We start from the raw sequence: 115,343 nt of genomic DNA, 5'->3' as shown, positions 1-115,343 counted from the left end.
GGTAAAAAAGCTCAAGAAATTCAAAAAAAATTGATTTTAAACAAACAAATTGTAATTAATTTATCACACCCTTCACCGTTTAGTTACTCTTTAAGTTTTAAAAATTCCAGAATTTTTAAAAAAATTAATCAAACACTGAAGAAAATGAATAAAAATGAAATAATTTGATAAAAATATTTCAATATTAAAATTGAAATATTTTTATTTATTAAATTACAAATCCTTTATTTTATCTTTATGTTTAATAGTTCAATTTATAAACTCTACCACCATTATCATTGCCATAACATCATTTTCGCAATATTTTTTTAAATTTATTTTTTCATCTTCTCATTCTTTATCACCAATAATCCCTAAATAACGATCTATAGCTTTTGACATTGCTAAAACTCCATTTTGTATCACTAATTCTTTATAAGGGATTATAAAGTTTTTTAAATTTAATTTTTCTTTGTTTTCTGTAATTAATTTTTCAATTTTTTTTATACTATAATAACCTTTTAATTTACTAAAAAAAATAGAAGGGAGAATAAATTCATTTGCCTTATACTTCGAAAAAAAATCAGCTAAATCAATTGTGTTTTCAATAATATGATTGTATTTATATAATAATTTTTCATGTTTTTCTTCATCATTTTCTTTTATTAAATTCATCATTTCTTTAATTCTTGTATTTTCATATGATTTATTAAAAACAACAAAATAATCTGAGCCATTACTATAAATTTTTTCAATTATTTCTACAAAAACATTTAAATCAATTTTTTTTGGATCATAAACAATATTCTCTGTATAAATTTTATTTTTATAAGTTTTTTTTATTGAAAGTTGAAATACAATTTGTTTATATGGTTCCACACCATCAATTGGTGGAAAAGGTAATGAAAAGCCTTCAAAATCATATCAAACTATTGAATTTTTGGGATTATTTAAAATATTTAAAATTTCTTCATCATTTATAGATAAATCAATTCTAGCATTAACTGATTTTAAATATTCAATAAACTGAATATACGTTATATTTCTAGTTTCAATAAAATTTAATATACTTTTTTTACTTAAAACTTTTCCACTAAAATTAGCTATTTCTGGATAAAATTGTTCAACAATAAAATTTACATTTGGGTTAGAACCAAAAGGACCATTATCTAATTCTGAAAAGTTTTGTATTTTATCAACATTTTTAAAAGAATTAATCTTTTTAATAGCATAATTTATTTCTTCTAAATATATAGTTTTATTTTTTAATTCAATTTTTTTTTCATTAACTATTTTAAAAATAGAATTATTAAATATTTTTTTGTCATTTGAGTTTCACTCATCATAACCTATACCTTGTTGATTGCTAAGTTTTTTATAAAAAAATTCTTGTGAATTAGGAATTTTATCACTTACTTTAAATTTTTTTTTATTTTTATTTAAATTTATATTAAAAATTTCATCAAATAAAATTTCACCTTTTTTTGGTTTTTCGTTGGTAGAAATTAAAAAATAAGATGCATTTTTTAATTCTAAAAAATTTCTTATTATTTGAAAATTTCAATATATTTTCAATACATCTTTAATTTTTGTAGATGTAGAAAGTTTTAAGCATGATATTTTTCTTTTTTCTAAATCTAATAAATCTACTCTTGCAATAGCATTCTTATATTCAAATACTCCAAAAAGTATAATTCTATATTTATTACTTTTTAAAATTTCTACTGTTTCTTTGATAGCTTCATCTGTTTTTTTGGATTTAACAACATATATATTTTCATAGCCATATTTCAAAATTATATCTTCGATAAATTTTTTAGTTAACTCTAAATAAACATTACTTTTAGTTACAATGAATTTATCATTTTTATTTTCATCACCATTATCCAATAAATCATCAAAATTTCAAAGTTGTTCATTTTCATCTTCTAAGCTTTCACTTTCTAAACTAGAATAATTTAAATTATCAACACTATTTCAAACAAAAAAAGGTTGCATAGTCTTAAATCTTAAAAAATGACTAAATAATATTTTTTCTTTTTGCATTATTCAATATCTTTAATTTTTCCTATCTTTTTTCATTTATCAATTAATTCTGCTCATTCCGCTTCATTTTTACATTCTAAATATTCTAAAAGATCACCATCATTTTTTAAATCATATTTTGGTGATACACCTTTTTCAGTGTATTTTTTATATCATTTTTTAATTTTTTCAATATCATCTTCAACTTGTGATTTATTTAGCTTGTATTTATAAACTTTTATATGTCTTTGTTCAATAGGAAAATTTTCAGGTTTTAAGTAATCTTCGTCTTTCAAAAATGTTGCAACAATAGCAAACTCATTCACACCCATCAAGTAAGAATATAATTGTGCTTGTTTTAAATATGAAAGTGGTATTTCATCTTTTTCTCATTTTTCTAAATTTTTTAATTGTGTTGTTTTGATTTCGATTAATAATTTTAAATCCTCAATGTAACCATCAGGAATCCCACCTACAATATCATCTTTATCTTTAAAATAATCATATTGATAATTTTGTGGTGGATAAACTGTAACCTTCTTTTTGAGTTTTTTTTCAATAACTTTAATCACTTTAGGTTCAATAGCAATACCAGCATTTATATATTTTTTATCTAAAATTGGCATATCTAATTTTGAGATTCTAACAAAAGCTAAAAAATGAGATTTAAATGAATCTGTTAATAGTACATCCCCTAATGATGAACCACCAATTTTTTTAAAACCATTTCAATTTCCCTTATTTTTCTTTAAAGTTTCAAAAAAATTATGTTCTAAAATTAAAACTTTTTTTTCTTTATCAATAAAATAATGTTGTCCATTATAGTATTTTCTTTGTTTTATTAACATATATCTCCTTTGTTTTATTTTTTCATTTTATTTAAAATTTCATTAAGAAATTTTTCAGATTCAAATTCATTATTTACATTTGATTTAATTGTTGAATTCCTCAATTCTCTTTCTATTGTTTTTGAAATAGATGAAGCTTTTTTATCAACTAATTTGTAAATTAAATTATCTTTATTTCTTATAGCATTTAACAATGAAATTTGACTAACAAGTGCTGCTTCTAAATTAAGTTTTTCTTTTTCTAATTCACTAATTATTTCAAAGTCATTGTTGTTTTGTTTTAGTGAATTAATTAATTTTTGTCTATCTAATATTTCTTGTTTTAAAAACTCAGAATATTTTTCTGAAACATTATTTTTAGAAGGAAAAAAATATCCAGACAAAATTGGTATTAAATCAGTTACATTATATTGTTTATTTCTGTAATTTACTTTTGCATTAAATAATCATTTTAAAAATTTTTTTGTCGCTTTGTCTAAAGGTCCATTATTATCCACTGAAATAGCAACTATGCTTGAACCTCCTTCTCATCAACTACCTTTTTTATCTAAAATATTTGATTTAGTTACTTGAGGTAAAAAATATAAATCTTCTTCTGTTGGTAATATTTTTTTTACTTGTTCTTCTGTTAAGTTTTGTTTTTTTATTAATTCATTTTTCTTTTCTAAAGTATTTACCAATTCTTCTTTAGTTACAACAAAGCCAAAACCAAATGCCATTCTATAATCTCTTAGTTCATAACCAACTCTAGTATTTTTTATTTGATATTTTTTATTAAAAATATTTTTTTTGTTTTTTTTAGATTCTAAATACTTTATATTATTTATATATTTTTTTGTAGTTTCTTCAAAATTAGATTGTAAAATTTTATCTTCTAAAATATCATAATTTAAATATGTTGTATTTTCGTCATTAGGATTTGGCTTTAAATTCCACATTTTTTTATTTTGTGATAAATTATTATAATCTTGAAAAAAGGTATCAATTGGATAATTAATCCCAAAAATTGCATTTGTTTCAGGTGTTTCGTCTTTAATTTTTGTTTCATCTATTTCAATTCCATTAAAAAAAATATCAACAAAATTTAAAATAGAATTATAACTTTGAAATGTTTCATCGTTAACACTTATATTCTTAAATGCGCTTTTATTTTTAGCTTTTAGTGTTAAAAAAAATGAATTTTCAGGAATTTCAGACCCTGTTTGAGAAGCAATTAATGATTTTTTATAAATATTTGAATTTTTATCAACTTTTCCACCATTGTTTTCAATTAAATTAAAAATTAAAAACATTAAATCAAGATTGAACATTAATGCATTTGTGTCTGAAATATTAAAAGGGATACTATACATTCTTTTAGAATCTACTCTTTCACCAGGAACTACTGAATGTAATTTAGCTATTTCTTCAGGAAAATTTTCAAAACCAACACCAACATCACTTAAATCCATATTTCTATTCTTGGAATTAATTAAAAAAGCACCCATTGGGTTATTTAAAATAATATTAGCTAAATCTGGAAAATTAAAATCCTTATATATATTTACAACTTGCTTTAGTGCTAACTCTGATTCACGCAATGTTTTGGTTTTATCATTTAGTAAATATTCTATCTCAATAAAATCTTTTGTGCCTTTGTTTTCTTTATTATACATTTCTACAATTTTGGTCATTGCTTTGGTTAAAGGTCAATTTTTATATTGTGCTGTAGCAAATTTAATTGTTGTTTTATTTTTTGTTGGATTACAAGAAATAAACGTTATTAAAACCATAAAAGAAATTAAAAAAAATAGTATTTTTTTTATTGTTTTGTTCATATTATCTGCCTTTTTATATATTGTTAGTATTTTAGTGTTAATTAATAATTTAAAATTATATAATAACAATAATAAAAATTATTTTTTATTATTTAAAATATTTTCAATTAATATACCAACATTAGTAGATTGTGTAAAAAAATCTACTTTTTCGAAATATCTTTAGTATTTTGAATTGCTTGTTCTCAGTTTTCAACTATTTTTTTTAGTTGCTCAATATTAGATTTTTTGTATTTTTTCTTTAAATATTCACCTAATTCTTCGTTTAATTCACTTCTAGAATATATTTTACTTTCTGAATCTATTTTTTTAAAATGAGCTAATAATCAAATTTCAAAATCAATATTCGAAAAAATAATATTAATGTTTTCTTTTTTGAAATTTTTCTTCAGGTAAATCATCTTTATCAAAAACTAAATAAAGTACAGCTTTATTTTTCGCTATTTTATTTTCGATTATTTTTCTTTTTGTTTTAATTGCTCAGTTGTTGCCTTTGTTTTTTAAAACAATTGTATTTATTTTAGCATTAGGTAATCTCAATTTTTGAAATAAAAGTTCAAAATATTTTGCTTCACTATGGCCTTCAGTAAAAATTCAATAAGGAATTTTAATTTCTCTATTTTGTATTTTTCTCATCTTTATTTTTTTCTAAATATTTCAGTCCTTCTTTGTTTTGTGCATTATTAATAATATGATATGCTCCAAAAATTCCATTTAAATATTGAGATGTAATATTATCTTTCTTTTTAAAAGTTTTTAAATTATCAAAATCCACAATCAAAAAAAGTTCACTTGTTCCAATATCATTTTTTTCTGTTAATCAAATTTGATCATCACGCAAATTATGATTCATTAAATTTAAATTATGGGATGAAAAAATAAATTGATTTTCTTTTGATGATTTATGAAAAATATCAATTAATGCTTTGCTTAATTCAAAATGAAATGATTTATCAAATTCATCTATTAATATAACTTTTTGATTAATTTTTTTGCTTAATAAAAACAATGCATTAAAATAAAAATTTGTGTTCCTTCACTTTCATTAGAAAAATAAACTTTAAAATCTTTTGAATTATTTTTATGAATTAAAAAAAATTCATGAGTTGATAATGGATTACCCGAGATATCAGTTCTTTGTATTTGTTCAATAATAATATCTTTAATATTAAAATCCGCATTTTGTAAAAGATGTAAAAAAAAGTTTTAAAATCTTTTGCTTCTAATTCAAATTGAAATGACTTTACAATTCAATCATTTACTAAAAATAGAAAATTAGTTGTATTTAAATTTAAAAACGTTAAATCATCAAAAAATCATAAAAATGCATCTTTGACTTTTTGTGAATTGTGATAATGTGCAATAAATAAAAATGTTTGAATTTTTAAAACCTTGTTACTTAAAAAAATCACTTCATCTGGTATTTTAGAAAAAATATTTTTACTATTATAAGGTAGTATTTTTTCTATAAAAAATACTAAAATACTACTTTAATATTTAAATTAAAATTTTTGAAGTGTATTTTAGTATTTTTACTTTTTAAATTTTGCAAGCGTCACACTCACTTACATCATAAAACTCACTATTTTCCAAAACATCTTGTCTTACTCTTACATAATAAATAGAAGCACAACCCTTTTTAAATGCATGAATATATGCTTTATTTAAATCTCTTGTAGTAGCTTTATCTGTAAAAAATAGTGTTAATGATATAGCTTGATCAACGTGTTGTTGTGCTGCAGCTGCTATATCAATAATTGGAAATGGCCCCATTTCATATGCTCCTGTTGCATAATATTCTAAATTATTTAAATTAATATTATATGCTGGTACATATACTCTACCCAATTTACCTTCTTTTCTTGTCTCAACTGGAGCAACAATTGGTTGAAGTGATGGTGTGCAAGATGAAAGATATGAAATGCTTCCTGTAGGAGCAACAGCCATTAAATGAGAATTTGCTAAACCAGTTTTTTTGATTTCTTCAACTAAATTTTTTCAATCTTCTTGAGTTGGCACATAGACTTTATATTCTCTAAAAATTTCCTTAATTCTTTCAGTTTTAGGAACAAATTTATCTTTTTCAACTTTAGTATATTTTTCAAAATATGAACCATTAGCAAATTTACTTTGTTCAAAACCTTTAAATTTACCTCAAATTTTAGCTAATTTATTAGATGCTTTGAATGCATTATATGCCATTGTATAAAAGAAAATATTTGTAAAATCAATAGCTTCTGGTGAATCATAAAATATTTGATTTGTAGCTAAAAATCCATGAAGATTCATAGCCCCTAATCCTATTGCATGATTATTTTGATTTCCTTTTTTAATCGAAGGAGCGCTATCAAGATCGCTATTTCTTGAAACATGATCAAGAGAAACAATAGAATTATAAATTAATTCCTCAAATTCTTCTCCAGCTTCCATTGCTTTTGCTATATTAATACTTCCTAAATTACAACAAATATCTTCACCAATTTTTTTAAAACTCAAGTCAACATTATATTCACTTGGGGTTGAAACTTGGGCAATTTCACTACAAAGATTTGACATTACAATTCTTCCTGGATGAGCATTACGACGATTGACTGTATCATCAAAAAGAATATATGGATAACCACTTTCAAAATGCAATTCAGCAATTAATGAAAAAAGTTTACGAGCATTAATAAATTTTTTGCTAATTCTTGGATTATTTAATAAATTATAATATTCATCTGTAATAGAAATATCACTCATAGCTTTGTTATATTCCTTATAAATATCATAAGGACTAAACAACGCCATTTCTTCATTTTTTTTAGCAAGTTCAAAAGTTATATCTGGTATTACAACACCTAAAGATAAAGATTTAATTCTGATTTTTTCATCAGCATTTTCTCTTTTAGAATCTAAAAACTGTAAAATATCAGGATGGTGAACATTTAAGTAAACAGCACCAGCTCCTTGTCTTTGACCTAATTGATTTGCATAAGAAAAAGAATCCTCAAGTAATTTCATAACAGGAATAATTCCTGTTGCTTGATTTTTAATTTTTTTAATAGGAGCTCCTAATTCACGAAGATTAGTTAATAAAATTGAAACTCCTCCACCTCTTTTAGATAATTGTAACGAAGTTGAAATAGATCTTGAAATTGATTCCATATTATCTTCAGTTCTAATTAAATAACATGAAATAAATTCACCTCTTTGTTTTTTACCTGCATTTAAAAAGGTAGGTGTTGCAGGTTGAAATCTTCCAAGCATTATTTGTTTTAAAATTTTTTGCGCTTTATCAAAGTCACCATTAGCCAAAAATAATGAATTCATCAAAACTCTATCTTCATATGTTTCAAGATATTCTTTTCCATCAAAACTTTTTAATGCATAAGCATTGTAAAATTTTAATGCTCCCATAAATGAAGGAAATTCATGCTTATAACTTTTAGCTTGATTGTTTAATTTTTTTATTTGATCAATAGAATATTTGTTTATTACTTTTTCTTCATAATAATCATTTTTAATTAAAAAGTCTATTTTTTCATCAAAAGTATTAAACTTTTTCATTTTAGGTTCAATTTCATTTTTTTGGTATTCTCTTGCTGCTTCTAAGTCAAAATTTACCTCTGACTGTTGTCAAAACATTTTAGCTTTTGCATTTAACTTAATATATTTATCATTTTCAAACATTTTTTCACCTTTTAATTCCAAAATTTTTCTAATATTTTTTTAACATTTTCTACATCTTCATTTGTACCTAATAATTCAAATTGATATAACAATGGAACTTGTAGTTTTTTAGATATAATAGGTCCAGCAATAGCAAATGTATCACCGAAATTTGTGTTCCCTGAAGCTATGACACCACGACAAAAACTTCTATTTTCTTTTTTATTTAAAAATTTAATTACTTGTTTAGGGACAGCACCTTGTTTTATATCACCACCACCACTATATGTTGGCACAAAAAGAACATAATCTTGATTTACTTCTAAAATTTCTGACATTTCATAAGGAATTCTAGCGTTTTTTAAATTTAATTTTTGTATAAAACGGTGTGTATTATTAGAAGTAGAAGAAAAATAAACTAAAAATATTTCACCCTTTGGTTTAATAACTAATTTTTCATCAATTTTAACTACATCATCATGCATTTTAACTAAAACTCTCAATCTTCATCTTCAGTTTCTTCACTAACACCCATTATATATGATGAACCATTACCCGAAAAGAAATCATGATTTTCATCAGCTCTCGCAGATAACTGGTTAAAAATTTCTGGCTCAATCCTTGTTTCTTCTAAACTAAAAGGTGAATCATATCCTAAATTTTGTAAAAATTTTCCTGCATTGTAAACACTAAAACGAATTGCATCATCAGCTAAACCAATTTCTGAATATAATTCATTAAGATATTTTTTCTCTAGATCTATTAATTTATATAATAAATCAAAAACAAATTTTTTCATTTCTTCTTGTTTTTCTACAGGAAGTTTTTGCACTTTTTGTTGATATTTATACCCTGAGTAATAATTATGAATAACTTTATCACGTAAAATTAAACGAATTATATCAGAAGTGTTTGGTAGTTGCATTCTTGAAGAAAGATAAAATGGTAAATAAAATCCTCCATACAATAAAAAACCTGGCATTAATGCTGCTGCAACTTTAGATTTTAATGGATCATCACCTGTATAATAAGGGATTAAAATCTTAGCTCTTTCTTGCAAACTAGAAGTATTAATTACTCATTCATGCGCTTCATTAATTTGTTCAGTTGAACAAAGTGTTGAAAAAATTGTTCCATATGAACGAGCATGAACTGCAACCATAAAAGCAAAATTAGTGTATATAACTTGTTCATGGTCTGTAAGTGAATGTTGAACTTGTGCAACATCACCAATTGTTGCTTGAATAGTGTCTAACAAAGTCAAACCTGTAAATGTTCTAGTAATAACTTTTTGCCACACAGGAGAGAGATTTCTTCATGTTTCTATATCATTAGAAACAGGAATTTTTTCAGGTAATCAAAAATTTTGAGTAATTCTATTTCAAATTTCTAAATCTTTATCATCATTTAGATAGTTTCAATTAACTGAACGCATTTTCCCTTTCATTCCATTTAAAACAAACTCTAAAGGCGAAACAGAATCATTAAAATAATTAGTTTTTTTATTTTTCATAATTGCTCCTTAAAAGATAAACATAGTCTTTTTATTGTATTACAATTTCTTGCAAAAAAAACTAAAAAAATTTTATTTTTTTTATGATATATTTTTTTGTTTTTGTGTTAAAATTTTTATTTTAAAAGTTTATATATAAAATTATTAAACTTAAATTTAAATTATTGTTATGAAAAAAAGCAAAATATTTTGCTTTTTTATTTTTTTAAAAAATTAAATTTAACTTAATTTTTTGGAATTAAATCGGTCCATGTAATCTAATAATGCCATACTCACACCATTTTGGTCGTAACGAGAAGTATAAAATTTTGCTTTTTCTTTAGTTTTTTCACTTGCATTTTCTACAGCATAAGAAAATCCTGTTATTTCTAGCATTGATCAATCATTAGGACTATCGCCTATAGACATAACATTTTCAATTGAATCATTGAAATGATTTTCAACAAATCATTTCAATGCTATACCTTTAGATGTGTTGGGCATTGTAATTTCTAAATGTTCATCGCGCATAAAAGCTATTGTAACATTCATTTTTTTTAATTCATTGTATGAATTCAAAATACTTTCTTTATCACCAAATAATTCCATTTTAACTAAGTTATTTACATTTTCATTATATTCTTTTATTACTGATACATCTAAAAGTGAGTAATTATAACTTTTAGAATGTTCTTTTCAACGGTTGTAAGTATAAAAATTTTCTTCATTTCAGCAATTTAATTGTGTTTTATGCTTTTTGGCAATTTCAAAAACTTTTTGTTGTGTTGATTTATCTATTAGATTTTTATATATATATTTTTTTTCTATATTATCAAAAATTGTTGCTCCATTTGAAGTTATCAAATATCTGACATTCAATTCAGTTGCTAATTTTTGAATTCTACTAAATGGTGGATTACCTGTTGCAATTACAAAATAACCGCCTTTTTTTTGAAAATCTAATATACTTTGTTGTAACTCTTTACTATATTTATAGTCTTTACCATAAATTGTTCCATCTACATCAGAAAACGCTATCATATTTTTCATAATACACTTATTGTATCAAAATATAAAAAATTGTTTTTTATAATATATAAAATTAACTATTTATATCTAAAATAAAGATTATAAATTTTTAAAATTAAAATTATTAATATAATAAATGCAAAAAATATTACAGGAATTAGCCACAAAAAATTAAAGTTATTTGCTGATATTTTTCTTTGTTCTATTAATCAATTTTTTTTAATTGTTTCAATATCTTGATTTTTTATTATATTTTTAACAATAACATAAAAATGATTAAGAGTTTTTTTATTATTTATAGAATTGATTTTTAATTTTAAAACATTTTCACCTACTCTATCAATAATTAACTTTAAATAATTTTGGTCATCAATTTTTTCAACTACATAATCATAGTCTTTTTTTAGTGAAAAACCATCTAAATATTTTGTTATTTGTTTTAAAATTTCTTTATAAGCACAATTAAAATTTTCACATTCTAAATTTATTTCTAAATTTAAATTAGAAAGATCAAATAAAGCATTTTCACCATTATTTTTATACATTATTTTAAAAGTTATTTTGTTTATAAAATTTTGAAAATTTCCTATAATTTCAAAAACAATTCATTTATTTTTATTTGAAAATAGCACTTTTATTTTATTAAAATAATCTATAACACTAATTTCGTTTTGCAAATTTAAATTAAATGATTTTAAATTACTTAAAATATGTTTTTCAATTAACAAAGTGATACTTTCAGTTGTTTCCTCGCTATCTATTACTAAATCAGGAATTTTTATTAATGACAAATCTATTATTTTATCAATGCTGATTTTAGATTTATATGTGTTAAAAATTTTTAAAATTTTTGAACCATTTATATTCTTGGGTGAATTATTTTTGGTTTTTAGTTTTAAAATAATTCAAGAATTTGGTTTTTTTGTTAAATTTGATATTTCTTCAACTTTTTCATCAAAATTTTCTATTTCATAATCTTCATTATAAACAAATTCTTTTTGTATATTTTCTTTTAAAAATTTTTGAATTTGGTTTTTTATTTTGTTTTTATCAATTAAACCTTTTAAATCTAAAACATTAAATTGAAAATTTTCAAAAATATTTATTTTTTTGTTTAATTCATTATTTAAATAATAAGGTATTTCTAAAATTAAAATTTGTGACTCAGGTTTTATATAAAATGAATTATAAAAATCTGGAATTACAGAAAAATTAAAAATAATATTATTTTCTAAAAAAATAGTTTTATAAGTTGTTTTTTCAAAATTTAGAAAAGAGAAAATTTTTTCATTTATCAAATTCAAAAATTGTTGTTTATTTTTAGATTTGGAAATTATATCTATAATTTTTTCATCATTAAATTTAGGAATTATTTCCTTTTTTTCATTTTTATTAATATTTTCATATTTTTGTAGCCTATCTTTTTTTCAGATAACATTTATTAAATGCACAGGTTTATTTATTTTATATTGTGAATTAAAAACATTGTCTTTTAAATCAAAAGTAAATTTTAAAACATTTGAAAAATGTTCATTTATTTCAATTTTAAATTTTATTTTTTCTTTTCATTTAAAATCAGACAAAAATTCATTTTTTTCTTCTTCGTTTGGGTTAAAATCATCAAAATTAATTTTAGATGTAAAATTATTTGATTTTTGTAGATCAATTTTTGGCGAAATAATATTAAAATTAATATAATTATTTGGTATTGAAGTAGTTGTATTTGAAACATACATTTTTCAATAGTTTATTATTTCATCATATGTTAATTGTTTTAAAAATGTTTCATTAATCTTAAATTTTTCATTTAAATAATTTGATAAATGTTTACCAGGGATAGATTCTCACAAATTTATAATGTCATTATTTGGAAAAAAATTATTAAAATTTTTTTTATTGTCTTCTTTTGTAATATAAACTAATTTATATTTATTCAATGAATTTTTAGTTCTATAACTAAAAAGCCACAAACCTTCATGTGAAAAATATTCATTATCATTAAAAATAAAATTTGCTTCTTTACCTTTTTTTGTTAATTCTAATGTCTCATCACTGATTAATTCAAATTGCTCATTATTTTTAGCAATTTTAAAAATTTTAAATGATTCATATTTATTATTTATTGATAGATTTATACCTTTTTTTATAACATAAGCTTCTGCAATAAAACCTATTTTTTTATTAAAAGCTATATAATTTAAATTTTCATTTTCATCAATAGGGTCTTGTAAAAAACGGGTATTATTTGGTAATAAATCATTATCTTTTAAAAAATTTATTCATACAATTTCGCTTTTAGTTCCATTATTTTTATCAATATTTGGATCAAAATCAGGATTGGGGATTTTTTCACCATTTTTGTCTAATAATTCTTCATTTTTTATAATAACAAATGGTTCAATTAATTTTCTTTGTTCTCTATTATTTTCTGGGTCTCATGCAAATCATTTTATATTTAAATTCAATTCATCTTTTAATATTTTTATAATTTTAGTTCATCTAAAAATTTCTTTATTTTCATTAGTTTTTAAATTTTTTTTAAATTTAACTAATTCAATTTTGTATTCATTTTTTAAATTGTTTTCATCATTAAAACCTATATCAATGAAAAAATTTTGATTTAAAACATCTATTTTTTTATTATTAATTAAAAGTATTTCATCTTCTTTAAAAGTTGATTGAAATGCAATTTTTACTGGTGCGTTGTATATTCAAGTACCACCATAATCATAACCTATATCTCGATCATTTTCCATTCTAATAGGAATATCTTTTTGTAAATCTAATGAATCTAGTTTTTTTTGATCTAAAAAAAATCCAGGTATAATTAAAAGTCTTTTATATATATCTAAATTTTTAAATTTTTCAGTTTTAATATATTTAATGGTAATAGGAGAATCATTTATTTTAATTCATTGATTACTATTAGTTATGATGTCATAATATTCAATATAAAAATCTAATTTATCTATTTTATCTATGTTTTGAATTTTATATTTTAAATTAAAATCATCATTGATAATTTTTTTATTTTCAATTAAAAAATTATTTAGTTTTTCATCAAGATATGTAACATTATTTTTATAACCATAACTATTATTTATGTCCATTGGAGCAAGATTAAAATCTGAACCTAAATCTGAATAAATAGATATTTCATTATTTTTTATAATTTTTTCTAAAAAAATGTCTTGAAACTTTTTAATATTTTTTAATAAATTATATTTTTTAGGCTGGAATTCATCATATTTAATGTGATAATCAAATGAAAGCTTTGCTCTAATTTTAGTTATTTTAGTATCTAACTCAAAAGGGTAAAAATCATAATAATTTTTGTTATTTGTTTTAATGTAAAAATTGAATTGAATTTCTAGATTTTTTAGATAAAATTCTTTTAATTTATGTTGTTCTTGTTTAAATTTATTAATTTCATTTTTTCTTCAATTAAACAATTCTTCAAAAATAAAATTTGATAAATCTTTCCCATATTTCCCATATTTAGAAAATTGGGTTTCACTTGCATCTAAATTATTTTTTTCTAAACCAAAATAAAATTTTAACTTGTTAATTGATTCATCTAATAAATTGATTGAATTAGTTGTTTTTTGTATTGCGAAATAGCCATCATCATAATTTAATCCTTCAGGTTTATTATTAGAACCTAGATATTGTTGTTTTTTATTGTTATACCAACCTTCCAAACCATTCGCTATATTTATATTAGCACCATATCAATTGTCAGTTAGATAATTATATCAATTTATAAAACCATAAACATTACCACTTGTATGTCAATACTGGTGCAAAGCTTCTTTTTTATTTTGTGAAATACCATCATCTAAAATTGTAAAAGGAAATTTTTGTGAATTTTCTGAAGAAAATTTTCTATTTTTTTCATCATAATTTAAAATTTCACCAACATCTCACTCTTTTGTTTCAAAACTTTTTTTATTATTTATAATTATGTCTTGTTTATAAACAATTTCAGATTTTTCATTAATACTTTTATATGAAATAAAACTAAATATTGATAAAAAAAGAAAAAATCAAATATTAAATTTATTTATTATTTTAAACAAAAAACTGTTGTTTTTCATATTCATTATAATCAAACTTAAAATGGATTTTTCTTTTTTGTGTGCTTATTAACAAACATTCACCTACACCTGCGTTTAATATAAAATTAAAATCATTTTCATTTATTAAATTTAAATTATTAGAATTTTGAGTCACATCTGGATTGTACAATTTATTTATAATTTTTATATCATCACCTGGAACATTAAAAATAAACTTATATTGTGAATTTTTCAAAATACCACTTGTTTTATTGATTATTTCGTCATTTAAAATAAAATCAGAAATATTTTGTGTTGAAACAACTAGTGAACCATTAAATTTTCTTATTGTTTTAGCAATGTCAAATAAAAAATCTAATACTTCGCTATTTTTATTATTAATGAATTTGTGTAATTCATCAAAAATAAGCATAGTTTTTTTATTTTCATTAAAAAAATTAATATTTATTTTATTTAAAATTAATTGGAATATTAAATAAAAAAACGCATTAACATTGTTTTTTGTTGAATTTTCTACAAATGTTTTGGAATCTATTACAATAAAATTATTATTTAATTCAACATTAGTATAACCATTGTAATTTTTTGAATATATTCCAAAATCTTCGAAATTTGTTTTTAATCATTCAATTAATTTTATTTTTTCATTTAAATAAATATTTTCATAATTTTTATCGTTATATTTAATTGCTCTTAATATTCTAATTCATTCACTTATAGTTGGGTAATCATTTGATGTGAGATTACTAATATCTAAATTATTGTCATAAAATCCTCATTTTTTATAAAGAACTTTTAATGAATTTAAAATTATAGTTTCTTTTTCTTCACTTCAAGTATTAGACAATATTTTTATCCAATTAATAAAAAAACTAATATGTTTTCCAATTATAGTTTCTCTTTTGTTTTTTAAATTAATATTTAATATCTCTAAAGGATTTATTGTTGTTGTTCCTGAACCAATATCAATTCAAGATAAATCTAAAATATTTTTAAATATTTGATACTCTCTTTGCGGGTCAACAATTATAACTGTAGAATTTTTTTGCATTGAGAAATCTAATGCTATTTTTTTAATAGCAGTCGTTTTACCACGACCAGATGTTCCAAAAAAAACACAATTTGAATTTGAATGAAAATGATTTCTTTTTCATATATCAAGAATAATTGATTGTTTGTTATTTTTTCCCAAATACAAAAAATTTTGATCAATGTTTTTTTCAAATGTAAAAGGTCACGAAAATGCTATATTTCTAGAAACCATTTCAATATTTTCCTTTGTTCAGTTTGAATTATTAAACCCAAAATAGCTATAAGCTTCAATTTGTCTAAATAATAATTTGTTAATTTTTGATTTTTCTAATTTTACATTTTTATATAAAGAATTTTTTAATGTATTTTTTAAATTACTCTTTGTATCAGCGAAAGTCAAAAACAAAAGATTTGTATCAAATATTTTTTGATTTTGATTAGAAACTAAATCCATAATTTCATCAATTGCTTCAATAAATTTAAAATCTTTTTTACTTCTATAAATAGATTTTTTATTAAATGCTATTGAAGTTAAAATTTTATCATTAGCTTTATCTAGTATTTTTTCATAATCTTCATTTATAATTGGAGATATATGTCAAATAGCAAATGTATTTGTGGAATTGAAAAATGTATCAGCTCACCCAACATTTAAATCAAGTGCATATTCTGAAATACTAGTAATTTTCGAATATATATTATTTAGAATAAAGTGATTTTTTTTAAAAAATATTTTTTTAGGAACTATTTCTTTTAGGTTTTTATCTATATTTTTATTTTCTACAATATTATGAAATGTATATAAAAAATCATAAGTTTCAACATTATTTAAAGCTCTGACATCAATTTCTATTTTTTTAAAGAAATTTATAATTTGTAATATATTGTTATTAATATTGCCTTTATCTTTATCATAAACAGCTATTATATATTTATCATTCAACTCTTGAATGTTTAATTTTTCAAATTCCTTTTTTTTAAAAAATAAATAATTAAACTCATTTTTTTCATCACTAGTTATATTTTTTTCTTTATCATTAATTGTTGAAAGTCTTGTTTTTATTTCATTAATTTTTTTATTAAAATCATTTTTTGTTTTAATTTTTACAAAACTAATTTTAAAATCTAAAATGTTGAAAAAAGATGTTATTTGATTTAAAATATATTTTTTATCTTCAAAATTATGATTTCATATATTTAAACCTTTTATTTCTAAAAAAGAAACATATTTTAAATCATTTATTTTTTTTGTTTTTAGTTCTAATATTCCTTTTTCATCAATGTTTTTGTATTTTGTAAAAAAAGCTGTATTAGATTTTTTAGAATTTTTTAAATATTTTTTGTTAACCAAAAAGTATTTTACATAATATCAAATAAATAATCAAACTCTTAAATTTTCGCTAGGTAAGAAAAACATTAATGGACTAAAAAATAAAAGTAAAAGTAAAATTAAAATCGAAGATATAATTTTTTTATAATATAAAAAATCAGGTATTGAAAACCATCCTAAAACAAAAGAAAAAAATATAATAAAAATTAAAGCAATTAAATCAGCTAAATAAAAATTTTTTGCTAAAACAAGTTTGTTTTTTTTAATATTTTTAGGTTGTAACATTATTTATCCTTATAAACATTTCATTATATATTTGATCATGATTATTTATTTGCTGTTTTGTGAATAATGTATTTACATTGCTATAAAATGAATTTTCATATATTTCAAATGGTATTAATTTTTTATTTTTTATTTTTTCATTCATAATTCCTAAAACATTTTTTTCATTATTTTTTAAATTATTTGATTTTATTTTTGAACTTTCTTTTCAAATCTTTTTTTTATTTGAAAAAAATTGAACATTTTTAAATAAATTACTACTTTCATAAAAATTATTTTTCATTTTAATTTCTTCTCCAAAAAATTTTGTAATTAATACAGAAATTTTAACAATCCCATAAGAACCGCCAACAACAGTAAAAAAATTAAAAAAATTTTTTTGAAAAGCTGTAAGTTCTTCAATATTTAATATTCATTCAGTTGTAATATCAACATAAAAACTAAATATCTTAAAAGCAAAAACAAAAATAAATATTGATAATAGTTTTGATACAAACATTTGTTTTCATATTAAAAATTTTGAATTTTGGTTTAAAAGGATAGTTGAAAAAACAAAAGGCGAAACTAAAAATAAAATAAAAAGTTGAAAAATTTTATTCATAACATTAATTAATGATTTTGAAAAAATTACAAATAAACTAAAACCAACAATAGATGGAAAAAACATTATTTCTATAGTAGAAACCTTTAGACTTTTATATGCATTGTAATTTAAAGGATTGAAATTATTATCACTAGACAATGAATTTCAATAATTTTTATCTATTCCAATGTGTCTTAAATTATTAAAAGTAACTTTTGCAATATTAGGATCTTTATCTCATGCTAAAGATAAAATTTCAAATATTTTTGAAATAAAAATTAACATAGTGAATAAAATTAATGGAAAAATAAAAATTAAAATTGCTGATGGTAATGTTTTTTTAAATATAGTAAAAATATTATTTTTATTAAAAATATTTCTACTTTTAAAAACACAATTTAAAATTGTTACTAAAAAAATAGTAATAAAAACGAAAATATTTAAAATTAAAAACACTTTTAAAAAAAGTGGTAATTCAAAATTATTAAAATCAGAATTCGATTTTTTTATTGAAAAAAATAAAAAATTTATTATTTCATTTTTTTCAATAACTTTTATTAGATCTCATAATAATGATAAAAACTTATAAGGTATTTTTATAAGTATTGATCAAAAAAAAGAAAAAATAGGATAGAATAAAAGATCTACTAATTCTTTAAACACACTAACTTATTTTTGAATGCTCGATTGCTTCTTTGCTTATATCTATAGCAAACTTCAAACCAACAGAAAAAATAATAATTGTTATTACAAAAACAACTAATATAATTAATAAATGTACAATATAATTTTTTCTTTTTTCACCTGATGAATATGATATTTTTACTCCAGTGATAATTAATGCTAGCATTAAAGCAAAAGCAATAACTCCTGAAAAAGCTGAAAGAGCTATAAATCCAAGTTGTTGAGTTTTATTACCTATTTTTTGAATTATTTCATTACTATCTGCAAAATTTATTGTATCAATAAAATAATTATCCACTAAATTTGTGATCATTTTTTTTGTTTTTTAAATCCTTAATTGAAGTTATTAAATTAGCGCCTTGTTTTATTAAAGCTGTATTCCCATCTTCTTCTTCATTATCTCATTCACCAGGAAAACAAAAAATTTCCTTTCCTAATTCTAAAAAATAATTTACTAAATTCATGATTCCGCTATCAATTTTAGATGAATAAATAACTAATGCATTTGAAATAGAAGCCATTATTCTATTTCTATTTTTTAATCTTATTTTTGTTATTTCTGTTTTATCAGGATATTCAGAAATAATTAAATTGTTTTCATTGATATTTACTTTATTAGCAAAGAATGGATTGCTAACTCCATTGACTGAGACATAAATTATTTTTCCATTATTTTTCTCAAAATAATTTATTATATTTTGATCCAAATTTTTATAAGCCGAAGTAACTAAAACACTATTTTTATTTACTTCAGGAAGTGATTGCTCTAAATATTTTTTAACTTTTAGTGTATTTTTATCACCAGTTAAAGATATTTTATTTTTGTCTTTTAATAGTTTAATATTCCCTTTGTAAAAAATTACAAAAGGTGGTTTATCTAAATATTTAAATTCTTTAGGATATTCTTTATCCAAGATTGTTATTGCTTGTATTTTTTTGTTCTGTATATCATTTTCAATTTCTATTATTAAATTTTTATCAATTTTTTCCTGTCTTTTTAATGCATTAAAAATTGAAAAAAAATCACCATTATATTTGATTGAAAAATATATTAAAATTGAATTCATTTTTTCCTCCAAAAACAAATAGAAAAAAAGAATTTTTTAGCAAAAAAATAAAAAAATATGTGAAAAAAGAAAAAAATATTAAAAAACTTGTTTTTTTCTTTTGGTGTATAATATAAAAAAATGTTTAATAATGATTGATTTAAAGACAAAATAATAACTAAAAAAGATAGAAAAATTTTTTACAAAATTTTATCTTTTCTTTTACTTATACCTTTAAGAATTGGTGTAAGCCCCAAATGATGAAAAAAAAACAATGAACAAACTAAAATTTTAGTTAGAAGAAGTGTAGAAAAAATATCTTCACATGAATATGCTTTTATCCCTGCAGGTTTTGCTTTTTATTTATTCACATCATTTATACCTGTTTTAATTTTAAGCATTTCCTTAATTAATATTCATTATAAGGATGATGATACGAAAAAATTTATTTTTGAAGAGATAATAAGTAGATATATTCCGGCCATTGATAAAATTTTTGATTTTAATAAAAATGAAAGCGAAGTCAAAAACTATAATTTAATTTTAAGTTTTAATAAAATCAATATTATTTTATTAATTTCTTCTCTTTGAATTTCATCAACTGGTTATGCTAAATTTATTACAAGTCAATCAATAATTTATGGTCATAAAAATCAAGGTAATTGATTTATTAATAGGATGAAAGGACTTATTATTGTTACTGTTATTTCAATATTTTTTGCATATTTATTGCTTTCAGCAACTTTTATATTTAAAAAATTAGATGTCCAAATTGAAAATAAGTCAATATATATTTTTCTTTTTTATCTTATTTCATCTTTTTATATAATATTTTTCTTTTTTATAGTTTGATTTTTCTTATTAAAATACACACCAACATTTAAAACAAGTTTTAAAAATATTAAACCAGGCGTTATTATTAGTTCCTTAGCATCTACTTTATTTTCAACAATTTTTGGTTACCTTTCTTCAATAAAGATTATTGATTATAATAAATTTGGAATCTTTGCTACATTTTTATATTTAAGCACTTTTACACTTTTTATTTCATATATTTTATATTTTGGAATAATTATTAATGAAGCATTTTATAAAAGTTTTGTTAGTGATAAAACAAAAAATAAATATAGATTTCAAAATAAAAAAATATAAAAACAGCATAAACATGCTGTTTTTATATTTTAAAACTTATCTTTTTCTTGCCAACAATTTTCTAGAATGATATTTTGATAAAATATAAATTGTTAAAGCTTGGGCAATGGCACCTGCTAATATTGCTACTAATCAAAAAATTATACCAAATGCAACTTGTAATCCGAAAGAATTAAACAATGTTGATTTTAAGAGAAATATTACAAATATACCACCATGCGGTGCTATTATTGTTGTTCCTAAAATAGCAGCAATAAGACCTGCAACAATCCCCCCAACAATGTTAGCTGGAATTAAAATTTTTGGTTTAGCTGATGTATATGGAATCGCTCCTTCACTAATAAATGATAAACCAAAAATTATATTTGACCATTTACCAGCTTTAATTTCTTCATTTGATCATATTTTTTTATGTAAAAACATTGATAAAGAAATACCAAGTGGTGGAACCATACCTGCCGCCATTGCAATAGCCATTGCAGCAGAATGTTCAGCTTTCCCAGAAGAAGAAATTGAAAAGACAGCAAAAACATAAGCAGCTTTATTAATAGGACCCCCAAGATCAATTGCCATCATTGCTCCGATAATTATTCCTAGCAATCAAATTAATCAAACATTCCCTGTCATTAATCCTAAAAATAAATTTAATCCATAATTTATGTATATAAATAGTATATTTACAACTCAAAACATCAATGCAATAACTAATGTCCCTAATAATGGAATAATTAATATATTTTTTATTCCCATTAAACTTTTTGGCATTTTATTAAAAATGTATTTGTTCATTAAATCAAGCATCACTATAATAAAAAATGCACCAATTATAGCACCAATAAAACCTGAACCAGTTTCTAATATTTTTTCTGAATTATCGCCTAGTGTTGATCCTAAAAAAGAATATGAACTACTCATTTTTCCACTAGCGATCAAACCGATAACCAATGCAGGTAGTATGGTAATTCTTCCTCTAATTGCATAAGCGATGAATATTGTTAAAATAGGGATGGCAAAACCTAATGCACTACCCCCTATAGTTATAAATCATTTGGAAACACTATAAAAAGAACCATAATTTTTTAAAAAATCAGGATCATCAAGTGATTGGCCAGAAGAGAGTCCAATAAGTGTATCAAGAATAAATGATAGAGCAATCATAATGCCACCAAAAACAACAAATGGCAGCATATGAGAAACACCATTCATTATAGCTTGGTAAATTTTTCTACCAAAATCTTTTGACTTGAATGAAAAGTTTTCATTTTTGTTTAGTAACTTTTTAGCATTATCATCTGATTTTGCACTAATTGTACTTCCTTTTAATTCAAGTGCCTTTTCAATTCATAATTGAGCATTATGAATTGCATTTTTTGTAGAGATTTCCAAAACATTATTATGTTTTGCAAATTTTTGTTTATCAATGGTTCTATCAGCGGCGATTATTACACCTTTAGCATTTTTAATATCACTATCAGATAAACTATTTTCAATTCCTTCTGTCCCTTGGGTTTCAACTTTAATTTTGATATTTAATTTTTGTGCTGCTTTAACTAAATTTTCTTTAGCTAAAAATGTATGAGCTATTCCTGTTGGACATGCTGTTACAGCTACAATATCATAAATTTCATCATTAGTTTTTTCTGAAATTTCTAAATCTATTAAATTTTCATATTTGTTTATAATATCTAAAAATTCATTAGTATTTTTAATCTCTTTAATTTCTTTTTTAAAATTTGGATTCATCAAAATTTTTGATAATTTTTGAAGAATTTCTATATGTTTTGAAGAATCATTTTGTTTTAAAGCAATTGCGAAGATATACTTTACATTTTGTTCATCAAATGCCTGTCAATCTATTGCATTTGTTTTTAAAAAAATTATTGTACTTGTAGTAAGTTGATTTGTTAAAATATGAGGAATTGCAAATTCATCACCAATGGCTGTTGATGTTTTTTCTCTTTCTTCAAAAAGATTATAAATTTTTTTATCATCATTAGCATATTTAACTTCAACTAATTTTTTAGAAATAAAATGCAAAACTTCATTTTTATTTAAAAAATTATTATTAATAAAAATAAGTTTTTCATTTTTTAAAAAATCAATCAATTTCATTAAATTTTTTTATCCTTTTTTTTTTTTTTTGCAAATTTATATTTGTAAATTTTGCTTTTATATAATACCATTTTTTAAAAAAAATAAAAAAATAAACCATACTTATTTAACTAAAAAAATAAAACTATAAATTTTGGTTTATAGTTTTATTTTTTAAAATCAAGTAAATTTTTAAAATTAAATTTTTCTGAAATTACCCTATAATTAATCGCTTGTGTTTCTAAATCACTTTCATAATTTTCATTATATCCAATTAATTTGTGATAAATTTCTTCATAAAATCATCCATTAGCTAAAACATAGTCAATTGTTCATAAATATCTTGTTAAAACTAATTGATTCAAACCTTGCTGAAGTAATCCTCTTTGTAATATTAATTTCTGCATTTCACTTAAATCAGGATTATTATCTAATTGATAATATTGGAGTGATGTATCATTGAAATAAAATTTAAGATCTTTTCCTACAGATTTGTTAAATGCATTTTTTATGAAATTTTGTCTTAAATCTAAAATTTTACTTTGAATTTTTTTATCTTCTGGTGTTAATTCAAAAGTTCTAACTAGAGCAGGTGGCGTAAACTTATAAAATGCTGATTCTAGCAATGATGTATTTGGTTCATCAATATTTTTAACAATTACAATACCATCCTCTTTTTCCTCGTCATATTCCGAGAGTTGACTTGTTATAAAGAAATTTATTTTATTATTATAAATTTTTGAAGAATAATAATTTTCTCCATTTTCAGTTTTTAAAATTTCTAAAACTGGCTTGTAATTTAATGACAATTTATGAATTTCTTTGAACATTTGGGTAAACTGATCATTAGTATTAGCTAATTTTACTCTTTTTTCAAAATCTAAAAAATTATTTTCATAATAATTAATTGTTTTTAAATAAATTTTTATAACTTTTAAAAGTGAATTTTGATTCTTTTTTTCTACATCACTCATTGTTTTTAAATTGTTTTCAATTGTTTCGAGATCTTTTATTGATTGTTTTAAAAGACTATCCATCATTTTTTCAATATTTAATAAATCATGAAAACTATTAGCTTTATTTATAACTCTTAACAACTCATTTTTATCTAATTCATTTTGCTCTGCTTGAAGTTTTAAATTTTCTTTATAGTCATCAAGTGTTTTATATTTATTTTTTAATAATAAATCTATTTTTGAATTTAAAATAGAACTAAATTGTTCACCATCATTTATTTTCATTAATTCTTGCAAGAAATCATCGGAATTTATTGCTTTATTTATTTCAGGATATTTTTCTAGAGTGATATTTTTAATATGTTTTGTTTTTAAATCATCAATAATTTTTTTTTGATTTTTTTCATTGTTGATTTCTTTTAAAATTAAATTATAACTTTTTATTTTTTCAGAAAAATCAACATTAAAAAAATTAATTGAATTTAAATTTTTATCAAAAATAATTCGTTGTTTTGATAAATTGTCAATAGATTTATCAAAATTTAAATCTATAATAAATTTTTCTAAATCATTTAGATTAACAATTTTATCAAAATCATTTTTTTTATCAATATTATTTAAAAAATAATCTTTTAACTCGTCATTATATTTACTTTTTTTATCCTCGAACAATTTTTGACTTTGAGTTTCTAGTTTTGGTGTATCTTTTTTATTATTTTGGCAACTTGCTAATAATATTGGTGTTGCAACAAACGCTGGTGTTAATAAAAATAAAATTTTGTTTTTAAAGAAAATATTTTTTATTTTTTTCATGTTTTTCACTCTTCCACTTCTTCTTTTGTTGCAAAAACAAAATGATTATCATTAATTTTTACTCATTCAGGTTGATTAGTTTCAGTATATTTATGAATTTTAGGATTATATACATAACCTACTAAACTACCTTTCTTACCATGAATTGAAGGCACAGCATCTAAAAGACTTTTGGTGTAAGGATGAAATGAATTTTTCATTATTTCATTAGTTGAACCAATTTCCACAATTCTACCTTTATTCATAACTGCGATTCTATTAGAAATATATTCAACCATTCTTAAATCATGAGCAATAAACAAAATAGTTAAGTCATATTTTTCTTTTAATTCATTAAATAAATTAACTACCTGGGCTTGAATAGAAACGTCAAGTGCTGAAATAGGCTCATCTGCAATTAATAATTCAGGTCTTAAAACTACAGAACGAGAAATACCAATTCTTTGTTGTTGTCCTCCAGAGAATTCAAGTGGATAACGTCTTAATATACTTTCATCCAAACCTGTTTGTTTAAGAATTTCAATAACCAATTTTTTTCTAGCATCTTTTTCACTAATTTTTGTAATTTCATTTCTAATTTTTGTTTTTTCTTCAAAAACTTGTGAAATAGCTTCAGATAACATTTGCTGATTTTGTATATCATTTTTAAGTTTAATATATAAACTTTCAAAAGCAATTTCTTGATTAGAATTTTTTATATCATCATCTAATTGCTTTTCATAATCATTAGCAAAATAATTGGTATTTTCATTTTCTTTTTTTAATAATTCATAAATTTCTTTTTTTGTATTTTGATCAAAATTGTATAAATAAATTTCTTTAGCATTTTTAGTATTGACTAAACCTTCTGAAACAATTTTTTCAATATTTGCATGAGGATTTAATGAATTGGCTGGATCTTGAAAAATCATTTGCACTTTATTTGTTAAAAAATTGTTAATTTCTTTGTATTCTTTTAATGCTTTTCCAAATTTAAAACCACGATATAGCTTTTTTGGCAATAATTTATTAACAAGATGAATTTCACCAAAACTATATGGAACAAGTCCAACTAATGCTTTTCCAATAGTTGATTTTCCACTTCCTGATTCACCTACTAAACCTAAAACCTCACCTTTATAAATATTAAGATTAATGTCACTAACAGCTCTAAATGCTTTGAAACCATGTCCATAAGTAATATCAAGATTTCTTAAGGTTGCTAAAAGCTCTTTGTCTTTTGGAACCTTCAACATTTCATCGATATTTTTAGTATTTTTTCTAACAATGTTTTTTGAAAAAAATAAAAAGCTTTTTTGTTTGTAAACCTTAGAATAATTTTCATTATTATTAATATCTGAATTTTTTGATTTCAAATTATTATTTTTTATTTTTATCATTTTTTGCTTTATATTCCTTTCATAATTTTTTGATTATTTTAGGAGGTTCATATTTAGGAGCTTGTGGATCTAATAAAGCAGATTTTACCCTGTGGGTTTCTGAAAGTTTATAAAAATCAGGTTCAATTTCAAAATCACGTCCAAGTGCATAATCGTTTCTAACGGCAAAAGCATCACCTTTAATATTGTTTAAATTGGATGGAACATTACCTCTAATTGCACTTAATTTTTCTCCTATATTTAAATCAGGCATACTTAAAATCAAACCTCAAGTGTAAGGATGTTGTGGGTGGAATAAAATTTCTTCTCTTGTTCCCTCTTCTATCACTTGTCCTGCATACATTATCGAAATATAGTCACTAATTGAAGCAACAACACCTAAATCATGTGTAATAAATACAATTGAAAGTTTTAGTTTTTCTTGGAGACTTTTAATTACATCTAAAACCAATGCTTGTACAGTTGGATCCAGCGCAGTTGTTGGTTCATCCATAACTAAAATTTTAGGTTCCAGCGCAACTATAGCAGCTATAACAACTCTTTGAATCATTCCACCTGATAGTTCATGTGGATAAAGTTTCATTACAGCTTCAGGATCATTAATTTTTGTTAGTTTTAAAAATTCAATTGCTCTTTTGTAAGCTTGTTTTTTGTTAGGAACAATTTTATTTATCAACATACCTTCAATAATTTGTTTACCAATTTTCATTGTTGGATTTAATGTTGACATTGGATTTTGAAAAACAGCGGAAACCACTTTTCCTCTATATTGTGATTTTTCCCATTTTTTTTGACTAAACTTTTCAACATTATTGTTAAAAAGTTTAATCTCTCCTGAATCAATAATAGCATTATCACCTGTAAGACCATATAATAGTGAAGTAATAACTGATTTACCACTTCCTGATTCACCTATAATAGCATGAACTTTACCTTCATAAATTTCTAAGGATGCACCTCTTAAAACTTTATTTTTTTCATCAGGTTTAGCTGAATTTTTAAATGAAAGAAACACATTATCAATTTGAGCTGTGATTTTATATTTAGTTCCATCTTCAAATTCTCTATATAAAACATTTTCCTCAAACTTTTTTCAATTAAAATTATTTTTAGCTCCTTTTTTAGTTAAAAAAGCACTTGTTTGATTATGTACATGGGCACAATTAAATTTTTTATAATAAATTTTTCTTTTAATTCTACTTCTTATAATTTTAAAGTTTTGTCTTGTTTTAGAATATTTCATAATTTAATTACCTTTGTCTTCTAAGTGTATCTTGAACACTTGCTCCTATTAATTGTACTGAAGTAGTGATTAAAATTAAAAATGTAGATGGTACAAAAACATATCTTAAATAGTTAGGAAAAACTTTTTGGCCATCAGAAATTAAATTACCTAAAGTTGGTATATCTTCAATAGCAAGACCTATAAATGAAAGTGATGTTTCTGAAAGTATTACACCTGGAATTGTGAAAATTAACTGTGTGATTAAAATCGGAACAATTACAGGTATATAATTTATTAAAATTCTAATCGATGAAGTTCCTAAAACTTTAGAAGCTGAAACTCATTCAAAATTTTTAGCCCTTTTCACTTGCGCTCTTAATTGATTAGCCATTCCTGTTCATGAAGTAATTGAAAGTGCTAATGCAATAACTCAAAAAGTAGGTTTAAAAATAATAGTAACCAAAATTAAAATTAAAATACTTGGCACAATAGAAATAATTTTAATTATAAAAGTCATTATTTTATCAAATAAATTAAATTGTCCCATTAATATACCTATTGTAAGCCCTATTACGACTTCAATAAAAGTAACAACAAATGCAAGTGACAATGAATAACGTAAACCATGTCATAAACGAGCTCAAAAATCTCTTCCTAGTGAATCAGTTCCGAAAAAGTGATAATTTTCATTTATATCATATTGATTAAAAGTTAAATACCTATCATTAACATTGTCTACTAAAGGATCTTTAGTAAAAAATGGAATAATTAAACCTAGTAAAATAATAATTAATAAAAGTGTAAAACCAAAAACACCAAAAAAACTTCTTGAATAACGAGAAATAAATTCTTTATATGGTTTAATTTCAGGTTTTAATTGATTGCTTAAATTCGAATCAAAAATTTGACCAACAATTTTTCACGCTTGATATTGAAAAGGTTGCAAAATTTTATTAGGTGCATTTTTAAATGAATTCTTATTATTAAAGTCATTTTGTTCATTTAAATCATTTTTATGTTTATTAAAAAACTTCATTATTTAGATTTTCTCCTAATTCTTGGATCGATTAATTCATATAAAATATCTCTTGTTGCATATGAAAGAACAGTTAACATTGAAAAAATAATAATTAAAAACAAAATAACATTATAATCTTTTGTTTGAATAGCTTCTAAAAAAGTTGCACCTGATCCACTAATAAAAAATATTTGTTCAATAAAAATACTTCCAATAAATGAACCAAATATAACAGCAGGGAAAAATGTTGCAATTGGAAAAAGCGAAGGTTTAAGTGCATGTTTTCATACAAATTTATTTCTTGAAACACCTTTTAAATAAGCAAATTTAGCATGCACCGAATTAATTTCTCGATTTAATTCTGTACGAATATATTTGATATAAACAATAATACTTCCTAATGATAAAGCCAGACCTGGTAATATATAAGTTAATAAATTTTTCTCTTCAAAAATATATGGTAAATTAACAACTCTACCTATAAACACAAGAATCAAAGCAAAAATAATAGAAGGAATTGAAGAAAAAATACTTACTAAAAATGTTGAAATATTATCTAAAAAACCACCAGGATTTTTACCAACTCAAACACCAATAGAAATCCCAACACTAACAGTTATTAAAACAGAAAAAATACCTATTAAAAATGATTTATAAAATCTAACTCAAATAAAATCATTAATTTCTTGTCCAGGAAATAATGAAAGTGATATTCCAAATTGTCCTTTAAAAACCCCGCCTAAATAATTAAAATATCTTTGTCATAAAGGCAAATTAAGACCATATTTAGTTTCAATTGCATTTTTTTGACTTTCATCTAATCCAGCAGTTATAGTATTAGAACCAGGAACAATGTTTATCAAGAAAAATGTAATCGTAATAACAATCACAGCAATTATAAAAAACTCTAAAATAATTTTAAAGATTTTTCATCAAAAATTTAACAAAGGTGAATTTAAAGATAAAAGTTTTTCTTTTAATGTTCTTTCTTCTACTCTTTTTGCTGAAAAATAAACTTTATTTTCATCATAATAATAATTTACATTATTAATTTTTTTCTTTTTTAATTTCATAACTAATTTTTCCTTTTTCTTGGTAAACCTGGTCTAGGTGGTTTTGTATAATCATATGCATATTGAAGTGCATAAGTATATAAGCTACTTACACCAGTTATTCTTGATATTTCTCAGTTAGTATCCACTTCCATTAATGGAAGTACAATAGCGCTATCTTTAATAACTTTTTCATATGAACCTATAAATGGGTATAATCAAATGGTTTCTCAACCATCTTCTATCTCTTTGTCTGTAAAGTTAGAGGTAAAAAATGATTTAATACGAGAGTTATAAGAAATTGAATCTTCATTTTGCCTTTTAAATGCTAATTCAACAAATTTATCTCAATAATTTAATGTATTTTTTAAATTTGGATCATCATCATAACTTTCAATAAATTGTTCAAACATCAATCTTGTTGCAGTATCTCTTGTTCTGTTAGCTATTTCTTTAACTCCATATTTTTCTAAAATATAAATTCTAAATAATTTGTTTACTTTACTTTGAATTTTATTTTTTTCAGCCCGATTTAAAATATTATATTCCACTAGATAAGTTAGAAAATCTTTAGTATATAATTTTTCTAATTGTTCACTTGTAAGATCATCTTTTGATTCTAAGTATTTTAAAATCTCACTTATTTTAGACATTAAATTATTTGTGATATCTTTAGAAAGTGATGAATATTTAGAATCTGAATTTTGTTTTTGAGCTTCAACCACTTTATTTTTAAAATTATTTTTTTCAATAAAATATTCAATTGCCTTAATGTGTGGCTCTAAAATTTTTTGTTTTGTAATACTTTTATTGTTAATTTTAAGTTTTTCAAAAAATAAATCAGCTACATATGTTTCATAAGTGAAACTCCCAACTGGATTAATTTTAAATCCTATATTTTTTTGGGACATTTTATTAATTTCATCGCTTTCAAAAAACACAGCAATATAATCTTCAGGTGAAGCACCACCAAGATAATCGTAATTTTTATAGATAATTTCAAATTTACCTTCATCAACAAAAGATGCGTAAGTGTTCTCTGGCAATGATTTAAGCTCAAATGTGATGAAATCATTCATACCAATTTCTTTGAGCCCTTTTCTTACTTGTTCTTGTAAAAATAAACCAGCTTTTTTTTGCTCTTCAGTTGAATTATTAAGATATTCAATTTTAACTTCTTTAACATCAGGGTGATTTTTTTGGAATTCTTTTAAATAATATCCGGCAGTTTTTGGATCATACATATTATCTGATAAATAAGTATATTCTAAATTAAAACTTTTACCTGTATGCTTTAAAAAATTAATATCCAATAATTCTCTTTCAACATTATTTTTTTCCTTGAATTTTAATCCTTCATAGAAAGTTTCTAAATTTTTTCCATCATCAGAAGTGTTTTGACCATATGCTGTTCATAATGTGGTTGGAAGTGAGAAATCTCAACCAACATATTTAATCGCTTCTGTTCTATTTAATAATAATTGAATTGCTTTTCTTAAATTGGGATCTTTTAAATAAATATTTTTATTTGTTTCATCATCTAAATTAAATGAAAAAGCAATTGTTCCATAACCACCATTTTTCTTTAAAAATTCTCTGGTTTTAGGGTCTGAATAATATTTTAAAATTTTATTTGCTGATGTGTATGTATGAGAAATTACCCCATCTTCAAAAAGAATATTAGAAACATTTACATCAGTTGAAAATAAAATTTTTATTTTATTTGGTATAGTACTTGAAGCATCAAAATAATCTAAATTTTTAGTTAATTTTAAATAACCATTAGGTCCTAAAATTAAATCTTTTTCTAATTTAAATGGGCCAGTAGTTAAAAATGTTTCATAACTAATTCCAAATTTTTCAATATTCCCCACTTCAGCTTCGATAAATTTTCTATTAACAGGGAAAAATGAATTAGTTTGATGAATAACAGAAAAAGGACGAAGTGTTTTGTTTTCATCATAAATTAATGTAAAGCTATTTTCTGAATTTGCAAATATTTTTTGTTTAGCAATGATTTTATGCTCTTTTTTATCATGTACAAATTCTTGATATGGATTTAAATAAGGATTTTTAATAATTTTCACTATTTTAAAATCTTCTGGTTTTTCACCTTTTTTATTTGGTAATAAAATTTTAAAAACTTGTGTATTGTTATTTTGGAGATCGAAATTAGGATTGTATTTTAAATTATTTTCAATTTCTTCATTTGTATAATCTAAAAATAATTGACCTGTATAAAAACCAAATCTTAAAGCAGCATCTTTAATTTTTTTTACATATTCTTCATCACCTTTTATTTGTGATTGTCAAACTAATTCATCTGGATCTTGTATATAGTCTCCAAATTCATTTTTAATGTATTTTCTTCTTCCTCAAGGATTTTTATAAAGTGTACTAAACTTGGATACATAATCATTTTGTGCTTGAATAAATTCATCTGCGCTTCTAATTCCTAATTTTCTTATTTTTTCTTTTTTTTGTGAACCAACATTTAAATCTAATATATATTCAAAATAATCGCGTAAATCCTTAGCTTCAATTACATCGCCATTACTTCAAAAATTGTTTTTTTCACCTAAAAAAGCTGTATAAGCCATAACATTAGTAGGATTTTTTGGATTGGGAAAGAAATAAAAAGATGATGTTTCTTGACTATCTTGACTAGCTCTACCAAGACCTCCTAATAATTCTCAATCATGCGCAGAATAAAAACTACTAGAAATAGTTTTTGTTCAATCTTTTGATATTTCATCTTTAGATTTTTTATAAAAAATATCAAAATTAGAACTTTTCTCACCTTTTTCATCAACAGATGCACTTGTGTTCGCTATACGAATTATATATTTAGGAGGATGCAAAATAGATTTTAAATCTTCAATAGGTCCAGTTTTTGTAAATGGTTCTACTAAAGAAGGTAAAACCTTAGAAGTAGATTCGTATTTTATATAATTCAAACTATTAATAGGAGGAGCAACTAAACCAAAATCATAATTATAATTTTCAGTATTTTTTGTTTTTTCCTTATTTTCACAAGCAATTGACAAAAATGCACTTAAAGAAATTGAGTTGAAAGCTAAAAATAGTAAAAAATTTCTAAATTTAAATTTCTTTTTTCACATTTTTTTCTCCTTTCTTAATTAGAAACTCTAAATTGATGATTAATTTGAATAGTAGTAGCATTGTTATTATTTTTATCTTTAAAAATTTGAATTGGAGCTTGGTCTGATGTTTTACCATTTTCAGTTACAGCTTCTAAGTCTCCTAAAATAGCTTTAGTTACAAGATTATAATTTTCATCTACAAATTCAATAGTATACTTATGTTTTGGTTTTAAATGCCCATCACGATATTTTCCCATAATTACATAATCACTTATTCATGTAGTATACCCTAAATCTTCTAGAGTTACTTTAGATTTTAAATCACTTTGTTTTTTTAGATAAAATAAATTATTTGTTTTTTCTGTGTTAAATTTTATATAAATTGGTTTTTTAGTAAATTCATCATAAAATTTAATATATTTAATTTTTTTTGCATCTTCATTTTTCATAAATCCATATAGTGCAACAGCATCATTTGATTTTTTTCTAAAAATTCCAGAAATATTTCTATTACCTGCACCAAAATTTAATATTTGTGAAACAAAGAATGCTTTTGGCCTTGATGTTATTTTATTACCATCTCAATCTTTTAATCTAATAGTATCATCATGAATTTCATTTAAATCTTTGTCATAAAAATGCATATCCACTTTTTCTTTAATCAACATATCTTTAACAAATCCATTTGATTTTGTAATAAATTTTCCAAAATATTTATTTCTATTTTGTGAACCATTATGAATTTGTGCTCATTTTTCATCTAAAAAGACTGGATATAATTCATCAACATTATTTTTAATAATTAAATTATTCTTTTTATATATTTTTTTTATGTTATTTATTATTTCTTCTAATTCTGAATTAATTTTTTCTTTTTCACTAGCACTTAAATCTACTCTTTTTAAATTTTTCTTCAATGAATCTGTAATTTCCAAATTCTTATCAATTAAATAAGAATTTTGAAGAATTTCAGGTGATATTTTTTTGATATATTCATCAGCTTTTTGAGCTTTCATTCCATTGACAATATAATTATCAAATTTTTCTAAATCAATAAATTTATCATTTATACTTTTTAATGAAACAGCATCAACTACATAATCAAGACTTGTTCCTTCTTCATTTATTCCAGTAATAAATGTAGATAATTTATCAAATTCATTTGCACTTGCTTTATAAGTTATTTGTACAAAATCTCTTGTTAATGTTTCAGCAATATTATAAACATAATCACTAAATTTATCTTTTACTTGATTTTCAATTTTAGTTTCTGCATATTGAACAAAATCCTGTGATGGTGTACCTTTATAAAATTGATAAATAGCAACATCATTACGAAAAGTAGAAACAAAAATATTACCAATAAATTTGTATAGATCCTGTGTATCTATCAATTCTAAAATTTCATCTTGATCTCGATTATTTGAAATCATTGAAATAATAAACTCTTTAAGTTTTTCTTGAATATTTTTGATAGAATAATAATTATCTAAATTATGTTTTTGAATATTACTTTCATCAAAAATAAGCATATTTTTAAATAAGGAATCAAAAATATCTATTCCATATTCTTTGGTAAAAATTACTTGATTTTCAACTAAACTTTTTGTAGGATTGAAATCTTTTACTGATAAAAATAAATTTGAAAATCTAAAACGATTCATCAATTCATTAGCAATCATTTGTTCATTATTATTAGATACAATATTTTTTAACTCTTGACTTTCATATTCGCTATTTAGAACACCTTTTTTAAATTCTTCTAAATCAAATTTAGTTTTTACATAATTAATATCTCAATTAATAATATATTCTTCTTTATTATTTTTAAATTCAATATTTTCAATTTTAGCTTTTGAATAATCAATTGAAGAAAAATTTAAAAGTTCATTTAAACTATCAAAAGCTAATGAAATATATGCTTCACCATCAACTTTTAAATGATATTTTTTAACAAAAGAATTGTAAAAATTATTTTGAATATTAAAAATATTTTCATAATTATATAAAATTATTTTTTCAAAAGAAGTAGCATATTTATTTTTTAATTCATCTTTAGACAATGTTTTTTTATTAAGTAAAAATTCCCCAAAATCAATTATTTGATTATTTTGATTAACAAATTTAAAAATTCCATTTTCTGATTCTAAAGATTTAATTATTTCAGTATGAATATTTTTTTGAAATTTTGCTAAATTTTCATTTTTCAAAATTTGTTGAAGTATTTTAGGTCAAGGTGTAGGATCAGAAGAACTATCATGTAAATTTTTAAGAAATTTAGAACTATCATTTAATGGGAAAGTAAATTTCTCTTTTATTTCATAATTATTGTTTTTGTTTTTTTCTACAAAGGCAAAAACTTTTCCAGAATCATTAACACTTAGGAAATATTGTCATCATGCACCCACAATTCCTTCTGTTGCTTTTTCAGAACTTGAAGAAAAAACATAAGCATTATTGAATAATGAATTTTGCTTTGAAATTTTATCATTTTTATTTTGGTCATCATTAAAAGCATATGATTCTTTATTTAAATTAAATGCACTATAGTAATTTGAAGAAGTTCGGCTTTCAAGTATAGCATTATTAAATCCATAAGCATCCTTAGGGACAACATTATTGTTTCTTGTTCTAGTTTTAATTTCATAGTCAAACAAATCATATTTTCAATTTTCTTCTCTTGGGATAAGTCAGTTATTAGGGGGAGGTAGTAAATATTTTGAAGTGAACTCTATTTTCCCACCGATTTTTGTATCAAGTCTATCTCATCCGCTTTCATTTCATTCTAAAACAACAATACTTTTAATAATGTTACTAATTTTTTTTGTTTCACTTTTAATGTATTCTTTAGTCGCATCATCTAAGTCTTCGTTTAATGGCACATTAATAAGCGGATTCCCATCACGATCAAAAAGATTTATTTTTACAGCTTTGTTGTCAACAATTTGAACAATTTCAAGATCAAAATTATTAACATTATTACCTTTAAATTTAACTGCATTTAATATAGGGTTACCTACACCGTCTTTTAATTCAGAAATAATTTTTTTGGCATCAACAACTTCTCATTGTTTTTTGTTTTCATTATTTTCTTTTGATGTATAAATAATTTTATTCTCTCCACCTATTGTTGGATTGAGTGTTCCTGAATTTTCATCTAAAGAATTGGCTAAAAATAAATCTGAAATTTTAACACCCCTAATTTTAGCAGCTTCTTCAATACCTTTTCATGTTTGTAAAAAACGTCTAGATTTATTTTTCGAAATGTCAATTGCTGTTGCATTTTTTTTGCTAGACCCTCATACTTCATCTTTAGTTTCAGTTTTTCATTCACCATTTTTAGTTAAAAATTTAAATTTTATATATGAACTATCGCTAGTTTCATGACCTAAAGCATGAGATGTTGTAAAATCAAGTGTACTTCTTGCTTTTAAATAGTTGTTTAATGCATATTTTGAATAAAATGAATCATCAGACAACCCAGTTCTCGGATCTATAGCACCAAGTATTATTGAATTTTTAACTGAATTTAAATTTTTAATTTGATCAAGTGTAAAATGATGTCCATACTCATGAGCTGAAACATATTTTAAAAAATCATAAGAAAATCCATCAAATTTTTCATCTAATGCACCTAAAATTAAAGCTAAACCAATTCTATCATCAGGTTTAAAGGAGTGATGTTCCCCATCTTGAATTGTATATTCATAAAATCCTTTATCATTAATTTTTTTCACAATATGAGGCCCATTACTTTTTCTCAATATATGTGGGTATTTTTTTGTTATTTTTTCTAATAAATTACTATATCTTTCAACATAAATATTATAATATCTACTATTTAATCCTTTTTGTTCTTCTCCGTATTTGTTGAAAATATTTTTTTCTTCTGGACCATATGAAAGAGTAATTGGATTTAATGAACCATTATAACCTATCGATAATTTAAATTGCTCAAATAATTCTTGATCATCATCAGACATATTTTTTGAATCAAATTTTAATATTTGCTCATTTTTTTCATTTTCATTGTCAATTAATTTAATTGTTAAAATGGAATCTTGAACAAAAATATCATTGATTTTTAAAAATTTAAAATGTTTTTTTTGTTCTTCAGTGATTTTGCTATAGTCTTTAAGTTCTTTCAAAGTGTTTATAGCTTTTAATTTCGACTTGAAAAATCATTGTTTTGAACTAGAAGGACTAACGTATGAAAATAATGTTTTGCCTTTATGTTCTTTAACATCATAAAAATCTAAAAAATGTTCTATTTGTTTATCATGATATTTTTTTAACACTTCATAATTAACAAGTGATGTGCTAGATAAATAATTTTCATCTAATGAAATTCTAATTTTATTATTATTTATTTTAATATTTTTAATTTCATCTATTTCTTCTAATGTTAATGCTAAAAATGAAGCATTAATTTTTTTAGTATTATCTTTTTCATCATATTCTAATTCTTCACTTTTTGCTTCTGTTGAAGATATAATATATTTTTTAATATCATTAAAATCATATTGTTTTTCATTTTGATTTTTATTTTTTAAATATTTATTAAATTCATCAACAGTAGGTTTTTTATCAAAATCTAAAAATAAATAATCATTGTTATTTTTATTTTTAACTAAATATAATTCTTGATTTTTTAACTTTTTAGGAATTGCAATACCAAGAAATGAAAATTTATAATTTGATGAATTAGCAATTGTAGAAATTAAAGGAATGGATGAGATAAGATCATCTATTTTTTCTTTGGTTTGTGCTTCAGAAAATACATCTGTTGTTAATCTTTCATTTCAGTTATTATCCCCACTTAGTTGACTATAAATAGGTAATGAACCAAAAAATGCATCAGGATAAAATTCAATTTTATTTTCTTCTTTTCTTAATGTTGTATGACTCCCTAAAGTTATAGCATTTCCATTAACTTTAACACCTTTAACTATTGAAAAACTGTCAAGTGTAACCAAATCAGGTCCTCATGCAACTTCTTTCATAAATCATTTAGTAAATTTAATAAATTCTTTTGGTCTAACAGCTAAAACATACTCATTAAAAAAACTAAATGAACTGTATTTTACTTCTAAAACAAATTCATCATTATAAATTTCAAAATATTTTTTAAAAAAATCATCAAAATTATATTTAGTTTCTTTGTCTTTTGCAAATCAAAATTGAGTGGCATCTTCGTTAACAAAAGCAACTTTTTCTTTTTTTAATGGATCTAATATATATACTTCAGCTTGAATTTCATTATTTTTAAAAATAGAAGCGAAATTATTACTTAAATCATTATTAGGATATTTAATTCCATTTACTTCATCAGAATTATTCGCATAACCAATGAGCGAACCAATAGTAATAGTAGAGAAAGTTGTTATTATACCTATTGATAATAAAAGTTTACTCCGAAATTTTAAATCACTAATTTTTTTCATTTTAACTCCTAAAATAATATATTGTTAAAAATTATTTATTTTAAAAAAAAACTTATTTTTTTCAAAATAAGCCCTTTTTTAAAATATTTTTTTCTTTTTGTTTAAATTTTTGGAACTTATTTAGAAAAATGACAATGGAAAAAATTATTTCACTTGGTCATAAATGAAACAATTTTTTTAATTTTTGCAATATTAGCAATATTAGCAATAGAAGTGTTAAAAACCATTGTAATTCCTTTCTAAATTTAAAAAATGTTAGTTTATTCAATTTAAATACTAACTTTATCAATTATACACTAAAAAAAATAATATAAAAATTTTTTTTATAAATTTATCAAAATTTCCTGTAGAAATTTAATTTCAATTTTTAATTGATTATTAAATTTTTTATAAATAATTTTTTGAAAATAATCAAGAATATGTTGTTCTACTAAATGACTTACAAGTAAAAAATTAACTTTTCTTTCATTTAAAGTTATTTGTTCACTTCATTTTAAATCTGATGTTATATATAAATCTGTTTTTTTAGTTCTAATTGATTTTAGTATATTATCAATACCAGCGGAACCTGGTAAAAATGTGATATTTTTAATTGTTTTGTTATCATATAAATTAGTTTGCAAACTATTTAAAAAAAAAATATTTTTATAATCATTTACAATGTTATTAAATTTTATTGGTTTTTTTAGTTCTAATATAGCATTAAAATTATCAATGGCTATTAAATTTCCTTCATAACCTAACTTTTCAATCATTTGTTTAACACTTGTATTTATTAAATGATCAAAATTTGTATGCACTGAAAAAGCACTGATTTGATGTTTCTTTAATTTTTTATAAATTTTTTGTTTGTAACTATATTTTTTAAATGTATCTTTCAAAGATATTTTTTCAAAAAAAAATGTATGATATGTAAGAATGAAATCAAAACTATTTTTAATTGCATAATCAACAATTTCATTTGTTAAATCGATTGCAATTAAAACATTTTTAATTTTTTTATCAACAAAATAAGAAAAACCAACATTATCCCAAGCTTCAATTGATGAAGGCGGAAATTTTCGATTTAAAAATTCAGCCAAATCATTAGTGCTAATCATTTTTGACATAATCTTTTAATTTTTGTTTGCCTTGTGAATGTTTAAGTTTTTTTAAAATTTTTGATTCAATCTGTCTTATTCTTTCTTTTGTTACTTGTCTTTCAGCAGCAAGTTCATCTAGTGAATGAACTTTGTATTTTTGTCCATTTTCATCTTCACCAATACCATATCTTTTCATAATTATTTCTTTTTCGGAAGGGGTTAAATTAGTATTAAGTATTGTTTTAATTCATGAAGATAATTGTTCTTTAGCTGCATAATCAACTGGTGAAATTACATTTTCATCTTTAATAAAATCTGAAAAATATGAATCATCTTCTTTTCCTATGGATTTATCCAAGGAAATTGGATCAATATTAATTTTTCTTATATATTGAACTTTTTGTGGTGTAAAATCATCACCCATTTTTTCTGCTAAAACTTCATCTGATGGTGTATAACCCAATTCCTGTTGTAATTCTCTTTCGATTTTTGTTAATTTATTAATAGTTTCTACCATGTGAACTGGAACTCTAATTATTCTTGCTTGATCAGCTACTGCTCTTGTTATAGCTTGTCTTATTCATCATGTTGCATATGTAGAAAATTTAAAACCTTTTTCATACTCAAATTTATCAACAGCTTTTAAAATACCGCCATTGCCCTCTGAAATTAAATCAATAAAAGATAAACCTTTATTTTTGTATTTTTTAGCATTATTTACTACAAGTCTTAAATTTCTTTTAACTAATAAATGCCTTGCTTTTCTTGCGTTTCTAGCTGAAGAATTATGGATTTTTTTAGCAATTTCAATTTCTTCTTCATGTGATAATAATTTACCATATTTCCCTATTCAACGCATATATCATTTTATGATATCATCTGTTTCAGTCAATTTGTTTCTTAAATTATTATCATGAAGATTTAATGAATTTTCATCACTTGCAAATCCTTCTAAATTCAAACTTAAATCATCATCTAAACCATAATCTTTTAATTCAAATGTTTCATCAAAGTCATCATCAAAGTCATCATCATTTTTTTTAGAATTTTTTTTTGTTTTTTTCTTTTCAGATTTTAATTCTTTTAAAAATTCTTCTTCTTTTACATCATCTAAATCACCTTCATCAGCTTCAGGTTTAATAATGTTTTCTTTTAGTAAAATAGAAAAAAATTCATCAGCTGCCATTTCATCAATATCTATTTTTTTAGAATTTAAATGTTTAAAAACTTCTTCCTGAGTAAGGAATTTTTTTCTTTTATTAATTTTCTTTTTCAAAAATTCAATAATAACATCATATTTATTATTATTTTTTTTCTTTGTTCTAGACATAAACACCTCACTAAAAAAATAAAATTACAAACTAAATATTAAATTTTATAACAAAATTTTATTTTTTTCTATTATTTAATAAAAAATTTATTCATAAATTATAAATGGAATTTATTTTTTGTTTAATTTCTAAGACCTCTTTTTCGCTTTTTGCATTTGCTTTTTCATTTTCTAATTCTTTTATTTTATTAAAAATATTAACCTTAAAATTATTAAAATAAAATTCATTATTACGTTTTTTTATACTTTTTCAATCATTTATTTTTTTTGGATTATTATCAGAAAAAAAATGATTTTTTTCTAGTAATTCTTTTCTTTTATTGATATCAGGAATTTTCAAAAATTCATTAATCATTTTTTTTATTTTTTGATCTAAAAAAACTAATTCTTGATCTCTTAAATACTTTTGCCCAATTTCAGGTATTAACAAAATAGAAGTTACCATTTCTTTTAAATGGTTAGCGAAAATTTCATTTTTTTGTTTTAAAAATTTTTTTTTCACAACTTTGTCACTAGTTTTTTGAGAATTATCAATATTAATAGAATTGAAAAAATTTGATGGAATTTTGTGTTCGGAAACACATTTATTAATAAAAAAAGATTTTTCTTGATCTGATGCATAAATTAAATATGACAAAAATTCTTTTACAAAACTAGTTGTAGATAAAAAATTGTCAGGAATTAAATCAAAGGAGAGTTCTTTATAGACAAAATCAAATGCTGTTATTCTTTGATTTATCATTTGCACTAACACTTCTTTTCCGTTTAAATTTAAAATTTCGTCAGGGTCCAAACTAGTTGTATTATTAATTATTTCTACTTTTATTTTATTTTTTAATAAAATTAAAATTGATTTTTTTGTTGCTAGTTTTCCTGCTTTATCACCATCAAGTCATAATACAACTTTTTTATTTTTTAATAATGGAATATGGTATTGACTAAGAGATGTCCCCATTAGTGCCACTACATTTTTAATGCCACTTTTATATAAAGCAATAACATCCATAAAACCTTCACAAATAATAATTTCATTTTTTTCATTTAAATTATTATTTGCTTCATAATAATTAAATAAGATTTTTGATTTTGAAAACAAATTATTCTGTGGAGTGTTTAAATATTTTGGAACATTATCATTTTTTTGAATAATTCTTCCTGAAAAACCAACAATATCATTAAATTCATTTTTAATTGGAAAAATAATCCTATTGATAAAAAAAGAATTTTCACTTTCAGTTAATATAGATGAATTTATTAATATATCTTTAGGTATTTTTTTAACATTAATTAAAAAATTTTTAAATTTTTCATTATCGGAAGCATAACCAATATCAAATTTTTGAATAATTTCTTCTGTCATTTTTCTTTCATAAAAAAAATTCTTTAACAAGACATTATTATTTATTTCTGTTTTTAAATTTACTTTAAATAAAATAGTTGCTAATGAATTTGTATTTATTATTTCTTTTTCTAATTCACTATATTTTGTGTTTTTCTCATTATTATCATAATATTTTAGATCAAGATTTAATGAAAATTTTTCATTTAACAAATTAATTGCAGAAACAAAATTTATTTTATTAAATTTCATAACAAAATCAATGATGCCACCTGATTCATTGCAACTAAAACATTTAAAAATCCGTTTTTGTGGTGATATAACAAGTGAAGGATTCCTATCTCCATGAAAAGGACAAATAGTAATATAATTATTACCTTTTTTGTGAATAGAGATGAAACTAGATATTACAGTAGCAATATCAAGAGTTTCATTTATTACCTTTGTTATATTTTGTGACATGAATTAAATCCTTAAATATTTTTGAATTTCAGAAATATCTATTCTTTCTTGTTTCATTGTATCACGATGTCTAATAGTAACTTTTAAATCTTCTATAGTATCATAATCAATAGTTATACAATAAAATGTCCCAATTGCATCTTGACGACGATAACGCTTACCAATAGAACCCACTTCATCATAATCCACTGAAAAATTAGCATTAACTAAACTATCAAAAATTTCAAGCGCTTTATCACTTAGTTTTTTTACAAGTGGTAAAACCGCGACAGTAAAAGGCACTATTTTTTTATCTAATTTTAAAACAATTCTTTTATCATCATTAGTTAACTCTTCCTCATTGTATGCATCAATTAAAAGTGCAAACATTAAACGATCAGCTCCCATTGATGGTTCTATTATATGAGGAATGATTTTTTTGTTTTGAACAGGATCAAAATATTCTAATGATTCATTTGAGTGCTTCATATGAGATGATAAGTCAAAATCTCCTCTATGAGCTATACCTAATAGTTCACCTCAACCAAATGGAAACAAATATTCTATATCGCTTGTAGCTACAGAGTAATGTGCTAATTCATCTTTAGAATGCTCTTTAATTCTTAAATTTTCTTTATTAATTCCAAGTTTTAATAAAAAATTATATGATTTATCAACATATTTTTTAAATGTTTCAAATGATGTTTCAGGAAAATCAAAAATCTCTAATTCCATTTGCTCAAATTCTCTAGTTCTAAAAATAAAATTACCAGGTGTCACTTCATTTCTAAACGATTTACCAATTTGACCTATACCAAAAGGCAATTTAGCTCTCATAGTTCTCTGAACATTTTTAAAATTTATAAAAATCCCTTGAGCAGTTTCAGGTCTTAAGTAAATTTTATTTTTTTTATCTTCAACTACACCTTGATGAGTTTCAAACATTAAATTAAAGTGTTTAATCTCACTTCAATTTGTTGGTGAATTGTCATAATAAGGAACATTTACTTTTATAAATTGCTCCATTTCTAATTTAGACATTTTAGAAACATTAACATCTTTGAAAAGTTCTTCTATAATGTGATCCGCTCTATATCTTTTGTTGTTATTTTTGTTTTCAATTAATGGATCTGAAAAATTATCTACATGTCCTGATGCATGTCAAACGTTCGGATTCATTAAAATTTTTGAATCAAGCCCAAACATGTTTCTCTCTTTGTTTATAAATTCAAATCATCAAAATTCTTTAAGTCTTTTGAAAAGCAGGGTTCCAATAGGTCCATAATCTCATGTATTAGCTAATCCGCCATAAATTTCTGAGCCTTGAAAGACAAAACCAAAGTTTTTTAAATGATTGATAATTTCTTGTATTTTTTTCATGTTTTTAAATTATATTAAAAAAACAAAAATAAATAATAAAAATTTATTTTTTTATTAAAGTTTTTTATTAAAAAATATTATAAATTTTGACTGTATTAAAATTTAAAATAGTGTTTTCATAATATTTTTGGTTATTTTAATTATAACATGTTTTATGATAATTTATTTTTTTACTATTTTTTTATAAACTATTCTTGTTTTTTTAGGCTAATAAAAACCAAAAAATGAAAAAAAATTTGGAAAAAAAGTAGTGTTCAAAAGTTGTTAGTAGCTTTTTTTATCTTCTACCTTGTTAGCTGAAATATAACATTTTTTAAAATTTATATGGTTTTATTTTTTTAAAAAAACAACATTTGTGGTAATAATCAAAAGTTTACAATGGTGTTTTTTTGTATTAATTAATATTAAAAAATATGTTATAATTTTATAAATAATTTTGAAAATATAATTAAAAAATAAGTATTAAAATTTGGAATAGTACCCAAGAGGCTGAAGGGGATACGTTGGAAACGTATTAGGGGTAGCAATACCCGCGCAGGTTCAAATCCTGTCTATTCCGCCATTTGTTTAAACGCCTTTTTTACATAAAATAAAACATAAATATATACACAAAAAACAAAAAAGTGTATAATTTTTAAATATTAAGTAATAAAATATAAAAATTATCAAAATATAATTATTAAAGATTTTACAGAAGGAGAAAAAATGAATCTTATTGATAAAAAAACAAAAATTATTGCAACAATTGGACCCTCAACACAAGATTATGAATTGATAAAAAAAATTATAAAAGCAGGTGTTAGCACAATAAGAGCTAATTTTTCGCATGGTTCACATGAAGAACATAAAGCTAAATTTGATAATGCCAAAAGAGCATCAGAAGAATTAAATATTCCTATTTCAATATTATTAGACACTAAAGGACCAGAAATCAGAGTTGGACAAATTGAAAATGGTTCAGTACAAATCCAAGCAAATAGCATTGTAAAAATTTTAACTGATAATGACTCATATTTAAATTTTCAAGGTAATTCAGATACTTTAACTGTATCATACCAAATGGATCAAGATCTTAAAATTGGTGATCATGTTTTATTTGATGATGGAAAATTAACTTCAGAAGTTATAGAAATTCAACCTGGGATAATTTATATTAAAACCATTAATTCACACATTTTAAAATCAAACAAAAGAATAAATTTACCAGGTGTTGAATTTTCTTTACCTTTTTTATCAGAAAAAGATAAAAATGATGTTTTATTTGGGATTGAAAACAAAGTAGATTACATTGCTGCATCTTTTGTTAATTCAGCTAACAATGTTTATGAATTAAGAGATCTTTTGGATACAAATGGTGGTAAAAATATTCAAATTATTTCTAAAATTGAATCTCGTATAGGTATTGAAAAAATTGATGAAATAATAGAAGCATCAGATGGTGTTATGATAGCAAGGGGTGACCTTGGTCTTGAAATTCCTTTTCAAGATGTTCCTTACTACGAAAAACTAATAATTAGAAAATGTAGATCATTAGGAAAACCTGTTATTGTAGCAACACAAATGCTTGATTCAATGGAAAATTCACCACATCCTACAAGAGCTGAGGTAACAGATGTTTATTTAGCGGTTGAATTAGGTTCTGACTCTACTATGCTTTCAGGAGAATCTGCTCAAGGTAAATTCCCATTAGAATCTGTTGAAGTTATGGCAACAATTAGCAAAAGAGCTGAAAAAGAATTTTATAACAAATTATTTTATTCTATCCAATTGGCTAATGTAGCAAAAAAATCTACTGGGGAAAGAGCTAGAATTGCACATAAAATCGCTTTTTTAACAATGAATGATTATTATCGTTTTACAGTTGTTTTATCTAGAACTGGAAGACTACTTAAAAAAGTTGCGATGTTTAGACCTAACACAGCAATTATAGGTATTATTAATGATATAGAACTAATTGGTTCTTTTGGTATTACATCATCAGTTTTTGTTTCCAAAGATTCAATTGATTTATTTTCTAAAATTAAACAAAACCCACATTATGCAAAAAATGCATTAATTCCTTTTGGTGCTAAACCTGGAGATAAATTTTTAATTGTAGAAAATGAAAAAATAATTAAAGGAACTTTTTAAAAAAGTAAAATGCATTCTAACTTATTTAAAATAACAATTTTAATTCCTTGTTTTAACAAAGAAAATTTTTTGCCTAAATTATTTAACTCTTTGTTAAAACAAGTTGATCAAAAATTTAACATTATTTTTTTAGATGATAATTCTACTGACAAAACATTAGAACTTTTAAATGAATTTAAACAAAATAATTTAAATAAAAATATAAAAATTATTAATTTAGGAAAACAAATAGGAATAGCAAATGCTAGAAATCTTTTAATTAATAATTGTGAAAGTGAATATTTTTATTTTCTTGATCCAGATGATTTTATTTATCCAAAAACTATTAGTTATTTTAATGAAGTTATTAATAAAGAAGAAAAAGATTTAGTATTATCCAATTTTTCACTTTATTTTAGAAAAATAAAGCTATTTAATTTTTTACAAGCAAAATGAGTTAAAATTCCTTTCAATAATAATCAGAAAATACAAATACAATATATGCTTAAAAATTTAAGTTTTGTTTGAAATATTTTAATAAATAAAAAATTTTGAATTAAAAGTGGTTTGTCTTTTTTAAAAGGTTATATTTTTGAAGATATATCTATAACTAGTCCGCTAATTTTAAAATCAAACAAAATATTTTACACAAACAAAAAAACTTATGCATACTTACTAGCTAATCCAAAAAGCTTAATGACTAGTTTTAACTCTTTTAAAATTTTATCAATAGCTAAAAATCTTGAACACTTATATAGAAATTTAAAAAGATCTAATCTGCTTCAAACTTTTAATGAAACCAAAATAGAAGAACGATTTTTAAAACATTTATTATATTTTGATTTTTTATTTAAATGAAAAATAAGAAAATTTAAAAAAGATTGAAAAAATTATAAAGAAAATTTAAAAGAATTTTATTATGTTATGGAAAAATACGAAATTGAAAATAAAATGATGATCTATTCTAAAAAATCTATATTTAATAAAATATTTTTAAATAAATATTTAAAAATAAAAAAAATGATTCAAAATTAAAAAAAACAAAAAAACAAAACTATATTATTTGTAAAAATAAGTGATAGTTTTGTTTTTTTTGTTTTGAATTATAAATTTAAAATTAAAAAATAAATTTATTAATTTTTTTAGAAAATAAAATATAAATAGTTAAAGGGACAATAAGAGATATTAATGCACCTGCTGATTGAATATTTACAAAATTAGAACCTAAAGATTTTTGACCTAAATTTCTAAATCAAATAGATATTGTTTGTTCTTCATTGTTAGATAATAAAAAACTAGGTCATAAATAACTATTTCACATTGAAATTGTACTAAAAATTATAGTTAACAAAATCAATCCTTTAATTTCTTTTCAAATTAAAAAATAAAATTTTTCAATTAATTTTAAATTATCTATTTTTCCATAAATATTAACTTTTTCTTTACTTTTTTCTAATACAGATATTAAATTAAATAAAAGAAAAATAGAAAATATAGAATTAGTCGAAAGGTTAAATCATGTCAAAACATTCATTATTTTTAAAGATGATATCACCATTTTAAGTGCTAAAAATATACTAAATTCAGGTATTAAACTTACTATTATTAAAATAATATAAAATATTTTTTTTATATATTTATTTAAATACAAAAAACCTCAAGCAAACAATGTGTAGGTAAATACTCTAACTATAATTAAACAAATAATCGCACCAAAAGAAACTGCTAATGCATTTCAAAAAAATGCATCTTTTAAAAATGAAAAATTTTTAAAATTTCATTCTTTTAATAATACTGAAAAATCTCCATTATTAATGGAAGTATTACTTTTTAAAGATAAAACAATTAAATAATATAAAGGAAACAAAAGAACTAATATTAAAAAAATTATTAAAAGGTTTTTAATAATTTCTAAAAATATTTTTTTATATACATACATACTTAGATTCCTTTATTTTATTTATTTTTAAATATAATATTTTAATTATTCAATAAAACAATATAGATATTACAATAATTAAAAATAAATATAAAATTACTATAATGCTTGCTGCAAAAGCTTTGTTGTAGTCAAAATATATAGAATTATCAAGAGGATTTAGTAAATTTAAAATATAACTTGAAAAAGTATGACCATTTATTTTTAAAATATCTGCTTCATTTTCCAAAAGTATTCCAGGATAAATTAAAAAAGTGAAAGTTATATTACTATACAAAAGTATAAAAAACATTTTTTTGTTTTCTAAAAAATATAAATAAATAAATTTATCTTTAAACTTTAGTTTATCCAAACCAATTTGTTTGTTATATTTATTATCTAAAAAGGCGAAAATAAAACTTAAAAAAACAATATTAAATGAAAGACTTTTTCAAACTGTAAAAAATAAAAGATAGAATTTAAAAACTCAAACATTTTTATTGTTTATAACATTATATTCAATGTTAAACATTTTAAAAAAAACATTTTTTTCACCAAAAAGTAATGTGAAAGATATTCCTATTGCAAATATAGAAATAAAAAATTGTGAATAAATAATGTTAATAAATATTTTTTTGAAAATTTTAGAAAGCAACGAATTTAATAAAAATGCAAAAATCAAAGAAATTAAAATACTTATTGGCAATCCTAAAAAAAATAAAAAATTGGAATTATTAAAAGCTATTCAAAAATCTTTATCTTTTAAAACTAAAGAAAAATTTTTAATACCAAAAATAAAATTTGTTTCCTTGTATTCATTATCAGGAAAAATAAATGCGTTTTTTAAACTAAAATAAAATGGATAAATATAAAATAAAATTATAAAAATGATAAAGGGCAAAATAAATAAAATTGACATTAAATGTTTTTTATGTATTTTTTTCATATCTAATTCCTTCTTTGTTAAAAAAGAGAAAATCTTTTTTATTTAAATAAACTTTTACTCTATCATTAACATTAAAATTATTTTTTGACATTGATTTTCATGTTATTTCAAAAGTTGGATTATAAATTGTATAAAGAAAATTATTTCCTAAATATTTTTTATTTTTTATTATAAAATCACCTGAAGAATCAAGATTTATAAAAATTTTGTCTTCTCTTATATATACATCATGAGAATCGCATTTTTTAATTAATACGATACTAGGATTACTAAAAAAATTAGCTGCAAAAAGATTAAAAGGTTTTTCGAAAATTTTTTGTGGCTCATCATATTGTATAATTTGGCCTTTATTTATTAAAAGTATTTTATCACTAATCTTTAAAGCATCATTTTGATCATGAGTCACCATAACAATAGATAAGTCAAAATCTTCCTTAATCTTTTTTAATAATTTTAATGTCTTTTCTTTTATTTGAACATCTAAAGCTGAAAATGGTTCATCTAATAATAATAAAATATTTTTTTTGATTAATGCTTTAGCAATTGCAACTCTTTGTTTTTGCCCACCTGAAATATTTTTGGCTTTTTTATTTAAAATATTTTGAATTTCTAATTTTTTAGCAATTATTTTTAATTCATCATTAAAAAAAGATTTTAATTTTTGTTGCTTTAAAAAGACAAAAATATTTTTCAATGTTTTTAATTTTAAACTAACTAAAATTTTTAATTTTAGCAATATTAATTTTGCTTTATATTCTGAAATACTATTATTGTATTTTTTTAATATTTTTTTTATTTTATCACTATTTGAAATATTGTTTTCTTGTAAAAAATTATTATAAAAATTCAAGTATTTTTCTTTTTTTCATTTGAAGGAATTTTTAGCACTTAAATAAATATTTGTTGAAACCTTAGCTTCTTCATACAATGCATGATTCTGTAAAATATAACCAATTTCATGAGTTTTTAAATTGTTTTTTAATTTTATTGATGAAGTATCATCTATATTAATTTGAGATATTAAATTTAAAAGTGTTGTTTTACCTGCTCCTGAAGGACCAACAATTGAAATTCATTTTTTTTCTTTTATCTCTAATTTTTTTATATTTAATATATTTTCTTTATCATATTTAAATAATAAATTATTTATTTCAATTAAATTATCTTTTTTCATTATTAAAAACAAAAAAATCCCAAATATTGACTTGGAATTTTTTTAAAATTATTTTTTTGTTGCTTCAGCCAATTGCGCATTTACTTCAGCGACAAAATTATTTTCTTTTTTCTCAATTCCTTCACCAACTTCATAACGCACAACAGACACAATAGACGAATTTTTACTTTCAAGATATTTCTTAACTTTAAAAGATGAATCTACAACAAATTCTTGAAGTTCTAAAACAAATTTAGATAATTCTTTTTCAATTTTCCCTTGTATCATCATAGATTTAATATTTTCAGGTTTTTTGCTATCCTTCTCTGATTTATTTAACTCATTAGTAAATTCTTGTTTTAATTTTTCATATTCATCTTTTGGATAATCAGTTACAAACGTATATTCAGGATTCATTGCTGAAATATGCATTGAAATATTTTTTGCAACTTCTTCATCTTTACCATTTAGTATAACAATTGAAGCGATTCTTCCATTTGTATGAACATAGGTTCCGGCAACTTGAGTCATTGGGTTATAATTAAATTTATTTGCTCTTCTAAATACAATTTTTTCACCAATTGTAGCTGTTGCTATAGTTGTTAGTTCCTCAACTGTAACACCTTCTTCGTTTTTGAGTTTGAGTGCTTCATCATTAGTTGTGAAATCATTTTCTAGTAAAATATTTGAAATTTTTGTAACTAAATTAACAAATTGTGCATTTTTAGCAACAAAATCAGTTTCAGAATTAATTTCTAAAATAACAACACTTTTTTCATTTTTCGCAATTGAAACAAGACCTTCTGCAGCTATTCTGCCTGCTTTTTTCGCTGCTTTAACTTTCCCATTATTTTGCAATCAATCAATAGCTTTATCAATATTTCATCCAGAACTTTCTAATGCTTTTTTACACTCTATAAATGGAGCATCAGTTCTTTCTCTAAGTTCTTTAATTAAAGACATTGTATTCACTTTTTCCACATTTACCTCCTTTATTATTTTTATTGTTCAACAACTTCTTTTTTCTCTTTTTGATTATTTTCTTTGTTTTTATATTTATTTGTGTTATTTTTTTCAAAATTTGGTTTTTCACCTGAGTTATTTACAAAAGAATTAGTTTTTTCTTTATTTGCATCTTCTGGTAAAACAATTTTTTCATCTGGTTGATATGCAAATAATGGAACACCTTTTTTAGCGCTAACAATAGCATCAGCTAAAATAGTAATAATTAATGTAATAGATTTAACTGAATTGTCATTTGCTGGAATTCCTAAATCTACCATATCAGGATCAGCATCTGTGTTTAAAATACTAATAATTTTAACTTTCTTTTTACGCGCTTCTTTTACAGCTATTTCATCTAATTTTGGATCCACAACAATCATTACTTGTGGTAATTGTTTCATGTTTCTTATACCATTTAGATTTTTATGTAACTTATCTAACTCTTTTCTTTTTAATAAAGCTTCTACTTTAGTATATCCTGGGAAATTACTTTCAGCCATTTTTTCAAGATCACTCATATATCTTACTCTTGAAAAAATTGTTCTACTATTTGTTAGTGTACCACCTAATCATCTTTCAGAAACATAATCTGAATTAGTTCTTGCAGCTTGTGCTTCAACAACTTTTTTAGCTTGTTTTTTAGTTCCAACAAAAATAAATGATGCACCTTTTGAAGCATATTTATAAATTAATTTATATGCAAATTCTAATGCTTTTTGTGTCTTAGAAGTATCAATTATATGATTTCCCATTTTTTTAGTGTAAATAAATGGTTTCATTTTAGGATTTCATAAAGATGCTTTTCTCCCAAAATATGTACCTGCTTCTAATAATTTTTGTTTTGAAATAATTTCAACTTGTTTTTCATTTTCAACAACATTTTTTTTGTTGTTTTTTTTAATAATTTCTTTTTGTTCCATTAAGAACTCCTTTTTAGTTTGTTATTCTTCCTAAAACTTCAACTTGATTAGCACATTTTAATGCACACCCAACCAAATCCATTTTAGTGCTTTTTTAAAATTAAAAATATAAATAAAATAATATAAATTTTAACAAAAAATGCATTTTTTAAAAGCAAAATTTATTTTTTAAGCATTAAAAATAACAAAATGTTCATTTTTTGGAAGTCAATATTTATATCTTTTTTACTCAATAATAAAAAAATGTGCTTAAAAAATTTTCTTATTTATTTTAAACACATTTTTAAAAATATAACATTTTAAATTTTAATTTTTAAAAATTCTTCATTTCTTTTTTTAATATAATTTTTTCTTTCATTATTTATTAAAAATTTTTGCTGAATTTCGTTAAATTCTTTATCTTTACCTTTTTTTCTTCAACTTAAAAAACCTACATCATTATTTTCTAAAAAAATAATTTTGCCCTCAGTGTCAAAAGTAAAATAATTTTTATCAAAAAACCTATGAGCATCAGGCGATAAATTTAAAAAATTATCAATGCTTTTAATGGCGTTTGCATTTTTTTTATATTCTTCATTTTCTATATCACCATCAGTTTTGTGCAAAATTTTATACATTTTTTCTTTGTAAAACATAACTGGTACAATGTGAGATTTTTCAATTTCACTATACTCTAAATTAAAAATTTTTAAATTTTCATAATTTTTTTTAATTTCATTTGAAAAACTTCTTCTTAATTCTGCAATATTTTTATAAAGAAAAGTATTTCATTTTTTAATTTTCTTTAATTTAGACATAAGTTCATTTCATAACTTTTTTTTAAGAACATCTGAAATAGGTTTTTGAATTATTTCAAAAATTTCTTTCTCTCTTTCAGGAATAATATCAAAATAATTTTTTTTAAAATTAAAATCATTATAAATATAATTAAAAAATTCTTGCTGCTTTTCTGCAGTAGAAAAATCAATTAATAAATTTCTTTTTTCATTTATATAAGAAGCATTTAAAAAAGTAGAAAAACGATTGTTATTTTTATCAACCATCTCACAACTTTCGGGTTTATAATCGCATCCTCCAGGATTATTACCTTTAATTAATCCACCTACATTATTGATTGTACTTTTATATTTAGTGTTTAGTCATAAATTAAATTTACTAATTTCTGACTGTGAAAATTCATAAAGTTTATGAAATTTTTGTCCCTTTCTAGGAAATAATTTTTCACTCCCAATTCCAATAAATTCTAATAATTCTTTTCTTAATTTGAATAGATGTGTTTCTGATTTAAATCAACTTGGAGTGGTAGACAAATCAAAAAAAACTGTTTGAAATTCTCATTTTAAATCTAAAATAATACCGTTTTTATCAAAAATAAATTTTAGTTTTCCTTTATATTTTGCCGCATTTGTTTCTTCAAAATTATTACGTTGAAACTCTATTTCATCATAAAAATATTCACTATTTCAAAACATCATTTTTTACCTTATTTATTTTTGATGAATTTTGTAGAAAAATTACAATTTGTTCAAAAACTTTTTCTAGCATCTCAACTGGTATTGAATTTCCTGCGGTAAAAATCATTTTCTTTTCATCAATTAATTCAGAATCAAGAATTTTTTGTGCTTTTTTTTCATTAAAACCCATATATTTATAAGCTTCTATTGCATTCATAGTTCTGATTCTTTTTTTATCTTGAAAATAAAATTTTAATCTTGAATTTGCACCAGATGCAGTTAATGTAGGGCCTTTATTTATAGGTAAATAAATGTAATTTTCTGAATTAAAACGAGTGTAATTTTTTAATGTTAATTTTGTAATTCCATTTATGGTTGTTTTAAAATCATTTTCATTAATTTGTTTTAATAAAAAATCCCATTTTTGAAATTCATTTTCGTTATCATATTTTGGATTTAAAATATTTTCTAGTTGTTTGCTTCTCGTAACCTCTTTGGGTCAAATAAACTTTTGATTAGCAAGTGTTGAGATCATTATAACTCTTTCTCGATTTTGAGAAGAGCCATAGTTTTGAGAATTTAAAACTTTATAGTCTGAATTGTAACCTAAAGTTTTTAAAAAATTAATTCATTCATTAAATTCAGGAGCAAATTTTTTTTGAAGTAAGCTTTTTACATTTTCCATTACCAAAATTTTTGGTAAATTATCTAAATTATGTTCTAAAATTCTTTTAACTTCTCACAATAAACCACTTCTTGTTTCAAATTTTAGACCTTTTTGTTTACCTTGTTGTGATAAATCTTGACAAGGAAAAGAATAAGTAAAAATATCTATATTTTTAGGTAATTTTGTAACATTTTTAATGTTGCAAAATCGCTGCTCTCTCTCTCTCTCTCTCTCTCTCTCTTCCTTTATCTTGCAAACTTATTTGTGTTTCTGTTTTATTATTGAAAGAAATAAAATCTTTTAAATATGGAAATAATTGTCTTAATTTTTCTTCTTTTATTCTATAAAAATATTTCTCTAAAACAGCTTTTTTCGAATCTGTACTAAATGAAAATTGTGATAAAATATTCGCCATTTCTTCTTTCGTTTTTTTCTGCTCAGGTTCACGTTGTTTATTATGCATAATTTCATATGCAACTATAGCATCAATATATCACTCAATATAGCCAAGTGAAACTGGTTTAATATTTAATTTTTTAGAAATGTTTTTTAAAGCTTGGTATTGTGAACCAATCCCGGAAAAAGCTTCAAAAATTTTAATTGTTTTTAAATTATTTTGACTCATGTTTTTATTATATCGCGTTAATAAAAATGCATCGCTATATAAGCAATGCACTTTTATTATTTTAAATTTAAATCTTTATCTGTTGGTATTTTCAAAGTCGAACCAACATAGCTAAAAATTTCCGGATTTTGATTTATATATTCACCATTAATAATTTTAATAACAGAAGCAATAGTTTCGCTTAGGGATACATAAACACCTTTTTCTTTTGTAAATTCTTCAGTTGTAAAGAAATTTTGACTAAAAAAGTTTTCTAATTGAAGTGCTTTTTTAACAATAATTTTATTTTCATCATCAAGCTCGTCAAAACCTAGTATCAAAATAACATCTTCTAAATCTTTGTAGATTTTAAAAATCTTTTTAACTTCTAAAATAGCATTAAAATGTTTTTCACCAATAATATTTACATCCACTGAATTCGAAAAACTTTCAAGAGGATCAAATGCTGGAAAAATATTTTTAGCACTTTGCTCACGTGATAAAACCAATTTAGAATCAAGATAATTAAATACAGAAACTACAGAAGGGTCAGATAAATCATCCATAGGTAAAAACACAGTTTGAAAAGATGTTATTGAACCATTTTTGTTTTTAAATAATCTCTCTTGAACATTTGCGATATCGCTATCTAGAGTTGCTTGGTAACCACCTACAGATGGTTTTTTACCTAAAGATGCACTTACTTCATTTTTAGCTTGAACAAAACGATAAATATTATCAATAAATAGTAAAACATCTTTTTTCTCATAATCTCTTAAATATTCAGCAGCTGTTATTCCAATAGGAACAATTGACATTCTTGAACCAGCTGACTCATTCATTCTAGAAATGTACATTGAAGATGTTTTCATCAAATTTGATTTTTCTAGTTCATTAAAAAGTTCGATAGCTTCTCTACTTCTTTCACCAGAACCTATAAAAACATTATAAGTTTTATTTTGATCATATTTTTTATTAATATTAAAAATAATTTCTTTCATCAAAATAGTTTTACCAACTCCAGCCCCACCAAAAATACCAAGTTTATATCCAGAAACAATAGGGATGAAAAAATCAATTACTTTAATACCTGTTTCAATAATTTTTGGTTTTTCATCAACAATTCTTTCTTTGTTAATTGTTGAATTCATTTCCACATATTTAATATTATTATTACGGTTTGCTATAAGTGGTTTGCCACTAAAATTATAAATATTGTTAGTTGCATCTAAACCAACAGGTACAATTAAGGCTCTTTTTGTATCAATAACAATATCTGACATTTGAATATCTTGAATTTGACTAACAATAATAGCTCTTACAACATTTTTATTTAGTATTCTTTCAGCTATTAAAAAACTTTTGTTGTCATGTAATGTTAATACAGAATTTAATTTTGGTAATTCATTTTCTTTAAAATAAATTTCAATAACATCATTTTCTAATTTGATAATTTTTCCAGACATTATCTATCTCCTGTTAGTTTTAATATTTTATTTAATTCTTCAGAACTAAAATCAACAAATGAATTTTCATATTCTAATTCTCAATTCAAGTTAAGAGCATCACTATATTGTTTTAATGCATATGCAAAGAAATCACTTGTAATTTTTTCATCATAATTTTTACCTTCAAGAATTTTTTTAAAAGTATCATTAGCTATTTTATTATTATCAATTAAAACATTAATAAATTTCATTGCTTTTTCATGTTCTTTAATATTTTTTAATGTTTGTCATAAAATTAATTTTAAACTTAATAAAACAAAACGGCTAGAATAAAGAGAAAAACCTTTTTGATTAAAAAGTTTTTCAATCATTTTTCCCTTAAAAAAAAGTGATGATGTTTCTTTGTTTAATTCATAGTCTAAATTTGCTAATTTTAGATTTTTTTTATAAGAGTAATAAATTTTTCCAATTTCCCCAGAAACTTTTTTAATAGTATGATTTTGAACGCTTCCTCCTGTTCTTGAAACAGAAAATTCAATATCAATAGCTGGTAATTTATTAGAATTAAATAAATCACTATTTGTAACAATTTGACCATCTGTAATTGAAATAACGTTTGAAGCAATTAAACTTGTTATATCTCCATCAACTGTTTTAAGAATTGGTAAAGCTGTTATTGAATGTTTATTTTCAAATAAACCAGCTCTTTCTAATAAAGATGAATGAGCAAAGAAAACATCACTTGGCATTGCCTCTTTACCCACTGATTTGTTAGTTAAAAGTGCTATTTCACGAATAATATTTGCATGTTTAGTTAAATCATCAAAAACAATTAAGACATCATTATAATAAGCTAGATTTTCAGCATGAGCCATTGCAACATAAACTGAAAGATATTGTTCATATGCACTAGTTGAAGGCGCATCCACAATTATCACATTTTCTAAAACTTTATGATTTTCTAAAATGTGATAAAGTCTTGATAAATCTTCTTTCTTTTGACCAATAGCAACATAAATACATTTAACATTATTTTTAGCTGAATTAATTATAGTGTTTATTGCAATATGAGTTTTACCTGTTTGACGATCACCAATAATTAACTCTCTTTGTCCTTTACCAATAGGAATTAATAAGTCGATTGCAATGATACCTGTATATAATTGTTCTTTTAACATTTTTGTTCGCATTAATGGTGAATTTTGAAGAAAAATTTTACTTTTTTGATTTAAATAGTTTTCTGTAATATTTTGTTTTTTTGGAAAAATTTCTTGATTAAAAATATTGATAATTTTCCCAAAAAAATTTTTTGAAGTTATAACATCATCATTTTGTTTCATTTCTATAACTTCATCACCGATTGAAATTGAATTAAAATTTGACACATTAGTTAATAAGAATGCTTTATTTATTTCAGCATTTATTAATATCATTTTAATATCTGGTTTATTAGCGATGGTAAAATTCTGCCTTTGCCGAAAGTTATAATTTCCTGTAACTTCCACAATATAGTCGTGAATAGCTGTAACAATAAGTTTTTTTAATTGCATGTTTTAAAAAATTCCTCCAATAAATTTTAAAGCTATTAATATTATTCCTAATATCAAAATGAAAATTGAACTTGATAAAAAGGCAATATTTTTTTTGCTGGATATTTTTAGTGTTTTTACTTTAATCAAAGTAGTAATAAATAAAATAAAACTAACAATAATTAATAATATTCCTAAAAATAGTGAAAAAGTTTTTTTAGTAGTTTTATCTACAGTTAAAACTTGATGAGTAGTTTCATATACATCTTCAAAATTTAAATTTGCTGCCAAAATTTCTGGGTTTTTTTGTTCTAAATCAGATGATAATTTTAAAAAATTAGTTATTATTTGAAATTTTTTTGTTATCTTATTTAAGTTTTGTATATATTTGTCATACCAACTTAAAATATCAAAAGTTTTTCATGTTGTGTGTTTTTTTAAAATTTTAATATCTTTTTTTATATTACTAAAAAGTTCATTAATAATTTTAGGATCACCATTATTTTTTTTAAATAATTCTTGAATGTTAGTTTTAAAATCATATTTATCATCATTTATTAATTGTTCATAATAATTAATATCTTTTTCAAAACCAATTACTATTGTATTAAAAATATTAATTCCATCACTTTGATTATATTCAGTATTTTTTAAAGTATTTAAATATAATTCACTTCATTCGTTTTCAAAATTTTTTAAAACACTTTGTAAGTTTGTATTCTGTATTTTTTTTGAAAATTTATTAAAAAAATCTATTTTAATTTTTTCAAAACTCTTACCTTTTTTATTATCAAAATAATAAATATTATCCGCTGAATTAATTATAAAATTAAATAATTCATTTCTAACTACACCAGTAGGGATATTGGTAAATTTCATTTCTTTCCCTATATTTAAGCTATTATATAATTTTAAATATATTTCTTTAATAACTTCAATGCTTTTTTCATAAATTATTTGAAATTCTTTTGTTGCGTTTGTTTTAAAAATTTTTACTTTATAAATTCTATTATTGTCAGGTTTTTCAATTTCTGATATTTTAACATAGAATCACGCGGTTTCTTTGCCATCATCTTTATCAATATCTTCAATTTTAGTGACATCATATCTATATTTAGTTAATATTGGGTTATCAAAAAAGAAAAATTTTTCTGATTTATTTTCATCATTAGAATTTAAAAATTCAGTTCTTAGTTCATTAAAAGATTGAGTAATATATTTTGGTTTTATGTTAGGTGTTAAAATTCTTAGTCTTCTAGGATCGTTTATATTGGAAATATCAATCTTTTTATCATTTATTACATTGGGATTATCTGATAAAATGTTTTCAAAAGAAGGTTTTTCAAGATTGTCTTTTTTCTCTTCTTCTTTTTCCTCGGTTTGTTCTTCATTTTTATCATCAATAAAATTTTGTTTTAAATCAAATTCAACAAATCTACTTGAATATTTAGTTCTAAAATAATTTTCTAATGAACTATCATTTATGAAATTGGGAACAATACTACTTAATTGCTTTCCATCTTCTTGTGTGAGTGTTTTAAATTTTATAAATTCTTTGTTTGAAAAATTAGGGAAATCATTTTCATTAAATAAAATTTTAAAAAATTCACTACCTAATTGTTTGGCATAACGATTAAAAATTGTTGTTTTTTGTTCATCGGTGATTTCATTTTTAACATCTGATTCATTAATTTTATTTATACTATTAGAAAAATGTTTTAAATAATCATACTTTTCTGAATTATCATTTGAGTTGATAACATTTGTATATTCATTATCATCGATTTTTATTGTAATTTTATTAAATGATTTTTTTTCTAAAATATTATTGAAAAAAACTGTATTAAAACCAAATGAGTTTGGATCATCAGTAATAGCATTTTGATTTTGCTTTAAAAAAAGCAAAAGATTTTCTAAATAATAAATTTTAAATAAATTTTCTATTGTCAAAGATTCTGATGTTTCACTTATATTGTTTTTATATTTTTCAATTTGTTCTATTGCTGCTTTTATAGCATCATCAAACATCTTTTTAATATTGTTCTTATCTTCATCTTTTAGTTCAGCGCTTAATGTAACAAATGGCGTTAACATTGGAATTATAGATAAATATGAAAATTTTAATAAAATGTTTTTGGTTTTTCTTCTCATTTCTATATTTCCTTTTTAATTTTTAAAAAATTAACAACAGTTTCGAGATAAATATCTCTTTTTTTATTTTCTATTTCTATTGCTGTATTTATTGAATTATCAATTTTGTTAAACTTCAATAATTCCTTCAAATCTTGTTTTAATATTTTGATTTTATCATTTTTTTTACTATATTGTTTTTGTTGAAAATAAGAATTTTTTTTGTTTGTGCTAAAAATGTTAATGTTGTCATTTTCTTTAAAAATATCACATTTTTCAAGAAAAATATATTCTTCATTTTTTGTTGTAAAATCAATGATTTTAATAAACATATATTTAAAATTAGCGATGGATAAATCATTTAAATTAAATCATTTCAATTCTTCATCATTGTACAAATATAAAAAACTATTTCATTTAGTAATTTTTTCATTATTGGCAAAATAAATAGTAATTTTTGATAATTGTTTATCATTTTTTTTATTTTTCATTTTCACCTTCAAACATCAAATTGAATTTACTATTGTTTTTGGTTATTAAAGCAATTTCTTCAATTTCTTTTTCTTGTTTTATTTTTGCTATTTTTCTTTTGATTGTAAATATTTTTTGATCAATATCTTTTAAAACTTTATTAAATTTAACAAGATTGTTTTTTGCTTTATAAAACTTTGATTCAACAATCAAGGAATTCACAACATTTTCAATATAAGTATCAAGCGTATTATCCACGAAATTATTAACATTAGGGTAAATACTATATTTATCGATAGAATTTTTTAAAATGCTGTTGCTATCTAGATTGAATTTACTTATATCAAAATCATGAAGTGGTAAAATAGTAAAATAACTATTGTAATTTTTGTTTGAGTTTAAAATAAAATTTACTTTTTTATAATTGTTATTTAAATATAAAAATTTAATTGTTGTTGATAAAATAGTCGATATTTCTTCAACCTTAAGATCAAAAGTTTTTAAAATTTTTAAATTATTTTTTTGTAAAAAATTCTTAGCTGATTCATTAAGAGCTATAAAATCAATTTTTTTAGATTTAACATTATTTAAAATAATTTTTTCATAACGCGAATATGAATCAACTGAATATTCTTCTTTTTCTTTAAGGTAAATTCATAATTCTTTTTCTTTTTGGAATTTATTAAACAAAAAAGAATAAATATTTTTTTCTTTTTCAATTAAACTATTTTCAATGTTATATAAACTAGAAATTTGATTAATGATTTCCTTATTGTTGAATGCATTTCTAGCATAAAATTTTAATTGATTGTTTAATTTTGCTATTGTTACTAATAAAATATTTTTTTGGCTATTTGCTTTTAAAAAAATTTTTTCTAAATTTTCTTTTTTCTTAACTATGTTTTTTAAATGCATTATTTTTACAATGTGACCTTAGATATATTTGAATAATCATAAATTATTTTAAGATTTTTAGAAAAATTAGAAAAAGTTAAAATAATGCTAGGAAAAATTTCAACTTTAAAATTATTATTTAATAAATTTGTAATTTCATTATTTAAATTAAAATAAAAAACATTTTCTGATGTAACATCTGTGTTTTTTATAGTGGAATGAAAACTAATAATTTCTCGAGTAGAAATATTTTCAAATTTAACAATTGGAACTAACAAATTCTGATTTGTCATTTTGTCTATGACAAATGAAATGTTAAATTTATCAAATGATATTAAATATTTTTTATCAAAAGCCATTTTAAATTTTTCTATAAATTTTAAATAAACTTGACTTTCAAAACCTAAATTTGATTTTAATAAAACAGTAGAAATAAAACGATTAAAAGAAATAAAATCATTACTATTTACTGCTTCATCAAATTCCTTGTTTAAAGAAAAAACATTTAATCCCAAGTTTTCCTTTTTATCTTTTTTCTTTTTAAATAAATTAAACATTTTTTCTCCTTTTTAAATTAAATATTTTTTTTGTTATATTGAATTTAATTAATAAAAACTCTATTACTATATAAAACAAATAAATAATTCAAAGTAAAATTATAAATAGCATTATTATTTCATTAGTGTTAAAAGTATTAAAAAGTTCATTAAAAATAAAATTATTTGCTTCATAAACTAAAATTAAATTTAAGTTTTCAATAAAAATAATTAATAAAAATAATTTTAAAAATAATATTGTTGTAAATCAATGTTGATTTGAATTTCTATTATTTTGTCAAGCATGAAAAATAACAACAATAAGCGATAATAAACCACTTAACAAATAAATAGTACTAATTATTGATATCTCATTCGAATTTACAAAAAATAATATTATAAATGTCTCTATTCAGATCAATAAATGAATTGATGTATATAAAAGTTTTTTAATCAAAGGTGCACTAATAATATTTTTAAAATATAAATTAATAAAGAAATAAATTCCTATAAAAAACAAAATAACAAAAAAATGTATTAATGGTAATAAGAAATTAGTATTTTTTTGTTCTATTAATAAAACTGTCTTTTCTTTAATTGTTGCTAAATTAATAATTCACATCAAAATTAAAGGTACTTTTATTGCAAAAAATATTATGATGATATTTTTAAAATGAATTTTAGAAAACTGTTTTGTTATTATTAAAAATATTTTTTCAATATTCATCAAAATCAACATTATTATTAACAAGGAAATTAAAGTAATAATTATAAAAATATTTAAAGTTGTTTTTTTAAAAAATAAATTTTCAAAAAAGTTATATGTTTTATTGTTTTTGAAAATTTGATTCCCAAGACTTTCAATATTATTTTCATTTGTATTTTTCATTATTAAAAACAAAATAATTGTAAACACACTAATTAAAATGATTTTAGCAATTGAACTAACTATTATCATTCATTTTTTAATTGGTGAAAGTGGACTTATTTTTCAGTTTAAAAATAAATTAAAAAAACTAAAACCTATATTTAAAAAAATATAAAATATTAATAAAAAAATAAAATAAAAAATATTAAAAAAAGATTTTTTATTTTCATAAATTTCTTCTATATTAGATAATGGATGGAAAGCAAAAATTAAAATCAAGCTTGTTATACTAAAAATAAAATAACATAAAAACCATAAAAAATATTTATGAATTGTTTCTTTGTAATTATTTAAATTTAAAAAATTTTTAATTATTGATGAATAAAAAATATAAAATAAAATAAACGTGTAAAATATAAAAACAAAATTTATTATTTTACTTTTATAATCACTAAAATCAAATAGTTTTTCTTTAAGTTCTATTTTATAAAATAAAGTTTTATCTGATAAAACAAAGATAAGAAAAGTGCCAATAGCTAATAAAATCAATAATAAATAACGTAATGTAACAAAATAAAGATTTTTGTTATTTTTGAATATTTGTTTGTGATTAAGTAATTTCAGCATTTTTTCCTCTTTATTTATTAAATTTATATTCCTCATTAATTTCTTTTAATCCATTAGGGAATAAATTAGTTTTTATAGAATCACCATATTTTTCTTGTAATTTTTGACGATAAGATGTTTTTTGGTCTTTTCCCCCACCATAAATTAAGTCATACTGTGGTAAATTATATTTTCCAAAAGCACCATTATAATTATACCCCTCAGATCTAAATGCTAATGATAAACCTGTCATAGCAGAAACATAATTAGATGAATGATGTATACCTACTAACTCATTTTTTTGATTTCTAACACTTGAACCAGATGAACCACCAAATGGCGCAAATTGACGTACAACATAATTTAATCCTGAAGCTAAATAAGGTTTTTTATCATTATGAATATATAATAAACTCTCATTTTTTGGTAATGCAATAAATAAATCAGTCACACCTGGTTTATCAATAAATGAACGATAACCTATGTTATAAGATAAATTGTTATTAGAGTTTTTAGTTGTTGCATTATTTTCTTGATTTTCATCAACATTTCCTTGATTATAAAGTCTATAATCAGCATTTGTTCATAATACTTTACTTTCTTTTTTTAACTTAATTTGTGCTGCATCTTCATATTGATCAAAGAAAAAATCATTATCAGCTCTTGGGTAACCTAAAGCATATAAATTATCATGGTTTTCTTTTATATTAGTTTCATTTTTAAAAATTTTATCTTGAATTTGTGTGTAATCTTTTAAGTAACTTGTTTTTAAAAAAGATATTTGTTTATCTTTGTTATTAAAATAATCATTTGTTACATGTTTTGCAAATTCTTGTGGTGTTTTTCCTTTTAAAAATTCTGGAGCAATATTTGCAAAATCAATTTCAATAACTGCAAAGTCAGCAAACTCCTCAATTTTATCAAGATCATCATATGGTGTTTTATCACTTAATGTTTTTGAATTAAAATTTTTAATTTCATCTTTTAATTTTTTAAATTTTTCATCTAGTTCTTCCACATTTCATGATTTAATTAATGCATCTAACCCACTTAATTCATTTTTGAAATTATTAATAATTTCTAATTTTTTTGGATCTTTTTCATTTTTTTTAGATTCTTCTAAAACTTTTTCCGCTTCTTTAAGTCAAAAATCAAATTTTAAAACTTTAATAAGTTTATTTTTTTGTTCTTCAGCTAAATAATCACTATAACTATCATTTAAATAATCTTTTGCTTCATAAAAAACTTTTACTACATCTTTATCATTATTTTTAACACTAATTGATTGTTTGATAAAATTTTCATCTTGTTCTACAAGTTTGAATTTTGTTCTTAAAGGTGCATTTTTATTTAACCATTGTAAATGAATATTGGCTGTTTTCGAATTAAAAGCCTTAACCACATGGAGATTTGTTCCAAAAAATCACTTTGTTGGATATGAATTATCCTCTGGGATTTCATAATCTAAAATTCACATTGTTCCAGATTCTTTTTCAAAATCTTTTGGATCATCACCCCTTTGAGAATTTATAGCAATAGAATAAGTTTGTAGTGCTATATCTTTATAATGTTGGTCAACTAAAACACGTGAAAGTCCTGTAATTTTATAAGGATCTCTTCCTCTTGAATCTACTCAACTAGGACCTACAGCAATCCCTGGACCTTCTTTAATTTTTAAACCTTTAAAATTACCAGATTCATCAAATACTGGAATAGTATAACCTTTAAGTTTTAAGCTATCTCAATTATCTATTTTTAAATCTTTTGCTTTTTTGTCAAATTCTTCTTTTTTATCATTTGTAATTTTTAATTCAGATCTATATTTGTCTAGTGGAATTTCGCCATTAAATGTTACTTGTCTTTCTAATTCTTTTAAATAGTTTTTAGAGTTTAATTCATATCTTTTTAATAAATTAGCATTTGTTCATTCACTAAATTCACCACCAGATAATTTAGTAGAATCAACAGGTGATGAATGAATTATTCCATCTGTACCTGAATTAACAACATTTTTTTTAAAACCTGAAATTTCAATTTTTTGAGCTTCTAATGTTTCATTAGCGTTTTTATTTGTTAAACTATAAATTATTGTTAGTTTTCCTGATAAATTAGAAATAGGAATGCCATGCTCATCAGTGTCATATTTAATATCTATTATTTGAATATCTATATTTTTATCTTCAACTTCTGCATCAATATTATATATTTTTACATTACCAGCACAAAGTTGTTCTTTTTCTGAAAAACCACCAAAATTATTTTTAAATTTAAATTTTGGTTGTATTTTAGATATATCTGGTGTTTTTGGTGTTGAATTTTTAGAATCTGATGTTTTATCTACATTATTACCATTTGTACTTTCACTTGTACAACCCGCAGAAATAAAAACTATTGGCATTATAAGCGGAATAATTTTAGGTATTAATATTTTCTTTTTCATTTTTTTCTCCTATGTTCATTGAGTATTAGGATTTTCAAGTTGAATATTTGAGATTCCTTTAGAATTTAAATGATTTTTGACATTTTCATCACTAGCGATAATAGTTCTACTTATACCTTCAGCATATTCCAAGAAAACATTTAAATTTTTTATGCCATTAGATGTTAATGATGAATTTTCTTTATTTGTGATTTTTAATTTGGATGTTGCATTTCCATTTCTAAATAAAATTTTTGTTTTTGGCATTTGTGGTTGTTCTGTTACTAAAAAATCAGAAAATTGCGAATTATTTAATTCATCAATCGAAAGTTCAAAAGTATCAGAATTATTGTATAAAACCAATCTTCTTAATTTTCTTGGTTTGGAATTCGATGATTTGTGTTCATCATGAAATTTCAAATTTCTAAGTGATTTCATTTTAGTAACACGACTTAGGTCTAAACCTTGTGCAAAACTATTGTTTTGTTCATCATGATCAGGTGCTAATCCACCACCAAAACCACCTTGGAATATTTTTTCGTTGTTTCTTGTTCAATAAGCCATTCTAAGACCATCATTAATCCTTTTATATGGATCAGGTTTACTTGGATCAAAATCAGCATCCTCGAAAGCTAATGAATCAAAAGTAATTCTCGAAGCAATATTGGGATTATCACCATATGAAGATGAAGCATTATAGTCAATTGTATTAACTCATGCAGTTTTTTTCAATGCTCATGGATTTATACTTCAAGATTCTTTAAGACTAGCTCCTGGTGTTCCTACAGTAAATATACCTAATTCATCAATTTCTTTATTTTCTAATGCAATTAATGATGAAGTATTGGTAGTAATAAAAAACAATTCAAGTTGTGGTAATTTATCAGGTAATGCTACCAAAATGTCTTTAAATCTTTGATTTGAGTCAGTTTTACCCATATTTTTAATTTGATATGATGTTATGGGCATTTTATCTTTTGTTAAATTTTGAATTAATTTTATAGATTTTTCATAACCTTTATTATTAGCTAAATCAATTACAACTCTTACACCTTCATTTCTATAGTTTTCACTTTTTTGATCCCTAGTTAGTTTTTGAATAAAGATACCATCATTATTTGAAACATCATATTTTTTATATTCACTTGTATCTGTAATATCCTTGATAGTTCAACCAGGAATTTCTCCACTTGTAATTTGACCAGGATGTCTTGATTGATAACCGACATAACCAAAAGCTCTTTTTTGGGCATTGTCTAATTGATATCTAGTTTTAACAGCATTAATAATAGGCGCTTTTGAATGTGAGTCGATTTCACCTTTTTCATTAATACAAACATTGTAATTATCTTCTTCAATAACAAAACCTTTTTTTAAATCTTCTTCATGCTCAGGAGTAAATTTTTTAAATTTACTAAAATCTAATTTTACAATAACTCTTAAATAATAACTGGTTTCTATTGCTTTTTCTTTTCTTCAATAAAGTTCATAATTTTTACCTTTAATACCACTGTTTTTTAAATCGATTTCTTCTAATCTTCGTTTTTCTTTATCTTTTTCCACATCAGCCAATGTATATTCTGATTTCAAGAAATCTTTTAAGTGAGGACCATCAATTAATTTTTTAAATTTTTCTACTGATTTTGTAAAGTATTCTGAATCATTACTTGCAACATGGTCAACAACTTTAAAATCTTTAGTATCTTCCTGTTGAATTATTTTAACAGTTGCTTCTGGTAAATTCATTTTTAAACCTTTTTGAGAATTTTCAAGATTTTTTTGAATGATTTCATCAGTGACTTCAATACTTAAAACTTCAGGTGTAACAATAGCTTGATAAGGAACTCTATTAACCAAACCATTATCTATATCATATTGAATATTTTCTCTTTTAGTTTGTTCTTTAACTTGAGCATTGATTTTAATTCCTTCAAAATCAACCGTTTTATCCTTGCCTTCAATAGGTTTGGGATTGTCAATAATTTCTGGTTTTTTTTCTATCTCAGGCAGGACAATTTCAGGTTCTAAAGGTTTTACTTTTATTTCAGGAATTTCAATTTTATCTTTAATTTTTTCTAAATTTGAATCTAAAATACTATCTTTAATATTTTTGCTTTCATCATTAAAGTTATTATTTTTATCAAAAGATATAATTTCATATTTTTTGGATTCCATTTCTGGTGAATCTAAAAAAACTTTTTTAAGATCCGTCATTTTCATAGTGAAATATATACTTGCTGAAACAGTCGTTACAGTGAATGTTGTAGTTATCAAAATTAAAACTTTTTGATTTTTTTTCACTTTTAAAAAATTCATTTTATATATCCTTGTTATTTTTATATATTTAAATTATGTTATACTATTAAATTTTTTTTATAATAAAAAACAAAAAAATAAAAAAATAACAATAGTTAAATTTATTTTTTACAATAAATTAAAAATGTTTTTTTTTTTTTTTTGTTGAACTGTGTTATAATATATGATTTTTTTATCAAGAATATATTATATGAAAATTATTTCGTCAATATTTGTTTTAAATTTTTAAAAATTTCAACAATTACAAATGGAATAATACCAAATAAAAATGGTAAAACTATAATTCATTGTTTTGATCAAAATTTTTCGATATATAAATTCATATCAAAAATTTTAGAAACGATAGGTACATAACTAGCAAAAGCTAAAAAAGCTAAACTAACTAAAAATGAAATAAAACCTCATTTTTGATGTTGACATTTTTGACTTAAAAATGAATTATGATCTTTAATAATAAAAGAATTTAAACTTAAAATGATACCTGTTGTAACAAATAAATTTAATGAAGAAAATTGTTTTATATCATTGTTATTTTTTAAAAGTTTTTTTATTTCATTTACATTGAAATTATCAATAGCTATTGCTGTTGTTAAATAATAAATTAAAAGCGATAATATGCAAGCTATCAATGATAAAGAAATAATTTTTAAAAACATTTCTTTTGTAATGATTGATTGATTCAAAGGAGTTGGTTTGTTTTTCATTAAATCATGACTTGGACGATTTAAACCTAAAACAATTCCTGGAAATGTTTCAGATACAACATTAATTCATAAAATCTGCAAAGCAGATAAAGGGTTAGTTTTAAAAATTAAAATACCAAAAATAGTAATTAACAAAGCAGATAAATTTGTTGTAAGTAAAAAAATTAATAATTTTTTAATACTATATAGGATACCTCTTCCTTCTTTTATCCCTGTAACAATTGTTGTAAAATTATCATCAGTTAAAATCAAATCAGCTGCATTTTTAGAAACATCAGTACCTGTAATTCCCATAGCACAACCAATATCAGCTGCTTTAAGTGCTGGAGCATCATTCACCCCATCACCTGTCATTGCTACAACATGTGATTTTTTTTGTCATGCTTTAACAATTCTTATTTTATCTTCAGGTCTAACCCTTGCAAAAACTGCTATATTTTCAATCTTATCATCTAATTCTTTGTCAGACATCGAGTTTAGTTCATCACCTGTTATTACTAAATCATTTTTTGAATTTATAATAGTTAATTTTTTTGCTATAGCATAAGCAGTAGTTTTATAGTCACCTGTAATCATCACTGTTTTGATATTTGCATTTCTTGCTTTAATAATAGATTCTTTAACATTTTCACGTGGTGGATCCATCATTGCAACAAGTCCAATAAATGTTAAATTATTTTCTATTATTTCAATATCATTTATATCTGGCATTTTTTCTCATTCTTTTATTGCAAATGCTAAAACTCTTAGTGCTTTTGAAGCAAATTCATCATTTTTTTCTTTAAAAACAGGATCAAAATTATTAATTTTTTTTGAAATAATATCTGGCGCACCTTTAGAAATAGATAAAATTTTTCCATCTTTCTTAATAAAAACAGTCATAGTTTTTCTTTCTGAATCAAATGGTATTTCACCTAAAATTTCTATTTCTTTTAAAAGTTTATTTTTGTAAATATTATTTTTTAGTCCATGTTCTAAAATAGCTATTTCTGTTGGATCACCTAAAAAATCAATTTTGTTAGTTTCAACATTTTTGGTATAACTTGCACTTGTAGCTAAAACAGAATATTCTAAAAAAAGTTTTGTTTTTATTTTGTTATTTATAAATTGATCAACAATAGTCATTTTATTTTGTGTTAAAGTTCCTGTTTTATCACTACAAATAATAGAGACACTACCCAAGGTTTCAGAAGCTGAAATTTTTTTAATTAATGCATTTTTTTTAGCTAATTTATTTGAACTAATAGATAAAATCATTGTAATTATAGGAACAAGCCCTTCAGGAATTGAACCTATTGCTAAAGTTACACCGATAATTATTCCTTTAGATCAAAAATTTCAATTTCCATTTTGAACAACGAAAATATATATAAAAAATGTTAAAATACAAAGAATAATAGAAAAAAATGCGACTTTTTTACTAAAAGCAAAAATCTTTTTTTGTAAAGGTGTTAATTTATTTTTTTCATTGTCAATTAAATTAGCAATTTGCCCAACTTTAGTATTCATCCCAATTTCTGTGATTATTACTTTTGCTCTTCCTTTTGTAACTAAAGTTCCGAAAAAAACTTTTTTACTTTCATCCTTAACATCTAATATTCCATCATCATTTTGTTTAAAAACAGCTTCAGATTCTCCAGTTAAAATAGATTCATTTAATTCTAAATTTGAAGAATTAACAATAACTCCTCCAGCTGGCACCTTATCTCCTGCTTCAATTAAAATAACATCTCCTATTGTTAATTCTTCAGTTAATATTAAAATTTCATCACCATCCCTGATAACTCTTGCATATTCATTATTTAATTTTTTTAAAGCATCAAAAGATTTTTCAGCTTTATTTTCTTGGACAAAACCAAAAATTGCATTAAGAACTACAATAAATAAAATGATAAAAGGTTCACAAAAAGCAATAATTATATCTATTTTGTTAGTAAATTTATTTTTAAAAAATTCAAAAAAAGCAATTGATAAAGCCAAAATTGAACTAATGATCAAAAGAATAATCAAAGGTTCTACAAATTGTTTTAAAAATTTCAAAATTAAAGATTGCTTATTTTTTTCAACTAACTTATTAACACCATATTGTTTTTTATTTTCTTTTAATTGTTTTGCATTCAAACCTTTATCTAAGTCTATTTTATAAATATCAAAATTATTGTTTAGCATTTTTTCTCTTTTTTCTTTCAATAGTTTTTTCTATTAATGTAGTAAATAAATTATGTGGTTCTAAAGGACGTGCATGAAATTCAGGGTGATATTGTACACCTATGTAAAAATCTTTTGATTTGTCTTCACAAATTTCAATTAAATTATTTTTTACACTTCTTCCTGAAAAAACAAAATTTTCATCTTCTAATATATTTACAAATTTTTCTTGAACTTCATAGCGATGTCTATGACGTTCAAAAATGTTTGTTGTTTTATAAATATTAGCAATAACACTATCATTTTTCAAAATAATTTCACTTCTCCCAAGTCTAAGAGTTCCACCTATGTTATTTTTATTTTTTCCTTTGATTAAATCCAAAACATAAACTTCATCTTCTTTTTCACCTAAAAACTCTTTTGAAGTTGCATTTTTTATACCTTTGTTTCTAGCTTGGGCAATTGTCATAGCTTGCATACCCAAACAAATACCTAAGGTTGGAATATTTTTGTCTCTTGCATATTGTGCTGCAAAAATTTTCCCTTCAAAACCTCTTACTCCAAAACCTGGCATAATTAAAATCGCATCTGAATTATTTAATAATTTATCGGCTGTTTTTTCATTTAATTCTTCTGAATTAATAAAATCTAAGTTTAACTTTTGTTCTTTATAAATTGCTGAAATTTTTAAAGCCTCAATTATAGATTTATATGCATCTTGAAATTCTGAATATTTAGCAATTAATTTAACATTCAACTCCCCTTTTGCAGGTTTTTCACTCAATTTTACAAACTCTTTTCATTTATTTAGTGCTTTATTTTTATTCACAGGTAAATTAAAATATTTAAGTATTAATTGATCCGCTTTTTTTTCTTCTAATAATAAAGGTGATTTATAAACATTGTCCAAGTCATATATAGAAATTACATTTTCTTTATTTAAAAATGAAATTTTTGAAATTTTTTCAATAACTTTTGTTTCTATTTCATTATCTGACCTCAAAAGTATCATATTTGCTTTGATTCCCATTGATCTAAGTGTATTAATTGAATATTGAGAAGGTTTTGTTTTAAATTCTTTTGATGTATTCAAATAAGGAACATAAGTAACATGAATAAAAAAAGTTTTTTCTTCATTAGCTTCATATGCTAATTCTGAAATTGCATAAATAAATGGATTAGATTCAATATCACCTACTGTTCCACCTATTTCAACAATAATAAAATCTTTTTTATATTTTTTTTCAATATTTTTTATGACATTTTTTATTTCATTTGTAACATGTGGGATGTATTGAACAGTTTTTCCACTGTAAAAACCTTGTCTTTCTTTGGTAAAAATATTATTAAAAATTTTACCACTTGTATAATTAGAGTCTTTGAAAAAATTTTCATTAATAAATCTTTCATAGTGACCTAAATCTAAATCAGTTTCTCCACCATCTTCAGTTACAAAAACTTCACCATGTTCATAAGGAGACATAACACCTGGATCTATATTTAAATAAGGATCTAATTTAAGAACAAAGACACTGTAGCCTCTTGATTTTAACAAAAGACCTAATGAAGCAGCTGAAACTCCTTTACCAAGCCCTGAAATCACACCACCTGTTACAAAAATGTATTTTGACATATTACCACCTTTATTTTTTAGTTTAAAAAACATTACTTTAATTTTACATAAAATAAAAATAAAAATAACAAACAAAATTATTTTTTTTATATTATATATGCCAAAGTAACAAAGATTATTTTTTTATATTATAAAAGAAAAAAATAAAAAATTGTTTATAATATGTGCATGATTGATTTTTTAGGAAAAAGAATACAAAAAGCAATTGATAAAGCATCTAAAAAAACACTACTAAAGGAAGAAGATATTTTAGAAATTACAAGAGATATTAAAATAGCACTTCTTGAAGCGGATGTTAATATTACCATTGTAAAAGAATTTATAAAAGAAATTAAACAAAAATCTATAGGTTCTGAAATCATTGGCAAACTTAACCCTGGACAACAAGTGGTTAAAGTTGTTAATGATGAATTAGTGAAAATTTTAGGTGGAAAAGTTAAAGAATTAAAAATAACTAAACCAATTTCAGTTGTTTTAATGACAGGTTTACAAGGTAGTGGTAAAACTACATCAACTGCAAAATTAGCACATTTTCTCTTAAAGAAAAAGAAAATTACTAAACCATTAATGATTGCAGCTGATATTTATAGACCTGCTGCAATCGAGCAACTAATTGCTTTAGGAAAACAAATAAATATTGATGTTTATAGTGAAAAAAATGAAACAAGCGCAGAAAAAATAGTTGAAAACGGACTTCAAAAAGCAAAAAATGAAAATTATGACTTTGTTGTCATAGATACAGCAGGTCGTTTATCAATTGATGAAAAATTAATGAATGAGTTAGTTGCAATCAAAAAGATTGCTAGAGCTCAAGAAATTATTTTTGTAACTGATTCACTTGCAGGGCAAGATATTATAAATGTTGCTAAAACATTTAATGAGTATCTAACATTAACATCATCAATTATTACAAAATTAGATTCTGATGCTAAAGGTGGGGCAGCCTTTTCAATTACTAAATTGTTAAATATACCTATCGCATTTATCGGTACAGGGGAAAAAATATCAAATTTTGATTTATTTCACCCAGATAGAATGGCTAATAGAATTTTAGGTATGGGTGATGTTTTAAGTGTTATTGAAAAGGCTGAAGAAGTAATAGATAAAGATAAAGCAAAAAAATTAGGAAGAAAATTTTTATCTGGTAATTTTAATTTAGATGATTTACTTGCATCATTACAACAAATGAAAAAAATGGGTAAATTTTCAAAATTAATCAAAATGATACCGGGATTACCCAAAAATATTGATGCTTCCAAAATAGCAAATGTTGATCAAAAAATAAAACTATATGAAATTTTGATTTCTTCTATGACAATGGAAGAAAGAAAAAATCCTAAACTTTTGAAAAATTCATCAAGAAAAAATAGAATCATCAAAGGTTCAGGAAGAACAAATCAAGAATATAATCAAATGATTAATGAATTTGAAAATTTTGTCAAAAAAATGAAAGAAATAACGAAAAACAATAACTCTGGCTTAGGTAATATATTCGAACAATTTAAATAAAAAAATATTTAGAGGAATTATGGAAAATTTTACTTGAAAAATAAGTTTAACACTTTCACTTTTATTAGCTGCTGCTGGGCTTGCTTTATTTATTTTTTCAACCAAAGGATTATCCAGTACATTAAAACAACTGAGTGATTCCAGATTGAAGAAAATGATGAATTTTATCAGTAAAAATAATTTTGTTGCAATGATTATTGGGGTTTTAATCACTACAATGATCCAGTCATCTGATGGAGCCGTCGCTTTGATTATGGGACTTTTAGCTGGAAGCTTAATTAATTTAAGAACTGCTATTGCATTTTTATTAGGTGCTAACATCGGAACAGCAACAACTTCATTAATAGTTGCTTTTGAATCTAAATTTAGTTTCACAGAGTACTTTATTTTTTTAATATTTATTGGAGTTTTTGGAATGTTATTGACCAAGAAAATGAAATGACAAAATCTTTTTTCACTTTTATTTTCAATAGGTTTAATTTTCTTTTCACTTAAAATTCTTTCAGGACAAGCAAAACTATTAATAAAACTCCCTATTTTTCAACAAGTAGTTGGTGTTATGAGCGCTAATGCTTGAAGTAGTTTTATTATCTCGTTTTTATTCACTGGTGTTTTGCAATCATCTAGTGCAACAGTTTCTCTTTATCAAGTTATGTATGAAGCTTCACAAACAGCAACAGATAATCAAGGAATACAAATGTCATTATCAGCAGCATTAGCATTAGTTTTTGGCGCGAATGTTGGTACAACAATAACAGGATTAATTGTTTCATTTTCTACAAGAAACAAAGAATCTAAAAAAATTGCTGTTATTTGAGGTATAACTAACTTTAGTATTTCATTTGTTTTACTATTTTTCTTATCTCCATTAACTTGATATGCTGATCTAATTAAAATGATTGTGCCAAATTCACCAAGATTCCAACTTTCTATTGGGCATTTATTATTTAATTTTATTTTGGTTGCTATTTACATTTGATTAACCAAATATTTAGAAAAGCTTGTCAACTTAATAATAAAAGACAAAAAGAAAAAAAGTAAATTTGATTATGAAATTATTTTGCCAAATGAACTAATTGATGTTAATCATACTTTAGCACTTCAAAGTGCTAAAAAAGCCATCAAGACACAAACAATTATTTTAAAAGAAGGAACTGAAATTATTTCTAAATTTCTTAAAACTGGTGATAAGAAAATTTTAAATAGATTATATAAACTTGAAGCTTTTGTTGATAATACAAGGGGAGAAATTTATAATTATTTAATTAAAATCAACTCTAAGAAATTAAACAAAGAAGATTCAGAAATTTATTTATCATTAATTTTATCAGCTCGTTCTATTGAAAAAATTATGAAGCTAGGAGTGGGTGCAGTTAAAGAACTAAATAAAATTCATAATTCTAAAAATGAGAAATTTTTTGATATGGATAGTGAATCTATTCATGAAGTAAATGAATTACTTTCACTACTAAGACTGATTGCTGAAAAAACAATTAAGCAAATTAGTAATTTCAATGCCAAGGAAAGAAAAACTATTCAAAAATTAACTGATAATTTAGATATTTTATCTCATGAATTTTTAAAGCTCAACATTTTGAGATTAGCAAATTCTAATTCTCATACTAAACAATTAGAAGTAGGGTTTGAATTTGATTTTGTGATTAGATCATTAGAAAGAATGGGACATCACTTTTTAAGAGTTAACAATTATCACACAGAATCAAAAAGATCTTTAATTGCATTGAATAAAAAAGAAGATAAAGAATTTAAAAAAGTTCATGGAAATTAATAAAATTTACATTTAAAAAAATTCTCACTATTTGATATAAAAACAATGAGAATTTTTTTTAATTTGAAACCTTTTTTCCCCTAAAATAAGTTGATAAAACAATTGTTTTATGAATATTTTTTTTATGATTTCTAAAAATATCTTTTTCTAAAATGATGAAATTAGCATAATAATTTTTTGCTATTTTACCTACTTTATCATCGATGTTCATATATTTTGCTGTACCTAGTGTATAAGCTTCTAAAGCTTGTCATAATTTTATTTTTTGTTTTGGATTAGGATGATTAATAGCTAAATGAATATTACATCAAGGATTTAAATCACAAACCTTTCAATCTGTTCCAAAACTTATGTTTATTTTGTTTTTAACTAATGTTTTATAAGGTGAAATTTCCATTTTATCATTAAAAAAATAATTTTCTTTTAAAAAACATGGTTGAAGAGATAAATAAATATTGTGATTTTTAATTAGTTTAACTAATTTTTTGTTCATTACATCACTATGTATTAAACCATTACGCATTAAATTACTATGATCATTCATTGCATAATTCTTAATAACAACTTCACTTGTTAAATCTCCTATTGAATGAGTCACAACTGACAAATTATAACTATTGATTTTCTTTACAAATTCATAAAATTTTTCTTTATCGATAAATAAATTATCTAAAGAATTAGTTGTTTTTAAATTAAGTGTATTATTTGAAAAAGTACCATCTGCAAAAACTTTAATAGCTCTTATTTGGTGATTATTTTTTTTTAATTTAATATGCTGAATTTTTGCTAAAAAATTATTTATTCATTTTTCTTCTGTTAATCACATTTGATGTGAAATTTCTAATGATAATTTATTTTTATTGTTTAATTTTTCAAAAACATTCAAATCAAATTCTCAATTTTCATTTCTTAAATCACAAGTAAAAATTCCAGTTATGCCAAAATTATTTGCTTTTTTTACTCATTTTATAAAATCTTTTTGATATTGAATGTTTCTTTCTGCTGAAATTAATGCATCTACTTTGTAACAAATTTTTTCTTTTAAAAAACCTGTTGGCATTTTGTCTTCGCCTAATTCAATATAGCTTTTTTCATAAGTAGCATTTTTATGATAAATACCTAAACGCTTTAGAGCATGTGTGTTAGCAAATGCAGAATGATAGGATTTTCTTCACAAAAAAACAGATAAATTTGGAAAATGATCATCTAAATATTTTTTAGATATCATTTTTTTTTCTTCAAACTGTTCTTCATCTCAATCATAACCTATCAAAACATCATCATTTTTAAAATTATGTTTTTTATTAAAAACTAATAATTCATTAATTAAATCTTTATGATTTTTGATTTTAGATAAATCAAGATAAGATTCATATTTTGCACCAAAATAAAAATGAACATGGCTATCCATCAATCCTGGGATAACTAATTTTTTATTTAAATCAATAATAGTCTTTGGTTTAAATTCTAATGCATCTTTTGTTTGTCCCACAAATATAATTTTTTTGCCTTTAACAATAAAGGCTTCTTGAAAAATATTTTTTTCAATTCAAATTTTTCCATTAATATAAGCAATCATAATAAAAAAATTATATTAAATTTTATTTAAATAAACATTTTTTTGCATAACAAATTACCAAATACTTTAATAAATAAAAAAACTCACTTAGAAAGTGAGTTCTAAATTAATTTAAATTTATTATCTTCTATTTGTTAATCTTAACATGTGTATAAATATTTTTATGAACATAATTAATAATATACATCCAAAATAAATAGAAGATTTAAGCATAAATGATTTTTTATGTTGTTCTGTGCTATCTTCAAGAAGAATTCTATTACCTTCTGCTGCAATACCTTGGAATGCATAACCAATATAAATTCACGCAACTAAAATACTTATACCAGAAATTAATGAATCTAATAATGAATGTCTAATAAAATATGAAATAATAGCCATTATTATAACTACTATACTTCCTATTATTGCAAAAGGAAGTAATTTTGCGAAATCAATAAAACCAAAATATCCTAAAAAACCAAAAATAGCTATTGAAACACTAGGCACTATCAATGCTAGTGTGATTTTAGTTATAAAGTCCATACCTGACTTATCAATAAGAGAAGTAAAGTAACTAATAGATATAATAAGTGGTAAAAATAAAGAGTGTGAAATAATAAATGCAATATAAGCTAGTACTACAAATAATAATGGACGCCTTATTTTTGGTCTTGATATATATGTAACAAGAGCTATTTCAATCACCGACATTATTACAACTGATAAAATAGTAGTAATTGTGTTATAAAAAAACATCTTTGTTAAAAAAGAATAATAAGCATTATATAATGCTGTGGATGCTAAAATAGTATAAGTGAATAAAAATGTAACTGCCAATCCAAAGGCAAATCATCCTATGGAATAAGCAAGCATTTTATTTTTTAATTTTTTTTGTTCATTTGTTAAAAATGTACTATCAAATTTTTTAGTTCAAAATCTTGTTAAATTCATGACTTTATTATAGCACAATTTAATTTTTTAAACATAATATTATATTTGCTAATTAAACTTCGATTTTGATACAAAGTTTTTATTATTAATTAAATTTTGTTTTTATACTTTTAAATTTTATTTTTTTAATATTTTTAAAATAAAAATTTATAATTTTTTAAGTAATGGTTAAAAATAAAAAAACAAATAATAATTATAAAAAAATAGCTAATATTGCTAATGTCGGGATTGGCACTATATCTAGATATTTTAATAATGGTTATATTTCTGATGAAAAAAGACAAAAAATTGAAAAAATTATTACTAAAGAAAATTTTTCACCAAATTATAGATTAATTAAAGACAACACATACAAACAAACTATTTATGTTATTATTTCCAGTTTTTCAGATAGTATAAGTGAAATTATTAATGGATTAGAAAAGCAAGTTGAAAATGAATTTAATCTTTTAATTGTTAAAGCAACATTAGATTGAAGAAAATATCTTTCTAAATTACGTTATGTTTTAAAGCAAAAACCGCAAAATTTGCTTTTATTTTTGCCTAAAACTACATCATATTTAAAAAAAATTATTTCTAATATAAATTATGTAAATATTATTGTTTATGGTGAAATAATAGAAAATATTAAATCTATTGTTCTAGAACAAAAACAACATTTTTTTAATTTAACAAAAAATTTTGTTGAAAAAAATAAAATTAAAAAGTTGGCTTACATTGGTTTGGATATGGATGATCCAATTACAGGAAAAGAACGTTTTGAAGGTGTGTCAAATTACATTAAAGCTAATAAAATAAAATTTTATAGTTATTTTTTAGAAAAAAATTCTGTTGACTTGATTGAAAAAAGTTTTGAAGATATTAAAAGAAAAAATATAAAAGCTATTATTTGTGGAACACACACTATTTTTAAAACTATTGTTTTGTTAAAAAAAGAGCAATCTTTTTTATTAACTGATATTGGTGGAAAAACTTTTTTTGACAAATTTGCTTTTGCTAATGAAAAAATTTTTATTGATTATTTTAAAATAGGTGAAAAAATAGGTGAAATCTTTAATAAAAAAATTGAAAATAAAATTTTTATATTTTAACTAAAAATATGGAACAGTTCCAAAAAAAATTTTTTAACTTTTTTGCATATTTAAGTTTTTTATATACTTAAATTAGGAGGTAAAATGGTTAAAAAAAATAATAAAAATGAAACTGTTGATTTAATAATAAAAAATATTGGTGGTTTTTCTAATATTGTTTCTGCTTCACATTGTATAACTAGATTTAGATTAGTTATAAAACAAAAAGACTTAGTAAAAATGCAAGAACTAGAAAAAATACAAGAAGTGAAAGGTGTATTTTTTACACAAGGACAACTTCACATTGTTTTAGGTATTGAAGTAAATGAATATTTTGAAATTTTAATAAATAAAGAAAAATTTGCTGAAATTGACATAGTTTCTAAAGAAAAATTAAATAAAATTAGTGCAAAAAATTTAAAATGATATGAAAAAATGTTTATATTTTTTTCAGATATATTTGCTCCCATTATTCCGGCATTAGTTGCTGGCGGATTAATTTTAGGATTTAGAAATATTTTAGAAACTGACTGAAATGGCTATGTAATTAAAGATAGAATTGCTTTTTTTGATGGATTAAATAGTTTTCTTTGAATTCCGGCCTCAGCTGTTTTTTGATATTTACCAGTTGGTATTTCTTATGCTACATTTAAAAAAATGAATCAATCACCCATTTTAGGGATTATAATTGGTCTTACACTTTTAGTTGAACTTCCAAATATTTACTCTCTTACAGGAAAAGCTGGAGAAAAAAGCTTATGAATCTTTAATTGAATAAGTGAAAATAAAGATTTTAAATTCGGACAATGACATTACCCATTTAAAATTGGATACACTGCCCAAGTAATCCCCGCATTAATTATTGCTTTTGTAGGTGCATACATTGAAAAAACGCTAAAAAAAGTAATTCCAAATATTTTAAAGCAAATACTTGTGCCATTATTAACTATTTTAATTTCTTATACTTTAGCAATGACCATAATAGGACCTTTTGGTTATATTATAGGTTATGCTATAAGTGAAGCAATTAAATGAAGTTTAACAAATACAATAAGTAAATATTTCTTCGCACCAATTATTGGTTTATTATATGCGCCAATGGTTATAATTGGAATACACCATGCATTAAACGCATTGATGATTCAAAATACCGCACAATTAGGTGGAAGTTTTGTATTTCCTATATTAGCAATTAGCAACATAGCTCAAGGAGCAGCTGCACTAGCATTTGTTATGTTAAATAAAAAAGACAAAAAAATCAGAGAACAATCTTTATCTGCTTTTATTTCTTGTTGATTAGGTGTCACAGAACCTGCTATGTATGGAATAAATCTTAAAAAAATATTTCTATTTTTTGCAGCAATTTTTTCAAGTGCACTTGGTTCATTGTTATTAACAATTTTTGGTATTACCTCAAATGGTATAGGATCAGGAGGTATTTTTGGAATTTTATCAATTCAAACAAAATCACAAGTAAATGATGTTTATACTTTACCTGGTAGTGGATTTTTATGATTTGCTATAACAATGTTAGTAGTTATAGCTTCAACAATAACATTAAGTTTTATTTTTTCAAAACTAAAATTTTTTAACAAAAAATTAAGACTTAAAAATGAATTTTAGAAATAAAATTATTTATCAAATTTATCCTTTATCTTTCAAAGACTTTAATAATGATGGTTTTGGTGATTTAAAAGGAATTATTTCAAAACTAGATTATTTAGAGTGGTTAGGTATAGATGTTATTTGAATAACTCCAATTTTTAAATCACCAAAAAAAGACAATTTTTATGATGTAAGTAATTATTATGAAATTGATCCAGTTTTTGGAACAATTAATGATTTTAAAGAATTAATCAACAAAGCGAAAGAAAAAAATATAGAAATAATGATAGATATGGTATTCAATCATAGTTCAACATCACATGTTTGATTTCAAAAAGCACTGAAAAATGTTAAAAAATATCAAAAATTTTATTTTTTTGAAAACAACATCAACAATGAACCACCTAATAATTGAAAGTCAAAATTTGGTGGTAGTGCTTGAAATTTTAATAAAGAGATGAACAAATGAAATTTAGCTTTATTTGACAAAACACAAGCTGATTTAAATTGAAATAATCCTTTATTAAGAAAAGAAATTTTTAAAATTGTCAACTATTGAAGTTCTTTAGGGGTTAAGGGTTTTAGATTTGATGTTATTAATTTAATTTCAAAACCTAATAATTTTACAAAATGTATTTCATTAAAAAATGATGGTAAAGAATTTTATACAGATGGTCCAAATTTATCATTTTTTTTGAAAGAACTAAATAAAAATACTTTTTTAAAAACAAATAAAATTATTAGTGTTGGTGAAATGTCTTCTACAAATATTTTAGAAGCAGTAAAACATTCAAATGAAAATTATGACCAACTTTCGATGATTTTTAACTTTCACCATCTTAAGTTAGATTACAAAAATAATCAAAAATGGAATTTTAAAAAATGAAATAAGTCAGAATTTAAAAATATTTTGATTGAATGACAAAAAACTTTTTTTAAAAATAATGCAAATATTGCTTTATTTTTTAATAATCATGACCAACCTAGATCAAATTCCCGTTTTGGAAATATAAAAAAATTTTGATTTGAATCTTCGACATTATTTAGTGGTTTAATATTTACGCTTTATGGTACTCCTTATATTTATCAAGGTGAAGAAATTGGTATGATAAATCCAAACTTTAAAAAAATAGAAAATTATAATGATGTTGAAACATTAAATTTTTATAAACAAAACATTGATAGTATGGGAAAAAATAAAATTTTAAAAATTATTTCAAAATTTAGCAGAGATAATTCGAGAACTCCTTTTCAATGAAATGGAAGTAAAAATGCTGGTTTTAGTTTTCACAAACCATGAATAAACGTTTCATCTAGTTTCAAACAAATTAATTTAGATAATCAAATTAGCAATAAAAAATCAGTAGTTTGATTTTACAAAAATTTAATTTATTTAAGAAAAAATAATGAAATTCTTACAAATGGAAAAATTACTTTTTTAAAATCAAATTCTAATTTATTTGTTTTTAAGAGAAATCTAAATAACACAAAGTGATTATTTATTTTTAATTTATCACAAAAACAACAAAATATTAGTCAATTTGTTAATGAAAATTTGAGTCTTATTTTTAGTAATACAAGATGTAAAATTAAAAATTTTTTAAGTTTAAAACCTTTAAATTTTTATATATTTAAATATGAAAAAAAATAGAAGATTTAAAAATAAATATTCAAAATTTCATTATTTAATTGCTTTTTTACAATCTTTAATTTTTAGTTTAATTTTATTTTTTTGACAATTTAAGAAATATAATACAACAACATCTGTTTTATTGTTTGTGTCATCTTTAATTATTTTGTTTTTAATATACATAATAATAACCTACAATATAGTGCGTATGGGTCTGTTAAAAAAATAAAAAATAAATTTATTATTTAAAAACACTTTTAAAATAAGTTTGAACCTTATTAAAAGTGTTTTTAATACAAACTTTTTTTTCTCAAATTTTATATTTATTTTTTTTATCATTTTAAAAGAAAGAAAAATCTATTATTAAATATGAAAATAAAAAAACAAAATGATTTAAAAGATTGTGGTTTAGTAGTATTTCAAGCTTTGTTTTATCACTATAATAAAAAGTGAATATCACTTTTCGAGTTGAAAAAAAGCGCTTTTTTTAGTGATGATGGAATTGTTATAAAAAATTTGCAAAATTTAGCTTTTCAATGAGGTATTGAATTAGAAGCATACAATATTGATTTTGAAACATTAAAAAAAGAAGAATTAAATGAACCAGTAATTTTGTTAATTAATGAAAATGATAACAATCATTATGTAATTCTAGAAAATAAAAATAAAAAATATTTTTATATAGCTGATCCTTTAATAGGGAATCGCAAAATAAAGATTAATGATTTTGAAAAAATGTTTGTTGATATTATTATTTTTCCAAATAAAATTTTTAATCCTGAAATAAAAAATACAAAAAATTGAATTTTTACTTTTTTAAACAAGAAAGAGCATTATTTTTTATTTTTTTCAATTTTATTAGTCTCAATTTTACATTTTTCTAGTGCATTTTTCTTGAAAACAGTAATTGAAAAAATTTTGCCATTCAATGATAAGGAACTTTTATTTAAAATATCATTTATTTTTTTATGAATTTTTCTTTTTAAATTTAGCCAAAATATTATCAAGAATATTTATATTAAAAAACTGCAAAATAACATTGAATATAAAATTATCAAAAATTTTTTGTTTTCAATAAAACAAGGAAAAAATTCACAACTATTAAAATTAGAAATTTCAGATTATATAAAAAGATTTTCAATTATTCCTGGTTTTTCTTTTTATTGCTCTCATTTTTTATATTCTTTTTTTGGTGAAATGGTAAGTTTTGTTTTTTCAACTGTTGTTTTGTATTTAATTAATAAATATTTATTTATTATCACATTAATAATTGGGATTTTCTTTATTTTAATTAGTTTTATATATAAAAAAATTGTCAATAAAAAATATAATATTTTAAACCAAAAAAACATAGAATTTAATTCTAGCTTTTTTGATATTATAAAAAATATTGAGAAAATAAAAAATAAAGATATTAATAAAATGTTGCAATTTAATATTGAAAAAAAATTAAATGATTATAAAAAAGAAGAAAATTTTATTTGAAAAATAAATTATGTGTTCCAAAATGCAAAAAATTTATTAAGTGAATTTTTACCTATTTTTAGTATCTTTATTTCAAGTTTGTTTGTTATTAATAAAAATATTCAAATTGGAACAATGATTCTTTTTATCACTTTTATTTCTAATTTTTTAAACCCTTTAAATAGTTTAACTGATCTAATAATTTCTTATCCGATTTTTATTAATGATTATGATTTATTAAAATTTATTTTATTTTTACCAAAAGAAAAAAATGGAAATAATAATTTAGATAAAATTAACACTATAAACTTAAATAATATAAATTACAAATACAATAATTTAAAAACAATTTTAAAAATTGAAAATTTCGAAATAAAAGAAAACATACACATTATTGGTAATAATGGAACAGGTAAATCAACTCTTTTGAAAATTTTAAATTTAGATTTAGAACTTGAAAAAGGAATTTATTTTAATAATTTAGCGTTAAGTTTTTTAAATAAAAATTTTTTAAGAAATAAAATTATTTATATTTCTGGAAACACACCATCAATAGATGTAACAGTTTATGAATTTATTATTGACAAAAATTCAACAAAAGAAAAAGTGTTTGTAAAAAATATTGAATATTATGATTTAACTAAGATGTTAGAAAAATGAAAAATAAATTTAAACCAAAAAATAAAAAATGATTGATCAAATTTTTCATTGGGTCAAAAACAAATTATTTTGCTCTTAAAGTTATTTAATCAAAAATATGACTTGATTTTATTGGATGAAGCATTTGAAAATATTTCTGATGAAAATTTTGACACTTTAAAAATATTAATTAATGATTTTCAAAATGATGCTATTTTTGTAGAAGTTTCCCATTCACATAAATTTATAAAGGATTCCAAAAAAATTAATGTTCAAAAATTATAATTTTAAAATTTTAATTTTTTCATTATTATTAATTACAATGATTTTTTTTATAGTTTTAGCATTATTATATAAAATTAATTATAAAAAAAATATTTTAGTTGAAATTGAAATAAATAATCAGAATCAAATGAATTTTAAAATAAATTCTAACTTGTATTATGAAATTAATAAAAATAGTAAAATTTTAATAGAGCAAAAATATGCTAAAAACAATGAAAATTTTTACTTAAAAATAAAAGAAATAAAAAACATCAAAAATGATGTTTTTAATGTTGTGCTTTTTCATTCAACTAATTTAAAAATTAAACCTAATACTAGAATTTTAGGAAAAATTATTTTAAGTCAAAAATCTAATATTTTTGATTTTATTTTTCACTAATTCTTTGAAATAAAGGCTCTTTTTTCTCAACTATAATGTTATCAAATAAATTTCAATTACCTATATTTTCTAAAGAAAAATCATCTATTTTCAGCTGGTTTTTTACTTCATTTATTTTTTTTGTAAAAATTATACTTAAAAATACACTTACTGAATAAATACCATTTAAAAGAGTGTTTAAGACAACTTCAAGTCTTTCTAAATTATTTTTGAGTGTTCACGGCATTGTTATATCTATATAACCATTTAATTTTTTAGAAAAATCAAACACAGATTTATATGCTTTGGAAATTAAAAAATTATCCATTTCATTAATGTATATTTCTTTTGTTTTTAAAATATCATCAAAAATTTCTTTTTCTAATTTTGTAAGTTGATTTTCTTTGTATTTTACAGGTTTATCAATAAAAGATTGTTTAACCATAGCAATTGTTCTTGAAAGAAGATTACCATAATTGTTTGATAATAAAGAATTGTAAATGCTTTTTAAATGTTCTTCATCAAATTTAGAATCACTAGTCATTGTTAACTGAGTGCTTAAATAAAATTTAACAACTTCTGGTGAATATTTTTTTAGTAAATAAATCGGATCAACAACATTATTTAAACTTTTAGACATTTTTCGACCTTCAGAGTCGTTTATAAGTCCATGCACAATAATTTTAGTAGGTTGAGGTAAATCTAAAGCATTTAAAAAAATAGGTCAATAAATGCAATGAAATCTTGAAATTTCTTTTCCTATAATATGAACTTTTTCATCACCATTTTTTCAAAATTTTACATAATCATTATCATTTTCTAATGAATAATTTAATGCTGTAATATAGTTAAACAAAGCATCTAATCAAACATAAATAACATGTTTTTTATCAGATTTTATTTTAATCCCTCAGTCAAAAGAAACTCTAGTAACTGATAAATCTTCTAAGTTTTTTTTAACAAAATTATTTAGTAATTCAGTTATAACTTGAGTTGGGAAAATAATATTTTGTTTAGTTTTTCAATGATTAATCAATCATTTTTGAAAACTAGACATTTTAAAAAAATAAGATTCTTCTTCTAATTCAATAAGTAAATCTTTACTTACAGGATGATAAAACTTTCCATTTTCCTCAACTGCTTGATTAGGTGTTAAAAATTCTTCTGAACTAACAGAATATAATCCTTTGTATACAGATTTATAAATAATTTTTTTTGAAAGTAATTTTTCAAAAATATTTTGCACTATTTCCATATGATTTTTGTTTGTTGTTCTTGAAAAAAAGTCATAATCTATTTCAGCAAGTTTTCATAATTCAACAAACTTTTCAACTTGAGCATCTACATATTCTTTAACATCCATATTTAGTTCATTAGCTTTTTTCAAAATTTTTTGCCCATGTTCATCTGAACCAGTTAAAAATTTAGCTTCATAACCTCTAAGTATTTTGTAATTTTTTAAAACTCAAGCTAATGTATTTGTGTAAAGATGTCCTATATGTAAATTACCTGAAGTATAAAAAATAGGACTTGTAATAAAAAAAGTTTTTTTATTTTTTTGCATATTACTCCTTATTTTATTTTTATAGGTTTGTAAAGTTTTTTAACTTCATCACGATAAATATGAACATTTTTATCTTGAGGATGTAGATAAATATTTGTTTCAAAACTTGTGCCTCAACCAGAAGCGAATCTTGCTTCAATTAAAACTAAATGTGATTTTTCATTTTCTCTTGGAAAAACCATTTTAACTCTTTTAGGCTCGAAGTTGTATTTTCTTAGTAAAAAAATACAATCAACAAACCTTTCCGTTGGTAAAACAAATGCTAAATAGCCTTTTTGTTGAATAATTTTTGAGCTTCCTTCAATAATTTGTTCTAAAGTTAGTTTTATTTCATGTGTAGCTATCAACAATTCTTCTGAAACACTAGTTCTTTTCATATTATTTGCAACTTTATAAAAAGGCGGATTGCAAATAATAGTATCATATTTTTTTCATTGATTTTTCATATGTTTTTTGTAAAAAACATTGAAATCTTCTTGAATTAAATTTATTTGTGCTTCTTTTTTGTTTAATTCTACATTTTTTTTAGCTAAAACAATAGCTTTTTTTTGGATTTCAATTGCATCAATTTGTATTTCTTTGTGTCTTTCTGCAACAAAAATAGCTAAAGCTCCATTATTTGTACCAATTTCTAATATTTTTTTAGTTTTACGATTTAATGAAACAAAATTACCAAGCAAAATTGTATCAACAGAATAATTAAACATTGTTTTATCTTGGTATATATATAAATCAGAATCATAACCTAATGAGTTTTTTACAACATTTTTTTTATTCATTTTTGTATACAACTAATTTTTTATTTTCTGAATATCTTCTACCTTCTTTTGCTAAAAGTTTGCCATTGATTTTTGTAGCATCAGCACTAAAAGTGTTGTTAATTTTTAGCATATATTCACCAACACCGTATGAATCAACAGGTGCATTTTCTTTTTCAAATTTGCTTATTTTATCAGGATTAAAACCTGAAGAAACAATAATTTTTACATGTTTTCCATCATTTTCATCTAAAGCTTGACGTAATTTTTTAATTTGATTTACTGTCACACCAAATTCATTTTCATTATTTTTAAACATTTTGTCTCTTATTGCTTTAGAAGTGTCAACTCTTACACCATAAAGCTTTTTACCAAAATGTTTTAAAACTTTTAATGACTCAGTAATAACATCATTCGTAAAATCAACTAATGCAATTAAAGGATCTTCAGGAAAAAGTTCATAATAATATTGCATTACTTTTACTAAATCACCTTCAAAATTTTGAATTAAAGCATGCGGAATGCTACCGAAGACTCTTTCGCTATCACCACGAGCACCTGCATCTGTTGAATGAGCATTGATTCCAGCAAGCTCGACAGCAATTCCATCAATTTCTTGATTTAAATAGTGATCTGAACGATCCCCCATAAAAATGATTTCTTTCCCTTTAGCTGCATCAATACATCTTTTTGCATTTGTAGCAATAGAAGTACTTCTTGCTAAAATTCCATCAATAATACCTTCATAAATTCCAAAATATTTATATTCTCCTTCAAGCTCTAAAACCACTTCCTTATTATTTATAATAGAACCCTCAGGCAAAAATTTTATTTTATATTTAGAAGTGTTAGTGTGTTTTTTTAGTAAATTTAAAACTTCATTCATCCCACCTAAAATCGAATTATCAATTCTTTGAAAAAATTGCAGAGTTACAATAGAACCATTATTGAATCTTTCAATAATTTTTTTTGTCTTTAAAAAGTAATTAGCTGCATAATAATCTAATTTTTTTTTGTCATATATTCCTTTATTTTAATAATTTAGTAGCATTCAACCAACGACAATAAATTTTTTTCAAACTACCTTGCTTGCTTAATTATAACATTTTTTTATTTTTGATTTTATGAAAAATACTATTTTTAAGCTTATAATTAAGTTTTAAAATGATAGAAAGTGTTATATAGCTTTTTAATAAAAATTAAATAAACAAATGTAATTTTTATTTTTATAAAAACAAATAATTTTTGTAAATGTTTGAATTTTAATTAGAAATAATATTTTAAATTTCAGTGATAAAAAAATATTTAAAAAAAACAAGCACATAAATGCTTGTGGTAACAATAAAAAATAGTTTTATTTTTTAGCTTTAGCAAAAAAATCTTCTAATTCAACTACTAGTGAATTTTCATCTACAAATTGAAAAAATAAATTAGGATTTAAAACATTATATTTTTTGTCATATCCAAATGTTGGATTTTTTCTATCATATATTTTATTGTTTATATTTTTAACATGATGTAAATCTAAAATATTATTATTAATATCTTGTGCCAATAAAGGCTCATCTATTGGTTCTTTTGAATCATTTGTTTTTGAAATATTTCCTTTTATAAGTTTTAATCCAACAGAAATTGTTGGTAATGTAGGATTTTTTTGGTTTTTTATTTGTTGATTAGCTGTTTTAATTCTTTTATCATTGATTGAAGAAGCTGAAATTGAAATTTTTTCATTATTAGTATCTAAAACATTTTGATCTAAAAATTTTTCTTCATCATTTCTTTCGTAGTTTTCTTTTAATCCATGTGTTCCATCTCAAACTACAACATCAACATGAGGGATTCACCCACCATTAAGTGATTTATTTGCTACTTTGCCTATTATTTGACCTTTTTCAACCAAAATAGGTTGTTCAAAACTAGCTTTAAGAACATGGATATTTCTTTTACCATCGTTCAGAGTGTATACTTCTCCTAATTCTTTAAAAAAATTAAAATCTAAATGGATAAATTTAAAGTAAAATTTTTTAATCCCAAATAGTTCATTATTCAATATCTCACTATCAATATCAAGATTTTCTCTGTCAACTTCATAAAAAAGTGCTGCACCTATTCCTTGACCTAATTGATTAGATTCTAAATAAACTCCACCAACTATTTTTCCTTTAAAAGGAGCATGAATCAAAGTGTCTTGCGGCACAATAACATCTTCTCCCAAATGAACTTGAAATGCTTGCTTTTCACCGGTATAAATACCACGATTATCTAAAAAACCACCTGAAAGAATTGCGGCACCCGCTCTTTCACTAATACTATCGATTTGAGTTAAATTTTCTTGTGTAAGTTCACTTATTTCAAGATTATAAATATTCGTTGAATCTTGAATACTTTTTTGATTTTCTCTAAATAAATAACCTTTTTTAGGAATACCTCATTTTTTAGTAAAAATTTTGTTATTAAATTCAGCAATTTTAGATTTTGTAACAATTGTAAAAATTAACATTTTTTTATTGTCTACATCATCTTTTTCTATTTTTTGAATTTCAAAATTAATTTCTTCATTATCGCTTTCAAGGATAAAATGTTCTAAATCACTAATGTCTATCAAATCAAAATCAATATGATTAGGTGATAAATGACTTTGTGGTTTGATTGTTAACATTTTAGATAATAATATTTTAGATTCTTGATCTGAAATTTTCTTAAAATCTTTAAGATAAATTTCAATATTTTTAGTCTTTATTATTTTCTTACTGGAATTATCTATTGAATTTGTTTTAGCTATAAAACGATAAGTTAATTTTGCTTGTTCCAAATTTTTTGAATCTATTTCAACATTAGTTAAAAAATGGTTGTATTCAACATTTTCTTCTATAACTTTGTTTTGTTCTAATATAGGGGCATCAAATACAATTGTTGATAATAAATCATTATTAAATTGTTTTAAATATGATTTGTACTTTTTAAATAATTGCTCAAATTCAACAATGGAAATTTTATTATTAATTGAAAATGTTTTATTTTTGGATGATAACACTTTTTCAATATACAAATTTAATTTATTTTTTAAATTTTCATTTTCTTCATCAACTTTGAAACCATTAATACGACGTTCAACTGTTTTAATTCTTTTCTTATTATTAGGTGCTTTGAATTTAAAAACAATAGGAACAACTAATTCACTAGTTTCATCAGAAGCAATTCTAATTTGGCTAAAATCTATTTTATATTCAATATCTTTTCAATTTATTGAAATATCAGCTTTATCTAATTCACTATCATCTAAATAAAGATTTTGTTCTGCTGTTAAATTTTGGTTAAAATCTTCAATTAAAATTTTAGATAAGTCGAGATTATGTTTAACTCTGATTTTTTCATCTAATTTTTTATTGAAAAAATTTCACAATTGATAACTTGGTGTATCTTTGTAATTGGAAATTTCATTTTCAAAATGTGTGCTTAAATATTCTTTAACATATTTTAAATCATTTATTTCTGTTTTTTTATCCACATTATTTAATGATGAATTTGGGGCACTATATCCACATGATGCAGAAATAGCACTTGTACCTAAACTAATTAAAAATAATGTTGAAAAAATAAAAAATTTTAATTTTTTTCTTTTTAATTTCATTTTTTTCTCCTATGATAATGAAAAAGTTATTTTTGCTTTATTAGCAAATAGCAAAAACATTAAACTTATAAAAATTGTTATAACAATTGTTAATCCAAATGAAATACAAAAATTAATAATTTCGTTTTTTGTAACTTTTCTTGTTAACGCGCCACAAACCAAATAAGTTAAACTAATATAAACACTAAACATAAAAAAATTAAATTCTGATGATAAAATTAGCACTAACATCAAAATAAAAATTACAATTAATGTTTTATAGAAAATATTAGTTTGAAATTTAACATCATTAATATAATTTATAAATGATATTGTAATTATAAATATAGCCAAAAAAATGAATTCTTTAATTGTGTGTCTAGAGTAACTTACACTTTTATATTTGAAAAGATTTTTAAAATAAACTACATTAGGATCTTTGGATTTATTATCTTTATACATTGAAAATGTTAATTTTTCATTTGATGAATATTTTTCAAGTCCAAAAATTGTAAAATACACTAAAACTATTCCAAAAATGGTTCCAATGATTTGTGAAGATATTAAATAAGGTAAACCTTTGAGTAATGGAGGTTGGTTCCAATTTTTAGTTATTCCTTGAAAAAAAACTTGAATTAACACAAATATAAAATTAAAATAAACATGGCTTTGTGTTTTTGATAAAAAACTTTGAATGGTTCAAGTTGTTATTATTGCTAAAAGTGTTGCACCAGAACAAAAAAGCGCAAAAAATAAATTACTTTTTTTTGTTTTAGTCACGAAATACTTTCCTAAAAAAATAAAATAAGTCAATATTAACGTGCCTATTATTTCAATGATAAATGTACTTAAACTAAAATAAGTGTTTAATTTCTCGAAATTTGTCATGACTTTATGATTATAATAATTTAAAAAAAAAAAAAAAAGAAAAAACAAATTTTAGACTAAATTTTCGTTATTTTCATTATTTTTTTTCACATTTGTTACAAATTTAAACTATTGTTGATAATACAAAATGAAAAATAGCTTTTCGTTCTAATTGATTATTCCTTGAAAATGATAGAACTTTTTTTGTTAATGACATAATTACTAAAATTTTGCACCATTAATTATAATTTTGTCTTTTTTTTCTGGAATAATTTTATTACATATATTAAGTATGATTATAAATTCATCAAAATTTAATAAAATAAATAAAAAAACTATTTCGAAATTAATAGAAAATATTGAAATATTTATGGATAAAAAATTGATAAAAAATAACTAAAATTTTTAAAAATAAAATATGTTTTCTACAAAATAAAAAAAGATCATAATTTTTATTATATTTTTTTTATTTGTTTTACTTTATAATTATTTAATAAAAATAAATAGGAGAAAGAATGAGTGTTTTTTTAGTAGTTATTTTAGTTATTGTATCCATCATTATCATGATTGTTTCTCTTTTAATGTCTCCAGATTCAAAAGGTTTTTCCGGAGCTTTAGTCGGATCATCAGATCTTGATCTTTTTAAAGTTTCAAAAGAAAAAGGATTTAAAAAAATAATAAAATGAATTATGTTTTTTGCAGGTTTTTTACTTTTAGTCTTGACACTTATAAGTAGGTTATTTTAAATATGGCTATATTTAATTTAGAAAATATTCAAAAAAGAATTTTAAACAAGAAATATAAATATATTGATTTGGTGAGAATGCTTAAAATTCCAAAAAATCAAAATTTTGATTTTTCAAAATTTTTAAAGTCTGCAGTAGAAAAAAATAAATTATTTTTAACAAAAGATGATGAATATTTTTATTTAGAAAAATTAGGCGAAACAGTTGGAAAAATAAAAATAAATAACAAAGGTTTTGGTTTTGTAGATGATGAGGATAAATCATATTTTGTTCCTAAAAAATTTTTAAATAATGCCCTTAATAATGATGTAGTCCAAATATCTATTTTTAAAGAAGATAGCAATGATGAAAAATATATGGCTATTGTAGATAAAGTAATTACAAGAAGTGATAATTTTTATTATGGTTATATTGTTAAAAATGATGTTTATTTTGATTTTGTTTCAATTGATAAAAAAATTAATGGTAAATTTAAATGAGATAAACAATATTCATTAGAAGAAAATGATGTCGTAAAAATAAAAGTTATAGAAGCAACAAAATATTTTTATAGAATATCTTTAGTTGAAAAACTAGGAAAAATTCAAGACAAATTTATGGATATGAAGATTGCTATTAACTCTTCAGAAGTGCCACATTCTTTTTCTGAAAAGATCAGAAATTATGCTAGTACATTACCTGAAGAAGTCAGTATAAATGATTTAAAAGAAAGAATTGATTTGAGACATGAAACTATTGTTACAATTGATGGAAAATCTACAAAAGATTTTGATGATGCAATAAGTATAAAAAAAACTCAAAATAATACTTTTATTTTAGGTGTCCATATTGCTGATGTAAGTTATTACGTAAATGATGAAGACATTATTGATATAGAAGCAAAAAAAAGAGGGACTTCTATTTATTTACCTCATACAGTAATTCCAATGTTGCCATTTGAACTATCTAATGGAATTTGTTCATTAAATCCGAATGTTGATAGATTGACAATTACAATGGAATGTGAGATAGACAAAAATGGAGATAATTTATGAGTAAAAATTTATCCTTCTGTAATAAATTCTAAAGCCAGACTTACATATGAAGAAGTAAATAAATATTACAAACATGGTTTTAATTTTGAAGAAAAAATAATTAATCTTTTGGATAATGCAAAAGAACTTTCACAAATTATTAGAAACAAAAAAAACAAACAAGGATATATTGATTTTGCAATTCAAGAACCACAATTAGTTTTAGATGAAAACGGAAATACTATTGATATTTTAATAAAAGAAACAGGCGAAAGTGAAGCTATGATCGAAGATTTCATGGTTAGGGCTAATGAAAATGTAGCTGAATTTCTTTATAAGAAAAAAATTCCAAATATTTATAGAATTCATGAGGCACCATCAGAAGAAAAAATTAATCAACTAAATAATGTTTTAAAAATTTTAAACATAAATGTTAAAGTTAAGCATTCTGAAAAACCTATAGATTTTGCAAAAAATATTAATGAAATTAAAAAATATCAATTTGATAATTTTATAAAAATTAATTTTTTGAGAACAATGCACAAAGCATTTTATTCTGAAAAAAATATTGGTCATTTTGGATTGGCTTCAGAATTTTACAGCCATTTTACAAGTCCAATAAGAAGATATCCGGATTTAATTTTGCATAGAATAATAAGAGAATTTATATTTAACAAAAATTTTGAAAAAAAAGAATATTTCAAAAATATTTTACCTAAAATTGCTGAATTAAATTCTGCTAGTGAACAAAGTGCTGTTGAATTAGAAAGAAATGTATTTGCTATAAAATCAGCTGAATACTATGGTAAAAAAATAAATCAAGAATTTAAAGCTCAAATTGTTAGCATTAAAAAATTTGGTTTATTTGTTGAATTAGAAACAAGCTCAAGTGCATTAATCCATGTTTCTACTCTTCCTGGAGAAAATTATGAAATTGATGAAAATGAACTAATTTTAAAAAACGCAGAAAACACTTTTAGAATTGGACAATATGTTTTTGTTTTAATTGAATCTATTGATAAACAAAATGGTAAAATTAATGCCATTTTAGCAACTTAATTTTATTTTATAATAAAATTAAAAAAACTACTTCATTCAAAATGTAGTAGTTTTTTTTATGTGTTATGAAGTTCAGTGGCACTAAAAAAATGTTTTTTTTATTGTTTATTATTTTTTTAAAACAATATTATTCTATTATAATAATGATTAAACTTTGTATTTACATTTGGTACTTTTTTTAAGTATATGGTGCTCAGAACGGGACTTGAACCCGTAAGCTGTTTCCAGCACTAGAACCTCAATCTAGCGTGTCTGCCTATTTCACCACCTGAGCATAACAAAAAATAATTATACAATTATTTTGTTATTTTTGTGTTAATTATTTTGTTTTTTAAAAATAATGTACTTTTTCTCTTACTTCTTTGGAGGCAATAAAAGGAATTCTTGTAGTGTATTTATTTTTAGCTGCTACCATTTTTTTAGTTGGTCATTCAAAAATACTGCTATTTCATTGATATACAGCATCATTGTATAACTCACGTGCAGCTGTAATTTCTCTTTGTAAATAGCTATTTTGTTGCATTGCATCAGCTATTGTAGCTTGTGATTTTAATTCTGGATATGCTTCAAATGTTAAAGCCATTTGACGTCCTAAATTATCAAGATTATTTAACATTTCATTTCTATTAGTGCTTTTTGCTCCGCTTCTATATGCAGCAACACTTAGCATAACTTCTTTATCTAAATTAATTGATTTTTCTACAATTCTTGATGCATTTTCTAAAATGTTATATCTTTGTTCAGAAAAATTGTCTATTTGTGATGCATGATGCTGAATTTTTTGTTGTAATTGATCTAATTCCTTTTTAGCATTCATTTTTTTAATTAAAAAAATAATACCTGGAATTATAAATAAGAATCAAAGTACTCAGTCAAAGAAAATAATTGTACCTTTTGAAACTTCAACTGGTAAAACTTTATTAATAACATGAACTTGTCTACCTTCATTGTTGACAGTGGTTGTATCTAATTCATTTAATTCGTTTGCCATAATATTCTCCAATATTTTATTAATGTGTTTATTTATATACTATTTTATAATTTTAACAAGAAAACGGTTTAATAATAGCATTTTTTTGAAATTTTCGGGATCTTTTAAAAGATTTTGTAATTTTTCTTGATAGTTCTCATTTTTTTCATTTAATTCTAAAGCTTGAACTTCAAGTGTTGCTGTTTCAACAATAGGTGTAAATTCATCTCATTTAACAGGAACATTATAAATTCTACCATTACCCGCCATTGTAGGTACATAATCAACTTTTATTTTTCAATCATAACCATATGATGTTGCTTCGATTAAGTCGCTATATTCATTATCACTAGAAATAAATTTTGTCTTAATAATTTTATTTACTAATTTAGAACTTTTATTAAAAATTTTATCTTTTAAATCATTCATGATTGATTCATGCTCAAAATAACTATAATTATCATTGTGCTTAATATCATAAATATACTCAAAAGTTTTATTTTGTTGATATAAAGGAATTGAAAATATAGGAGCAAAACCAAAATACAAGTGTTTAAAATGCTGATTGTTGTGATTAATAAAGTTTTCTTTAGCTCTTTCAATATTGTAGTCATGAAAAAAGCCTTTTGGTAAATGAAAATCAATGTTTCTTAAATGATCTGCTGTAACTAAATTCCATTTTTTATGTTTATCAAAACTAAAATCATCACCAAAACCAACTGTTGTATCTTTTATTAATTCAGACATGCTTTGTTGTGCTAAGGCTGTAAATAAAAGTCGATATTCTACACCATTATTTCTATTTCAAGCTTTAAATAAAAATTCAAATTCATCATTAGCAAAAGGTGTAAAATTTGGATTTTGTTTTATAAAAGCATCAAATTCTTTTCTACTTTTTTTATAAAAAGATTTAGAATTTGTAGCTATTTTTTCATGAGCATAATTTGCTGGCTTGAAAAAACTTAAATTTGGTGCTGCATCGCTAGCAAATAATATATATTTTTTACTTCGAAAAAGTGGATATGGTTTTGTCACTGTTGCTATTAAAGTTTCTTTAATCACTTTATTATTTGAACGATATGACACTATCTTTTTACCAGTGTATGTTTTGCTAGATAATTTATGATTTAAATTTTCTAAAACAATAAAAGGATTCCCTTTAATTTCACCTGTATATGTTTTTAAAGTTGATGTATCAATATCATGAAAATGATCAAAATCAAAATCAAATCTTTGTTTTAAATAACCTAATTTTTCAGCAGAAAAATAATTGTCAAATTTTAAAAATTTAAATGTTTTTTTAAATAAATCATGCGGTAAATTATTTTCTAAAAGTGCATTAAGTGGCTCTGTATCATTTCATAATTCACTTTCTAATTGCTGAATTTTTTGATCAAGTGTTGCCAAAGTATTTTTGAATATAAACATATAAACTAAACAAAGAATACTTAAAATACTACAAATTACAACTAATGTAATTGCAATTGCAAAAGAAGTTTTTGTTTGTATTATTTTTAAAACTAAACCAAGAATAGATAACAGCGCTATAACTCCGAAAAATATAAAGCCTACAAATAAAAAAGTTTTAATAGTTTTTTTTGAATTATAACTATTTTTTGTATTTTCTAAATTTTGATTTTTTTTGATATTTTCATGTAAATCAACATTAGATTTTTTTAATAATTCATCAAATTTATTTTTTACATTATCATCATGTAATTTTTGAAATTTATTTTTATATTCTTCAACTCAATTAAATATTTGTTCTTCCATTTTCCCTTCTTTTTATAAAAATTATTTTTATTTTTAATTATAACAATATTTTTTATTTTTATTTTATTACGAAAACAAAAATAAAAAAATCACAAAATTTTCTTTATGTTTTTATAAAATACAGTATTATCATATTTATATATTGTGTTTGCATTTTTACTCTATTTAAATAAAAATACTTTGCTAATTTAAAACTATTTATTTTTCTAATTTATATCTTATGTTTAAACTTTTAAAATAAAGATAAAATTAAAAACATTGAAAATCAATTTATCAAAATATAAACATTGTTTTAAAAATAGTTTACTTTTTCTTTAACTATTTTTGAAACAATAAAAGGAACTATTGTAGTGTAATTATTTTTGGCAGCAACATTTTTTTAGTTGGGTATTCAAAAATAGCAATGTTTTATTCATATATTATGTCATTATATAGTTGACATGCAGCTGTAATTTCTTGTTGTAAATAGCTATTTTGTTGCATTGCATTAATTATTGTTTTATGCGCTTTTAATTCCGGATATTTTTCAAATGTTAAATTCATTTGTTGACCCAAATTTTCAAGATTATTTAACATTTCATTTTTATCGATATTTTTATCACTATATCTATAACTAGTAACACTTTCTATAATTTCCTTATCTAGATTTATTGCTTTTTCAAGAAGTTTTGACACATTTTCTAAAATATTGTATTTTTGTTCGAGGAAATTATCTATTAGCGATGTATGACGCTGAATGTTTTGTTGTAGTCAATCTAATTCTTTTTTCGCTTTTATTTTTTTTGTTAGAAAAATAATACCCGGAATGATAAATAAAAACCAAAGTATTCAATTAAAAAAAATAATCGTACCTTTTGAAACTTTAACAGACAATGTTTTGTTAATCACATGAATTTGTTTTCCATTATTGTTTATATTATTTGAATCCAATTGATTTATTTGATTTTTCATAATATTCTCCAAATATTAATCTTTTTATAATATTTTAACAACAAAATTTTTTGCTATTAAAATATTAGATATTTTTGTTTGAATGTTATTATTTTTTTTATAATGTTCTAACTCTGTAATTTCAAGTTTTACTGTTTCAACAATTGGTGTAAACTTGTCCCACTCAATTTCAACATCATAATATTTACCATTTCCTGCTTTTCTAGTTACATATTCAATAGCTTTTTCTAATTTATAACCATATGATGTTGCTTCAATAATGTCAGTATATTTATCTTTACTAGAAATAAATTTTGTCTTAATAATTTTATTTACTTTTGTAGAACTTTTTTTAAAAATTTTATCTTTTAAATCATTCATGATTGATTCATGCTCAAAATAACTATAATTATCATTGTGCTTAATATCATAAATATACTCAAAAGTTTTGTTATGTTGATATAAAGGAATTGAAAATATTGGTGCAAAAGCAAAATATCAAAGTCTAAAATATTCACTGTTATGAATAATAAAATTTCATTTTGCTTTTGCGATGTTATAATCAGTATACAAAAAAATTTGTGGTAAATGAAAATTAATTTCTTCAAATTTACTTGATGTAATTAAATTTCATTTTTTGTTTTTATTAAAATCAAAATTATCACCAAAAGAATCATAACTGTTTTTTATTAAATCAAACATATTTTTTTGTGCTATTGGTGTGAATAAAAGTCTATATTCTATTTCGTTATTTCTATTTCAAGCTGGAAATGAAAGTTCAAATTTATCATTTGCAAGAGGTATAAAATTTGAATGTTTTTTTGCAAAATCATTTAATTTTTTTTGCTTTCTTTATAAGAAGATTTATCATAAAATCAAAGAGATGAATTAGCTTTCTTAAAGAAAGTTAAATTTGGTGCTGCATCACTAGCGAATAATATATATTTTTTAGTTCCAAAAATGGGATATGATTTTGTTATTGATGCTGACAAAGTTTCTGTAATTTTTTCATCTTTTTTTCGATATGTAACATCTGTTGAACCATAATATGTTTTACTTGATAATTCTTGATTTAATTTTTCTAAAACAATAAAAGGATTTCCGTTCACATCACCTGTAAATAATTTTGAAGTGGTCACATCAAGATCAAGAAGATGGTCAAAATTAAAACCAAATCTTTCTCTTAAATACCCTAATTTTTTAGCTGAAAAATAGTCATCAAATTTTAAAAATGTAAATGTTTCTTTAAAAAGTTCATGTGGTGAATAATTTTCTATTAATGCATTGAATCTTAATTGTTCATTTTTTAATTCTTTGTCTATTTCTTGAGTTATTAAAAAAATTTTATCACTCTTTTTTTACATTTACGTGAACAAATCCAAAAAATAATAATTAAAATAGAACAAATTACAACCAATATAATTGCACTAATAAAGAACTTTTGATTTTTAAATTTTTTTAAGGACAAACCAATAATAAAAAATAAATCTATAATAATTAAAATTATAGAAACTTTAAATAAAAACTTTTTAATTCGTCTTAATAATCGTATTTTATTTCATCCTTTTTTTGAAATTTTGTTTTTTTGACATTATCATTTAAATTGATATTTGCTTCTTTTAATAATTCATTAATTTTTTTTTCTATATTATCACTATGTAATTGTTCAAATTTATTTTTATATTCATCAACTCAATTATATATTGGCTCACATTTATTTTTCTCCAACAACATTTTTTTAAATTATAACAATATTTTCAATGTTTATTTTATTGCAAAAAATAAAAAGACAAAAAAATTTAAATTTTTTTTGTCTAAATTATTTTTTTATAAAATCAATTTTATTTTTATTAACAAAAATTTGAATCTTATTTTTGGATTCGATTTCTTTTTTAATAATTTTATCTGCTAAATAAGTTTCAATAACTTTTTTAATAAAATTTTTAAAAGGCCTAGCACCAAATTGTTTGTAGTCATTACTTTTTAAAATGAAATTAATTATTTCATCATCTCAAAGCAAAGAAATATTTTGTTGATTTTTAATTCTAGTTGCCAATTTTTGTAATTCTAAATTAATGATTTCTTTTAATACTTCATCATTTAAAGGATTAAATTTTATAATTTCTTCAACTCTATTTAAAAATTCTGGTCTAAAGAATTTTAGCATTTCTTCTCTTATTTTTTCTAATGAAATATTAGGATTTTTTAATATTTTTTCAGATGCAATATTAGTTGTTAAAATGATAATAGTATTTCTAAAATTAATTACTTTTCCTCTTGAATCTGTTACAAAACCATTATCTAAAATTTGCAATAATATATTTACAATATCTGGATGAGCTTTTTCTATTTCATCAAATAAAACTATTGAATAAGGTTTTTGTCTAATTTTTTCTGTTAAATATCCACCTTGTTCATAACCTACATAACCTGGAGGAGAACCAATTAATTTAGAAATAGAATGCTTTTCCATGTACTCCGACATATCTAAACGCACTAAATCTTTTTCAGAATCAAAAAGATAATTTGCTAAACTACGTGCCAATTCTGTTTTACCAACCCCTGTTGAACCAGCAAATATAAATGATGCAATTGGTTTATTGGGATCATTTATATTTGCTTTTGATCTTAATATAGCGTTATAAACTAGTTCTAAGGCTTCATCTTGACCTTTTATTTTAGATTTTAATTTATCATATAAATTTAAAATTTTAGTTTTTTCAGCTTCAACTAATTTAGTAATAGGAATTTTCGTTCACTTAGAAACTACTTTTGCAATTTCTTCTTGATTTACTTCTTCATTTGTAAAACTTTGACTTTGATTTAATTGTTTTTCTAACTCTTTATTTTCTAGTTGTAATTTAGGTATTTGATTATATAAAATTTCTGACGCTTTTTTATAATCTCCTTCTTCTTGGAAAATTTTAAAATTATTATTTAGCTTATCAATTTCTTTTTTGTTATTAACAATTTTTTGATTTAGTGTTTTTTGATTATTAAAAAGTTTTTCATTTTCAACTATTTCTTTTTTTAGATTGTTGATTTCATTATTTAGTTTTTCTATTTTTTCTTTGTTATTTTGATTTTTCTCTGAATCAAGTGAAAATTTTTCCATTTCTAGTTTAGCTAATGTATGCTGTAATTTTTCTAAAATCTCTGGTTTATAATTCATTTCCACTTTTATATTAGAACTTGCCTCATCAATTAGATCAATTGCTTTATCTGGTAAAAAACGATCAGTTATATATCTTGAAGATAAATTCGCGGCAGCAATGATAGCTTCATCTAAAATTTTAACACCATGAAAATTTTCAATTCTTTCTTTAAGCCCTCTTAAAATAGTAATTGTATCGTTAACACTAGGTTCATTAACAACTATTTTTTGCATTCTTCTTTCGAGTGCTGAATCTTTTTCAATATATTTTTTATATTCATCATATGTTGTAGCGCCTATAAGTTTAATTTGACCTCGCGCCATCATCGGTTTAATAATATTGGCTGCATCCATCGCATTATCATTAGCTTTTCCAGCACCTATTAAAAGATGAATTTCATCAATAAAAATTAATATTCCGCCATTTGATTCTTCTACTTGTTTTAAAACTTTTTTAAATCTATCTTCAAATTGTCCTAAATATGAAGCACCAGCAACAATAGAAGATAAATCAATTTCTCATATTTCTTTCTTTTTTAAATTCTCAGGCACTTGACCTTCTACAATTTTTCTGGCCAAACCTTCAATTATCGCAGTTTTACCTACTCCAGGTTCACCTATTAAGATTGGATTGTTTTTGTTTTTTCTTGATAAAATAGTTATTATTCTTCTGATTTCCTCATCTCTATTAATAACAGGATCCAGCTTATTTTCCATAGCTAATTTAGTTAAATTTTTCCCAAATTGTTCTAAAGGGTTTTTGTTTTCTTTAAATTCCATATTCATATTTTTACCTCACTTAAATTATTTAATATGCATATTATAACATATTTTTGGCACTTTAATGTTAAGAGTGCCAAAAATATAAAAAAGCAAGAAAAAAAGATGGAGTGAATTCCATCTTAAATAGATCATATTATTTGATATGGCTGCCCCAGTTAGATTCGAACTAACGCATCGCGGCACCAAAAACCGCTGCCTTACCGCTTGGCCATGGGGCAAAATGGTGGGGGGGGAGGGATTCGAACCCCCGAACCGTTAGGAAGTGGGTTACAGCCACCCGCGTTTGGCCGCTTCGCTACCCCCCCACAAAGAAAGCAAAAATATTATACATTATTTTTTATAAAAAAAAAATTTTTTTTATAATAATTTTAGAAAATCTTCTTCAGTAAGAATGTTTATTTTTAATTCTTTTGCTTTTGTATATTTACTACCTGGGTTTTCTCCTAATAATAAATAATTAGTGTTGGCACTAATACTAGAAGAAATTTTTCCTCCATTTTCTTCAATTATTTTTTTAAAATAATTTCTCGGTTTAGTTAATGTTCCTGTAATAACAAAGACTTTATCTTTAAAAATTAAATTATTGTTTTGTTGTTTTTGCTCAAAAATAAAATCAATATTTTTTAATTTATTTAAAAAAGAAATATTATTTTCATTTTTTAAATAAAGTTGGATTTGTTCAACAATAATTGGTCCTAAATTTTTTATATTTAACAATTTATTATAATCATAATTAATAAACTCATCAATAGTGTTTATTTCATTAGCTAAAAGCTTAGCATTTCTTAAACCAACATTTTTTATTCCTAAACCATAGATAAATTTTGCAATTGTTGTTTTTTTTGAAACTTCGATTGCTTTTAAAAGTTTTTGTGCTGATTTTTGCCTAAAGCCTATTTCACTTAATTCTTTTAATTTGTTTTTCAAATTAAAAATATCATAAGCTGAAAAAATTATTTTATTTTTATATAAAGATTCAACTGTTTTTTTAGATAATGTCTCAACATTTATTGCTTCTTTTGAAAAAAAATGTAATATTTTATTTAAAATAATAGGAATGCAATTTTCATTTAAACAAAATTGCTCCTTATCGGTAGTATGAATTTTTTGTCCACAAAATGGACAGTTAACTAAAATTTCTATGTTACTTTCACTAAATTTTTTAGTTGTACCAATGACTTGTGGTATTATTTCTCCAGCTTTTTTTATTTGCACTTCTTCATTTAGATTTATTTTTAGATTAATAATATTTTGATAATTATGCAAATAAGCTTTCGAAACCTTTGTACCATTCAGAATAACAGGTTCAAGTTTTGCAATATACGCTAATTTTCCTGTTCTTCCAATTTGATAATCAATACCTATTAATTTAGTATTTACAATTTCATCATAAAATTTAAAAGCAATTGCTCCTTTTGGAAATTTAGAAGTTACACCTAATTTATTAAATAAATCAAAATCATTTATTTTTACTACACAACCATCTATTTCATAGTCAAGAGTATTTTTTAAATTCATAATCTTTTCAATATGTTTATATGCTTTTGAAATACTTTTAGTTTTAAGACCTAAATCATTAACTGAAAAGTTGTTTTCTTTTAAAAAATCAATAGTTTTATCATGAGTTAAAAGATTATGAGAAAAAGGATTAATAACTTGATAAAAAAAAGCACTCAAATAACTAATTTCATTATTTAAATCTTTTTTTCTTCTTAAAATTCCTGCAGTTGCATTTCTTGGATTGGCTAAAATATTGTTTGATTTAGATTTTAATTTTTCAAAATCAGTTTTGGACAAAAAAATTTCGCCCCTTATTTCAAGTGGTAGCATATAGTTAATTTTTTTATTTATAAAATTTGAAGACATTTTTAAAACATTTTCTGTTATATCTTCACCTTCAATCCCATTACCTCTTGTTAATGCTTTTATTAAATTACCATTTTCATAATAAATAGCAATTGACATTCCATCAATTTTAGGTTCTATATAAAATTCAATATTTCCATCTTGTTTCATTGCTTGAGCATCATTTGAAAATTTTTCTAACTCTTCAAATGAATAAGCTTTATTCAAAGATAACATTGATTGACTATGTTTTTCTTTTTTAAAAACACTGATATTTAATGGAGCAACTCTTTGAGTAGGTGAATTATCATTTTCTTCTTGACTAAAAAGATAGTAATAATTATGTTCAAGTTTTTGTAATAACTTAAAAAGTTTGTCATATTCATAATCTGAAATTTCAGAAATGTTTTTTTCAAAATATAACGAATCATGATAGATAATTTTTTTTCTTAAATCAACTATCTTTTCTTTTATTTTTTGCTCATTTTCTTTCATTGTTAAATCCTTTGTGATGATAAAAGTCATCATTTAGGTAAAAAAATTACATCATATTCAATTAAAAATGCTACAACAACTAAAAGTATAAATCCAATTATAAAAAGAAAATCAAATCACTTTAATCTTAATGTTCGATATTTTGTTCTTTTCGCATATGATGAATAACCCCTTACTTCCATAGCGTTTGCTAAATCATCAGCTCTAGCAAAAGATAAAACAAACAGTGGAATAGTTAAAGAAACCATTGATTTAACCTTATCTTTAATTTTTCCATTTTTAAAATCAACACCTCTAGAAGCTTGAGCTTTGAGAATTCTATTTGTTTCAAGTAATAATGTAGGAATAAATCTTATAGCAATTGATATAATCATAGCAATAATAGAAGTATTAATTCTTAATAATTTCAAAGGAGACATAATATCTTCAATTGCTTTAGTTAATAAAATTGGCTTAGTTGTATAAATAAGTAATGTTGTAATAATTAACATTGTATAAATTCTAAGGGAAAGTGAAAAAACTTTCGTAAATTTAGCAGTAGTATAGACAAAACCTATTTTTTCCAAATTAATTCATTCTTTTTTAAATCAAGGTTCAATCTCGTCTTTTTTTAAATATTGAAATCCCAATCTTCAATAATCAAATGTCTTTCATTTTTCATCTGGAATATCTGATATAAAACTATAAAAAACTGACATAAAAACAAAAATAAAAAGCGGAACTTTAATCATTTTAAGCAAACTTAATGGTTTTTTAGTTATACAAACATATAAAATTAAAATTGGTAAAATAATTAGAAAAAATGTAAATAAATGACTAATAATAAAAAATAAAACTATAAATAGAATATTAAATAATAATTTAACTCTAGGGTCTAATTTATGCAAAAAAGTATTTTTATGCACATATTTTCCAACGCTTATTGTCATTATTTTTCCTTTCTATAGTGATTTATTCAATTTGCTAATTCTTTTTGTGTTACAACTTTTGGTACAGGAAGTCCTCTTTTTTTTAATTTGTCTATAAAAGACATTAATTTTGTAGGCTCCATTTTATTTTCTATTAAAAATTTATTATCACTTAATACATTGTATGTATCATCATCTCTGATAATTCTTCCTTTTTTAAAAACAATAGTTCTTTTTGTTCATGTTAATGCATTATCTAAATCATGAGTTGCAATTATTATTGTTTTTCCTTGTTTGTATAAATTATAAAAAATTTCAAGTGTTTCATTAATACCTGCAGGATCTAGTCCAGCTGTAGGTTCATCAAAAAAAATGACATCAGGATTCATAGCTAAAATCCCAGCTATTGCAACACGCCTTTTTTGCCCACCTGATAAATCAAAAGGTGATTGTTGTAAGAAGTCTTCATTTAATCCAACTAATTTTATAACCTCTTTTGCTCTTTTTAAAGCTTCATCTTTTGGAACGCCCATTGATAAAGCACCAAAAATTATATCTTTTTCAATGGTTTGTTCAAATAATTGATACTCAGCAAACTGAAAAACAACACCAATTCTTTTTCTTATTGCTTTAATTTTCTTAATTTTTTTTTGAAAAAATAAAGGTTTTTTAATAATTAAATAAGAATCTTCATTTTGTTTAGTTTTTTTATTATAATCAACATAAAAATATTCTATTTTTCCACCATCAGGAAGAATCAAACCGTTCATATGCTCAATAAATGTAGTTTTCCCACTTCCAGTTTGACCAATTATCGAAATAAATTCTCCTTGTGAAATGGTTGTAGACACTTTATTTAAAGCATTAAATTTGGTTGGTAAATCTTTATCATAAATTTTTACTAAATCACTAACTTTTATTTGCATATTTTTTCAAGCAATTCCTCTTCATCATATGTTGGTTCAATGCCTTCTATTAAACTAGAGAGTTTATAAACAAAAGGTGAATCAATTCTGGCTTTTTCAATTATTTCTTTATTTTTTAAAATTTCTTTTGGTGAGCCTTGAGCTATAACTTGACCTTTTGCCATAACAATTAATTCATCTGCTAAAATAGCTTCATCCATATTGTGTGTAATAGAAATCAATGTTTTAGTTTTTAAATTTTTAATATCTCTAATAATATTTAAAACATCTGTTTTTCCTTTTGGATCTAGCATTGAAGTAACTTCATCAAAAATAATAATTTTTGGATCTAAAGCTAAAATTGAAGCAATTGCAACTCTTTGTTTCATTCCCCCTGAAAGATTTTGTGGTTCTCTTTCAAGATGTTCAAACATGTCAATTTTTTTTGCCAATGAAAAAATTATGTCTTTCATCTTTGAAGGATCAACGGCTCTATTTTCTAAACCGAAAGCTATATCATCTTCAACTGTAGCTCCTACAAATTGATTGTCTGGATTTTGAAAAATAATCCCAATATTTTTTCTAACTTCAGCCAAGGTTTCTTTCGACATTAAAACATTATCAATATAAACTTCACCTGCAAAAGGTTTGTAAATACCAGCTAAAACCTTAGATAATGTGGATTTACCTGAACCATTATGTCCTAAAATAGCAATATATTTATTTTTTGGAAAAGTTATTGTTATATTATTTAAGGCTAACTTACCATCATCTGCATTTTTGTAAGAAAAAGAAATATTTTTGAGTTTTATCATAATTTTAAAATTATACATTAATTATATTTATTTTTATTTAGTTTATTTGTAATTACTAAATAATTAAAGATGCTGCTTTAACATAAGAACGCAAAAGTTTACCAGCGCCTAATTTAGTCCCTCCAAAATAACGTACAACTATAATTAAAGAATTCATTTGTTTTTTTAATTGTAAAAAACATAATAATGGTTTGCCAGCTGTGCCTCTGGGTTCACCATCATCAAAAAAACCCATTTTTTGCTCATTGATAATATAAGCATAACAAATGTGCCTAGCTTTTTTATGCTCTTTTTTTATTTTTTGTATAATAGAATTAATTTCTTCAACAGTTTCAATGTTGAAAAAATAAGGAATAAATTTTGATTTATTCACTTCATAAACAACAGTTTTTTTCATTAGTTTCATGGCAAAATTAAAAAATAATTTTAATAATATTGTTTTAGCTCTTTTTTAGCTTGTTGTTTTTTTTCACTTTCCCTTTTATCTGCTTTGTTCTTTCCTTTAGCTAATGCTAAAGTTAATTTGATTTTATTTTTATTGTTAAAATAAATATCTAATGGGATTAAAGTGTAACCTTGTTGTTTTTGTTTCAAACTAATTCTTAACAATTGATTTTTATGCATCAAAAGTTTTCTTGATCTTGTTTCTTCGCCTTTAACACTCATGTATAAAGATATATGAGCATTTACTAAAAATAATTCATGCTTTTTAAATGATGCAAAAGAATTTGAAAGATTTATTTTTTTAGCTCTAAGAGATTTAACTTCCCAGCCAAACAAAACTATTCCACATTCAAATTTTTCATAAATTTCATAGTTAAAATTAGCACTTTTATTTTTTGCAATAACAAAAGCCATTATTACTCTTCCTTGAGTGGTCTATTTCAAATTTTTTCAATTATTTCACTAATTGGTGTTTTTAAATAAATAATTTCATAAAGTGCAAAAACTATTGGTAAGCTTAAATTATTATGATCTGCTATTTTTTTAACAACATTAATTCCTGTTAAACCTTCAACAGTTGTTTTGTTTTCTTCGATTGTCAACTGATTTTTAATAAATTCATAACCAAAAGTGTAATTTCTAGATAATGGACTAAGTGCTGTAACTATTAAATCACCCATCCCTGTGAGACCCATTAAGGTTTTATTTTTACCACCTAAAAATTCATTAAATTTTTTAGCTTCTGCAAAACCTCTTGTCAAAAAGGCAGCAATAGTATTTATTCCATAACCTGCAGCAAACATCATCCCTGAAGCAATAGCTAAAATATTTTTGTAAACACTACCAACTTCAGCACCAATTTCATCGCTTTGTAAATAAGTCTTAAAATATTTATTATTAAAAAATGGTTGAAGTTTTTTACTCTCTTCTAAGTTATCACTTACTAATGTTACAATTGTAAATTGTTCTCTCACAATTTCTTCAGCATGCGAAGGTCCTAAAAGCGATACTACAGAAATAATATTTTTATTTTCTTTTGATTTTTCCTTTAGTCCTTGTTGAAGCGAAATGTTTTTATTTGGATAAAACCCTTTTGAACAATTAATAATTACAGTTGGTTTGGTTATCTCCGTTAAAATTTTTTCAAAAACAACATCTATAATTTTAGAAGGTAGAGCTAAAACAATATAATTAGCATAAGTTATAGCTTTGTTTAAGTCTAAAGTTGTATTTAAATGTGGGATATTTCTTTCTTTTGGGAAATATTTTAAATTTTGACCTTTATTTAAATCAGCAAGCTCTTTTTCATTAATACCATAAACGATAATGTTTTTATAGCCTGAATCATATATAACTTTAGCCATTGCTGTAGCCATTGCGCCTGAGCCTATAATTGCAAATTTATTTTCCACATTAACTCCTTTGCATAATTTTTTCAACAATTTTCAAATTGTTTTTAAATAAAAAATAATTTTTTTATATAGTAATTAATATAAAAAAATTATTTTAAATTCTTATTTTTTTCCTCACATCCGCAATCAATTGTTTGATTTTGAAGTTCCTCTAGAGTAACATAAAAGTGACAGTCATCTTCTTCTGGAATTGATGTTTTGTCTTCTTCTAAAGTTTCAGTTGTCTCTATAACTTCGCCTTTATCTACTTCAATTGTCTCGATAACTTCTTCTTCATTAATTGAGTTAATTGATTCACTCATATGTTCTTGTTCTATAACTTCATCTTCATCTACTTCAATTGTCTCAACAAATTCAGTTACATCTTCTGATTCTGTAAACTCATCCACTATTTCATCTTTTGGCTCATCAATAATTTCTAAAATTTCTTCATTGATTTCAGATATTTCAGGTTCTGGTTCTAATTCGAATATATCATATTCATCTTTAGTCAACAATAGATTTAAATGTTCAGAATTTAAATTTTCTAATTCTGTAGTTTTGCTTTTGAATTTTTCACAAAATGCAACTAACTTAAAGGTTTTTTGAATTCATTGTCATAGTTCAACTCTATTTAATTCTGACTCTTCAATTCTCATTATTCCATGAATTAACAACCCACTTGATCTATCAATTAATCTTTCTCTAGCAAAATCTGTTAATTCTGGCAATATCAGAGTATTGTAATGATTATTTTTAGACAATAAATATAATTTGTTATCTGTAACAACTAATATGTTGTCAGCCTTTTGCTCTGCAAGTGTCTTTTTAATAGCTTCATCAACATCATTTGTTTCACTTAATGTTAATAATTCACTTTGATCTAAGATAGTTAATCAACTTTCATCAATAAGTGATTTAACTCTTGGTAAAAGAACAGTTTCTTTAGTTAAATTTTTAAGTTTTGATAAAACAAAAGAATTTAAATTAGGTCTATAAATAAATGGTTTATGTCTTAATTTAACTTCTTTAATTATTTCTTGGTAACTTTCAAATGATTTAGTACTTAATAATGATTCAGAAGATGCTAAAACAAAAGTATTAAAATTAATTCTTTCTAGTTGGTTTGTAGATAAAATGGTTTCATCAGAATTTAGAACAAAATCATGTCATGAATGTCTTTTATCTGGATTTGTAATTAAATTTAAAGTGCTTACATTTAAATTATCTAATTCTTTTTTAATAACATCAGCTTTTTGATTTTCTCCAATTGTTGTTAAAAGTTTGACAATATTATGTTTCTTTTCAGCTAATCTTTCAACTATGTTATATGTGCTTCCAAGAATTTTTTGATTTTCATCAACAATAATTTCACCAGAAATTAAAGCAGTTTTTGTTTTTCTTCATTCCACATTAATTGGGTTTAATTCAAAAGCAGCGCCACCTTTTAAATTAGTAAATTTCGCTTTTAATAAACCTGGAATGTAATATTTGCTTGTAAATGTATATTCTCCATGGTTAATAAAAATTTCAATAACAGAATTATCTAAGAAAATTTCCAAAAAGTGGATTCTTGGTATTTTTTTAGTTCAAACTTGACCAAATTCTTTACCTACAACAAATAAAGATCGTGACTTATCAACACTAAATTCACCTTTTTCCCATTTAATAATAAATTTTTTCCCTTCATCATTAAAAAACTCAATTTCAAAGTCTTTTTCTTCAAATTTATCATTAAAATTATTTACAATAATATTTTGTAATCTATTAGCAAATGACATTTCATTTTCAATTGCTGAATAAACTTTTCTTAATTTGTAAATATTAGGATGAACATTTTGGAAAATTGATTTATCTTTATAACTTAAAATTCTTGGTAATGAGAGATTATTCATTCATCCATTTTCTATCGCTAATTCATCATCAGCATTTGAATTAGAAATTAAAGAAAACATTACAAAGTCTGTATCATTTTCAAAAATTCTACTTCCATAAAAATCAAACCCTTCATCAACTTTTTGTATTTTTTCAACATCAAAAGTTAATTTTTTAAAGTCTAATTTTCCAATTACAAAATATGTAGAGTTTGGATTCATAGTATTTTCATCAACAAATTTTGTTTTTCCAACAGTAGAAAATAAGAAAACATCTTTATCATTTAACTTGAAATAAACAGGCGAAACAAAAAAGTAAGCATCTCAAAATAGTAACTGATCATTAAAAGTAATTTCACCTTCATATTTAAAATCACGATCTGGAAAATCTGATTTATAAACAGCTAATGCTCCTTGTGAATTATAATTTTGAATACCTAAAATAATGTAAAATGACCCATTAATGTAATAACATTTTGGATTTCTCGAAACTGGAGTTTGTTTGTAACGATCCATTTTAAATAAAACTTTTTTAGTTTCTTTTTTTATTTGGGATGTTTCAGGATCGAATTCAGCTACCAATGTGTAAGTCATAGTGTTTTCAGGGTCGAAATCAATATCACTTTCATTAAAGCCAGTGTAATATCTATAAAACTTACCTTTGTATAATAAGTCACCACCTGCTAAAATTGAATCTTTTTCTTCTTTAACTGTCGCCTCATTAGTAACTCCCACATCTTTATAATTTAAAAAATCTTGAGTTATAAAGGTTGAAATTTCTTTTAATTTTGATGATCCAAAAATTTTATTTGATTCATATGAGAGACTGTAATTTTTATTATGTTTAATTAAATTACTTGGAAGTCCTAAAATTCCAGAAAATGCAGATAAATGAAGTTTGTTATTAAAAACATCATTTTCTTTTTTGTTATGTCAAACATTTGATTCATTTAATTTTTGTTCTTTTTTGTCAACTGGAAAATCTATTTTTTTTAATTTATCATTATTTTTTTTTCTAAATTTAAATAACATATTTTTACTTCCTTTTTTGTACATTTTAATATATTAAAAATATTTTATTTAAATTATACTTTATTTTATAAAAATTTAATTTATTTTAGATATTAAAATTTAAAAAAATAAAATAAAAGATTTTTTCGGATAGTTCAAAATATAAAAAAAAAATTTTATTAATATAATATTTTATTAATATAATATGTAAAAAACATGAAAGGAAAAACATGAAAAAGTTTAAAAATTATTATGAAATACCAGAAAAATATAGATTTGATTTAGAACATTTATTAGAAGGTAAAACAATAAATCATTTAATTAATGAATTTGATAAATATAGTGATTTTCTAGTCCAAAATAAAGATAATCAGTTTAAAACAATAGAGAATTATTTAAAATATCAAAAAAAATCACAAGAATTTGGAATTTATTTGAACAAAGTTGATAACTATTTATATAATAAAAAATCAACAAATGTTGTTGATAGTGAAAATAACAAAAATTATGCTATTTTTAAAAATAAATTAGATCAATTTGAAGCAAAAATTGGTTCAACAATTTCTTTATTTTTCAAAAACATTGATAATATTGAGAAATGAAAAAATGATCCAAAAGTTAGTGAATATAAAAAAGATATTGATGATATGCTCGAATGTGAAAAATATAAATTAAATGATGAGATTGAAAAATTTATTGTTGATTCAAAACAAGGTGAAGTTTCATTATATGAAACATTTTCAATTTTATATAATAGTGAAACAAAGTTTAAAGACATAATTGATGAAAAAGGGAAAAAATATACTTTAAATTCTACAAATTATAAAAATTTTCTTTTAAACAAAAATAGCAACATTAGAAAACAAGCTTATGAAAATTTTTATAATGGTTATTTAGAACATAAATCTAGTTTTAGTTCTCTTTTAATACAACATATTAAATCAGATTCTACAAAAGCCAAAATTAGAGGTTATAAATCACTTGTGGACTCTAAATTATTTTCAGATAGAATTAATGTAAAATTAGTTGAAAATCTTTATAATACAACTAAAAAAAATATTTACATTTATAGAAAATATGAAAAATTAAATGCTATTTTTTATAAAAAGAAATACAATGAACCATATAATGTCTGAAATAGTAAACTACCTCTTATAAATGTAAAACAAAATTATAGCATTGAAGAAGCGAAAGAAATTCTTTTAGAAGCTATAAAACCAATGGGAAATGAATATTACAACAAAGTAAAAGAAGCTCTTGAACAAAGATGAGTAGATTATCACCATGTACCAAATAAAAGAGGTGGAGCTTATTCTATTGGTCAAAGTTATGGTGTTGAGAAGAAATTAATTTTAATGAATTATGATGGAACATTTGATGGTGTTTCAACATTAGCTCATGAAATGGGACATTCTATGCACTCATGATATAGTGACAAAACTCAGCCTTATGTTTTATCTAGTTATCCAATAATTTTGGCAGAAATTGCTTCTATTTTTAACGAACTAATGCTTTTAGATTATTTTTTCAATAAAAATAATAATATCAAATTGAAATTTGATTTAGTTAAAAAATCAATTGATGATTTTTATCAAACAGTAATAAAACAAACTTTTTGATCCAATTATGAATTTGAACTTTATAAAAAAATAGATAATAAAGAACCAATTAATTCATATGAAGCTTTAGAAGAAATTTATGTAAATATTCACAAAGATTATGCAAAAGATCCTAAAAAAATTAAAAAAGGAAAAATAGAAAATATCTCTAGTGTGACTATACCCCATTTTTATTATGATTTTTATGTTTATAAATATGCAGTAGGTTATATAGTGGCGAATATTTTTTATCAAAAATATAAGCAAAATGGTAAAAGTGAATTAGAAAATTACATTAAGAAGTTTTTATCAGCAGGTGGAAGTAAATGACCAATTGAAATTTTAAAAGATGCAGGTATTAATTTAGAAGAAGAATCAGTAATTCAACTTGCTTTTGATTTATTAAATGACAAGGTTAAAACTTTTGAAAAGTTAGGAAATCAAATTTTTAAAATTAAAAAAACAAAATAAATATTTAAGTTAATTAAAAAAACACCAATTTTTGGTGTTTTTTTAATTAAACAAAGAATAATATCATAAATATTATAAAGAGTAAAATAAATATTGCGATTGTAATTCATAAAATAAATCATAATGCAAAATTAGTTCTAGTTCAAAGTGTTTCAACCAAAAAATTTTCATTTCTTTCAACAGCATATTCTGTATCTTCTTTTGAAACTTCAACACAATCTCTATTAATAATGTTAATTTCATCAGCCATTCGAACATGAAGATTATCTCTCGCATTAATGTCTGTGATATCCATTACATTAACAGGAATAATTTCATTTGTAACTTGATTTCATAATACATAATTTCCATCATCAATTATGTTTTCATTTTGATTGTATGTTAATACTTTTCCTGAAACTACTAAATCATCTCTAGATAAATCAACAACCATTTCTTTTTCATCTAAAATGTCATCTTTTAATACATCAATAGATAAAGGGTCTTTATCGATTTCTCAATCCATAGAACAAAGATCATGACCTATTTCTGGTGATTCATCCATAATCTTTTGTGTTCTAGAATTGTATTCTCAAAGACTAATATCAGCATTGATAATCTTGCATTCTCTACATCATAATTCATGTTCTTCTCATTGATGTCCATGAATATTTAATTTAGCTAAATGGTCTTCCTCTTCTTTGATAAAGTCATTTTTATCTTTTTCACATTCTTCACAAATTTGAATTTCTTCTTCAACAATAGGTGCTGGAACTGTTTCTTCTAAAGCAGAAATTTGAGTATTTAAATCCAATATTTCTTCATCTAAATTCATGCACACTTCATTATTTTCACAGTTGCATTCTGATCCTAAAGCACTTGTTCATCTATCAACTTCTGATTCAACAATATAATCCTCTTTAAATTCTCATTCAGACATTCCTTCTTGCTGTATTAAGTTATTTGAAAATTCATCATCACTTCATAGATTATTACATCTAGGACATTCAGGTTGCTCTTCGAATTCATCGTATTCAGGATATTTACCATATAAAAGATCATTTGTTGGATCAAATTCTGGTTCAGGCTCAAAAATAATTTCTTCAGCTTCAGGAAGTAAATTTGCTACTTCGCAACCATGACAAGGTGAGAATTCGTCTAATAATTCATTTTCATTTTGTAATAATTTACAATCTTGACATTCAAAATCAGGTTCAGGGGTAGGTTCAATTTCGATATATTCATATTTTTCAGTTTCATCAACTGAAAAAGTAGGTTCAGATTCAATTACTTCTTCTTGGTATTCATAGATAACTTCATCTGTTGGTTCTTCATTATCTAATACATTCAAATTA

84 protein-coding genes and 4 tRNA genes (2 of these 88 running past the window's edge) are annotated in these 115,343 nt (G+C 22.5%); 15 read left to right on the top strand and 73 right to left on the bottom strand.

Annotated elements, in window-relative coordinates; genetic code table 4:
- Positions 1 to 171, top strand: partial view of a uracil-DNA glycosylase gene (locus tag EXC65_RS00930; RefSeq protein ID WP_129719634.1) — the final stretch only. 483 nt of this gene lie to the left of the window's left edge; 171 of the gene's 654 nt are visible here — the last part of the coding sequence; its start codon lies off the left edge, out of view; the stop codon is at positions 169 to 171.
- Positions 172 to 213: 42 nt separating this feature from the next.
- Here the strand turns inward: EXC65_RS00930 and EXC65_RS00925 are convergent, their stop codons facing one another.
- From EXC65_RS00925 to EXC65_RS00855, 15 genes are all read right to left on the bottom strand, one after another.
- On the bottom strand, positions 214 to 2,025 hold the full coding sequence (locus EXC65_RS00925; RefSeq protein WP_129719633.1) for a DUF2779 domain-containing protein: 1,812 nt from the start codon (positions 2,023 to 2,025) through the stop codon (positions 214 to 216).
- Positions 2,025 to 2,852: an MAGa7180 family putative nuclease gene (locus EXC65_RS00920; RefSeq protein ID WP_129719632.1), complete on the bottom strand. Its 828-nt coding sequence runs from the start codon at positions 2,850 to 2,852 to the stop codon at positions 2,025 to 2,027. Before EXC65_RS00920 ends, EXC65_RS00925 begins: the two co-directional genes overlap by 1 nt.
- A 14-nt stretch (positions 2,853 to 2,866) precedes the next feature.
- On the bottom strand, positions 2,867 to 4,669 hold the full coding sequence (locus tag EXC65_RS00915) for a P68 family surface lipoprotein (protein WP_129719631.1): 1,803 nt from the start codon (positions 4,667 to 4,669) through the stop codon (positions 2,867 to 2,869).
- A gap of 143 nt (positions 4,670 to 4,812) precedes the next feature.
- A complete protein-coding gene (locus EXC65_RS00910; protein ID WP_129719630.1) occupies positions 4,813 to 5,070 on the bottom strand; it encodes an RloB domain-containing protein in 258 nt (85 codons plus the stop codon).
- Positions 5,030 to 5,305: a hypothetical protein gene (locus EXC65_RS00905; protein ID WP_129719629.1), complete on the bottom strand. Its 276-nt coding sequence runs from the start codon at positions 5,303 to 5,305 to the stop codon at positions 5,030 to 5,032. The genes EXC65_RS00910 and EXC65_RS00905 overlap by 41 nt, the downstream gene beginning before the upstream one ends.
- On the bottom strand, positions 5,286 to 5,678 hold the full coding sequence (locus EXC65_RS00900; protein WP_129719628.1) for an AAA family ATPase: 393 nt from the start codon (positions 5,676 to 5,678) through the stop codon (positions 5,286 to 5,288). Before EXC65_RS00900 ends, EXC65_RS00905 begins: the two co-directional genes overlap by 20 nt.
- Positions 5,679 to 6,208: 530 nt before the next feature.
- Positions 6,209 to 8,341: a class 1b ribonucleoside-diphosphate reductase subunit alpha gene (nrdE, locus tag EXC65_RS00895; RefSeq protein ID WP_129719627.1), complete on the bottom strand. Its 2,133-nt coding sequence runs from the start codon at positions 8,339 to 8,341 to the stop codon at positions 6,209 to 6,211.
- Positions 8,342 to 8,352: 11 nt separating this feature from the next.
- Positions 8,353 to 8,805 carry a class Ib ribonucleoside-diphosphate reductase assembly flavoprotein NrdI gene (nrdI, locus tag EXC65_RS00890; RefSeq protein WP_129720217.1) on the bottom strand — a complete coding sequence of 151 codons (453 nt, stop codon included), beginning with the start codon at positions 8,803 to 8,805 and terminating at the stop codon, positions 8,353 to 8,355.
- A 5-nt stretch (positions 8,806 to 8,810) separates the two neighbouring features.
- Positions 8,811 to 9,833, bottom strand: coding sequence for a class 1b ribonucleoside-diphosphate reductase subunit beta (nrdF, locus tag EXC65_RS00885; protein WP_129719626.1), 1,023 nt, complete (start codon positions 9,831 to 9,833; stop codon positions 8,811 to 8,813).
- A gap of 219 nt (positions 9,834 to 10,052) precedes the next feature.
- Positions 10,053 to 10,862 (bottom strand): HAD family hydrolase, encoded by an 810-nt coding sequence (locus EXC65_RS00880; protein ID WP_129719625.1) that lies wholly within the window; start codon positions 10,860 to 10,862, stop codon positions 10,053 to 10,055.
- 56 nt (positions 10,863 to 10,918) lie between these two features.
- Positions 10,919 to 14,938, bottom strand: coding sequence for an Mbov_0399 family ICE element protein (locus EXC65_RS00875; RefSeq protein WP_165001316.1), 4,020 nt, complete (start codon positions 14,936 to 14,938; stop codon positions 10,919 to 10,921).
- The gene (locus EXC65_RS00870) at positions 14,913 to 17,567 is read right to left on the bottom strand and encodes an Mbov_0397 family ICE element conjugal transfer ATPase (protein ID WP_129719623.1); all 2,655 of its coding nucleotides are present in this window, start codon (positions 17,565 to 17,567) and stop codon (positions 14,913 to 14,915) included. The genes EXC65_RS00875 and EXC65_RS00870 overlap by 26 nt, the downstream gene beginning before the upstream one ends.
- The gene (locus EXC65_RS00865) at positions 17,554 to 18,813 is read right to left on the bottom strand and encodes an Mbov_0396 family ICE element transmembrane protein (RefSeq protein WP_129719622.1); all 1,260 of its coding nucleotides are present in this window, start codon (positions 18,811 to 18,813) and stop codon (positions 17,554 to 17,556) included. The genes EXC65_RS00870 and EXC65_RS00865 overlap by 14 nt, the downstream gene beginning before the upstream one ends.
- 1 nt (position 18,814) lies before the next feature.
- Positions 18,815 to 19,147, bottom strand: a complete 333-nt coding sequence (locus EXC65_RS00860; protein WP_129719621.1) for an Mbov_0395 family pilin-like conjugal transfer protein — start codon at positions 19,145 to 19,147, stop codon at positions 18,815 to 18,817.
- Positions 19,125 to 19,901 carry a DNA-processing protein DprA gene (locus tag EXC65_RS00855; RefSeq protein WP_129719620.1) on the bottom strand — a complete coding sequence of 259 codons (777 nt, stop codon included), beginning with the start codon at positions 19,899 to 19,901 and terminating at the stop codon, positions 19,125 to 19,127. Before EXC65_RS00855 ends, EXC65_RS00860 begins: the two co-directional genes overlap by 23 nt.
- Before the next feature lie 120 nt (positions 19,902 to 20,021).
- Between EXC65_RS00855 and EXC65_RS00850 the strand changes: the two genes are divergently transcribed.
- Entirely contained in the window at positions 20,022 to 21,032 is a 1,011-nt protein-coding gene (locus tag EXC65_RS00850) for a YhjD/YihY/BrkB family envelope integrity protein (RefSeq protein WP_129719619.1), read from the top strand.
- 36 nt (positions 21,033 to 21,068) lie between these two features.
- Here EXC65_RS00850 and EXC65_RS00845 read toward each other — a convergent pair whose 3' ends face one another.
- The 12 genes from EXC65_RS00845 to EXC65_RS00790 all read right to left on the bottom strand — a co-directional run bounded on the left by EXC65_RS00845 (position 21,069) and on the right by EXC65_RS00790 (position 43,686).
- On the bottom strand, positions 21,069 to 23,144 hold the full coding sequence (locus EXC65_RS00845) for a PTS fructose transporter subunit IIABC (protein ID WP_129719618.1): 2,076 nt from the start codon (positions 23,142 to 23,144) through the stop codon (positions 21,069 to 21,071).
- A gap of 146 nt (positions 23,145 to 23,290) precedes the next feature.
- Positions 23,291 to 24,892, bottom strand: a complete 1,602-nt coding sequence (locus tag EXC65_RS00840; protein WP_129719617.1) for a hypothetical protein — start codon at positions 24,890 to 24,892, stop codon at positions 23,291 to 23,293.
- Positions 24,880 to 26,271, bottom strand: coding sequence for an ABC transporter ATP-binding protein (locus tag EXC65_RS00835; protein WP_129719616.1), 1,392 nt, complete (start codon positions 26,269 to 26,271; stop codon positions 24,880 to 24,882). Before EXC65_RS00835 ends, EXC65_RS00840 begins: the two co-directional genes overlap by 13 nt.
- Positions 26,252 to 27,514 carry an ABC transporter ATP-binding protein gene (locus EXC65_RS00830; RefSeq protein ID WP_129719615.1) on the bottom strand — a complete coding sequence of 421 codons (1,263 nt, stop codon included), beginning with the start codon at positions 27,512 to 27,514 and terminating at the stop codon, positions 26,252 to 26,254. Before EXC65_RS00830 ends, EXC65_RS00835 begins: the two co-directional genes overlap by 20 nt.
- A 7-nt stretch (positions 27,515 to 27,521) precedes the next feature.
- On the bottom strand, positions 27,522 to 28,532 hold the full coding sequence (locus EXC65_RS00825; RefSeq protein WP_129719614.1) for an ABC transporter permease: 1,011 nt from the start codon (positions 28,530 to 28,532) through the stop codon (positions 27,522 to 27,524).
- Complete coding sequence (locus EXC65_RS00820; RefSeq protein ID WP_129719613.1) at positions 28,532 to 29,587, bottom strand: ABC transporter permease; 1,056 nt, start codon at positions 29,585 to 29,587, stop codon at positions 28,532 to 28,534. The genes EXC65_RS00825 and EXC65_RS00820 overlap by 1 nt, the downstream gene beginning before the upstream one ends.
- Before the next feature lie 2 nt (positions 29,588 to 29,589).
- Entirely contained in the window at positions 29,590 to 32,688 is a 3,099-nt protein-coding gene (locus tag EXC65_RS00815; protein ID WP_129719612.1) for an ABC transporter substrate-binding protein, read from the bottom strand.
- 14 nt (positions 32,689 to 32,702) lie between these two features.
- A complete protein-coding gene (locus tag EXC65_RS00810; RefSeq protein WP_129719611.1) occupies positions 32,703 to 38,114 on the bottom strand; it encodes a PDxFFG protein in 5,412 nt (1,803 codons plus the stop codon).
- Positions 38,115 to 38,437: 323 nt separating this feature from the next.
- Complete coding sequence (locus tag EXC65_RS00805) at positions 38,438 to 39,223, bottom strand: Nif3-like dinuclear metal center hexameric protein (protein ID WP_129719610.1); 786 nt, start codon at positions 39,221 to 39,223, stop codon at positions 38,438 to 38,440.
- On the bottom strand, positions 39,207 to 40,526 hold the full coding sequence (locus EXC65_RS00800) for an RNA polymerase sigma factor (RefSeq protein WP_129719609.1): 1,320 nt from the start codon (positions 40,524 to 40,526) through the stop codon (positions 39,207 to 39,209). The genes EXC65_RS00805 and EXC65_RS00800 overlap by 17 nt, the downstream gene beginning before the upstream one ends.
- Positions 40,527 to 40,584: 58 nt before the next feature.
- Complete coding sequence (gene dnaG / locus EXC65_RS00795) at positions 40,585 to 42,327, bottom strand: DNA primase (RefSeq protein ID WP_129719608.1); 1,743 nt, start codon at positions 42,325 to 42,327, stop codon at positions 40,585 to 40,587.
- 3 nt (positions 42,328 to 42,330) lie between these two features.
- Positions 42,331 to 43,686 (bottom strand): glycine--tRNA ligase, encoded by a 1,356-nt coding sequence (locus EXC65_RS00790; protein WP_129719607.1) that lies wholly within the window; start codon positions 43,684 to 43,686, stop codon positions 42,331 to 42,333.
- 471 nt (positions 43,687 to 44,157) lie between these two features.
- Here EXC65_RS00790 and EXC65_RS00785 point away from each other — a divergent pair.
- From EXC65_RS00785 to EXC65_RS00775, 3 genes are all read left to right on the top strand, one after another.
- A tRNA-Ser gene (locus tag EXC65_RS00785) sits at positions 44,158 to 44,248 on the top strand.
- A 143-nt stretch (positions 44,249 to 44,391) separates the two neighbouring features.
- Positions 44,392 to 45,816: a pyruvate kinase gene (gene pyk / locus EXC65_RS00780; RefSeq protein WP_129719606.1), complete on the top strand. Its 1,425-nt coding sequence runs from the start codon at positions 44,392 to 44,394 to the stop codon at positions 45,814 to 45,816.
- Positions 45,817 to 45,825: 9 nt separating this feature from the next.
- Positions 45,826 to 46,830, top strand: coding sequence for a glycosyltransferase family 2 protein (locus EXC65_RS00775; RefSeq protein WP_129719605.1), 1,005 nt, complete (start codon positions 45,826 to 45,828; stop codon positions 46,828 to 46,830).
- 82 nt (positions 46,831 to 46,912) lie between these two features.
- Here EXC65_RS00775 and EXC65_RS00770 read toward each other — a convergent pair whose 3' ends face one another.
- From EXC65_RS00770 to EXC65_RS00685, 19 genes are all read right to left on the bottom strand, one after another.
- The gene (locus tag EXC65_RS00770) at positions 46,913 to 47,734 is read right to left on the bottom strand and encodes an ABC transporter permease family protein (protein ID WP_129719604.1); all 822 of its coding nucleotides are present in this window, start codon (positions 47,732 to 47,734) and stop codon (positions 46,913 to 46,915) included.
- Entirely contained in the window at positions 47,721 to 48,659 is a 939-nt protein-coding gene (locus EXC65_RS00765; RefSeq protein WP_129719603.1) for a sugar ABC transporter permease, read from the bottom strand. Before EXC65_RS00765 ends, EXC65_RS00770 begins: the two co-directional genes overlap by 14 nt.
- Positions 48,643 to 49,833 (bottom strand): ATP-binding cassette domain-containing protein, encoded by a 1,191-nt coding sequence (locus EXC65_RS00760; RefSeq protein WP_129719602.1) that lies wholly within the window; start codon positions 49,831 to 49,833, stop codon positions 48,643 to 48,645. Before EXC65_RS00760 ends, EXC65_RS00765 begins: the two co-directional genes overlap by 17 nt.
- Positions 49,834 to 49,881: 48 nt before the next feature.
- The gene (gene tsf, locus EXC65_RS00755) at positions 49,882 to 50,793 is read right to left on the bottom strand and encodes a translation elongation factor Ts (RefSeq protein WP_232018820.1); all 912 of its coding nucleotides are present in this window, start codon (positions 50,791 to 50,793) and stop codon (positions 49,882 to 49,884) included.
- A 20-nt stretch (positions 50,794 to 50,813) separates the two neighbouring features.
- Positions 50,814 to 51,737, bottom strand: a complete 924-nt coding sequence (gene rpsB / locus EXC65_RS00750; protein ID WP_129719601.1) for a 30S ribosomal protein S2 — start codon at positions 51,735 to 51,737, stop codon at positions 50,814 to 50,816.
- Positions 51,738 to 52,036: 299 nt separating this feature from the next.
- Positions 52,037 to 53,212: an MAG4270 family putative restriction endonuclease gene (locus tag EXC65_RS00745; RefSeq protein ID WP_129719600.1), complete on the bottom strand. Its 1,176-nt coding sequence runs from the start codon at positions 53,210 to 53,212 to the stop codon at positions 52,037 to 52,039.
- Positions 53,196 to 54,020 carry a DNA (cytosine-5-)-methyltransferase gene (dcm, locus tag EXC65_RS04545; RefSeq protein WP_232018843.1) on the bottom strand — a complete coding sequence of 275 codons (825 nt, stop codon included), beginning with the start codon at positions 54,018 to 54,020 and terminating at the stop codon, positions 53,196 to 53,198. The genes EXC65_RS00745 and dcm overlap by 17 nt, the downstream gene beginning before the upstream one ends.
- A gap of 31 nt (positions 54,021 to 54,051) precedes the next feature.
- Positions 54,052 to 54,483, bottom strand: coding sequence for a DNA (cytosine-5-)-methyltransferase N-terminal subunit (gene dcm_N, locus EXC65_RS04540; protein WP_232018819.1), 432 nt, complete (start codon positions 54,481 to 54,483; stop codon positions 54,052 to 54,054).
- A 56-nt stretch (positions 54,484 to 54,539) separates the two neighbouring features.
- Positions 54,540 to 55,928 carry an MSC_0618 family F1-like ATPase beta subunit gene (locus EXC65_RS00735; RefSeq protein ID WP_129719599.1) on the bottom strand — a complete coding sequence of 463 codons (1,389 nt, stop codon included), beginning with the start codon at positions 55,926 to 55,928 and terminating at the stop codon, positions 54,540 to 54,542.
- Positions 55,928 to 57,460, bottom strand: a complete 1,533-nt coding sequence (locus EXC65_RS00730) for an MSC_0619 family F1-like ATPase alpha subunit (RefSeq protein ID WP_129719598.1) — start codon at positions 57,458 to 57,460, stop codon at positions 55,928 to 55,930. Before EXC65_RS00730 ends, EXC65_RS00735 begins: the two co-directional genes overlap by 1 nt.
- A 3-nt stretch (positions 57,461 to 57,463) precedes the next feature.
- Positions 57,464 to 59,590, bottom strand: coding sequence for an MSC_0620 family F1-like ATPase-associated subunit (locus EXC65_RS00725; protein ID WP_129719597.1), 2,127 nt, complete (start codon positions 59,588 to 59,590; stop codon positions 57,464 to 57,466).
- A 2-nt stretch (positions 59,591 to 59,592) separates the two neighbouring features.
- Positions 59,593 to 60,060 (bottom strand): MSC_0621 family F1-like ATPase epsilon subunit, encoded by a 468-nt coding sequence (locus EXC65_RS00720; RefSeq protein WP_129719596.1) that lies wholly within the window; start codon positions 60,058 to 60,060, stop codon positions 59,593 to 59,595.
- Complete coding sequence (locus EXC65_RS00715; RefSeq protein WP_129719595.1) at positions 60,050 to 60,955, bottom strand: MSC_0622 family F1-like ATPase gamma subunit; 906 nt, start codon at positions 60,953 to 60,955, stop codon at positions 60,050 to 60,052. Before EXC65_RS00715 ends, EXC65_RS00720 begins: the two co-directional genes overlap by 11 nt.
- Before the next feature lie 5 nt (positions 60,956 to 60,960).
- A complete protein-coding gene (locus EXC65_RS00710) occupies positions 60,961 to 61,491 on the bottom strand; it encodes an MSC_0623 family F1-like ATPase-associated protein (protein WP_129719594.1) in 531 nt (176 codons plus the stop codon).
- On the bottom strand, positions 61,484 to 62,965 hold the full coding sequence (locus EXC65_RS00705; protein ID WP_129719593.1) for an MSC_0624 family F1-like ATPase-associated membrane protein: 1,482 nt from the start codon (positions 62,963 to 62,965) through the stop codon (positions 61,484 to 61,486). The genes EXC65_RS00710 and EXC65_RS00705 overlap by 8 nt, the downstream gene beginning before the upstream one ends.
- Before the next feature lie 10 nt (positions 62,966 to 62,975).
- On the bottom strand, positions 62,976 to 65,384 hold the full coding sequence (gene mip / locus EXC65_RS00700; RefSeq protein ID WP_129719592.1) for an Ig-specific serine endopeptidase MIP: 2,409 nt from the start codon (positions 65,382 to 65,384) through the stop codon (positions 62,976 to 62,978).
- Positions 65,385 to 65,393: 9 nt separating this feature from the next.
- The gene (locus tag EXC65_RS00695) at positions 65,394 to 67,679 is read right to left on the bottom strand and encodes a putative immunoglobulin-blocking virulence protein (RefSeq protein WP_129719591.1); all 2,286 of its coding nucleotides are present in this window, start codon (positions 67,677 to 67,679) and stop codon (positions 65,394 to 65,396) included.
- Positions 67,680 to 67,876: 197 nt separating this feature from the next.
- Entirely contained in the window at positions 67,877 to 70,573 is a 2,697-nt protein-coding gene (locus EXC65_RS00690; protein ID WP_165001312.1) for a cation-translocating P-type ATPase, read from the bottom strand.
- A complete protein-coding gene (locus tag EXC65_RS00685) occupies positions 70,539 to 72,164 on the bottom strand; it encodes a CTP synthase (protein ID WP_129719589.1) in 1,626 nt (541 codons plus the stop codon). The genes EXC65_RS00690 and EXC65_RS00685 overlap by 35 nt, the downstream gene beginning before the upstream one ends.
- Before the next feature lie 168 nt (positions 72,165 to 72,332).
- Between EXC65_RS00685 and ffh the strand changes: the two genes are divergently transcribed.
- Together ffh and EXC65_RS00675 are read left to right on the top strand one after the other, a co-directional pair.
- On the top strand, positions 72,333 to 73,673 hold the full coding sequence (gene ffh, locus EXC65_RS00680) for a signal recognition particle protein (RefSeq protein ID WP_129719588.1): 1,341 nt from the start codon (positions 72,333 to 72,335) through the stop codon (positions 73,671 to 73,673).
- Positions 73,674 to 73,692: 19 nt separating this feature from the next.
- Positions 73,693 to 75,462, top strand: coding sequence for a Na/Pi cotransporter family protein (locus EXC65_RS00675; protein WP_129719587.1), 1,770 nt, complete (start codon positions 73,693 to 73,695; stop codon positions 75,460 to 75,462).
- Positions 75,463 to 75,520: 58 nt separating this feature from the next.
- Here the strand turns inward: EXC65_RS00675 and EXC65_RS00670 are convergent, their stop codons facing one another.
- Positions 75,521 to 77,041, bottom strand: a complete 1,521-nt coding sequence (locus tag EXC65_RS00670) for an amidohydrolase (protein ID WP_129719586.1) — start codon at positions 77,039 to 77,041, stop codon at positions 75,521 to 75,523.
- A 120-nt stretch (positions 77,042 to 77,161) separates the two neighbouring features.
- Entirely contained in the window at positions 77,162 to 77,974 is an 813-nt protein-coding gene (locus EXC65_RS00665; protein ID WP_129719585.1) for an MAG0110 family membrane protein, read from the bottom strand.
- A 164-nt stretch (positions 77,975 to 78,138) separates the two neighbouring features.
- Between EXC65_RS00665 and EXC65_RS00660 the strand changes: the two genes are divergently transcribed.
- The 3 genes from EXC65_RS00660 to EXC65_RS00650 all read left to right on the top strand — a co-directional run bounded on the left by EXC65_RS00660 (position 78,139) and on the right by EXC65_RS00650 (position 82,300).
- On the top strand, positions 78,139 to 79,065 hold the full coding sequence (locus EXC65_RS00660) for a LacI family DNA-binding transcriptional regulator (protein WP_129719584.1): 927 nt from the start codon (positions 78,139 to 78,141) through the stop codon (positions 79,063 to 79,065).
- Between the two features lie 84 nt (positions 79,066 to 79,149).
- Positions 79,150 to 80,667, top strand: a complete 1,518-nt coding sequence (locus tag EXC65_RS00655; protein WP_129719583.1) for a PTS transporter subunit EIIC — start codon at positions 79,150 to 79,152, stop codon at positions 80,665 to 80,667.
- Entirely contained in the window at positions 80,657 to 82,300 is a 1,644-nt protein-coding gene (locus tag EXC65_RS00650) for an alpha,alpha-phosphotrehalase (RefSeq protein ID WP_129719582.1), read from the top strand. Before EXC65_RS00655 ends, EXC65_RS00650 begins: the two co-directional genes overlap by 11 nt.
- A gap of 30 nt (positions 82,301 to 82,330) precedes the next feature.
- On the opposite strand, the gene EXC65_RS04660 is transcribed toward EXC65_RS00650, so the two are convergent.
- Positions 82,331 to 82,462, bottom strand: a complete 132-nt coding sequence (locus EXC65_RS04660; protein WP_276310784.1) for a hypothetical protein — start codon at positions 82,460 to 82,462, stop codon at positions 82,331 to 82,333.
- 186 nt (positions 82,463 to 82,648) lie between these two features.
- On the opposite strand from EXC65_RS04660, the gene EXC65_RS00645 reads away from it, so the two are divergent.
- Positions 82,649 to 84,667 (top strand): Mbov_0121 family peptidase domain-containing ABC transporter, encoded by a 2,019-nt coding sequence (locus EXC65_RS00645; RefSeq protein ID WP_129719581.1) that lies wholly within the window; start codon positions 82,649 to 82,651, stop codon positions 84,665 to 84,667.
- A gap of 37 nt (positions 84,668 to 84,704) precedes the next feature.
- Entirely contained in the window at positions 84,705 to 85,046 is a 342-nt protein-coding gene (locus EXC65_RS00640; RefSeq protein WP_165001311.1) for an MAG1140 family protein, read from the top strand.
- Here the strand turns inward: EXC65_RS00640 and metG are convergent.
- The 5 genes from metG to EXC65_RS00615 form a co-directional block, all read right to left on the bottom strand.
- A complete protein-coding gene (gene metG, locus EXC65_RS00635; protein WP_129719579.1) occupies positions 85,033 to 86,589 on the bottom strand; it encodes a methionine--tRNA ligase in 1,557 nt (518 codons plus the stop codon). The two genes, EXC65_RS00640 and metG, sit on opposite strands and share 14 nt — an antisense overlap.
- 8 nt (positions 86,590 to 86,597) lie before the next feature.
- Entirely contained in the window at positions 86,598 to 87,368 is a 771-nt protein-coding gene (locus EXC65_RS00630) for a tRNA1(Val) (adenine(37)-N6)-methyltransferase (protein WP_129719578.1), read from the bottom strand.
- The gene (locus EXC65_RS00625) at positions 87,361 to 88,371 is read right to left on the bottom strand and encodes a nicotinate phosphoribosyltransferase (RefSeq protein ID WP_197724532.1); all 1,011 of its coding nucleotides are present in this window, start codon (positions 88,369 to 88,371) and stop codon (positions 87,361 to 87,363) included. Before EXC65_RS00625 ends, EXC65_RS00630 begins: the two co-directional genes overlap by 8 nt.
- 330 nt (positions 88,372 to 88,701) lie before the next feature.
- Positions 88,702 to 90,978 (bottom strand): MSC_0775 family lipoprotein, encoded by a 2,277-nt coding sequence (locus tag EXC65_RS00620; protein ID WP_129719576.1) that lies wholly within the window; start codon positions 90,976 to 90,978, stop codon positions 88,702 to 88,704.
- A 9-nt stretch (positions 90,979 to 90,987) separates the two neighbouring features.
- On the bottom strand, positions 90,988 to 91,845 hold the full coding sequence (locus tag EXC65_RS00615) for an MAG4940 family membrane protein (RefSeq protein WP_408631343.1): 858 nt from the start codon (positions 91,843 to 91,845) through the stop codon (positions 90,988 to 90,990).
- A 494-nt stretch (positions 91,846 to 92,339) separates the two neighbouring features.
- Between EXC65_RS00615 and secG the strand changes: the two genes are divergently transcribed.
- Positions 92,340 to 92,570, top strand: a complete 231-nt coding sequence (gene secG, locus EXC65_RS00610) for a preprotein translocase subunit SecG (protein WP_129719574.1) — start codon at positions 92,340 to 92,342, stop codon at positions 92,568 to 92,570.
- 2 nt (positions 92,571 to 92,572) lie between these two features.
- On the top strand, positions 92,573 to 94,642 hold the full coding sequence (rnr, locus tag EXC65_RS00605; RefSeq protein WP_129719573.1) for a ribonuclease R: 2,070 nt from the start codon (positions 92,573 to 92,575) through the stop codon (positions 94,640 to 94,642).
- A 187-nt stretch (positions 94,643 to 94,829) separates the two neighbouring features.
- On the opposite strand, the gene EXC65_RS00600 is transcribed toward rnr, so the two are convergent.
- The 18 genes from EXC65_RS00600 to EXC65_RS00515 all read right to left on the bottom strand — a co-directional run bounded on the left by EXC65_RS00600 (position 94,830) and on the right by EXC65_RS00515 (position 111,961).
- Positions 94,830 to 94,916: transfer RNA gene (locus EXC65_RS00600), tRNA-Leu, on the bottom strand.
- 57 nt (positions 94,917 to 94,973) lie between these two features.
- Positions 94,974 to 95,633 (bottom strand): LemA family protein, encoded by a 660-nt coding sequence (locus tag EXC65_RS00595; RefSeq protein ID WP_129719572.1) that lies wholly within the window; start codon positions 95,631 to 95,633, stop codon positions 94,974 to 94,976.
- Positions 95,634 to 95,672: 39 nt separating this feature from the next.
- Positions 95,673 to 97,385: an MAG1210 family protein gene (locus EXC65_RS00590; protein ID WP_129719571.1), complete on the bottom strand. Its 1,713-nt coding sequence runs from the start codon at positions 97,383 to 97,385 to the stop codon at positions 95,673 to 95,675.
- Between the two features lie 408 nt (positions 97,386 to 97,793).
- Complete coding sequence (locus EXC65_RS00585; protein ID WP_129719570.1) at positions 97,794 to 98,336, bottom strand: LemA family protein; 543 nt, start codon at positions 98,334 to 98,336, stop codon at positions 97,794 to 97,796.
- A 24-nt stretch (positions 98,337 to 98,360) separates the two neighbouring features.
- Complete coding sequence (locus EXC65_RS00580) at positions 98,361 to 99,017, bottom strand: hypothetical protein (RefSeq protein WP_129719568.1); 657 nt, start codon at positions 99,015 to 99,017, stop codon at positions 98,361 to 98,363.
- Positions 99,018 to 99,148: 131 nt separating this feature from the next.
- A complete protein-coding gene (locus EXC65_RS00575; protein WP_129719566.1) occupies positions 99,149 to 99,454 on the bottom strand; it encodes a hypothetical protein in 306 nt (101 codons plus the stop codon).
- 400 nt (positions 99,455 to 99,854) lie between these two features.
- The gene (locus tag EXC65_RS00570) at positions 99,855 to 100,049 is read right to left on the bottom strand and encodes a hypothetical protein (protein ID WP_165001310.1); all 195 of its coding nucleotides are present in this window, start codon (positions 100,047 to 100,049) and stop codon (positions 99,855 to 99,857) included.
- 85 nt (positions 100,050 to 100,134) lie between these two features.
- Positions 100,135 to 102,255 (bottom strand): ATP-dependent Clp protease ATP-binding subunit, encoded by a 2,121-nt coding sequence (locus EXC65_RS00565; RefSeq protein WP_456299292.1) that lies wholly within the window; start codon positions 102,253 to 102,255, stop codon positions 100,135 to 100,137.
- Between the two features lie 140 nt (positions 102,256 to 102,395).
- Positions 102,396 to 102,470 (bottom strand) — tRNA-Gln (locus tag EXC65_RS00560).
- Between the two features lie 3 nt (positions 102,471 to 102,473).
- Positions 102,474 to 102,557: transfer RNA gene (locus tag EXC65_RS00555), tRNA-Tyr, on the bottom strand.
- 52 nt (positions 102,558 to 102,609) lie between these two features.
- On the bottom strand, positions 102,610 to 104,625 hold the full coding sequence (gene ligA / locus EXC65_RS00550; RefSeq protein ID WP_129719562.1) for an NAD-dependent DNA ligase LigA: 2,016 nt from the start codon (positions 104,623 to 104,625) through the stop codon (positions 102,610 to 102,612).
- The gene (locus EXC65_RS00545) at positions 104,595 to 105,521 is read right to left on the bottom strand and encodes an energy-coupling factor transporter transmembrane component T family protein (protein ID WP_129719560.1); all 927 of its coding nucleotides are present in this window, start codon (positions 105,519 to 105,521) and stop codon (positions 104,595 to 104,597) included. The genes ligA and EXC65_RS00545 overlap by 31 nt, the downstream gene beginning before the upstream one ends.
- Complete coding sequence (locus tag EXC65_RS00540) at positions 105,521 to 106,426, bottom strand: ATP-binding cassette domain-containing protein (RefSeq protein WP_129719559.1); 906 nt, start codon at positions 106,424 to 106,426, stop codon at positions 105,521 to 105,523. The genes EXC65_RS00545 and EXC65_RS00540 overlap by 1 nt, the downstream gene beginning before the upstream one ends.
- Positions 106,417 to 107,220 carry an energy-coupling factor transporter ATPase gene (locus EXC65_RS00535; RefSeq protein ID WP_129719558.1) on the bottom strand — a complete coding sequence of 268 codons (804 nt, stop codon included), beginning with the start codon at positions 107,218 to 107,220 and terminating at the stop codon, positions 106,417 to 106,419. Before EXC65_RS00535 ends, EXC65_RS00540 begins: the two co-directional genes overlap by 10 nt.
- A 55-nt stretch (positions 107,221 to 107,275) precedes the next feature.
- Positions 107,276 to 107,626 (bottom strand): YigZ family protein, encoded by a 351-nt coding sequence (locus tag EXC65_RS00530; protein WP_232018818.1) that lies wholly within the window; start codon positions 107,624 to 107,626, stop codon positions 107,276 to 107,278.
- A gap of 20 nt (positions 107,627 to 107,646) precedes the next feature.
- Positions 107,647 to 108,078 carry an SsrA-binding protein gene (gene smpB / locus EXC65_RS00525; protein WP_129719556.1) on the bottom strand — a complete coding sequence of 144 codons (432 nt, stop codon included), beginning with the start codon at positions 108,076 to 108,078 and terminating at the stop codon, positions 107,647 to 107,649.
- A gap of 2 nt (positions 108,079 to 108,080) precedes the next feature.
- Positions 108,081 to 109,076: an NAD(P)H-dependent glycerol-3-phosphate dehydrogenase gene (locus EXC65_RS00520; protein WP_232018817.1), complete on the bottom strand. Its 996-nt coding sequence runs from the start codon at positions 109,074 to 109,076 to the stop codon at positions 108,081 to 108,083.
- A gap of 89 nt (positions 109,077 to 109,165) precedes the next feature.
- Positions 109,166 to 111,961, bottom strand: a complete 2,796-nt coding sequence (locus EXC65_RS00515; RefSeq protein ID WP_165001309.1) for a GH32 C-terminal domain-containing protein — start codon at positions 111,959 to 111,961, stop codon at positions 109,166 to 109,168.
- Between the two features lie 209 nt (positions 111,962 to 112,170).
- Between EXC65_RS00515 and pepF the strand changes: the two genes are divergently transcribed.
- Positions 112,171 to 114,009 carry an oligoendopeptidase F gene (gene pepF, locus EXC65_RS00510; protein ID WP_129719553.1) on the top strand — a complete coding sequence of 613 codons (1,839 nt, stop codon included), beginning with the start codon at positions 112,171 to 112,173 and terminating at the stop codon, positions 114,007 to 114,009.
- Positions 114,010 to 114,055: 46 nt separating this feature from the next.
- Here the strand turns inward: pepF and EXC65_RS00505 are convergent, their stop codons facing one another.
- Positions 114,056 to 115,343, bottom strand: partial view of a hypothetical protein gene (locus tag EXC65_RS00505; protein WP_129719552.1) — the 3' portion only. 578 nt of this gene lie beyond the right edge of the window; only the last 1,288 of its 1,866 coding nucleotides appear in the window; its start codon lies off the right edge, out of view; its stop codon occupies positions 114,056 to 114,058.

This window comes from Mesomycoplasma neurolyticum (assembly GCF_900660485.1).
Classification (GTDB): Bacteria; Bacillota_I; Bacilli_A; order Mycoplasmatales; family Metamycoplasmataceae; genus Mesomycoplasma_A; species Mesomycoplasma_A neurolyticum.
Note: the sequence above shows the minus strand (reverse complement) of the source record. Positions and strands in the feature narration are given on the sequence as shown.